The sequence below is a fragment of the Saccharopolyspora antiqui genome (assembly GCF_052246905.1).
Classification (GTDB): Bacteria; Actinomycetota; Actinomycetes; order Mycobacteriales; family Pseudonocardiaceae; genus Saccharopolyspora.
In genome coordinates this window covers 1-113241 of the sequence record NZ_JBQQBO010000013.1, presented here as the reverse complement: position 1 = coordinate 113241, position 113241 = coordinate 1, and the positions used below count along the sequence as shown (strand labels likewise).

General features: G+C 69.5%; 104 protein-coding genes and 2 tRNA genes (1 of these 106 only partly in view). 57 read left to right on the top strand and 49 right to left on the bottom strand.

All coding sequences use genetic code 11. The annotated features are described in order from the left end of the window. Together ACTWQN_RS21135 and ACTWQN_RS21130 are read left to right on the top strand one after the other, a co-directional pair. On the top strand, positions 1-545 hold the 3' portion of the coding sequence (locus ACTWQN_RS21135; RefSeq protein WP_443205251.1) for an ABC transporter ATP-binding protein. Its footprint begins 568 nt before the window's first position; the window shows 545 of its 1113 coding nt (coding positions 569-1113); its start codon lies off the left edge, out of view; the stop codon is at positions 543-545. Positions 546-681: 136 nt separating this feature from the next. Further along, positions 682-864 carry a hypothetical protein gene (locus ACTWQN_RS21130; RefSeq protein WP_443205250.1) on the top strand — a complete coding sequence of 61 codons (183 nt, stop codon included), beginning with the start codon at positions 682-684 and terminating at the stop codon, positions 862-864. Between the two features lie 33 nt (positions 865-897). On the opposite strand, the gene ACTWQN_RS21125 is transcribed toward ACTWQN_RS21130, so the two are convergent. Then, positions 898-1872: an EamA family transporter gene (locus ACTWQN_RS21125; protein WP_443205249.1), complete on the bottom strand. Its 975-nt coding sequence runs from the start codon at positions 1870-1872 to the stop codon at positions 898-900. Between the two features lie 72 nt (positions 1873-1944). On the opposite strand from ACTWQN_RS21125, the gene ACTWQN_RS21120 reads away from it, so the two are divergent. Next, entirely contained in the window at positions 1945-2841 is an 897-nt protein-coding gene (locus ACTWQN_RS21120; protein ID WP_443205248.1) for a LysR family transcriptional regulator, read from the top strand. Between the two features lie 30 nt (positions 2842-2871). On the opposite strand, the gene ACTWQN_RS21115 is transcribed toward ACTWQN_RS21120, so the two are convergent. The 3 genes from ACTWQN_RS21115 to ACTWQN_RS21105 all read right to left on the bottom strand — a co-directional run bounded on the left by ACTWQN_RS21115 (position 2872) and on the right by ACTWQN_RS21105 (position 6381). After that, a complete protein-coding gene (locus ACTWQN_RS21115; protein WP_443205247.1) occupies positions 2872-4512 on the bottom strand; it encodes an alpha-amylase family protein in 1641 nt (546 codons plus the stop codon). After that, a complete protein-coding gene (locus ACTWQN_RS21110) occupies positions 4503-4745 on the bottom strand; it encodes a hypothetical protein (protein WP_443205246.1) in 243 nt (80 codons plus the stop codon). The genes ACTWQN_RS21115 and ACTWQN_RS21110 overlap by 10 nt, the downstream gene beginning before the upstream one ends. Before the next feature lie 466 nt (positions 4746-5211). Next, entirely contained in the window at positions 5212-6381 is a 1170-nt protein-coding gene (locus ACTWQN_RS21105; RefSeq protein ID WP_443205245.1) for a mandelate racemase/muconate lactonizing enzyme family protein, read from the bottom strand. Positions 6382-6681: 300 nt separating this feature from the next. On the opposite strand from ACTWQN_RS21105, the gene ACTWQN_RS21100 reads away from it, so the two are divergent. Continuing rightward, on the top strand, positions 6682-7338 hold the full coding sequence (locus ACTWQN_RS21100; protein ID WP_443205244.1) for a DedA family protein: 657 nt from the start codon (positions 6682-6684) through the stop codon (positions 7336-7338). Positions 7339-7404: 66 nt separating this feature from the next. Here ACTWQN_RS21100 and leuA read toward each other — a convergent pair whose 3' ends face one another. Further along, on the bottom strand, positions 7405-9198 hold the full coding sequence (leuA, locus tag ACTWQN_RS21095; protein ID WP_443205243.1) for a 2-isopropylmalate synthase: 1794 nt from the start codon (positions 9196-9198) through the stop codon (positions 7405-7407). A 326-nt stretch (positions 9199-9524) separates the two neighbouring features. Between leuA and ACTWQN_RS21090 the strand changes: the two genes are divergently transcribed. From ACTWQN_RS21090 to ACTWQN_RS21080, 3 genes are all read left to right on the top strand, one after another. Further along, positions 9525-9806 carry a hypothetical protein gene (locus ACTWQN_RS21090; protein WP_443205242.1) on the top strand — a complete coding sequence of 94 codons (282 nt, stop codon included), beginning with the start codon at positions 9525-9527 and terminating at the stop codon, positions 9804-9806. Positions 9807-9834: 28 nt separating this feature from the next. After that, complete coding sequence (locus ACTWQN_RS21085) at positions 9835-10185, top strand: hypothetical protein (protein ID WP_443205241.1); 351 nt, start codon at positions 9835-9837, stop codon at positions 10183-10185. A gap of 284 nt (positions 10186-10469) precedes the next feature. Continuing rightward, a complete protein-coding gene (locus ACTWQN_RS21080) occupies positions 10470-12275 on the top strand; it encodes an FUSC family protein (protein ID WP_443205240.1) in 1806 nt (601 codons plus the stop codon). 84 nt (positions 12276-12359) lie between these two features. On the opposite strand, the gene ACTWQN_RS21075 is transcribed toward ACTWQN_RS21080, so the two are convergent. Together ACTWQN_RS21075 and ACTWQN_RS21070 are read right to left on the bottom strand one after the other, a co-directional pair. Further along, positions 12360-13520: an aminotransferase class V-fold PLP-dependent enzyme gene (locus ACTWQN_RS21075; RefSeq protein WP_443205239.1), complete on the bottom strand. Its 1161-nt coding sequence runs from the start codon at positions 13518-13520 to the stop codon at positions 12360-12362. 105 nt (positions 13521-13625) lie between these two features. After that, on the bottom strand, positions 13626-14600 hold the full coding sequence (locus ACTWQN_RS21070) for a LacI family DNA-binding transcriptional regulator (protein WP_443205238.1): 975 nt from the start codon (positions 14598-14600) through the stop codon (positions 13626-13628). Positions 14601-14848: 248 nt separating this feature from the next. On the opposite strand from ACTWQN_RS21070, the gene ACTWQN_RS21065 reads away from it, so the two are divergent. Further along, entirely contained in the window at positions 14849-16546 is a 1698-nt protein-coding gene (locus tag ACTWQN_RS21065; protein WP_443205237.1) for an adenine deaminase C-terminal domain-containing protein, read from the top strand. A gap of 193 nt (positions 16547-16739) precedes the next feature. On the opposite strand, the gene ACTWQN_RS21060 is transcribed toward ACTWQN_RS21065, so the two are convergent. Further along, positions 16740-17363, bottom strand: coding sequence for a nitroreductase family protein (locus tag ACTWQN_RS21060; RefSeq protein ID WP_443205236.1), 624 nt, complete (start codon positions 17361-17363; stop codon positions 16740-16742). Between the two features lie 146 nt (positions 17364-17509). Further along, positions 17510-18751 carry a putative hexosyltransferase gene (locus ACTWQN_RS21055; protein WP_443205235.1) on the bottom strand — a complete coding sequence of 414 codons (1242 nt, stop codon included), beginning with the start codon at positions 18749-18751 and terminating at the stop codon, positions 17510-17512. Between the two features lie 273 nt (positions 18752-19024). On the opposite strand from ACTWQN_RS21055, the gene ACTWQN_RS21050 reads away from it, so the two are divergent. The 6 genes from ACTWQN_RS21050 (at position 19025) to ACTWQN_RS21025 (ending at position 25871) form a co-directional block, all read left to right on the top strand. Beyond that, positions 19025-20290: an aspartate kinase gene (locus ACTWQN_RS21050; protein WP_443205234.1), complete on the top strand. Its 1266-nt coding sequence runs from the start codon at positions 19025-19027 to the stop codon at positions 20288-20290. Beyond that, a complete protein-coding gene (locus ACTWQN_RS21045) occupies positions 20290-21357 on the top strand; it encodes an aspartate-semialdehyde dehydrogenase (protein ID WP_443205233.1) in 1068 nt (355 codons plus the stop codon). The genes ACTWQN_RS21050 and ACTWQN_RS21045 overlap by 1 nt, the downstream gene beginning before the upstream one ends. A gap of 303 nt (positions 21358-21660) precedes the next feature. Beyond that, positions 21661-22089 (top strand): Uma2 family endonuclease, encoded by a 429-nt coding sequence (locus tag ACTWQN_RS21040; protein WP_443205232.1) that lies wholly within the window; start codon positions 21661-21663, stop codon positions 22087-22089. 47 nt (positions 22090-22136) lie between these two features. Then, positions 22137-23612, top strand: a complete 1476-nt coding sequence (locus ACTWQN_RS21035; protein WP_443205231.1) for a gluconokinase — start codon at positions 22137-22139, stop codon at positions 23610-23612. A 313-nt stretch (positions 23613-23925) separates the two neighbouring features. Next, a complete protein-coding gene (locus tag ACTWQN_RS21030; protein WP_443205230.1) occupies positions 23926-24426 on the top strand; it encodes a Fur family transcriptional regulator in 501 nt (166 codons plus the stop codon). Further along, positions 24423-25871 carry a catalase gene (locus ACTWQN_RS21025; protein WP_443205229.1) on the top strand — a complete coding sequence of 483 codons (1449 nt, stop codon included), beginning with the start codon at positions 24423-24425 and terminating at the stop codon, positions 25869-25871. The genes ACTWQN_RS21030 and ACTWQN_RS21025 overlap by 4 nt, the downstream gene beginning before the upstream one ends. 179 nt (positions 25872-26050) lie before the next feature. Here ACTWQN_RS21025 and ACTWQN_RS21020 read toward each other — a convergent pair whose 3' ends face one another. The 3 genes from ACTWQN_RS21020 to ACTWQN_RS21010 all read right to left on the bottom strand — a co-directional run bounded on the left by ACTWQN_RS21020 (position 26051) and on the right by ACTWQN_RS21010 (position 30854). Further along, complete coding sequence (locus ACTWQN_RS21020; RefSeq protein ID WP_443205228.1) at positions 26051-27598, bottom strand: dynamin family protein; 1548 nt, start codon at positions 27596-27598, stop codon at positions 26051-26053. Next, positions 27595-29406 (bottom strand): dynamin family protein, encoded by a 1812-nt coding sequence (locus ACTWQN_RS21015; RefSeq protein ID WP_443205227.1) that lies wholly within the window; start codon positions 29404-29406, stop codon positions 27595-27597. Before ACTWQN_RS21015 ends, ACTWQN_RS21020 begins: the two co-directional genes overlap by 4 nt. A gap of 164 nt (positions 29407-29570) precedes the next feature. Further along, entirely contained in the window at positions 29571-30854 is a 1284-nt protein-coding gene (locus tag ACTWQN_RS21010; RefSeq protein WP_443205226.1) for an IniB N-terminal domain-containing protein, read from the bottom strand. Positions 30855-31141: 287 nt separating this feature from the next. Here ACTWQN_RS21010 and ACTWQN_RS21005 point away from each other — a divergent pair, with 287 nt between their 5' ends. Both ACTWQN_RS21005 and ACTWQN_RS21000 read left to right on the top strand, forming a co-directional pair. Further along, positions 31142-32509, top strand: a complete 1368-nt coding sequence (locus ACTWQN_RS21005; protein WP_443205225.1) for an Hsp70 family protein — start codon at positions 31142-31144, stop codon at positions 32507-32509. Between the two features lie 42 nt (positions 32510-32551). Further along, positions 32552-35008 (top strand): helix-turn-helix transcriptional regulator, encoded by a 2457-nt coding sequence (locus ACTWQN_RS21000; protein WP_443205224.1) that lies wholly within the window; start codon positions 32552-32554, stop codon positions 35006-35008. Positions 35009-35083: 75 nt separating this feature from the next. On the opposite strand, the gene ACTWQN_RS20995 is transcribed toward ACTWQN_RS21000, so the two are convergent. Next, positions 35084-36151: an alpha/beta hydrolase gene (locus ACTWQN_RS20995; RefSeq protein WP_443205353.1), complete on the bottom strand. Its 1068-nt coding sequence runs from the start codon at positions 36149-36151 to the stop codon at positions 35084-35086. 170 nt (positions 36152-36321) lie between these two features. On the opposite strand from ACTWQN_RS20995, the gene ACTWQN_RS20990 reads away from it, so the two are divergent. Then, positions 36322-36876, top strand: a complete 555-nt coding sequence (locus tag ACTWQN_RS20990) for an NADPH-dependent FMN reductase (protein ID WP_443205223.1) — start codon at positions 36322-36324, stop codon at positions 36874-36876. Positions 36877-36979: 103 nt separating this feature from the next. After that, positions 36980-37477 (top strand): Dps family protein, encoded by a 498-nt coding sequence (locus ACTWQN_RS20985; RefSeq protein ID WP_443205222.1) that lies wholly within the window; start codon positions 36980-36982, stop codon positions 37475-37477. Between the two features lie 180 nt (positions 37478-37657). On the opposite strand, the gene ACTWQN_RS20980 is transcribed toward ACTWQN_RS20985, so the two are convergent. Together ACTWQN_RS20980 and ACTWQN_RS20975 are read right to left on the bottom strand one after the other, a co-directional pair. Beyond that, positions 37658-38722: an NADH:flavin oxidoreductase/NADH oxidase gene (locus ACTWQN_RS20980; RefSeq protein WP_443205221.1), complete on the bottom strand. Its 1065-nt coding sequence runs from the start codon at positions 38720-38722 to the stop codon at positions 37658-37660. Positions 38723-38773: 51 nt separating this feature from the next. Continuing rightward, entirely contained in the window at positions 38774-39310 is a 537-nt protein-coding gene (locus tag ACTWQN_RS20975; protein ID WP_443205220.1) for a TetR/AcrR family transcriptional regulator, read from the bottom strand. Positions 39311-39386: 76 nt separating this feature from the next. On the opposite strand from ACTWQN_RS20975, the gene ACTWQN_RS20970 reads away from it, so the two are divergent. The 4 genes from ACTWQN_RS20970 (at position 39387) to ACTWQN_RS20955 (ending at position 41125) form a co-directional block, all read left to right on the top strand. After that, positions 39387-39911 carry a GNAT family N-acetyltransferase gene (locus ACTWQN_RS20970; protein ID WP_443205219.1) on the top strand — a complete coding sequence of 175 codons (525 nt, stop codon included), beginning with the start codon at positions 39387-39389 and terminating at the stop codon, positions 39909-39911. A 5-nt stretch (positions 39912-39916) separates the two neighbouring features. Then, entirely contained in the window at positions 39917-40102 is a 186-nt protein-coding gene (locus tag ACTWQN_RS20965; protein WP_443205218.1) for a hypothetical protein, read from the top strand. A gap of 68 nt (positions 40103-40170) precedes the next feature. Then, positions 40171-40347, top strand: coding sequence for an ABC transporter transmembrane domain-containing protein (locus ACTWQN_RS20960; protein ID WP_443205217.1), 177 nt, complete (start codon positions 40171-40173; stop codon positions 40345-40347). Positions 40348-40423: 76 nt separating this feature from the next. Further along, entirely contained in the window at positions 40424-41125 is a 702-nt protein-coding gene (locus ACTWQN_RS20955; protein ID WP_443205216.1) for a class I SAM-dependent methyltransferase, read from the top strand. Positions 41126-41201: 76 nt separating this feature from the next. On the opposite strand, the gene ACTWQN_RS20950 is transcribed toward ACTWQN_RS20955, so the two are convergent. From ACTWQN_RS20950 to ACTWQN_RS20935, 4 genes are all read right to left on the bottom strand, one after another. Further along, a complete protein-coding gene (locus ACTWQN_RS20950; RefSeq protein ID WP_443205215.1) occupies positions 41202-43037 on the bottom strand; it encodes a S9 family peptidase in 1836 nt (611 codons plus the stop codon). Positions 43038-43178: 141 nt separating this feature from the next. Then, positions 43179-43667, bottom strand: a complete 489-nt coding sequence (locus ACTWQN_RS20945) for a DUF1203 domain-containing protein (protein ID WP_443205214.1) — start codon at positions 43665-43667, stop codon at positions 43179-43181. Between the two features lie 123 nt (positions 43668-43790). Beyond that, a tRNA-Pro gene (locus ACTWQN_RS20940) sits at positions 43791-43864 on the bottom strand. Positions 43865-43915: 51 nt separating this feature from the next. Then, positions 43916-44878: a metallophosphoesterase gene (locus tag ACTWQN_RS20935; protein WP_443205213.1), complete on the bottom strand. Its 963-nt coding sequence runs from the start codon at positions 44876-44878 to the stop codon at positions 43916-43918. Between the two features lie 69 nt (positions 44879-44947). On the opposite strand from ACTWQN_RS20935, the gene ACTWQN_RS20930 reads away from it, so the two are divergent. After that, positions 44948-45418 carry a GatB/YqeY domain-containing protein gene (locus ACTWQN_RS20930; RefSeq protein ID WP_443205212.1) on the top strand — a complete coding sequence of 157 codons (471 nt, stop codon included), beginning with the start codon at positions 44948-44950 and terminating at the stop codon, positions 45416-45418. A gap of 107 nt (positions 45419-45525) precedes the next feature. Here the strand turns inward: ACTWQN_RS20930 and ACTWQN_RS20925 are convergent, their stop codons facing one another. Beyond that, the gene (locus ACTWQN_RS20925) at positions 45526-46326 is read right to left on the bottom strand and encodes a siderophore-interacting protein (protein WP_443205352.1); all 801 of its coding nucleotides are present in this window, start codon (positions 46324-46326) and stop codon (positions 45526-45528) included. Between the two features lie 157 nt (positions 46327-46483). Next, positions 46484-48886 (bottom strand): penicillin-binding protein, encoded by a 2403-nt coding sequence (locus ACTWQN_RS20920; protein ID WP_443205211.1) that lies wholly within the window; start codon positions 48884-48886, stop codon positions 46484-46486. A gap of 248 nt (positions 48887-49134) precedes the next feature. Between ACTWQN_RS20920 and ACTWQN_RS20915 the strand changes: the two genes are divergently transcribed. Beyond that, complete coding sequence (locus ACTWQN_RS20915; protein ID WP_184725415.1) at positions 49135-49434, top strand: WhiB family transcriptional regulator; 300 nt, start codon at positions 49135-49137, stop codon at positions 49432-49434. Positions 49435-49491: 57 nt separating this feature from the next. On the opposite strand, the gene bagB is transcribed toward ACTWQN_RS20915, so the two are convergent. The 3 genes from bagB to ACTWQN_RS20900 form a co-directional block, all read right to left on the bottom strand. After that, entirely contained in the window at positions 49492-50631 is a 1140-nt protein-coding gene (gene bagB, locus ACTWQN_RS20910) for an ATPase BagB (protein ID WP_443205210.1), read from the bottom strand. Next, positions 50628-51629 (bottom strand): ATPase BagA, encoded by a 1002-nt coding sequence (gene bagA, locus ACTWQN_RS20905; RefSeq protein ID WP_443205209.1) that lies wholly within the window; start codon positions 51627-51629, stop codon positions 50628-50630. The genes bagB and bagA overlap by 4 nt, the downstream gene beginning before the upstream one ends. Before the next feature lie 85 nt (positions 51630-51714). Next, positions 51715-51846, bottom strand: a complete 132-nt coding sequence (locus tag ACTWQN_RS20900) for a hypothetical protein (protein ID WP_443205208.1) — start codon at positions 51844-51846, stop codon at positions 51715-51717. A gap of 105 nt (positions 51847-51951) precedes the next feature. Between ACTWQN_RS20900 and sp36 the strand changes: the two genes are divergently transcribed. From sp36 to ACTWQN_RS20880, 4 genes are all read left to right on the top strand, one after another. After that, positions 51952-52110, top strand: coding sequence for a Sp36 family protein (gene sp36 / locus ACTWQN_RS20895; RefSeq protein ID WP_443205207.1), 159 nt, complete (start codon positions 51952-51954; stop codon positions 52108-52110). Position 52111: 1 nt separating this feature from the next. Then, on the top strand, positions 52112-52570 hold the full coding sequence (locus ACTWQN_RS20890; RefSeq protein WP_443205206.1) for a RidA family protein: 459 nt from the start codon (positions 52112-52114) through the stop codon (positions 52568-52570). Positions 52571-52963: 393 nt separating this feature from the next. Further along, complete coding sequence (locus ACTWQN_RS20885) at positions 52964-53575, top strand: hypothetical protein (protein ID WP_443205205.1); 612 nt, start codon at positions 52964-52966, stop codon at positions 53573-53575. A 28-nt stretch (positions 53576-53603) separates the two neighbouring features. Further along, positions 53604-54704, top strand: a complete 1101-nt coding sequence (locus ACTWQN_RS20880) for a hypothetical protein (RefSeq protein WP_443205204.1) — start codon at positions 53604-53606, stop codon at positions 54702-54704. Between the two features lie 76 nt (positions 54705-54780). Here ACTWQN_RS20880 and ACTWQN_RS20875 read toward each other — a convergent pair whose 3' ends face one another. Further along, a complete protein-coding gene (locus ACTWQN_RS20875) occupies positions 54781-55665 on the bottom strand; it encodes a Gfo/Idh/MocA family protein (RefSeq protein WP_443205203.1) in 885 nt (294 codons plus the stop codon). Positions 55666-55921: 256 nt separating this feature from the next. On the opposite strand from ACTWQN_RS20875, the gene ACTWQN_RS20870 reads away from it, so the two are divergent. Both ACTWQN_RS20870 and ACTWQN_RS20865 read left to right on the top strand, forming a co-directional pair. Continuing rightward, entirely contained in the window at positions 55922-56752 is an 831-nt protein-coding gene (locus tag ACTWQN_RS20870; protein WP_443205202.1) for an NUDIX hydrolase, read from the top strand. Then, entirely contained in the window at positions 56752-57546 is a 795-nt protein-coding gene (locus ACTWQN_RS20865) for an MBL fold metallo-hydrolase (protein WP_443205351.1), read from the top strand. The genes ACTWQN_RS20870 and ACTWQN_RS20865 overlap by 1 nt, the downstream gene beginning before the upstream one ends. A 159-nt stretch (positions 57547-57705) precedes the next feature. Here the strand turns inward: ACTWQN_RS20865 and dnaN are convergent, their stop codons facing one another. The 5 genes from dnaN to ACTWQN_RS20840 all read right to left on the bottom strand — a co-directional run bounded on the left by dnaN (position 57706) and on the right by ACTWQN_RS20840 (position 61992). Further along, the gene (gene dnaN, locus ACTWQN_RS20860; protein ID WP_443205201.1) at positions 57706-58806 is read right to left on the bottom strand and encodes a DNA polymerase III subunit beta; all 1101 of its coding nucleotides are present in this window, start codon (positions 58804-58806) and stop codon (positions 57706-57708) included. A gap of 39 nt (positions 58807-58845) precedes the next feature. Then, positions 58846-60072: an MFS transporter gene (locus ACTWQN_RS20855; protein ID WP_443205350.1), complete on the bottom strand. Its 1227-nt coding sequence runs from the start codon at positions 60070-60072 to the stop codon at positions 58846-58848. Between the two features lie 411 nt (positions 60073-60483). After that, complete coding sequence (locus ACTWQN_RS20850) at positions 60484-60747, bottom strand: hypothetical protein (protein WP_443205200.1); 264 nt, start codon at positions 60745-60747, stop codon at positions 60484-60486. Between the two features lie 222 nt (positions 60748-60969). Further along, positions 60970-61644: a Crp/Fnr family transcriptional regulator gene (locus tag ACTWQN_RS20845; RefSeq protein WP_093156348.1), complete on the bottom strand. Its 675-nt coding sequence runs from the start codon at positions 61642-61644 to the stop codon at positions 60970-60972. 93 nt (positions 61645-61737) lie between these two features. After that, a complete protein-coding gene (locus tag ACTWQN_RS20840; protein WP_029535541.1) occupies positions 61738-61992 on the bottom strand; it encodes a hypothetical protein in 255 nt (84 codons plus the stop codon). 207 nt (positions 61993-62199) lie between these two features. Between ACTWQN_RS20840 and nth the strand changes: the two genes are divergently transcribed. The 4 genes from nth (at position 62200) to ACTWQN_RS20820 (ending at position 65553) form a co-directional block, all read left to right on the top strand. Further along, the gene (nth, locus tag ACTWQN_RS20835; protein ID WP_443205349.1) at positions 62200-62937 is read left to right on the top strand and encodes an endonuclease III; all 738 of its coding nucleotides are present in this window, start codon (positions 62200-62202) and stop codon (positions 62935-62937) included. Continuing rightward, complete coding sequence (locus tag ACTWQN_RS20830) at positions 62934-63572, top strand: TlpA family protein disulfide reductase (RefSeq protein ID WP_443205199.1); 639 nt, start codon at positions 62934-62936, stop codon at positions 63570-63572. Before nth ends, ACTWQN_RS20830 begins: the two co-directional genes overlap by 4 nt. After that, the gene (locus ACTWQN_RS20825) at positions 63569-64276 is read left to right on the top strand and encodes an NUDIX hydrolase (RefSeq protein ID WP_443205198.1); all 708 of its coding nucleotides are present in this window, start codon (positions 63569-63571) and stop codon (positions 64274-64276) included. The genes ACTWQN_RS20830 and ACTWQN_RS20825 overlap by 4 nt, the downstream gene beginning before the upstream one ends. 92 nt (positions 64277-64368) lie before the next feature. Beyond that, positions 64369-65553, top strand: a complete 1185-nt coding sequence (locus ACTWQN_RS20820) for a MarP family serine protease (RefSeq protein WP_443205197.1) — start codon at positions 64369-64371, stop codon at positions 65551-65553. An 18-nt stretch (positions 65554-65571) separates the two neighbouring features. Here ACTWQN_RS20820 and ACTWQN_RS20815 read toward each other — a convergent pair whose 3' ends face one another. The 3 genes from ACTWQN_RS20815 to acs all read right to left on the bottom strand — a co-directional run bounded on the left by ACTWQN_RS20815 (position 65572) and on the right by acs (position 69836). Beyond that, a complete protein-coding gene (locus ACTWQN_RS20815; RefSeq protein ID WP_443205196.1) occupies positions 65572-66072 on the bottom strand; it encodes a phage holin family protein in 501 nt (166 codons plus the stop codon). A 292-nt stretch (positions 66073-66364) separates the two neighbouring features. Beyond that, the gene (gene nhaA, locus ACTWQN_RS20810) at positions 66365-67609 is read right to left on the bottom strand and encodes a Na+/H+ antiporter NhaA (RefSeq protein ID WP_443205195.1); all 1245 of its coding nucleotides are present in this window, start codon (positions 67607-67609) and stop codon (positions 66365-66367) included. A 244-nt stretch (positions 67610-67853) separates the two neighbouring features. Next, positions 67854-69836 (bottom strand): acetate--CoA ligase, encoded by a 1983-nt coding sequence (acs, locus tag ACTWQN_RS20805; protein WP_443205194.1) that lies wholly within the window; start codon positions 69834-69836, stop codon positions 67854-67856. Between the two features lie 263 nt (positions 69837-70099). Between acs and ACTWQN_RS20800 the strand changes: the two genes are divergently transcribed. Together ACTWQN_RS20800 and ACTWQN_RS20795 are read left to right on the top strand one after the other, a co-directional pair. Further along, a complete protein-coding gene (locus ACTWQN_RS20800) occupies positions 70100-70840 on the top strand; it encodes a Fic family protein (protein ID WP_443205193.1) in 741 nt (246 codons plus the stop codon). Between the two features lie 93 nt (positions 70841-70933). Next, on the top strand, positions 70934-71866 hold the full coding sequence (locus ACTWQN_RS20795) for a nucleoside hydrolase (protein ID WP_443205192.1): 933 nt from the start codon (positions 70934-70936) through the stop codon (positions 71864-71866). Positions 71867-71907: 41 nt separating this feature from the next. Here the strand turns inward: ACTWQN_RS20795 and murQ are convergent, their stop codons facing one another. Continuing rightward, positions 71908-72822 carry an N-acetylmuramic acid 6-phosphate etherase gene (murQ, locus tag ACTWQN_RS20790; RefSeq protein ID WP_443205191.1) on the bottom strand — a complete coding sequence of 305 codons (915 nt, stop codon included), beginning with the start codon at positions 72820-72822 and terminating at the stop codon, positions 71908-71910. A gap of 58 nt (positions 72823-72880) precedes the next feature. After that, entirely contained in the window at positions 72881-73801 is a 921-nt protein-coding gene (locus tag ACTWQN_RS20785) for a MurR/RpiR family transcriptional regulator (protein WP_443205190.1), read from the bottom strand. Between the two features lie 249 nt (positions 73802-74050). Between ACTWQN_RS20785 and ACTWQN_RS20780 the strand changes: the two genes are divergently transcribed. After that, entirely contained in the window at positions 74051-75673 is a 1623-nt protein-coding gene (locus ACTWQN_RS20780) for a purine-cytosine permease family protein (RefSeq protein WP_443205189.1), read from the top strand. Positions 75674-76000: 327 nt separating this feature from the next. Here the strand turns inward: ACTWQN_RS20780 and ACTWQN_RS20775 are convergent, their stop codons facing one another. After that, positions 76001-76393, bottom strand: a complete 393-nt coding sequence (locus ACTWQN_RS20775; protein ID WP_443205188.1) for a PPOX class F420-dependent oxidoreductase — start codon at positions 76391-76393, stop codon at positions 76001-76003. A gap of 214 nt (positions 76394-76607) precedes the next feature. On the opposite strand from ACTWQN_RS20775, the gene ACTWQN_RS20770 reads away from it, so the two are divergent. After that, entirely contained in the window at positions 76608-77462 is an 855-nt protein-coding gene (locus ACTWQN_RS20770) for an MBL fold metallo-hydrolase (RefSeq protein ID WP_443205187.1), read from the top strand. 10 nt (positions 77463-77472) lie between these two features. Here ACTWQN_RS20770 and ACTWQN_RS20765 read toward each other — a convergent pair whose 3' ends face one another. The 4 genes from ACTWQN_RS20765 to ACTWQN_RS20750 form a co-directional block, all read right to left on the bottom strand. Next, entirely contained in the window at positions 77473-79209 is a 1737-nt protein-coding gene (locus ACTWQN_RS20765; protein WP_443205186.1) for a serine hydrolase domain-containing protein, read from the bottom strand. A gap of 10 nt (positions 79210-79219) precedes the next feature. Beyond that, positions 79220-80503: an exo-beta-N-acetylmuramidase NamZ family protein gene (locus ACTWQN_RS20760; protein WP_443205185.1), complete on the bottom strand. Its 1284-nt coding sequence runs from the start codon at positions 80501-80503 to the stop codon at positions 79220-79222. Next, on the bottom strand, positions 80500-82284 hold the full coding sequence (locus tag ACTWQN_RS20755; RefSeq protein ID WP_443205184.1) for a glycoside hydrolase family 3 protein: 1785 nt from the start codon (positions 82282-82284) through the stop codon (positions 80500-80502). The genes ACTWQN_RS20760 and ACTWQN_RS20755 overlap by 4 nt, the downstream gene beginning before the upstream one ends. Positions 82285-82945: 661 nt before the next feature. Further along, positions 82946-83773: an HAD-IB family hydrolase gene (locus ACTWQN_RS20750; protein ID WP_443205183.1), complete on the bottom strand. Its 828-nt coding sequence runs from the start codon at positions 83771-83773 to the stop codon at positions 82946-82948. Positions 83774-84314: 541 nt separating this feature from the next. Between ACTWQN_RS20750 and ssd the strand changes: the two genes are divergently transcribed. The 8 genes from ssd to ACTWQN_RS20710 all read left to right on the top strand — a co-directional run bounded on the left by ssd (position 84315) and on the right by ACTWQN_RS20710 (position 90481). Further along, the gene (gene ssd / locus ACTWQN_RS20745) at positions 84315-85421 is read left to right on the top strand and encodes a septum site-determining protein Ssd (RefSeq protein ID WP_443205182.1); all 1107 of its coding nucleotides are present in this window, start codon (positions 84315-84317) and stop codon (positions 85419-85421) included. Between the two features lie 351 nt (positions 85422-85772). After that, on the top strand, positions 85773-86942 hold the full coding sequence (locus tag ACTWQN_RS20740) for a TadA family conjugal transfer-associated ATPase (RefSeq protein WP_443205348.1): 1170 nt from the start codon (positions 85773-85775) through the stop codon (positions 86940-86942). After that, the gene (locus ACTWQN_RS20735; protein WP_443205181.1) at positions 86936-87736 is read left to right on the top strand and encodes a type II secretion system F family protein; all 801 of its coding nucleotides are present in this window, start codon (positions 86936-86938) and stop codon (positions 87734-87736) included. Before ACTWQN_RS20740 ends, ACTWQN_RS20735 begins: the two co-directional genes overlap by 7 nt. Further along, positions 87733-88440 carry a type II secretion system F family protein gene (locus ACTWQN_RS20730; RefSeq protein WP_443205180.1) on the top strand — a complete coding sequence of 236 codons (708 nt, stop codon included), beginning with the start codon at positions 87733-87735 and terminating at the stop codon, positions 88438-88440. Before ACTWQN_RS20735 ends, ACTWQN_RS20730 begins: the two co-directional genes overlap by 4 nt. Before the next feature lie 110 nt (positions 88441-88550). Beyond that, the gene (locus ACTWQN_RS20725; RefSeq protein ID WP_443205179.1) at positions 88551-88760 is read left to right on the top strand and encodes a DUF4244 domain-containing protein; all 210 of its coding nucleotides are present in this window, start codon (positions 88551-88553) and stop codon (positions 88758-88760) included. Beyond that, on the top strand, positions 88760-89152 hold the full coding sequence (locus ACTWQN_RS20720) for a TadE family type IV pilus minor pilin (protein WP_443205178.1): 393 nt from the start codon (positions 88760-88762) through the stop codon (positions 89150-89152). Before ACTWQN_RS20725 ends, ACTWQN_RS20720 begins: the two co-directional genes overlap by 1 nt. Beyond that, positions 89149-89496 carry an Rv3654c family TadE-like protein gene (locus ACTWQN_RS20715; RefSeq protein WP_443205177.1) on the top strand — a complete coding sequence of 116 codons (348 nt, stop codon included), beginning with the start codon at positions 89149-89151 and terminating at the stop codon, positions 89494-89496. Before ACTWQN_RS20720 ends, ACTWQN_RS20715 begins: the two co-directional genes overlap by 4 nt. A 316-nt stretch (positions 89497-89812) precedes the next feature. Then, positions 89813-90481, top strand: a complete 669-nt coding sequence (locus ACTWQN_RS20710) for a bifunctional DNA primase/polymerase (RefSeq protein WP_443205176.1) — start codon at positions 89813-89815, stop codon at positions 90479-90481. Positions 90482-90593: 112 nt separating this feature from the next. On the opposite strand, the gene sftH is transcribed toward ACTWQN_RS20710, so the two are convergent. Further along, on the bottom strand, positions 90594-92972 hold the full coding sequence (gene sftH, locus ACTWQN_RS20705; protein WP_443205175.1) for a DEAD/DEAH box helicase: 2379 nt from the start codon (positions 92970-92972) through the stop codon (positions 90594-90596). A 437-nt stretch (positions 92973-93409) separates the two neighbouring features. Here sftH and ACTWQN_RS20700 point away from each other — a divergent pair, with 437 nt between their 5' ends. From ACTWQN_RS20700 to ACTWQN_RS20670, 7 genes are all read left to right on the top strand, one after another. Then, positions 93410-95785 carry a sodium-translocating pyrophosphatase gene (locus ACTWQN_RS20700; protein ID WP_443205174.1) on the top strand — a complete coding sequence of 792 codons (2376 nt, stop codon included), beginning with the start codon at positions 93410-93412 and terminating at the stop codon, positions 95783-95785. Between the two features lie 174 nt (positions 95786-95959). After that, positions 95960-96529: a hypothetical protein gene (locus ACTWQN_RS20695; protein WP_443205173.1), complete on the top strand. Its 570-nt coding sequence runs from the start codon at positions 95960-95962 to the stop codon at positions 96527-96529. Positions 96530-96542: 13 nt separating this feature from the next. Beyond that, positions 96543-96665: a hypothetical protein gene (locus ACTWQN_RS20690; RefSeq protein ID WP_443205172.1), complete on the top strand. Its 123-nt coding sequence runs from the start codon at positions 96543-96545 to the stop codon at positions 96663-96665. A gap of 1 nt (position 96666) precedes the next feature. Continuing rightward, complete coding sequence (locus ACTWQN_RS20685) at positions 96667-97260, top strand: hypothetical protein (RefSeq protein ID WP_443205171.1); 594 nt, start codon at positions 96667-96669, stop codon at positions 97258-97260. Between the two features lie 213 nt (positions 97261-97473). Continuing rightward, entirely contained in the window at positions 97474-100239 is a 2766-nt protein-coding gene (gene topA, locus ACTWQN_RS20680; protein ID WP_443205170.1) for a type I DNA topoisomerase, read from the top strand. Between the two features lie 63 nt (positions 100240-100302). Continuing rightward, positions 100303-100638, top strand: a complete 336-nt coding sequence (locus tag ACTWQN_RS20675) for a hypothetical protein (RefSeq protein WP_443205169.1) — start codon at positions 100303-100305, stop codon at positions 100636-100638. Between the two features lie 64 nt (positions 100639-100702). Continuing rightward, positions 100703-101926: a DNA polymerase III subunit delta' gene (locus ACTWQN_RS20670; protein WP_443205168.1), complete on the top strand. Its 1224-nt coding sequence runs from the start codon at positions 100703-100705 to the stop codon at positions 101924-101926. A gap of 295 nt (positions 101927-102221) precedes the next feature. Here the strand turns inward: ACTWQN_RS20670 and ACTWQN_RS20665 are convergent, their stop codons facing one another. Continuing rightward, entirely contained in the window at positions 102222-102413 is a 192-nt protein-coding gene (locus ACTWQN_RS20665) for a globin family protein (protein ID WP_443205167.1), read from the bottom strand. Positions 102414-102620: 207 nt separating this feature from the next. After that, on the bottom strand, positions 102621-103802 hold the full coding sequence (locus ACTWQN_RS20660) for a hypothetical protein (protein ID WP_443205166.1): 1182 nt from the start codon (positions 103800-103802) through the stop codon (positions 102621-102623). Positions 103803-104118: 316 nt separating this feature from the next. Between ACTWQN_RS20660 and ACTWQN_RS20655 the strand changes: the two genes are divergently transcribed. Continuing rightward, positions 104119-104192: transfer RNA gene (locus ACTWQN_RS20655), tRNA-Thr, on the top strand. A 10-nt stretch (positions 104193-104202) separates the two neighbouring features. On the opposite strand, the gene ACTWQN_RS20650 is transcribed toward ACTWQN_RS20655, so the two are convergent. Together ACTWQN_RS20650 and ACTWQN_RS20645 are read right to left on the bottom strand one after the other, a co-directional pair. After that, complete coding sequence (locus tag ACTWQN_RS20650) at positions 104203-104637, bottom strand: tyrosine-type recombinase/integrase (protein WP_443205165.1); 435 nt, start codon at positions 104635-104637, stop codon at positions 104203-104205. 206 nt (positions 104638-104843) lie between these two features. Further along, positions 104844-105191 carry a hypothetical protein gene (locus tag ACTWQN_RS20645; RefSeq protein WP_443205164.1) on the bottom strand — a complete coding sequence of 116 codons (348 nt, stop codon included), beginning with the start codon at positions 105189-105191 and terminating at the stop codon, positions 104844-104846. Between the two features lie 666 nt (positions 105192-105857). Here ACTWQN_RS20645 and ACTWQN_RS20640 point away from each other — a divergent pair. Continuing rightward, positions 105858-106463, top strand: coding sequence for an ArsR/SmtB family transcription factor (locus ACTWQN_RS20640; RefSeq protein WP_443205163.1), 606 nt, complete (start codon positions 105858-105860; stop codon positions 106461-106463). Further along, positions 106453-107145: an SRPBCC family protein gene (locus tag ACTWQN_RS20635; RefSeq protein ID WP_443205162.1), complete on the top strand. Its 693-nt coding sequence runs from the start codon at positions 106453-106455 to the stop codon at positions 107143-107145. Before ACTWQN_RS20640 ends, ACTWQN_RS20635 begins: the two co-directional genes overlap by 11 nt. 254 nt (positions 107146-107399) lie before the next feature. Here ACTWQN_RS20635 and ACTWQN_RS20630 read toward each other — a convergent pair whose 3' ends face one another. Continuing rightward, a complete protein-coding gene (locus ACTWQN_RS20630; protein ID WP_443205161.1) occupies positions 107400-107900 on the bottom strand; it encodes a pyridoxamine 5'-phosphate oxidase family protein in 501 nt (166 codons plus the stop codon). Between the two features lie 17 nt (positions 107901-107917). After that, positions 107918-109324, bottom strand: coding sequence for an MFS transporter (locus ACTWQN_RS20625; protein ID WP_443205160.1), 1407 nt, complete (start codon positions 109322-109324; stop codon positions 107918-107920). A 120-nt stretch (positions 109325-109444) separates the two neighbouring features. Here ACTWQN_RS20625 and ACTWQN_RS20620 point away from each other — a divergent pair, with 120 nt between their 5' ends. Beyond that, entirely contained in the window at positions 109445-110353 is a 909-nt protein-coding gene (locus ACTWQN_RS20620; protein WP_443205159.1) for a LysR family transcriptional regulator, read from the top strand. Between the two features lie 136 nt (positions 110354-110489). On the opposite strand, the gene ACTWQN_RS20615 is transcribed toward ACTWQN_RS20620, so the two are convergent. Both ACTWQN_RS20615 and ACTWQN_RS20610 read right to left on the bottom strand, forming a co-directional pair. After that, complete coding sequence (locus ACTWQN_RS20615) at positions 110490-111740, bottom strand: DUF2637 domain-containing protein (RefSeq protein ID WP_443205158.1); 1251 nt, start codon at positions 111738-111740, stop codon at positions 110490-110492. 226 nt (positions 111741-111966) lie between these two features. Next, positions 111967-113145, bottom strand: coding sequence for an NAD(P)/FAD-dependent oxidoreductase (locus ACTWQN_RS20610; protein ID WP_443205157.1), 1179 nt, complete (start codon positions 113143-113145; stop codon positions 111967-111969). Positions 113146-113241 lie beyond the last annotated feature (96 nt).

The following is a 113241-nucleotide window of genomic DNA, read 5'->3' as shown; positions in this document are numbered from 1 at the left end:
TGGCCGACGAGCCGGTGTCGGCGCTGGACGTCTCGGTGCAGGCCCAGGTGTTGAACCTGCTGGAGGACCTGCAGTCCGAGTTCGGGTTGACGTACCTGGTGATCGCGCACGATCTGGCGGTGGTGCGGCACATCGCCGACCGGGTCGGGGTGATGTACCTCGGCGGCATCGTGGAGGAGTCCACATCGGACGATCTGTACGAAGAGCCGCTGCACCCCTATTCGAAGGCGTTGCTCTCGGCCGTCCCAGTGCCGGATCCGGTGGTGGAGGACGGGCGCGAGCAGATCCTGCTCTCCGGCGACCTGCCGTCCCCGGCCGCACCGCCGTCCGGCTGCCGGTTCCACACCCGCTGCCCGTGGCGGCAGCCCGCCCGGTGCGACACCGAGCGGCCCGTGCTGCGCGAGCTCAAGCCGGGGCACCGGGTGGCGTGCCACTACGCCGAGGACATCCGGGACGGCCGCCTGAAACCGCACGAGGTGACCGCCGAGGCGGTGAACCCGACGGACTTCGGCGACCTCGACATCACCTCCGCCCACTCGGTCTGACCGGCGCCGCGACGAGGCCGCGGATCCACCTGCGTGCCGGTTGATTCGTCGCGAAATTGCGCGTTGGGCACCGAGGCCGCGGCCGGGTCCAATATGGTCACGAGGTCCTGCGGTGACGGTGGAGCGGAGGCAGTGGGTGAGGTACAGCAGTGCGCCGCGATGCTCGGCGTGCGAGCACCGGGCGATCCTGGAGCGGGAGACCGCCGATCGCCTGGCCGTGGAGTCCGGCGAGATCCTGGTGCCCTACGACTGCCCGGAAGGCAACGGCGTCCACGTCTGCAACCCCGACTTCGAACGCGGCAGCTCAGCCGTCCAATGACCGGGCGGATTCCCGCTGCCAGGTCCCGTGCTCCTAGCTCCCGTCCTCGAATTTCGGCGTGCCGGTGTGCGCGGGCGGGGTGGCGATTTCGCGCGATATCGCCGCGTCCGGTGGTTGGCGGGTGGCGGTTTCGCGCGAAATCGCCGGGCGTTTCAGGCTCCCCAGCAGCACCCCGCCAACCACCACCGCGCCAGCGGCGAGCTCGATCGGGTGCGGCTGCTCGCCCAGCACGAGCCAGGCCGTGGTGAACCCGACGACCGGCACCAGCAGCGAGAAAGGCGCGACCGTGCTGGCCGGGTAGCGGCCGAGCAGCGTCGTCCACAGGCCCGAGCCGACCACGGTGGCCAGCAGCACCGTGTACGCCAGCCCACCGAGGGCGTACCAGCCGGTCGGCGAGTCGAACACCGTCGCCACCGCCTGCCAGCCCGCCGACGGGCCTTCGACCAGTGCGGAAAGCGCGAACATCGGCAGCGGCGGGACGATTGAGATCCACAGCGTCAGGTGCAGCGGGTTGGGCGGATTCGCCTTCCGGCTGCACAGGTTGCCCAGCGCCCACGAGAACGCACCGCACAGCGTGACCAGCATCGGCAGCAGCGCCGCGGCCTGCGCGCGGTGCCAACCGATCACGGCCATGCCGAGCACCGCGGTGAGGATGCCGATGATCTGCAGCGGCGTGATCCGCTCCCGCAGCAGCAGCGCACCGAGCAGCACGGTGAACGGCGCGGATGCCTGCTGCACCAACGAGGTCAGCCCGGTCGGCATGCCGATGCTCATCGCGACGAACACGAACGCGAACTGCAGCGTGCCGAAGAACAGCCCGTAGCCCAGCAGCCACTTCCACTCGACCTGCGGGCGCGGCACGAACAGCAGCGTCGGCAGCAGCACCGCGAAGCGGAACCCGGCGAAGAACAACGGCGGGAAGTGCCCCAGGCCGAAGTCGATCGCGATGAAGTTGGCACCCCACAGCACGGCGACGACCACCGCCAGCAAGCGGTCACGTGAACTCACTCCTGCCAGCCTGCTGGCAAGCTCTGTGAAGAACAAGCAATACTATTTACAGGTAATATGTAGCATTGCTTCATGGACGTTCGCAGGCTGCGGTTGCTGCGCGAACTCGCTGATCGCGGCACCGTCACCGCTGTGGCGAAGGCCCTGTCGTACACGCCGTCCGCGGTGTCGCAGCAGATCCGCGCGTTGCAGGCCGAGGTGGGCGTGCAGCTGACCGAGGCTGCCGGGCGCGGGCTGCGCCTCACCGACGCCGGCCGGGCGCTGGCGGCTCGCGCTGACGAGGTGCTCGCGGCGCTGGACCGCGCCGAGGCCGAGCTGGACAGCTACCGGTCGACGCCACGCGGCGTGGTGCGGGTGGCGATCTTCCCGTCCGGCGCGCTCCTGCTGCTGCCCGGGCTGCTCCGGAGGATCGCCGATCACCCGGACGTGCGGCTGGAGTGTCGCGATGTCGACATGACCCCGCCGGAGGTGCCGGGGCTGACCGCCGACTTCGACCTGGTGGTCACGCACCGGGACGACGCGGCGGCACCGCTGGACAGCGAGCGCATGACGATCATCCCGCTGCTGCGCGAGCCTTTGGACGTCGCGTTGCCGCCGGGACATCCGCTCGCGGCCAAGGAACGCATCGAACCGGCCGAACTGGTGGGCGAGCCGTGGCTGAGCGTGGACATCGGCTTCCCGGTCGACGACGTGCTGCGCTCGCTGGCGATCCGCACCGGGGTCCGGCCGAAGGTGGTGCAGCGCATCAACGACTTCCGGGTCACCGAAGCCCTGGTCGCCGCTGGTCACGGGATCGCGCTGCTGCCGCGCTACACAGCGGACAGTCCCCGGCTGGTGCTGCGCCCGCTGGCCGGAGTTCGCGCGGGCCGCAACGTGGAGGTCGTCTCGCGCCGCGGAGCCACCGAACGCCCCGCGGTCCGAGTCGTCGTTGACGCGCTGCGCGCGGAAGCGGCCAACGTCACCCGTTGAGCGCCGCGCGGCACCACGTTGATCACGCGGCTAGCGCGGCCCGTGCTTGGCGGCCCACCGGCAGATGGCGGCGACTTCGTCCGCCTGGGCCGGGAGGGTGGTGTCGGCGATGCCCACCGCCGGGATGTGGGCTTCGCGGTCGACGTCGTCCGGACGGGTCAGGAAGCCCTTCTCGTGCACGCCGGTGCTGCCCGGCCCCGGTGTTCCCTCGGCGAGGTGCCCGGTGGTGCGCGCGTAGCGGCTGAGCACGCGGGTCTTGCGGAGGTCGCGGTCCGCGCCGTACCAGTGCTGGCTCAGCGGGAAGATCGCCGAAAGCGCGTCCCACCAGCCCTCCACCGCGAGCGCCAATTCGGGGTGGCGGCGGCGCAGTTCCCCGGCCAGTCGCCGGTAGCCGTCGATCACGTCGTACCGCGGATCGTTGAACCAGTAGCCGAGGGTGTCCAGGAAGGCCGCGTCGACGCCGAATTCCCGCACCACCGCCGAGATCGACTCCACCAGGTGGGCGCGGAACTCCGGCTCGCCGGGATTGAGGAACACCTGATCGCCCTCGCCGACCCGGTCGCAGTCCCAGTCCGGCCGGTTCAGCAGCTCCGCGTAGCGGTCGGTGTCGTTGCGCAGCACCGCCTCCTGCCACCGCGGGTACTGGATCACGTTCGCGCCGTGCCCACCGAACATCGGCATCAGCCGCACGCCCAGCTGCCGCGCGGTGTGCGCGAACGCGGCGAAACCCGCGGCGCCACCGAGCTCCTCGGCGGGCCAGTACCGCGGATACGCGTAGTAGTAACGGCCTTCCCAACCGGGCAGGAAGACCAGCACGCGGTGCGGCTCGATGTGCTGGGCGACGAACCGCAGCGCCTCGGCCATCTGCGCGAAGGTGTTGAACACGTAGCCCGTCCAGTGCTGCCCGTGCAGGGTCACCACCAGTGCGATGTGCCGCAGCCAGTCCGGCACGTCCTCGCGGGAGGACCACGGCAGCAGGTTGTGCGCCCCTTCCACGAAGGACAGGTGCTCGTCGAAATCCGCGTCGGCGGTGTGCTCGGTGGTGTCCAGGCGCAGCCGGATCGGCGGCACCTGGTAGGTGGTCGAGCGCGCCGTGGCGGAGGGCACGTGCACCAACTCCACGATCGGACCCGGTGCGTAAACCGGTTGGTGGACGTGCAGGATCTGCCGCCGCACCAGTGGGTCGCGCACGCTGAGCACCAGGCAGTTGGGCTCCTCCCCGGCGGCCACCCAGGGGGTCGCCCAGTCCGAACCGGGGTATTCGAGCTGGAACCGCTGGCCGCCCGCGCCGTGCGTCCACCCGCGTCCGGTGTTCGGCGCCCACCAACCGGTCTGCAGGTGCTCCAGCGGCAGACCGCGCAGCAGCAGCTTCACCGACTTCACCGGCTCGTCGTGGCGCACCGTGATCGACCACACCAGCGCCCCGGCCGTGCGGGTCACCTCGATGTCGACCTCACCGGCCTCGACCACCTGCTGCTGGCCGAGCCGGGCGTACCGGTCGGCGTGCACGTGGACCCGGTCGCCGTCGCGCAGGTGCGCCCGCGACACGTCGATGCCGTAGCCGTTGGTGGTGGTGAACACCTGCAGGGCCCACTCCACCCCGGACGCGCCGGGCGTTGGGAAGTAGGGGTCGCGGGGATCGAAGCTCAGGTCGGTGTCGATCAGGGCCACGATGCCGTCTCCGGTTCGTCCGGGTCGCCGCGCGACAGGTAGCCCGCAGCCTGGTCCAGCAATGCGGCGAGGTCATCGGCTTCGTTCGCGGTGAATACCAGCGTGTCACCTGGTGGCAGCACCACGGCGACCCGATCGCCCACCACGAGTACCGTAACGGCGCCCGCGCCGTCCGGCGTGGCGCACGGGATTCGCCAGCGTAGCTTCTCGGTCGGGTCCTCGGTCGGCCACATGTCCACCTCAACACTGCTGCGTTTCGGTGCCTGACTGAACCGCGTGCACAGTCCCGCATCAAGTCGCGTAGACCGATCGGGTGGTGCCGGTGACTTGGGAGCACGAAGAGTTGGGATGTCTCCCGGGTGCGGGACGAGGACGCCGCGAGAACCGAGGGGGAGTGACCGGTTCCCCGACGTGTCCCCCGTCAACCGGTCGCTCCCCCCGATCCTGATTTCCCCAGGGGACGTCGCGCGGCATCCCGCGACGCAAGCACCATGGTGCCGATCCGGCGCAACGCGCAGTACCGTCTTTGGTCGAGTGTGTTCACCGATCCGGACGCCGATTCTCGGCGTACCCGACTACGACCGGCGGCGTACTCGCCTCACGTCCGGGCATACGTGATGTCGCGGATCCCGGAGTCGAGAAGGCTTCTGAGGTTCCGCCACCCGCACCGCAAGGCAAACCGAGTTGAAAAACAGGGTCTCACCGGTTCGGTATCCCCGGGGTGCCGCCGGACGTGTCGGTGAAGCCGTACTCGTGGCCCGCGACCTGGTACAGCTCCGCGTAGCGGGCCAGCCGGTCGCGATCCAGCCGCACTCCGATGCCGGGCCGGTCCGGCACCCGCAGCCGTCCGCCCCGGTACGGCAGCGAGCCGCCTTCGACCACGTCGTCGGACAGCAGCGGGCCGTAGGACTGGTTGGCGTGGTGGAAGCCGGGCGTGGCCGCGATCAGGTGCGCCGCCGCGTACGTCGCGACCCCGAGTTCGCCGAGGCTCTGCTTCACCGCCGGGACGCCCGCCGCCTCGCACATCCCGGCCGAGCGCTTCATGTTCAGCAGCGTGCCGTCCAGCGCGTTGTCCACCGAGATCGCGTCGGCCGCTCCCTGCCGGATCACGTCGAGCTGGTCGTAGCGCGTCCGCGACGCCTCGTCGGCCAGCAGCGGGACACCCGTGCGGGCTCGTAATCGGGCCATTTCGGGCAGATTGCGCCCGGACACGGGTTGCTCGGCGAATTCGATGTCGTATGGCTCCAGGGTGTGCAGCACCCGCAGCGCCGCGGCCGTCGACCACGACTCGTTGGCGTCCACCCGCAGCGATGGCCCGACACCGATGGCGTCCCGGACCGCGGCGACGCGCTGGACGTCGATGGCCGGATCCTCGGCGCCGACCTTCACGTAGAAGCTCTCGAACCCGGCCGCGGCGCCGTGGGCGGCCTGCTCCCGCATCCAGGCCGGGGTGCCCTGCGGGACGTAGTGCAGGTATTCGACGTCCTCGCGCAGCGGGCCGCCGAAGAGGTTGACCAGCGGCTGGCCGCAGGCCTTGCCGACGATGTCCCAGCAGGCCATGTCGACGGCCGCCACCGCCGGGCTGGTCGCGCCCACGTGGTGCCAGGTGCCGACGATGTCGATCAGCTTCGCGATCCGCTCGGTGCGGAACGGATCCTCGCCGATGGCGAACCGTTCGATCGAACGCAGCACGGTGAGCACGATGTCGGCCGACGGGTAGGCCGGTGCCTCGCCGAGGCCGGTGATGCCCTCGTCGGTGTCGATCTCGATCAGCACGCTGACCAGGCCGCGGCGGCTGCCGCACACCCACTTCTCCTCGGTGTGGAACGGCACGGCGACCGGAATGCTGCGGATGCCGATGATGCGCAAAACGCCCTCCCCCAGGGCATCGTGAACGGCGATGGCCGCAAGGGCCTGCCTTCGAACCAGTTGCGCGGCAGCGCGGCCCGTCAACCCCGGAAGTCCCCGCTGCGCCACTTCCGAGGACGGGCACCGAGAACGGCGCCATCCACTCGCGACTGTTGTGTGTGTAGCGTCACATCCCTTGCTGTCGCGCGCCAAAGATGGGGCGCTTTCCCTGATGCTCCACAACGTCTGCTGCGTACGCTGGCCGGTGGCCGGTCGTAGCCGACGGCGGCGCGACGCGTTCCAGGACCGAAACGGACGTTCATGATCGAGTGGCTGGACACGATCCCCCCCGGGGTGATCTACCTGGTGGTCGGACTGATCATCGGGTTGGAAAGCGTGGGGATCCCACTGCCCGGCGAGATCATGCTGGTCAGCGCCGGGGTTGCGGCGTCGCAGGGGATCGTCAACCCGGTGCTGCTCGGTGCGATCGCGGCCAGCGGCGCGATCGTCGGCGACTCGGTCGGTTACGCGATCGGCAAGCGCTACGGGCGCACCCTGCTGGCCTGGTTGGGCCGCAAGATGCCCAAGCACTTCGGGCCGCGTCCGGTGCGCCGGGCCGAGCGGGCGTTCGACCGCTGGGGCGCGTGGGCGGTGTTCGGCGGCCGGTTCGTCGCGCTGCTGCGCATCCTGGCCGGGCCGTTGGCCGGCATCCTCGGCATGCGCTACCGCAAGTTCCTGTTGGCGAACGCGGCTGGTGGCATCGCGTGGGCGGGCACCGTGACCACGCTGTCCTACGTGTTCGGTCTGGTGGCTGGGCAGTGGTTCCACCGGTTCTCGTGGGTGGCGCTGATCATCACCGTCGTCCTCGGCTGGCTGATCGTGCACGTGGTGCGCCGCCGCGCGGAGCGGGTCGACGAAGCAGAAGAGGCGGAAGAAGCCGAACGGGTCGAACCGGAAACCGACGCACCGGTCCGCTGACGCGTCACCCCGCGAAGCGGCCCGTTCGCGCGAGGGATCGGACGAACGGGCCGCGGGCGTCGGTGGTCAGCGGTTGGCGCGGTTCACCGCGGACACCACTGCGCGCAGCATGGCGGTGATCGTCGAGGTGTCGACACCCACCCCCCAGAAGACCTCGTCGTCCACCGCGCACTCCAGGTAGGCGGCCGCGCGCGCGTCGTCACCGGCGGTCAGCGCGTGCTGGTGGTAGTCCATGACCCGCACGTCGTAGCCGATGCTGCTCAGCGCGTCGACGAACGCCGAGACCGGGCCGTTGCCGTTGCCGGTGACCTCCCGCTCCTCGCCGTCCACGACCACGGTCGCGGTGATGGTCTCGTTGCCGTTCTCCCCGGCGACCCGCTGCCGCACCAGCTTCAGCGGCGCGGTGGCCGCCAAGTACTCCTCGGAGAACGCCGTCCACATCGCGGCCGGGCTGACCTCGCCGCCTTCGGAGTCGGTGTGCGCCTGCACCACCTTGGAGAACTCGATCTGCAGCTTGCGCGGCAGGTCCAACTGGTGCTCGGTCTTCATGATGTAGGCGACGCCGCCCTTGCCGGACTGCGAGTTGACCCGGATCACGGCCTCGTAGGTGCGGCCGACGTCCTTCGGGTCGATCGGCAGGTACGGCACCTCCCACGGGAACTCGTCCACCGGCGTCCCGGCCTGGTTCGCCGCATCCCGCAGCGCGTCCAGGCCCTTGTTGATGGCGTCCTGGTGGCTGCCCGAGAACGCGGTGTAGACCAGCTCGCCGCCCCACGGGTGCCGCTCGGGCACCGGCAGCTGGTTGCAGTGCTCGACGGTGCGCTTGACGTAGTCGAGGTCGGAGAAGTCGATCTGCGGGTCGATGCCCTGGCTGAACAGGTTCATGCCCAGCGCGACCAGGTCCACGTTGCCGGTGCGCTCGCCGTTGCCGAACAGGCAGCCCTCGATGCGGTCGGCGCCTGCCTGGTAGCCCAGTTCGGCGGCGGCGATGCCGGTACCGCGGTCGTTGTGCGGATGCAGCGACAGGATCACCGCGTCCCGGCGGGAGAGGTTGCGGTGCATCCACTCGATGGAGTCGGCGTAAACGTTCGGGGTGGCCATCTCGACGGTGGCGGGCAGGTTCAGGATCACCGGCCGCTGCGGGGTGGGCTGCCAGATCTCGGTGACCGCGTCGCACACCTCGGCGGCGTAGGACAGCTCGGTGCCGGTGTAGGACTCCGGCGAGTACTGGAAGCGGAAGTCGGTGTCGGAGTACTTCCCGGCCAGCTCCAAGGTCATCTCGGCGGCTGACGTGGCGATCTTCTTGATGCCCTCGCGCTCCTCCCGGAACACCACGCGGCGCTGCAGGATCGACGTCGAGTTGTAGATGTGCACGATCGCTTGCGGCGCGCCCTCCAACGCCTGGAAGGTGCGGTCGATGAGCTCCGGGCGGCACTGGGTGAGCACCTGGATGCGGACGTCACCGGGGATCGCGCCGTCTTCGATGATCTCCCGGACGAAGTCGAAGTCGGTCTGGCTGGCCGCCGGGAAGCCGACCTCGATCTCCTTGAAGCCCATCTGCACCAGCAGCTCGAACATGCGGCGCTTGCGGGCCGGGGACATCGGGTCGATCAGTGCCTGGTTGCCGTCGCGCAGGTCGACCGCGCACCACAGCGGGGCCGTGGTGATCCGCTTGTCCGGCCAGGTCCGATCGGGCAGCGATACGTCCTCGATCAGCTCGTGGAACGGGCGGTAGCGGTGGTACGGCATGGCGCTGCCCAGCTGCGGATTCCACGGCTGCTGATCATCGGGCGCGGGGTTGGACGGTTTGCGCACCCGACCGGCGAACGGTGCCTGGGAGTCGGGGGAATTGGTACTCATGCGAGGGGTTCTCCTGCTCGGTTACCGGGTCTGGACCGACGACCGGCGCGTTCGAACCCCGCGACGAGGGGCCGGTCTAGGAGACCCCGTCGCGGCGGCGAAGCAGGAGAACGCGAGCCACGTCAGCAAGGCTAACCGCAAAGGCGACCCGGAACGCAAGCACCCTTTCCAAATGGTGGGACAGGACACGTGGTGGCCAGCGCATTCCTCGCTCGTTCGGATGGGCGCGGCGGCTTGGCCCGCGTGTCGGACACGGCCTGCGGCTGCCGCCGCCGAGCCCATGCGCCTGGCAGAGTGGGCACCGGGCGACGGGAAGGATCAAGCGGATGGCGGGCAAGAAGGGGCAGTCCGGGATCGGGGCGCTGATCAACGGTGCGGGTTTCCTGCTCGCCGTGCTGCTGGTGCTGCACATCGTGTTCGTGCTGACCGGCTTCCCGGCGGAGAACGGGTTGGCGAGTTCCGTGGCGCAGGCGGCGGAGCCGCTGGCGCTGTTCTTCCCCGGCCTGGTGCCGGTGCGCGGCGAGTTCTTGCAGGTGCTCGTCGACTACGGCCTGGCGGCGGCCTTCTGGGTGCTGCTGTGCGGGGTGCTGGCGCGCGTCTTCGGCTGACCGGTCGCCCCGTGCCACACTGGAGATCGTGGCGGAGGACGTCAGCACGGGTGCCCACGAAGGCGGCTTGCGGCGCGTTGACCTGCGGCGAGCACGGGCTCGCGCGGTCGGTGCGCTCATCACCGCGGTCCGGTTGGTCGGCAGCGCGTGCGCCGCGCTGCTGGCGATCCACGTGGTGCTGACCCTCGGCAATGCCAATCCGGACAACGGCATCACCCGGTTCGTGGCGTACTGGGCGGACCCGCTGGCGCTGGGCTTCCAGGACTTGTTCGTGCCGGCTGATCCGAAACTCGCGGTGCTGCTCAACTACGGCATCGCGGCGTTGTTCTGGCTGGTGGCCATGTCGATGGCCACCAAGATCCTCCGCGCCCTCGGCTGAGCGCGGGTGGTCGCCTTGGGTGGAGATCGCCGCCGCCGCGGCAAGCGGGAGTCCACTTTGGATCGATTGCCCGCTGCTGGCCGCCACGATGGTCCGCATGGTCGCGGTGTGACGCATCCCAAGGTGTGATGCCGGTGGCGATCGGCGGTGCGTTCGCCGCCGCCTGGTGACAATCGAGATCTCAGCACTCGTCCTCGGCCGAAACTTGCGCAGTCGTTTCGAGGACGAGAACTCGATGCCGCTCGGCGTGGAGCGCGTGTCCCGGTCACCGAAGGGATGTGCGTGTGACGAGCGAAGCGCTGCCCCGGTTCGCGCCGCCGATCTGGCTGCTGCGGATGTTGCGCCCGATTCCCATCCCGACGGACTGGACGCGGGTGTGCGCGGCGAGCGTCGGCATGGGCGCACCGCAGGTCGTCGGCCTGCTCACCGGCCGGATGGACGAGGCGGTGCTGGCGTCGGTCGGCGCGCTGTGCGCGAGCTTCTCGGACCTGACCGGTTCGTACCGGTACCGGCTGCGCCGAGTGGGCCTGGCCGCGGTCCTCGGCGCGCTCGGTTTCGCGGCTGGCGCCGTGGCGCCGGGACCGTGGTGGGCTGCGGCGATCGTGCTCGCGGTGTCGGTCCCGTCGGTGCTGTCCAGCAGGATGGGCGAGCTGTGGTCGTCCGGCGGTGCGCACATGTTGACGTTCTGCGTCGTGGCGACCGGGCACAAGTCGGCGGCGCTGCCACTCGGCGTGCAGGTCTGGTGGTTCTTCGCGGGTGAACTCCTGCTGCTCGCGATGGTGGCGGCCACCTGGCCGTTTCGCGGCACGGCTCCGGCGCGCGGCGCGGTCGCGGCGGTGTTCGAGGCGACGTTGCGGATGTTCGACGCCGAATCGCCGATCACGGCGCGGCAGAACCTCACCAAGGCGCTCGACAACGCGCACGACGTGCTGGTGGCCGGCGGTTCGATGTCGCGCAGCCGGGTGCGCGACCGCCTCTACCTGGTCTACACGTACGCCACGCCCATCGTGGAAGCGTCGGTTTCCCTTGCGCACGCCGGAAAGCGACCGCCCGAGCGGGCCCGTGACGCATTGCGCGCGTTGGCGCGTTGCATGCGAACCGGTGAGCTCCCAGCGCCTTACCGGGGCGGAGCCGACGAGTCGCGGTTGGTGCGGGCCCTCGATCAGGGCATCGCGGACCTGATCATCGCGCTCCGCCGCGCGAAACGCCCACCGGTTCGCGGTGAACAGCGCGAACGGTTGCGGCTGAGCTTCGGTCGCTCCACCTGGACGCAGGTGTGCCGGATGGTGTTGTGCCTGGCGCTGGCGGAGGGGATCGCGTTGGCGGCCGGGCTCGACGAGCCCTACTGGATCGCGCTGACCGTCGCGCTGGTGCTCAAGCCGAACTCCGGCTCGGTCTTCGCCCGCACCCTGATGCGCGTGGTCGGCACGGTCGCCGGGGTGCTCATCGCCTCGGCGCTGCTGATGCTCGTGCCGACCGGCTGGTGGATGCTGCCGTTCATCGTCGCGCTGGCGGCCAAGCTGCCGGTCGCGCTGAACCGGCACTACGGCTTGTTCAGCGCGGTCGTGACGGCGCTGGTCCTGCTGCAGATGAGCCAGGCCGAGCGGTTCCTCCCGGTGGCCCGGCTCGTCGACACGCTCATCGGTTGCGCGATCGTCCTGGTCATGGGCTTCCTGCTGCGTCCGGTGAGCAGGGGGCCAGCTCTGTCGGAGAGATTCGCCGATGCGGTCGAGGTGGTGTCGGAGTACGTGTCCCAGTCGCTGGCCGGAGCGCGCCACGGCCGATCCGCGCTGCGCCGCCGCACCTACCGCCAACTCGCGGACCTGCGCGCTGCGCTCCAGCAACAGCTGATGGACCCCACTGCCGTCGCGGAAGCCGAGCGCTGGTGGCCGACGATCATCGTCCTGGAGCGAGTGGTCGACGCGGCCACCGAGAAAGCTGTTCTGGACAACCCGCAGGACCTCCAACGAGCCCAACGCCTGGTGTCCACGATGCGCACCGCAACCCGCCAACTCCGCGCGACACCGGTACCTCCGTCCGAACTGCGAGGCGAGCTGGAGCGCGTCTACGCCGATGTCGCCGGGTCGTGAGTGCTTCGTTGGGCCAGAGCCCAGCAGGGCAGAGTCCCCCCGGTGAGTTCTGCTCTGCACGCGCCGGTGGACTTTTCCCGTTGCTCAGCGCACTTCGTGGAGGGTGGTGTGGAGTTGTTCGGTGGCTTCCCAGATGTCGACGTAGCGCAGCCACGTCGGAGCGAAGCTGAGCCGGAGCAGATCCGGTTCCGCGTAGTCCACCAGCACGTCCCGGTCGAACAACGCGTCCGCGATCCGCTGCGCCTGCTCGTGCCGCAGGCTCAGCTGCGCGCCGCGGGACAACCCCGCAGGCGGTGCCACCACCTCGATCCTCGCGTCCGGGCAGAACGCGCCCAGCCGGTCCAGGAACAGGTCGGCCAGCCCGATGGCCTTCGCCGCCAAGGCCGTCCGCGACACACCGTCCAAGATGGACAGACCGGCGTGCAGTTCGGACACCGACAGCGCGGAACCCGTGCCGACGAACCCGCCCGCCAGCGGATGCAGCACACCCGAGGTGCACACGCCCGGCGGGATCTCGTCGCGGTACCGCTCGGCGACGAAGCTGTAGGCTGGCGCACCCGCACCGCCACCGAGGTACCGATGACCGCAGCCGATGGCGAAATCCGCGTCCCAGGTGTGCAAATCCACGTCGAGCGCCCCGGCCGAATGGCTGAGCTCCCACAGCACCAGCGCACCGTGCCGGTGGATTTCGGCCGTGATGGCCGCCGCGTCCCGCACTGCCCCGGAGCGCAGTTGGGTGTGCGAAAGCGCAACCACCGCAACCTGATCCGTCGGCAGCGCCGCCAGTTCGTCCGCGCAGTCCAGCAGGTGCAGCTGGCCGCCGATGAAGTCGGCGGCGGACTGGGCCAGGCAGCGGTCGGCGGCGAAGCAGTCCCGGCCCACCACGAGGATCGGCCGGTCCGGGCGCAGCCGAGCAGCCGCCAGCAGGCCCTTGAACAGGTTGATCGACGTCGTCTCGGAGACGGTGATCTCGTTCGGCGCCGCACCGATCAGCGGTGCGAGCGCGCCCGCCGCGAGCCGTGCCGCCCGCCGCCAGTCGGATTCCCCGCGCGAGCGCGCGGTGTGCGGCTCCCGGCGGTGCTCGACGAACCGGCGCAGCCGGGCAGTCGTGGTGCGGGGCAGCGGGCCACCGCTGTTGCCATCGAGGCGGATCAAGCCCGGCGGTAGGTCGTAGCGGGCGCGCAGACCGGCGAGCGTGTCGGCGTCATCGAGCGCCTCTGCTGTCGGTCTCGTGCTGGTCCACACGAGTGAAGTCTTACCGCATTACCGCACGGTACGTAACGGTGGACGCAACTCGGGGCCGAATAACCGGCGAATTCTTAGTGCTCTCAGTCCAATTCGTTGCGCCGTTCAGCCGGGCGCGGCGGTGGTCCCGCCGACCACGAGATCCACCGCTACCAGCCGATGTCGCGGTTCCGGCGGTCGTCCGTCGACCAGATCGAGCAGCGCGCGAACCGCCGACGCTCCGGCCTCCTCGGCCGGGACGTGCAGCGCGGTCGCTTCCGGTACCGCGAGCCCGAGTTCCGCCAGATCGTCGGCGCAGCACGCGCTCAACTGATCCGGCACCCGCACCCCGCGCGTGGCCAGCCGGTACATCAGTCCGAGGAACAAGGCGCTGTTGTAGGCGACGGCGGCCGTGCACCCGCTGTCCAACAACTCGTCGACGATCCGGCTACCCGCCTCGAAAGTCGGTGGCAGCGGCCCGAAAACGACGACCTCGTGCGCCAGCCCGCGCTGCAACGCCGCGAGGCGGCGCGGATCGGTCCACGAGCCGCGCGGTCCGCCCACGTAGGCGATGCGGCGATGCCCGAGCGAAGCCAGATGCGCACCCATCTCGCCCAACCCGCTCGGCGTGTCGACGACCACTGACGGCACCCCGCGCACCCGCCGGTTCACCAGCACCAGCGGCACATCCACGGCCGCGAACAGCGCAGCGGGTGCACGCGGGGCCAGCGCGAGGAATCCGTCGACGCGGTCGCGCAACCGGTCGATCAGCGCCTGCTCCCGCTCCGCCGATTCGCCGACCACGACGAGCAGATCGTTGCCAGCGGCCTCGGCCGTGCGCTGCGCGCCCGCGATGATCGGCGCGAAGAACGGGTTGGTCAGCTCCGGGACGATCAGCGCCAGCAAACGGCTGCGCCCGGTCGCCAACGCCTGGGCCGAGGGGTGGTACCGGAAGCCGAGCTCGACCGCCGCATCGCGCACCCGCTGCCGGGTCCGCTCCGCGACCATCTCCGGCCGAACCAGCGCGCGCGACGCGGTCGCCACCGACACCCCGGCCTTGCGGGCCACGTCGGCCAGCCGCGCCATCGAGTTCCCCTCCACGATCCTTTGACACCTTCATACCGCGCCGCTTATCGTCCCTGCAAGCGCTTGCAGTGCAAGCGCTTGCACCCTTCACCAGTGAAGTCCCCGTTCATGGCTGCTGCGGAACCGGCGGCCGGGGCAAGGCTCGACGACTGGTTCCGGCGCGCGGCGGCTCGGTGGTGGAATCGCAGCACCCGGCGGGGCGAGCGGCGCGGGTGCGGAAAGCGGCCGTGCCGCTCATCGGACGAGCCATGAGGAGCCTTGGCGTGACTGACCTGCGGATCACCGGTGGACGCGTGGTGTCCACGTTCACCGGCGAGATCTTCGAAGCCGACGTGCTGGTGACCGGCGAGGTGATCAGCGGTGTCGTGCCACCCGGCGCCGGGGCCGACGCCGACGAGGTGATCGACGCCACTGGCAAACTGGTCGTGCCGGGCTTCGTCGACGCCCACCTGCACATCGAGAGCTCCTTCACCACCCCGGCGGCCTTCGCCCGGCTGACCCTGCCGCGCGGCACCACGACGGTGCTGGCCGACCCGCACGAAGTCGTCAACGTGGCCGGGAAAGCGGCGATGCGCTGGATGATCGCGGACGGCAACCGCAGTCCGCAGACCCAGCTGTGGGGCGTTCCGTCGTGCGTGCCCGCGCTGGCCGGGATGGAGCACTCCGGTGCGCACCTGGATCCGGAGGACATCGACGAACTGCTGGGGTGGGAAGGGATTTCCGCGCTGGCCGAGGTGATGGACTACCGCGCCGTCGTGGCCGGTGACCAGCGGATGCACGAGATCGTGCGGGTTGCGCGGGAGCGCGGCACCATCCTCGACGGGCACTGCCCGAACCTCTCCGGCGAAGAGCTCAGCAGGTACCTCGCCACCGGCATCGACTCCGACCACACCAAGAACACCCCCGAGGTCGCGGTGGAGAAGGCGCGGCTCGGCATGACCGTGATGTTGCAGGAGAAATGCCTGCTCCCGGAGGTCGTGTCGGCGCTGCGGGCGTTGCCGCTGCTGCCGCCGCTGTGCCTGGTGACCGACGACCTCGCGGCCGACCACATCGCCGCGAAGGGCCACCTGGACCACATCGGACGGACGGCGGTCGCGGCCGGTCTGCCGCCGCTGGACGCGCTGCGCGCGCTCACCTGGAACCCCGCGCAGCGGCTGCGCAAGTACGACCGAGGTGTCGTCGCGCCGTCGAAGCGGGCCGACTTGCTGCTGCTGGACGGGGATTTGGCCGACTTCGCAGTGGACACCGTGCTCGCGGGCGGTGCGGTGGTCGCGCGTGGCGGCGCGGCCACCTACCCGGAGCCGGACGTGAGTGGGCATCCGTTCGCCGGTTCCGTGCGAGTTTCCGAGCTCGGGCCGGCGGAGTTCCGCTGGCGGCTCGACCTGCCCGACGGGCGGCACGGGTTCCGCGCGCTGCGGGTGAATCCGGTCGACACGTTCACCGAGGCGGCCGAGGTGTCGCTCGACGTGGTCGACGGCGAGGTGCGCTGGGAAGGGCACGTCGCGCTGCTGTGGGTGCGCAACCGCCACGGGCGGCCGAACACGTCCTGCGTGCCGGTGGTCGGAATGTCCCTCGATGACGGGGCTTTGAGCACCACATATGCCCACGACAGCCACAATTTCGTCACCATCGGGACTTCGCGGCCCGCGATGCGAGCCGCCGCGGAGGCGGTGCTCGCCGACGACGGAGGGGTGGCGGTCGCGCGCGCCGGTGGCGTTGCGGCCCGGTTGCCGCTGGAGGTCGGCGGGGTGATGTCGGCGAAGCCGACGGCGGAGGTCGTGGCGGGCTCCGGCCGAGTGCGCGAGGCGCTTGAGGCTTGGGGTTGGCGGCACGCCAACCCGTTCATGAGCGTCTCCACGTTGACCCTCGCGGTCTCGCCCGGCGTCAAGATCACCGACCTCGGCCTGGTCGACGTCCTCGCCCGCGACTGGACTCCCCAGGTCCTCGACTGCTGCCACTGACGGCCCGTCGGAGTTTTCGACTCGTGGCGGAAATGACGTCCCATCACCTGCCGATGTCCTGACTGGCCGCGAGTGAAAAGGGCGCCTTCGCTCACGATCCCGGGCTAGGGCGCCAACACCACCACCCGAGGCAGCACGCAGGACGAGCGCAAGGACAGGCCGCGCAAGCTCTCGCGAAACTGAGCGGATCTGCTCAGAACAGCGGTTCGCCCCAGGTGTCGGTGAAGGCCAGCTCGGACAACGGCTTGCGGATGCGCGGCCGGAGCTCCTTCTCCTGCAACCGCTCCGGCATCCCGTCGAGCGTGCCCAGGGCGCCGACGGCGATCGCGATGATCGGCTCGTACTCGACCGGGATGCCGAACTCGGCGCGCGCGGCGTCCCGGTCGAACCCGGCCATCTGGTGCGCGTACAGCCCTTCGGCCACCGCCTGCAGCACCAGGTTCTGGGTCGCCAGCGCCAATCCGTACTCGCCGTATTGCATCGGCTCGCCGTCCTCGCCGACCACCTGCGCGATCCCGATCGCCAACGCCGCGGCGTCGCTGGTCCACCCCTTGTTCCCGCGTGACAAGGTGCCGTGGATCCGGTCGAAGGTGGCCTCGCCGCGCCGTCCCGCGACGTAGCGGGCGGGCTGGGTGTTGCCCCACGAAGGCGCCCACCTGGCCGCCTCGAACAGCGCCGTGAACTGCTGATCGCTCACCGTCGTCGCCGGGTCCAGAGCACGCGGGCTCCACCGTTCGGCCAGCAGCGGGTGCAGCGGCACCGAAGTCTCCGCCGGTTTGCTCGCCGGTATCTCGACCGCGTATTCCTCAGCAGTCACGGGCACCTCCTGGTTTGCTGCTGGCGAGTCTGGCTACCGCGAGCTCCGATGTCCACAGCCCAACCACTCGCTCGTGCGCAACCGGCCCCGGCAACCCGCTCACGACCCGTTCAGGCCCGATCACCGCGGAGTGCCGTTCCAACGGCTCAGATCGCGTAGTCCCAGGCGGTGAGCGAATAGGCGCCGAACCAGGAGCCGAAGAACACCAGCAGCACCGCAGTGGTCACCGCCGTCGTCGTCCGCCGCCGTGACAACCCGATCGCCACCGGAATGAGCAGCGGGAACGCGGGCAGTATCAGGCGGACCTTCGAATACATCAGCCCGTCGGAGCCCAGATCCAGCACCAGCACGGCAGCGGCGAACACCACCAGCGGCCACGGCATCCGCTGCCGCAGGCAGAGCACCATCAGCACCAGCGCGGCCAGCACGATCCACACCGTGAACGTCTCCAGCACCGACTTGTCCGAGGTCAGCGACTCGATCATGAACTTCCCGGTGGCCACCCCGCCGTCGAACGCCGACGACCAACCCCGCTGCTGGAGGGCGAAGTACCCGGTGAGGCTGCTGGTCTGCCATCCGACCCAGCCGATGTAGAGCAGCATCCCGGCAGGCGCGAGCACCAGCGCCAGCCACGGGCGCCAGCTGTCGCGGCGGTGCACGATCGCGATCAGCGCGGCGAGCCCGACCACCCCGATCAGCGCGGCGGCCGTCGGCCGCACCAGCCCTGCCCCGGCGCAGCACAGCCCGGCCAGCAACCAGTTCCGCTCGATGATCCCGATCAACGCCCAGATCGACAGGGCGCAGAACAGCGCCTCCGAGTAGGCCATCGAAAGCACCACGGACATCGGAGCCGCCGCGAACAGCACGACCAGCAGCAGCCCGACTCCGTCGGAGCCACCGACGTGACGCCCCAACCGCGCCAGCCCGTAGGCGGCCACCACGCCGCAGGCCAGACTCGCGGTGATCGCCGCACCGGTCACTGCGCTGCCCGGAATCCAGGACAGCGCAGTGATCAACAGCGGGTAGCCGGGGAAGAAGGCCAGCGGCGTTTCCGGATAGCGGTTCCCGAAACCGTCCACCATGTTCGGGTTGACCCCGCCGTAGCCGTGTTCGGCGATCTCCAGGTACCACTGCCCGTCCCAGGCGCGGAGGTTGTCGATCAGCGCCTCGTCGTTGGCGGCCGACAGCCACGCCAGCACCAGCAACCCGACCAACCGGATTGCGAGGTACACCACAGCGGGCCCCGCTGCGATGATCAGCCGGTGCTGCCGCGGCGAGCCCGGACGAACCCGGTCCAGCAGCCCGGAGCTCGGTTGTTTCCGCTGCGTAGCGGCGGTGTTTCCGACGCTGCGAACGGGTGGCTCGATCGCTCCTGGAGTGGTGGACAACCGGGTCCTCCGCTCTTGTCGACAATCGCGTCCAACAGCGTAGTGGTGGCTTTTCTGATTGGGGTCGGGCGGTGTCGGTTCGGTAGGCTAGTCCGGCAGCGGAGCGACCTGGTAGAAGGCCGTTTCGGCCAGGTAGGCCGACGCTGCTCACTGCCCGGTCGCGGGGTTGTCGGCCCGCCGAGCGGTGTGCCGGCGCCCCTTCGTCCACTCGGTGTCAGTGCGGGGACAACCCGCACCCGGGACGGCCGCACGGGTCGAGGAGGTTTGTTTCACGTGGCGCTCGTCGTCCAGAAGTACGGCGGTTCCTCACTCGAAAGTGCTGAGCGCATCAAACGGGTCGCAGAACGCATCGTCGAGACTCGCAAGACGGGCAATGACGTGGTCGTCGTGTGCTCGGCGATGGGCGACACCACCGATGAGCTGCTCGACCTCGCCAAACAAGTCAACCCGGCGCCGCCGGAGCGCGAACTCGACATGCTGCTGACCGCAGGGGAGCGGATCTCCAACGCCCTGGTGGCGATGGCGATCGAGGCGCACGGCGCCGAGGCCCGCTCGTTCTCCGGCTCGCAGGCCGGCGTGATCACCACCTCGGCGCACCAGAACGCCCGGATCATCGACGTCACGCCCGGTCGGGTGCAGGAGGCGCTGGAGCAGGGCCAGGTCGTGCTGGTCGCGGGCTTCCAGGGCGTCTCCCAGGACACCAAGGACATCACCACGCTCGGCCGCGGCGGCTCGGACACCACCGCGGTGGCGGTGGCCGCCGCGATGAACGCCGACGTGTGCGAGATCTACACCGACGTCGACGGCGTCTACACGGCCGATCCGCGCATCGTGCCCAACGCCAGGCACCTCGAACGCATCTCCTACGAGGAGATGTTGGAGATGGCGGCCACCGGCGCCAAGGTGCTGCACCTGCGGGCCGTCGAGTACGCCCGCCGCTACGGCGTGCCGTTGCACGTCCGCTCTTCTTACTCGCCCAAGCCCGGAACGATCGTGTCCGGCTCAGTGGAGGACCTTGCCGTGGAACAGGCGATGATCACCGGCGTCTCGCACGACCGGTCGGAGGCGAAGGTCACCGTGCGCGGTGTGCCCGACAACCCCGGGGTCGCGGGGCGGATCTTCCGCGTGGTCGCCGACGCCGAGATCGACATCGACATGGTGCTGCAGAACGTCTCCAGCAGCGCTTCCGGGCTGACCGACATCACCTTCACGGTGGCGCGCAGCAACGGGGCGGTGGCGGTCGCCGAGCTGGAGAAGATCAAGGACGAGGTCAGCTTCGAGCAGGTCGTCTACGACGACAAGGTGGGCAAGGTTTCGCTGGTCGGCGCCGGAATGCGCTCGCATCCCGGGGTCACCGCGACGTTCTGCGAGGCGCTGTCCAATGCCGGGGTGAACATCGACATCATCAACACCTCGGAGATCCGGATTTCGGTGCTGATCCGCGACACCCAGCTCGACGACGCGGTGCGTGCCCTGCACGACACGTTCGAGCTCGGTGGCGACGAGGAGGCCGTGGTGTACGCGGGGAGTGGCCGCTGATGGCCCAGGAGAAGAAGGCACCGACGCTGGCAATCGTGGGTGCTACCGGCGCGGTCGGCACCGTCATGATCGACATCATCAACCACCGCGAGTCGGTGCCGTGGGGCGAGATCCGGTTGATCGCCTCCGCGCGGTCCGCGGGCAAGAAGATCACCGTGCGCGGCCAGGAGCGCACCGTCGTGGAGCTGTCGCCGACGGCGTTCGACGGGGTGGACATCGCGCTGTTCGACGTGCCGGACGAGATCTCCGCGCAGTGGGCGCCGGTGGCCGCCGAGCGCGGTGCCATCGCGGTGGACAACTCGGGCGCCTTCCGGATGGATCCCGACGTGCCGCTGGTGGTGCCGGAGGTCAACGCCGCGAAGGTGCACGAGCGGCCCAAGGGGATCATCGCGAACCCGAACTGCACGACGCTGTCGATGATGGCCGCGTTGGGTGCGCTGCACTGCGAGTTCGGCCTTCGCGAGCTGGTGGTTTCGTCCTACCAGGCGGCTTCGGGTGCCGGGCAGGAAGGCATCGACCGGCTGTACGCGGAGATCGCCGCGGTGGCGGGCAAGGGAGTCGGCGCGCGCGCCGGGGACGTCGCCGAGGCGCTGGCCGCGGCAGGACTGCCGGAGGAGACGCCGTTCAAGGCGCCGCTGGCGCTCAACGTGGTGCCGTGGGCGGGTTCGCGCAAGGACGACGGCTGGACTTCGGAGGAGCTGAAGGTCCGCAACGAGTCCCGCAAGATCCTGGGGATCCCGGACCTGAAGGTGTCCGCCACCTGCGTGCGGGTGCCGGTGGTGACCACGCATTCGCTGGCGGTGCACGCCACCTTCGAGCGCGAGGTGACCGTCGAGCGGGCGCACCGGGTGTTCGAGGCGCAGCCGACGATCGTGCTGCAGGACGACCACGACCGCGGTGTGTACCCGACCCCGGCCGGTGTCGTCGGCGGCGACCCGACCTTCGTGGGCCGGGTCCGGCAGGCGCTGGACTTCCCGAACACGCTGGACTTCTTCGTCTGCGGCGACAACCTCCGCAAGGGCGCGGCGCTGAACACCTACGAAATCGCCGAAACCCTCGCGCAGTGACCTGACTCGGGTCCGCCAAGGGCGCCTTCTTCCTGGCCACAGGAGGAAGGCGCCCTTGGCGTTCTGAGTGAAGCGCGGCCCTATTCCACTCGAACGTGTGTTTGTTCGCTGCGCGGCTCAAATGCCTGTTCGATTCGGCCGATAGTGGAGGCATGTCCGTGATGACCTGGCCCGACCATGTGTTGACCTTGGCGGAGTTCGACGAGCTTCCCGAGGACAACTCGCGGCGCTACGAGCTTCAGGAAGGTGTCCTCCACGTGACCCCGAAAGCTTCCAGCTTGTACCAGCGCGTCGTAGGCGCACTTGTTATCCGCGCTCAACCGACAGCTCGCCTCGGACTGGGAGGCGATTCCGGACGTCGAGGTCGTGGTGACCCTGGGGTGGCCCCCTACGTTGCGTGTACCCGATGTTGTGATCGCGTCGAGCAGCTTGATCGACCAGAACCCGAACCGGTTGCACGCCAAAGACGTAGCGGTGGCAATCGAGGTCGTGTCGCCGGGTTCAGGGCGAACCGATCGTGTCCTGAAAATGTTCGAGTACGCCAAAGCAGGCATTCCGTTCTACTGGGTCGTGGGGCTCGATGGTCCTGTCGCACTGACCGAATACCAACTCGTCGACGGGCTTTACGAAGTTGCTTGGGGTGGCACCGGTACGTTTTCGACGGACGTTCCGTTCGCGGTGAACATCGATCTCGATGCCCTTGCTCGGCGAGCAGGGCGACCATCGAGCTGAGCAGGACTCCGACGTTCGGGCGTGTGTCCGGCGGATAGGTTTGGGGCATGAGCCATGCCCCGGTCGTCCTCGGCATCGATCTCGGTACCACGGCGACGAAGGTCGTCGCGGCGGGTAGCGATGCTCGGGTGCTGCACCAGACCGAGCGCGGATACCCGCTGCGCACCGACGAGTCCGGCGAGGCCGTGCAGGACGCGGTCCAGGTCCGGGACGCGGCGATCGAGGCGTTGGCGGAATGCGTGGTTTGGGCGGATGAGCACGACCACCCGGTTGCCGGGCTCTCGTTCAGCACCGCGATGCACACGTTGGTCGGGCTCGACTCGGCCGGGGAACCGGCCACCCCGGCTTTCAACTGGGCGGATACCCGTGCGGCCGAGGTCGCCGAGCGGCTGCGGTCCGACTGGGACGCCGCGGCCGCCCTGCACCAGGCCACCGGGACTCCGGTGCACACGCAGTCGGTCATGGTGAAGTTGGCTTGGTTGACCGGGAGCCGCCCCGACCTGACGCGCGACGTGGTGCGCTGGTGCGCGCTGAAGGACTTCGTGGTCGCGGCCTTCGTCGGCCAGCTGGTCACCGAGTACTCGCTGAGTTCGGGTAGCGGCTTGCAGGAGATGGCGACGCTGCGATGGCACGGGCCCGCTCTGGAGGTCGCGGGCGTGCGTGCCGATCAGCTGCCGGAGATCCACGCGCCGACGGACACCTTGCCGCTGAAGTCGCAGGTGGCCAAGGCTGTTGGACTGTGGGAAGGGCTGCCGGTGGTGCTCGGCGGTGGCGACGGTCCGCTGGCCAACCTCGGGGTCGGTGCGGTCAGCCCCGGCGTGGCCGCGCTGTCGCTGGGCACCAGCGGGGCGCTGCGGGTGACCCGCGACCAGCCGGGTGTGGACGAACGGTGCCGGACGTTCAGCTACGCGATGTCCGACGGTCTGTGGGTGATCGGTGGGGCGGTGAGCAACGGAGGTGTGGTCGGGCAGTGGGCTTCGGAAGCCTTCGGGGTCGACGTCTCCGACCTGCTCGACGAGGCGTTGGAGGTGCCTGCGGGCGCGGACGGGCTGATGGCCCTGCCGTACCTGCTCGGTGAGCGGGCCCCGTGGTGGGAACCCGGTCTGACCGGCTCGTTCGTGGGGCTGCGGCGCTCGCACGGCCGTGCCGAGATGACCCGCGCGGTGGTCGAAGGCGTGGCGCAGCAGCTCGCGCTGGTGCGCGACGCGGTGGCCGATTCCGGGGCCGAGGTGCGAGCGGTCCGCGCGACCGGTGGCGGCTTCCGGAGCCGGGTGTGGGCCGATGCGATCGCGGCCGCGCTCGACATCGACCTGGAGTTGGCGGCGGGCAGCGGCGGGTCCGGGCTCGGCGCGGTGCTGTTGGGTTGGCGAGCGCTCGGTGAGTTCGACTCGCTCCAGCACGCCGCCGAGCTGGTGGCGCCGGAGGGCAAGATCTCCCCGGACCCGGCCGCCGCGCGGTTGATGGCCCGCCGCCGACCGCTGGTCGATCAGCTGCACCGCGCACTGCGCGACTTGCCGCTCTGAGCTCGTCTTGTTCGTTCGGGTGGCGGTGCGGGCGCGCCGTCCCAACTTCGGGATCCCGGACATCGAGCAGGCCACCTGCACCACGTCGGGCGGTCTTCGCGAGGCGACCGCGAGGCCCCTGCGGCGGTGGTCGCACGGGCGAATTGAGCGGCCGCGCCGCTTTCGAGGCAAGATCAACGACAGGCGCTGCGCTTGCCCCCGGCGTTCGTCGAGTGGCCGTTCGCGCAGGCTAGCGGTCGGATGAGGCGGGAAACACACTCCTGGGTGTTTTCTTGACTCGTTCCAATCTATGGGTGGCATACTTGGCGGCGCTATGACCCTCAGCACGACCAACGGCAAGCACACCGCCAACGCGGACGACCCGCGCGAGCGGCTGCGGGCTGCCGGTCTCCGGGTCACCAAACCGCGCCTGGCGGTGCTGCGATGGCTGGCTGGCCATCCACACGCAACCGCCGACCAGGTGGCGACCGCAGTGCGCGGGCAGCTCGGTTCGGTGTCCACACAGGCCGTTTACGACGTGCTGAACGCGTGCGGCAACGCTGGGCTGCTGCGCCGGATCGAGCCCGCCGGGCATCCGGCCCGGTTCGAGACTCGAACCGCCGACAACCACCACCACCTGGTGTGCCGCGGGTGCGGGCGGACCGAGGACGTCGACTGCGTCCGCGGGCCCGCCCCGTGCCTGACCCCATCGACCACCGCGGGCTACGAGGTGGACGAAGCGGAGGTCGTGTTCTGGGGGTTCTGCCCTGATTGTCGATCCTCGGCAACCTCGCCGGAGGACCGCCGCCACCACCACGAGGAGGGACGATCGTGAGTTCGGCACGCCCCACGACGACAAACGCCGGTATCCGGGTCGCCAGCGACGATCACTCGCTGACCGCTGGTTCAAACGGCCCGATCCTGCTCCAAGACCACTACCTGATCGAGAAGAACGCCCAGTTCAACCGCGAGCGGGTGCCGGAGCGCGTGGTGCACGCCAAGGGCGGCGGCGCGTTCGGCTTCTTCGAGGTCACCGAGGACGTCAGCCAGTACACCAAGGCCGCGGTGTTCCAGCCGGGCACCACGACCGACACGCTGATCCGGTTCTCCTCGGTCGCCGGTGAGCTGGGTTCGCCGGACACCTGGCGCGACCCGCGCGGCACCGCGATGAAGTTCTACACCACCGAGGGCAACTACGACCTCGTCGGCAACAACACCCCGGTGTTCTTCATCCGCGACGCGATCAAGTTCCCGGACTTCATCCGCTCCCAGAAGCGCCGCGCCGACAACCACCTGCGCGACAACGACATGCAGTGGGACTTCTGGACCAATTGCCCGGAGTCGGCGCACCAGGTGACCTGGCTGATGGGTGACCGGGGCATCCCGAAGACCTGGCGGAACATGAACCTCTACGGTTCGCACACCTACCTGTGGATCAACGGGGCGGGCGAGAAGTTCTGGGTCAAATACCACTTCAAGACCGACCAGGGCCACGCGTTCCTGGCCCAGGCCGAGGCGGACCGGCTGGCCGGTGAGGACGCCGACCACCACATCCGCGACCTGTGGACCACCATCTCCACCGGCGAGCACCCGAGTTGGACGCTGTACGTCCAGGTCATGCCGTTCGAGGAAGCCGCGGACTACCGGTTCAACCCGTTCGACCTGACCAAGGTGTGGCCGCACGGCGACTACCCGCTGATCAAGGTGGGCAAGTTCGTGCTGAACCGGAACCCGGAGAACTACTTCGCGCAGATCGAGCAGGCCGCGTTCGAGCCGTCGAACCTGGTGCCGGGCATCGGCGTGTCGCCGGACAAGATGCTGCAGGGTCGGCTGTTCTCCTACCCGGACGCGCACCGCTACCGGATCGGCACCAACTACATGGACCTGCCGGTCAACCGTCCCGTCGCGCCGGTCAACAGCTACGCCAAGGACGGCCAGATGCGCTTCAGCTTCGGTGTGGGTGATCCGGTCTACGCGCCGAACTCCTACGGCGGCCCGCACGCCGACGCCTCCTACGGCACCGATGACACGGCTACCGGCATCGAGCAGGAAGTCATCCGCTCGGCGTACCGGCTGCACGCCGAGGACGACGACTTCGGCCAGCCGGGTGCGATGGTCCGCAACGTCTTCAACGACGAGGAGCGGGCCCGGTTCGTCAACAACGTCTCCGGCCACCTCTCCCACGGCGTGAGCAAGCCGGTCCTGGAGCGGGCGCTGGAGTACTGGCGCAACGTCGACAAGGCCACCGGCGACAAGATCGCCGACAAGGTCCAGGGCTGACCCCCGCACCCCACCACAACTGACTGCGACAACCCACCACCCGCGGAGGCCCGGGAGCGCCAAAAACGCGCCCCGGGCCTCCGCACGTCGTCGATCACCCCATGCGGTGAAGAGTGAAGGGCACCTTGGACCGACTATGCCGGTCAAAGGTGCCCTTCACCTGGAAAATCCCGCGATGTTCAGTGGCGGGAGTGGGTGCCGGTGGAGTGCTGTCCGGTTTGGGGGTTGTGCGTGCGCTGTCGCTGCGCTTGCTGCGGGTGTTGGGCGTTGTGGACTTGGTGCATGATCAGGCGTTCGCAGCTGCGCAGCACGGTCCGAACCGCTTCGCGGTGCGTCCGGTCGTGCAGTGGGTTGACCGACTGCTCGCGCCAGCGCGACAGCGCGGCGGCCGCCTCGTCGGCCAGATCGACTTCCAAGGTGGTCTCGTCCCGACCCAGCCGCGCGTGCGGGGCGCTGCCGAAGGCGCCGAGCAGCCGCTTGGCCTCCGACTGGAGCGGCCGGGCGAAGCGCACCTGCCCGGAATCCAACGCCGACAGCAGCCGCAGCTCGTTCCACTCGTGCGCGTTGGCCAGCAGCCGTTCGAACTCCCCGAGCAACTGCTGCACCCCGGGCCGAGGATTGGCGCGCAGCACCATGTCGACGGCCAGCAGCGCAGATCGCGCCCGCAACGCGTTCTGCCGCTCCACGAACTGCTGGTGCACGGCCTCCTGCAACATGTTCATGCCGCTTTCGTCGAGCAACGCGGCCCGCAGGTCCTTCGGCGCGGTCACGCCGCTGCGCAGCAGCGTCAGCGCGCGCTCGACGCCGAAGTGCCCGAACCGCTCCAGCAGTCGCTGCCGAACGGGTCCCGGTGTCGACTGCAATCCGGTGCTGTTGACGAACCGGTCCGCGGACAGCAGCAGCGCGTCGAGGTCGTTCTGGGACAGCCGCGCCAGGTTGCCCAGCGCGGTGAACTCCTCGTCGGTCATCGTCGCGACAGCCTGCCCGAGCAGCCCGATCACCGGGATGAGGTGCTGCGCGAAGGACCGCAGCGTGGGGTCGTTGCGGTAGCGCTCGGCGATCCGTTCGGCGCCCTGCAACCCTTCCGGGCCGCCGCTGCCGGTCTCGTCGGCGCGGGAGAACGCCACGATCGTGTTGATCGGTACGCAGCGGGCCGTCTGCAGTTCGTTGACCGACTGCAGGAACTGGAGGTCGGTCTGCCGCGGATACCGCGTCAGGTAGAGCACGGCATCGGCTTCGGACAGGATCTGCGCGAGCGCCGACCGCCCGGTTTCCTGGACCGCCGCCGACGCGACACCGGGCGTTTCGATCAGGGTGATGGCCTGCAGTCCCGGCGTCGGCGACTCGATCACCAGCCGGGCCACTTCGTCGGGCCGCCAGTGCTGGAGGTCGCGGATGGTGCCAGCGTCCAATGTGGTCACCGGGACGTTCTGCACCGCGCCGTGCGGGGTGTGGATCAAGATCTTGGGTTCCGGCCCGTACTGGTAGAACGTGTTCACCTGGGTGCGCTCTTCGGCGTCGGTGGGCGCGAGCTCCTCGCCGACCAGGGCGTTGATCAGCGTGGACTTGCCCGCCTTCACCCGCCCGCTGACGGCGATGCGCAACGGTTGGCCGAGCCGTTCCAGGCGACCGCGCAGCCAGGTCGAGGTGCGCGGATCGTCCCGGTAGAAGGTCATGGTGCGGATCAGCAGCCCGCGGGCGCGTTCCAGCAGCGCGTCGGTGCTCATGCCGCGGTGATCCGGTTTTGGGTCAGCAGGCTGACCCGCCGCCGCAGCACCGTGAGGTCTTCCAGCTTCTGGCGGATCTCCCTGGCCCGCTGGTCGCGGTCCACCGCGCTGCGCTCGGCGGATCGCTTGATCTCCTGGATGGCCCGGCTGATCTCCATCTGGGCATCCTCGGTGATGCCCGTGTAGTGCGTGTGCAGGCCCCGGTGAATGCCTCGGATGGTGTCCTTGGCCTCCTTGTTCACCTGGAAGATGACCTGCTCGACGTAGCGCTGGACGGAGCTCTTGGCCTCGGCCTGGCGGCGACGCAGCCGCATGTCCTTGTCTTCCTTGAGGCTCTTGGTGCCCAGCAGCACGCCCGCCGAGATCGACACCACGTTGATCAGCGGCAGGTTCGCCATGGTGGTGATCAGGCCGAACATCAGCACGCCGCCGTAGGAGCCGCGCAGCCCGGTGAGGAACTGGTCGAGGCGCTTGTAGTCGGAGCCCGGCGGCAGCTTCGGTTCCGGGACCTCGTCCAGCGGGTCCGGCGGGCGAACGCGGTTGAGGTCCGGCAGCACCCCGGTGTACTGGGTCAGCATCTCGTCGGCGACCTGCTCGGCGAGCCGCTCTTGGCGCTGCTGCAGCCACTCGAAGGTTTCGGTGATCGCGTCGGTGAGCCGGGCGGCCAGCCAGTCCCGGAATTCCTCCCAGACCTCCAGCGGATCCGCGGTTTCGAACATCTCGCTGACCTGGTGCAGCACCGCCCAGCTGCGTTCCCGGAAGTCGAACTCGATGTCGGTGAACATCTCGGAGATGCCGTCGTTGAGCGTCTTCTGCCAGCGGCTGGAGACGCGCTTGAGGTCTTCGGCGCGGCGCTGCGCGGTTTCCAGCTCCACCAGGGTTTCGGCGGCGGTGCGCGGGTTCTGCGCCACGAGTTCGGCGCGCAGCGCATCGTTGATCTGGGTGAGCGCTTCGGAGACGTTGTGCGCGACCAGTCGGCGGGTGAGCTGCTCGTGCTTGCCGGCCATCTCGGTCTTGAGGAATTCCAGCAGCGGTGGGAAGCCGGATTCGACGTTGAGGTTGGTGTTCTTGGTCTGCATCGCGCGCATCCGGATGTTCGCCGACACCGGGAAGATCTTGGCGGAGATACCGGCGTTGTCCAGGTGCTTCCGGTTGACTTCGAGCACTCGGCGCCAGTGCGGCGTGCGGTCGATCTTGGGCAGCACCAGCGCGACGTTCGGGCACAGCGCGGTGGCCTGCTTGAGGAAGGTGAGCTCGTTGGTGGTCAGTTCCTGGGTGGCGTCGGAGACCATCAGCAGCGCGTCGGCCTCGGCGATCACGGCGAGCGTGGTAGCGGTCAGCGAGGAGGACACGCTGCCGACGCCGGGGGTGTCCATCAGCGCGAGACCGTTCTGCAGCACGGCGCGGGGGATGCCGATTTCGCCGCGGGTGACCGGGCGGCCCTGGGCGATGGCGTGTTCGAGGTGCTCGCGGACCCGCTCGATGGGCACCGGCATGCGGTCCAGGGCGGCCGGTCCGTGCTGGGGTTCGTGCTCGATGAGCAGCGCGGTCGGTTCGTCGGAGTGCCGGACGAGGGTGGGCACGAGGGTGGTGACGTCGTCGCCGGAGGCGCACACCGGTGCGTTCACGATGGCGTTGACCAGCGCGCTCTTGCCCTGCTTCGACTCGCCCACGACCAGCACGAGCTGCGTTGGGTCGAGCACGCGGGTGCGGATCTGCCGCAGCCGGCCGTGCAGATCAGCGCGTTGCTGCTCGGCACATTCGGCAGTCGCGCGATCGATCAGTTCTACCAACGCCGTCTCGATCACGGCGTCGATTGTGGCAGTGCCGCAGCCGATAGATAAACCCAACCGGCTGAACTCATGCCTGCAACATCACCCGGAGTGTCAAAAAGGTCCGGGATTGGTGCGAAATGCGAAGAATGCCGGGATCCGCAGTTGCGCGGATCCCGGCATTCAGTTGCTCACTGCGTTCAGAGCAGGCCGTCCAGCGGCAGCGCGGAGGTGACGGAGCCCGCCACGTCCTCCACGGTCTCGCCGACGATCGGGCCAGCAACCGGCAGGTCGCTCGGCGCGGGCAGGTGGGAGACCACGTCGCCGACCGGCAGGGCCGAGGTGACGTCGTCGACCGGCAGGACCGAGGTCACGTCGTCGAGGGGCAGGGCCGAGGTCACGTCGTCGACCGGGAGGACGTTGACGTCGCCACCGGTCACGCCGCCGACCACGTCACCGACGACCGGCACGTTGCCGGCCACGCCGCCCACGACACCGGTCACGTTGCCGATCAGGTCGCCACCGGCCACGTTGCCAACCAGGTCACCGGCGATCGGCACGTTGCCAACCACACCGGTCACGTCGCCGACCACGCCACCGATCACGTCGCCGCCGATCAGGTCGCCACCGGCCACGTTGCCGACCAGGTTGGTGACGTTGGCGGTGAGGTCGCCGACGATCGGAGCGTCGTTGACGACGTTCAGCACGTCGAGGTTCACCGAGTTGTCCACGACGTTGGTCACGTCACCGTGCACCACGGTGCCGGCGCCAGCGGCCAGGTCGACGCTGGTGTCGAAGACGTGCGTCGCGGTCTCGTTGACCTGGGTGACGGTGCCGTAGGTCAGGTCGCCCACCACGTTGGTGGCGCTGGACAGGTCGAGGCTGTCGCCGACCTGGCCGACGGTGTTGCCCACGACGCTGGCCACGATGTTGTCGTTGCCGATGTTGTTGCCGCTCACCACGTCGTGGATGCTGATCAGGTTGTTCGAGTCGGTGTTCTCGATGTCGATGTCGACGTTGTGCGACGTGGCCGGAGCCGGGGCCGGCAGCGTGGCGTCGACGTCGTTGGACTTGCCGAAGTCAGCGGGCTGGGCGGGGGTGCTCTGCAGCATGCTCTGTTCTTCCTGCTCGAATGGATGTGCGGGATGCAGTTGGTTGATCGCGACGTGCTGGGTGCTCGCAGCGAACTTCTCGACGCTGCTCTGGAATGAGCGGTCGTACGCGGTGACGACCTCGACCGGCGCGTAGTCGAGAACCAGCGACGTGGCTTGCAGGACGTCTGTCGCGGTCATGCCCCCGAGTCCGGCTTGATCCAGCGTGGCTTGCGGATCAGCGTCGAAGGCCGACCGGGCGGCCGGGTCGCTGACGAGGCGCGTGAGGAACTCGTACAGCGTCGGCTGGTCCGGCAGGCCCGCAGCGGAGTGGGTCCCGGGGTCGGAGATGGAGGACTCGGCCCGACCAGTCGCTTGCTGAGGGTTCACCATCCTTGGGCCTCCCGATGCTCAGCGGTACTCGGCTGGGTGTATTCCGAGTGAGGTCGTCCGGTCCCTCACTGCCGTGTTGATCACAGTAGAGACGGGGGACCCCCCTGCCATCGGGAACGACTCCTAGTTATCCGGGCACCTATTAGGGGACCGGGGAGGTGGCCCATTAGGGGGTCGGTTAGGGCATCCGGAACCTGTGAGTAACTGGATGCACGCTAAATTGTGTCCACCCTGCGCCACCGCGGGCATCGCCTGATGGTGGTCGGTTCGGTACACGAAGGGATTGCATGCCTTACGTCCTGGGCATTCATCTGGGCGCGACGGCGACGACGGCTGCCATTGCCCGCCGCGACGGCAGTCGGTGGGTGGCGGCCGCGCCGGTCCCGCTGGCCGCCGGTCCAGTGGTGCCGACCGTGCTGTGCAAGGTCCAGGACGGGTCGTTCGTAGCGGGCGAGGCAGCCGCGCGACAGGAGCTCACCCATCACGAGTGGGTGGTGCGCGGCTTCACCGGACGGCTCGGCGACGATCTGCCGCTGCTGGTCGGCAGCGAGTTCATCCCGGCGCAGCGGCTGGTGGCGACCATGATCGAGTGGGTCGCCGATGCCGTCGCGCACCGGCAGGGGCATCCGGCCGAGCACATCGCCGTCGCGCACAGCGCCAGCTGGGGTCCGCACCGCACCCACCTGGTCCACCAGGCATTGGCCCAGCTCGGGCTGTCCGACGTCACGATGGTGCCCGAACCGGTGGCCGTCGCGTTGGACTACGCGGCCAAGCAGCGGGTCGAAGAGCACGAGCCGATCGTGGTGGGCAACGTCGGGGGCAGCGGTTTCGACGCGACGGTGCTGCGGCGTCGCAGGCAGGGCTTCGAGCTGGTCGGCCCACCGCTGGACGCCGACCATCCCAGCGGCCAGGACCTCGACGACGAGATCTTCGCCGCGGTGCGCGCCGAGTTCGGTGATCGGCTGGATGCGATGGACCTCTCCGATTTCAACCAGCGGGCCGCCCTCGCGCACCTGCGCGCGGAGTGCGTCCGGGCGAAGGAAGCGCTGTCGCACCAACCGGGTGTGCAGCTGCGGGTGGAGCTGCCCGGCATTCGCACCGAGTTCGCACTGTCCCGCTCGCGGTACGAGCAGCTCGCCCGCCCGCACCTGGAGCGGGTACCGGAGCTGATCGTGCAGGCGGTGCAGTCGGCGACGTTGTCGCCGGACGATCTCGACGTGGTCGTGCTGGCCGGTGGCACCGCGCGCACCCCGCTGCTGAAACAGCTGGTGGGCGAGCGGTTGCAGAAACCTCCGCTGGTCGACGTCGCGCCCGAGTTGGCGGCGGCCAGCGGTGCGTCGCTGGCCGCGGTGCAGGTCTTGTCGACCGACACCGACCAGGGCTCGGTGGCCGAGACGAGCGTGTTGATGCGCATCGAAGGCTCCGACGATTCGTTCGAGGACTTCGACGAGGAGTTGGCGGCGGCACCGCGACCGCCGATCGACGTGGAGCCGATGCCGCTGGACCCGCCGGATGAGGACCGCGCGCGCCGGATGAAGATCATTAAGTTGTCGGTGGCCGCCGTGTTGATCATCGGCGGCCTGCTGCTCACCTACTTCTGGCCCAATGCCTCGGTCGGCGGCGTGCTGAGCGCGATCCAGCACATGCGCAGTTGATCTGGATGCCGCCGATCGATCGGGATGACAAGGACTGCAGGCGTGAATCATTCGACGACCTCCCGCCCCGCCGTGTTGCCGGACGGGCACGCGGCCGGGCTGCGGTCGGCGATCACCGCCGATCCGACCGCACCGATCGTGGCCGGGATCCAGGGCGCCGGCGGTTACGGCAAGACCGCGCTGCTGGAACAACTCGCCGGGACCTACCGGGACGCCGGGGTGCCGGTGTTCGGGGCGAACGCCCTTGAGCGGGCGGGCGAAGGCGCCGTGCTGGTCGATGATGCCCACCGGCTGGACGAGTCGGTGCTCGGCGGGCTCCGGGAGATCGCCCGGCAGCCCGGCGCGCGGCTGCTGGTGGCTTATCGACCGGGGCCGCGACCGAATGCCCTGGGTGAGCTGATCGGCGAGCTGGGTGCGCCGGTCCTGCTGTCCGTGCTCGGGCGCGAGGAGATCGCGGCGCAGGTCGAGGCGGCGCCGGAGTGGATCGGCTGGTTGCAGGCGCAGACCGGCGGCGTTCCCCGCTACGTGAGTCGGGTGCTGAACACGGCCGAGCCCGGCGTGCCGGAGTTGCCGACGCGCGCGCTCGACGAGTTCCAGCACGATCTGGACCAGCTCGGCGAGGCCGGTTGGGGATGCGTGACGGCGATGGCGGTCGGTGCGACGCCGCATCCGGACCTGCTCGCGTCGTTGCTCGACCTCGACCCCGCGCTGGTCAGCTCCGCACTGCTCGCGGTGCGGGCCGGTGGGTTGGTCGGTGCCGACGACGTGCTGCTGCCGATCGTCCGGGCCGCCGCGCTGCGGCTGACGCCGTGGGAACGACGGCTGCGGGTGACCCGGCGGCTGGTCGAAATCCAGTTGGCCCGAGGCGGTTCGGTGTTGCCGCTGGTCAGTCCGCTGCTCGGCGCCGAGATCGCGCTGCTTCCGGAAGCGACTCTGGCGGCGGCGTTCGAGAAGGCCGGGGAGGAAGCCCTGCGGGACGCGCCGCAACTGGCGGGACGGCTGTTCGCCGCCGCGGTGTCGGCCGGTACTCCCGCCGCGTCGGTCGCGGCGCGCCAGGCACGAGCCGCCGCCGTCGCCGGTGAGCTGGACGAGGCGCTGCGGCTGGCCGATCAGGTGATCGTCGACGAAGCGGTACCGGACAAGGAAGTCGGCGTGCAGGTCGCGGCGAGCGTGTTGGCGCACCGGGGGCTGCTGGAGCGTTCCGCCGAACTGTGCCGGTGGTCGGTGGGGCGGCTGCGTTGGCCCGGCGACCGGGCGTATGCCGCGGTGGGCCTGATCGGTGCCGGTCGGCTCGGTGATGCCGACGAGGTGCTGCGCACCTCCGACGACGCCGGGCCCCCGACCTCGTTGACCGGCGCTGCCGCGCAACTCGCCGCCGGGGTCCGCGAATCCGTCGTCGGATCGGCGACCACCGCCTTGTCCACCCTGGTCCGGGCCGCGGCGCTTTCGGAACCGGTGGGGCGGAGCATCCTGGCGCCGGACACCCCGGCGTCGATCGCCGCCCTGGTCGCGCTGCACTGCGGTGAGCTCGACGTCGCGCAGTCCACATTGGACCGGGCGATCGAGTCGGGTACCGGTGGGCCGCTGCTGCACAACCGGCACCGGTTGTTGGCGGCGTGGCTGCCGCTGGTGCGCGGCGACACGGTGACCGCCCGCGCGAAGCTGCCCGCGACGACCCAGCCTGCGGCGCGCGACCGGCTGTTGGCCACCGCGATCGAGGCGGGTATCGCCAGTCGGGACAACGACATGGCCGCGCTCGCCGCGGCGCGCGGTCAGGCCAGGCAGGCCGTCGCGGAGCACTCGGTCGACCTGTTCGCGCTGCTCCCGCTGGGCGAACTCGTCGTCGCCGCGGCGCGGCTGCGGGACCAGGACTGGATCACGCCGTACCTGACCGAGGCCCGCGAACTCCTGGACCGGCTGGGCAACCCTCCACTGTGGACGTCGATGCTGACCTGGAAGCGCCTGCAGGCGGCGGTGGTGCTGGAGGAGATGTACGACGCGCAGCAGCGCGCCGCGGAGCTGGGCGGCATGGCGCACCACAACCCGCTGGCCGCCGCGCTGGCCGAGGCCGCCCCGGTGTGGTTGCGGATCCTCGACGGCCAGGTGGACCAGGACGAGGTGGAGCGGGTCGCGCGGGCGCTGCACGCGGCCGGGCTCGCGTGGGACGGGGCGCGGCTGGCCGGGCAGGCGGCGATCCGCACGACGGATCGACGCGCGATGCTGGCGTTGCTGGAATGCGCTCGCGCGTTGCAGGGCAAGCCGCCGCGCCCGCGCGCGGTGCGCGGCGCGACGTCGACCGAGAACGATCTGCTCAGCGAGCGGGAGAAGGAGGTCGCCGAGCTGGTGCTCGTCGGCCTGACCTACAAGCAGGTCGGCAAACGCCTGTTCATCTCGGCCAAAACGGTGGAACACCACATCAGCCGCATCAAGCAACGCCTCGGCTGCGCCAACCGCGAAGACCTCCTGAACCGCCTCCGCGAACTCCTCGGCCAACACTGATCCGAGTGAAGGGTGAAGGGCACCTTTCGCCGAATTACTTGGTAGAAGGTGCCCTTCACCTCGTCTTTCGGCGGTTCAGGTGCGTTGGAGTTCCAGGCCGGCGCGGAGGGTGCCGACGATCTCGAACAGGGCTTCCTCGAACCGGTCGCCGACCGTGCGGAGGTTGGCGAAGCCGTGGATCAGGTCCGGGAACCGGCGGCTGATCACCGCCACTCCGGAGTCCGCGAGCCGCTGCGCGTAGGCCTCGCCCTCGTCCCGCAACGGGTCGAACCCGGCCGTCACGACGTACGCCGCGGGCAGGCCGCTGAGGTCATCGGCGCGCAGCACCGACAGCCGCGGGTCCGGGCGGGCATCCATCTCGGGCACGTAGTGGTCCATGAACCAGTCCATGTCGCGGTCGGTGAGCAGGAATCCGGTGCCGAACAACTCCCGCGACCGGCGGCGCGTGGTGGCATCCGCGGCGGGGTAGATCAGCAACTGGAACACCGGCTTGGTCAGTCCCGATCGAGTGGCGTGCAGGGCGACCGAGGCCGCCAGGTTGCCGCCCGCGCTGTCCCCGCCGACCGCGATCGAAGCGCGGTCGGTGCCCAGCTCGTCGGCGTTGTCGAGGGCGTAGCGGTATGCCGCGATGCAGTCGTCCAGAGCGGCCGGGAACGGGAATTCCGGCGCGAGGCGGTAATCCACCGACAGCACCCGGATCCCGGCGTGCTTGGCGAGGAATCGGCACAGGTCGTCGTGGGTGTCCAGATCACCGATGACCCAGCCGCCGCCGTGGTAGAAGACCAGCAGCGGTCCCGGCCCGGTGACCTCTCGCGACCGGTACAGCCGAGCCCGCAGCTCGCCCGCCGCGGCCGGGATCCGCCGGTCGGCTACCACCACGCCAGGCACCGGATCGGCCGAGGTGATCTTGGCCGCGCGGCGCATGCCTTCGCGGGCGATCTCCGGTGTCGCCGCCGCCAACCCGTCACGACCGCCGAGCTGCTGCAGCTTGAGCAGCAGCTGGGCGTCCAGCGCGAGTTCCTGGTCGTCCAGCCGGATCGGCCGCCCCGCGATGAGGCGCCGCGCGGGTTGCGGCAGCGCGAAGACGCCGCGGACCATCGCGGCCTCCAGCATCGGCTGCAACTGTTCGAGGACCTTCGGCATCGGCATGGCCTTCCTGGAAAAGCGGCAGGGCCTGTGGAGGTTACCCGCAGGTATTCGTGGCGCAGGACACCGCTGGGCGGCTTTGACCTCCAGTGAGCTCGAAGTCGTAGCGTGGCGAATGCGTCTCGTGGGAGGCGACAGGTGCGGGGTTCGGGTGAAAGGATCAGTGCATGACGGTGACCGTGGTGGGAATCGGCGGATCGGTCCGGCCGGACTCGCAGTCGGAGCGGGCGCTGCACGCCGCGCTCGCCGGCGCGCGGGAAGCGGGCGCCAAGGTCCAAGCGATCACCGGCAGCAGCCTGGCCCTACCGTTCTACGACCCGCAGGTCACCGAGCGCACCGACAGCGCGCTGGAGCTGGTGGACGCGTTGCGCACCGCTGACGGCGTCATCCTCGCCTCGCCCGGCTACCACGGCACGATCTCCGGGCTGATCAAGAACGCCCTGGACTACGTCGAGGACCTGCGCGCCGATGAGCGCCCTTACCTGGACGGTCGAGCGGTCGGCTGCATCGGCATCGCCTACGGCTGGCAGGCCACCGTCACCACGCTGCAGGCACTGCGCTCCGTCGTGCACTCCCTGCGCGGTTGGCCGACGCCGCTGGGCGGCGCGGTGAATTCGGCCGAAACGCAGTTCGAGGCCGGTGGGGAATGCCTCGACGAGAAGGTCGCAGGCGTGCTGCGCACCATCGGGCACCAGGTCGTCGACTTCGCCAACCGGGGCTGATCCTCTTCCAAGCCCGGCTGCCGCATCCTCTTCGAGGTGCGCGGGTATGCCCCAGGACGCACCCTCGAAGGGACTGCTCGCGTTTGAGGAGGTAACAGAGCTCATGGCGCAGAAAACGGCTTCGAAGAAGGCTCCGATCGCCAGCCCGTTGAACGACCAGGACCAGGACATCACCGGCAAGATCCTGCAGTCGACGCTGCTGGACCTGATCGACCTGCACCTGGTCGCGAAGCAGGCGCACTGGAACGTCGTCGGCAGCCACTTCCGCAACGTGCACCTCCACCTCGACGAGCTGGTCGACGCCGCTCGCGGCTTCGCCGACGACACCGCCGAGCGCGCCGCCGCCATCGGCGTCTCACCGGACGGACGTGCCGCGACCGTCGCGGAGGGCTCCGGGGTGCCGAAGTTCGACCCGAACTGGCGCAGCGATCACGACGTGATCCAGGCGATCACGAACGCCCTGGCGGAACTGATCCGCCGACTCCGGGGCCGCATCGACGAAACGGACAAGACCGACCTCGTCACCCAGGACATGCTGATCAGCATCGCCGCCGAGCTGGAGAAGCAGCACTGGATGTGGCAGGCCCAACTGGCCGGTTGACCGCCAGTCGGCCAGCCGCGGGCGACACCGTGTCCACAGTGGATGTTGGTGTGAGCCGTCCCCGGTCTGGCCCTCGCCGCGGCAGGTAGGCGATTCGCGCGCGAAAGCGCCACCCGCTCCCACCGGGAGGCGGCGCTTTCGCGCGAAATTGCCGACGCCGCAACCAGCGGTGCTTCGCGGTCAGGCGCGGCGGGCCCGCACGTACTGCTTGGGCCAGATGTTGTCCGCGTGCAGGCGGTCGGCGGCGTGCAGCGGCCAGTGCGGGTCGCGCAGCAGCTCGCGGGCGAGCAGCACCGCGTCGGCCGAACCGGACGAGACGATCTCCTCGGCCTGCTCCGGCGAGGTGATCATGCCGACCGCTCCGGTGGGCACGTCCGCCTCGGCGCGGATCTGCCGGGCGAACCGCACCTGGTAACCGGCCCCGATCGGGATGTCCGCCGAGGGCACCGCGCCACCGGTGGAGGCGTCGATGAGATCCACCCCGCGTTCGGCGAGCAGCCGTGCCAACCGCACCGAGTCGTCACCGGTCCATCCGCCGTCGACCCAGTCGGTCGCCGACAGCCGGGCGATCAGCGGCCGGTCCGCGGGCCACGCCGCGCGCACCGCGTCGGTGATCTCCAGCAGCACCCGCACCCGGTTGTCGAAGTCGCCGCCGTAGCTGTCCGTCCGGTCGTTGACCAGCGGGGAGTAGAACTGGTGCGCCAGGTAGCCGTGTGCGAAGTGCAGTTCGACGACGTCGAAACCCGCGGCGTCGGCCCGCCGGGTCGCCGCGGCGAACTGCTCGGGCAGTTCGGCGATTTCGGCTTCGGTCAGGGCGCGAGGCGCCGCCAACTCGCCGAAGGCGTCGCCGGTCGAGCTGACCGTGTCCCAGCCACCCTCCGACTTCGGCACGGTCCGGCTGCCCTGCCACGGCGGGCTGGTGGAGGCCTTCCGCCCCGCGTGCGCGAGTTGCACGCCGGCGGTCGCGCCCTGCTCGTGCAGGAAGTCGGTGATCCGGCGCCACGCCGCGACCTGTTCGTCGTTCCACAGCCCGGTGTCGTGCGGGCTGATCCGGCCCTCGGGGACCACCGCGGTCGCCTCGCTGATGATCAGCCCGGCGCCGCCGGTGGCGAACTGGCCCAGGTGCACCAGGTGCCAGTCGCCGGGCACGCCGTCGACGGCCGAGTACTGGCACATCGGCGCGACCCACGCCCGGTTCCGGATGACGACGTCGCGCAGCTTGATCGGTTCGAAGAGATGGCTCACGGACAACACCGACGCCGCGGCGGAACAAGTTATTCCGCTGCGTCGACCACGTCACAGTCTGAGCAGCAGGGTCTCGAACGCGTTCTCGACCCGTTCGGTGTCGCCGGTGGCCAGCAGGTCGAGCAGCAGGCCGCGCAGCGCGGCCAAGGCCAGCGTCGCCTCGGTGTCGGATCCGCCGAAGGCCTGCCTGAGCTGCGGCAACCACTCGCGGACGCTGGCCTCTCCGAAGCCGTCCCAGGCGCCGCCGTGCGCGTGCAACGACCGCGCGTAGCTCTCGAAGAAGAACCGGACGACGTTGTGGTGCATCGGATCGCTGAGCCACTGCCACAGCGAGCGCAGCGCGTCGGTCCGGTTCGAGCAGTCCTTGAGGGTGTCGGCGAGCAGGCGCAGCTGCACGTCGCGGGCGTGCCGGTGGACCTCCCGGACCAGCTCTTCCTTGGAGCCGAAGAAGTACAGCAGCATCCGAGGGCTGGAGCCGACCGCGGCGGCCAGTGGTCGCAGCGATGTCTCGGACAGGCCGTGCGTCGCGGAGTAGTCCAGGAGTTTCGCGAGCAGTTCGTTGCGGCGGCCGTCATCTCGGTGAGTCATCGTCGCCCTCTGTTCCGCTCCCGGTACCGGCTGCTAGCCTACGAGTGAAACAACTGTTTCACCACTGGAGTTCCGGATGACTTCGACCAGCACTTCCGAGATCACCATTCGCGTCGGCCCCCGCCCCGGTGACCTCGGTGCCGTCCTCGCCATGCACGGTGAGCTCTACGCGCGCGAATACGGCTTCGACGAGCGCTTCGAAGCGCACGTCGCGCACGGTCTCGCCGCGTTCGCCGAAGCACTCGGTGCGGCCCGCGACGAACCAGGGGCCGAACCCGGCTGGCTTTGGGTCGCGGAACGCGATGCGGAAATCGTCGGCACGGTCGCGCTGACCGACGAAGGCGACGGCGTCGGGCAGCTGCGCTGGTTCCTCGTCGATCCGGCGATCCGGGGCGGCGGTGTCGGTCGGAAGTTGTTGCGGGCCCTGCTCGATCACGCGCGGGACCGCGGGTTCAAGCAGGTGAAGCTGTGGACGGTCGACCCGCTGGAGACCGCGGCTCGGCTCTACGTGGATGCCGGATTCCGTTGCACGGAGCGGAATCCGGCCAGGCAGTGGGGGCAACAGCTCGACGAGCTGAGATACGACCTTGAACTGAGGTGACGACCATGCCAACGGCCAGCTGGTCGCGCGTGCTGCACGCGGTGGTCGAATACGTGCGGGTGATGAACGACCTGCACGACCGGTACCTGCTGGCCTGGCCGCCGCAACCCGAGCCGCTGCACTGGGTCCGCTGCGGCGACACCTGGATCCTGCGCGGCGCAGTGCTACCCGAACCACGGGGTAGCGACTGACGCTGACCGGCGAAGCACTGGCCACCGGAGAACTGGCCGCGTTCTGGGGGCCAGGAGCGGCCTGGCTGGTGATCGCGATTGCCGGTGCGGTCGCATCGTTTTTCGGCGGATTCCTGTCGGCGAGAATCGCGGAGCAGTTCTTGGTTCGACTTCGCGCCCGGATATTCGGACATCTGCAGCCGTTGCCGCCGGATTTCTTCGCGCGGCACCAGGCGGGCGATCTCGGCGGACCGCCACCTCGGTGACCGCGCGTTTCTCGCCGAAACCTCGGGGGCCGGAAGCCTCTGGAGGTGGTGTCGGGGTGGTGTGCATCCTTCGGCCATGACGTCGGACGATGTCCACGCCATCCGCTCAGCCACCACCGTGACGTGCCACTACAAGCGCGCCGGTGTGCCACCGCCGGTGGAGATGCTGGAGCGGTTCCGGATGCTGGCCGGGCGGCGGGCCGCCGGACGGGTGCTGGACATCGGTGCGTTCCGCGTCGAGGACCTGCTGCAATACCGGCACGTCTGCTACCTCGCCCTGCTCGGTGCGACGGCGGACCTGCGCAGCGAGCGGGCCGATCTGGCGGTGGAGTTCGTCGAAGCGGACCTCGCGCCGCTGCCCTTCCCGGATGGGGCATTCGACGTGGTGGTCTGCCGATTCGCCTTGTGCAGCACGGAGCAACCGCAGCTCGCCCTCAGCGAGATCAGCCGGGTGCTGCGGCCCGTCGGGCAACTGCTGTTCCTCGAACACACCCGAGCACCCGGCGTGGTCGGGCAGGCGCAGGACCAGGCACAGGAGATGCTGCGCGGCAGTAGGCGCTGCCGCCTGAACGTCGAGGTCCTGGTGCAGCTGCGGCGGGCCGGCCTGGTGGTGCGCCGCGCCGACTGGTTCTGGCCCTCCGCACACGTAAGAGCCCCACTCGTCCAAGGCATCGCCACCCACCCAGACGCCCAGTACGAACGCGAACTGACCTGGCTACGCCAACCCATCCAAAGGCCCGGCCAACCCCAATGGCCAACTCCCCGCTCACACGATTAGGTAGAGGTGAAGGGCACCTTTGACCGAGTAAGCCGGTCAAAGGTGCCCTTCACTCATCGCCCGATCGGGAAGCCGGTCAGGTCAGGCCGACGGCTCGGCGGGCGAAGTGGATCTCGGCTGCGACTTGGCGCAGCGTCTCGGCCACCACCAGTGAGCCGTGGCCCGCGTCGTAGCGGTAGAACTCGAACGGGATCTCCCGCTGCCCCAACCGATCCAGGTAGTTCAGGATCTGCTGGATCGGGCAGCGCGGATCGTTGTCCCCGGCCAGCACCAGCACCGGCGCCCGCACCGCGTCCACGTAGGTGATGGGGGAGGCCGTCCGGTAAACCTCCGGGACCTCCTCCGGTGAACCGCCGAACAGCGCCCGGTCGTAGGCCCGCAGCGGTTCCATCTCGTCGGCGTACGCCGAGACGTAGTCGGCCACCGGCACCCCGGCCACCCCGCCAGCCCACCGCTCCGGCTGCGTCCCCATCGCCAGCAGCGTCAGGTACCCGCCCCAGGAGGCGCCCGCGACCACGCTCAGCGCCGGAGTGGTCAACCCGGCGGCGATCGCCCAGTCGTGCACCCGCGCGACATCGGCCAGCTCGGTCAGGCCCGGACGGCCCTCGATGGCGTCCCGCCAAGCCGAGCCGTACCCGGTCGAACCCCGGTAGTTGATCTCCACCACGGCGAATCCGGCGTCCAGCCACGCCGCTCGGTAGGCGGAGAACCGATCCTCGTCAGCCGCATGCGGCCCGCCGTGCAGGCTGAACACCGTCGGCAGCGGACCGTCCGGGGCGTCCGCCGGGCGCGCCACCAGCGCGTGCACCGAGTCGTTCGGCCCGTGCGGGACCTCCACGAACACGTCGTTGACGGCCTCCGAACCGGGCGCGCGCTCGCCGGGTGGTGTCAGCAGCACCCGGTCCTCGCCCTCCACCGAAACCGTGCGCACCAGCGACGGGGTCGCCGCCGAGGACCACACGTACTCCACCGCGTTGTCGGGGCGAACCGACGCACCCGCCACCGTGCCGGGCGGCGTGGCCAGCTCGGTGAGGGTGTCCTCGGCGAGCTCGTAGCGGTGCATGGTGGTCCGCGCCTGGTGGGTGTGCGCGATCAGCAGCGCCTTGCCGTCCGGATACCAGTCGGCCGAGACCTCACCGGGCAGGTCGAGCTTGATCTCCGCCTCGGTGTCCGCGACGACGTCCCAAACCAGCAGCTCCTCCTTGCCGCGCCGCTCGTGCAGCACCAGCAACCGGGGATCGCCGGTGACCGGCGCGAAGGACAGCGCGTCCAGACCCTTGCCCGGCCCGTCCCACTTCTCGGCGACCTCGGAGCCGTCGATGCGCAGCACCCGCAGCGCCGGATGTCGGCTGTCGCCGTGCTCGGAGTGCGAGATCACCACCATCGACTCGTCCCAGGACATGGCGGCCAGACCGCCGTCCTGTTCGTGCTGGTAGAGCACCTCCGGGCGGCCGCCGTGGGGTGCCACCCACACCGTCACCCCGTCGTCGGTGGACATGCCCAGACCTATCACCGACGCGCCGAGCTCCAGCCCCGCCGGGTAGCCGGGGTGGGTGCCGGGCATGCCGGGCTGCGATCCGCCCGAGCCGAACGGCTCCACCACCCAGCTGCCGAACTCGTCGCCGTCGGTGTCGTCGAACCACCAGATCTGCTCGCCGTTCGCGGACAGCGTGCCGTGGAAAGTCCCTTGTGGACGGTCGGTTACCTGGCGGTGCCCGCCCGACTCCCGATCCCAGGCGTAGATCTCCCAGGTGCCGCTGGAATTCGACACGTACAGGCTGCGCTGCGGCGCGTCCCGCGCCCAGTCGGGCAGCGACACGCGCGGCGCGCTGAACCGCGCCCGCCAGCGGGCCTCCCGCGCCGGATCGTCGAACAGCTTCTCGGGGATCTTCGCCTCGGGGTAGGTGCTCACGCCTCGATACTGCCCGATAACGCCACCACCCGCGGAACTGGACGGCCCTTCGGCGCCGGTCTCGAACGCGGCGTGCGCTCGGGAGCGAAAATCCCGGTTAATCGCTCACGAAACCCAGCACCACACCAGGCGGTTCTGGTCTCAGCCGCGGCGCCGCACTTCGAACAGGAAGCAGCCGAACTCCACTGCCCGGACGTGCACCAGCGCGACCTCCGGATCCAGCAGCAGGTCACCGGCCGTCTGCTCGGACAGGTTGGTCTTGCCGTCGAGCAGGCAGCCACCGAGGATCCGGCCGTCGGATGCGTAGCTGCGCAGCACGCGCCGGGTTCCGCGCAGTTCCTCGGGCCACGCCTGGGAATCGGGTCCGGCGCAGGTTTCGGCGTGGATGAACACCGGCCCGACCTCCTCGTACGCGCCCGGGTCGACCCCGGTGTCGCGTGCCCAGCGCCGCAGCGGCGCGTAGGCGACCAGCGCGATCCGCTCGCCCGGCCGACTGCGGCGCAGGCAGCACCGCAGCGGCTCGCCGTACTCGTCGTCTTCGATGCGGATGGACGGTTCGCGCCCGGCGTCGTCGAGCTTGCGGAGTTCGTCGAGCACGCTGGATTCGATGGGCGAAACGCGGAAGGTCATGCCGCAATGCTCGCCGCCGGACCTAGGTCGACGCTGGCGGAAAACGGCCGTCCAACCGAAATCAAGATAGGCCGGAATCAAAAGAGGCCTTGGCCGGAAACCCGGCCAAGGCCTCTCTCGCTGTCGGGGTGGCGGGATTTGAACCCACGACCTCTTCGACCCGAACGAAGCGCGCTCCCAAGCTGCGCCACACCCCGATCTTCCAGCGGTGAACATATCGGGTGCTCGTCCAACCGCCGGATCACAGTCTAGCGGACGCCTTCCCCTGCTCCATACGGGGTCCTCTTCGAGAAGTTCTCGCTGGTAGCAGCGGGCTTTTCGGTGCGGGGCAAGAGCGTCAGCAGGCTGGCCTCGGGTGGGCAGGCGAACCGCACCGGCGCGTACGGGGAGGTGCCCAGCCCGGCCGAGACGTGCAGGTGCAGGCGCTCGCCCCAGGTGGATGCGCCACGGGCCCGCGACCGGTCCAGCTCGCAGTTGGTCACCAGCGCGCCGTAACCGGGCAACCGCAGCTGCCCACCGTGGGTGTGCCCGGCCAGCACCAAGTCGTAGCCGTCCTCGGCGAACGCGTCCAGCACCCGGGGCTCGGGGGAATGGGTGACGCCCAGCCGCAGCTGGACGTCGGCCGGTGCGGGCCCGGCGATCAGGTCGTAGCGGTCCAGGTGCAGGTGCGGATCATCGAGTCCGGCCAGGTGGATCCGCATCCCGGCGACCTCGATCTCGTGCCGCCGATGCGTGGCGTCCAGCCAGCCGCGTTCGGTCATCGCCGCGCGCAGGTCGCGCCACGGCAGCGGTTGCCCGTGGATCCGCTTGGCCTTCTTCGACGGCAGCAGGTAGCGGGCCGGGTTCTTCGCGGTCGGCCCGTAGTAGTCGTTGCTGCCGAAGACGAACACACCGGGCCGGTCCAGCAGCGGGCCCATCGCGCGCAGCGCGGCGGGCACGGCCTGGGGGTGCGCGAGGTTGTCGCCGGTGTTGACCACCAGGTCGGGCTCCAGTTCGGCGAGCCGGGCCACCCACCGCTGCTTGGACCGCTGGTTCGGGGTCATGTGCAGGTCGGAGATGTGCAGGACCCGCAGCGGGGCGGCGTCCTCGGCGAGCACCGGCAACGTCACCTGGCGCAGCGTCCAGTGGCGCCGTTCGACAGCGGCCGAGTAGGTGACCGTCGCGGCGCCGAGAGCGCCCGCGCTGAGCAGAATCCGCCCGAACTTGTTCACCCCACCAACCCTACGACGACTCGCGGCCCAGCGACTCGGCGCCCGCGTCGGCAGCGCGATAATCACCGCATGGCCGAGCTCAAGGACAAGCTGCGGGCGGACCTGTCCGCTGCGATGAAGCAACGCGACACCGTCGTTACCGGAGTGCTGCGGATGGCGCTGGCCGCCGTCAGCAAGGAGGAGGTCGCCGGGAAGAAGGCGCGCGAGCTCTCCGAGGAGGAGGTGCAGCGGGTACTGAACAAGGAGGCCAAGAAGCGCGACGAGGCGGCCGAGGCGTTCCGCGCCGCCGGGCGTGCCGAGCAGGCGGCGGCCGAACTCGGCGAGGCCGAGATCCTGCGGCGCTACCTGCCGAAGCCGCTCGGCGACGACGAGTTGGCGCAGCTGGTCTCCGACGCCGTCGCCGAGGTCGAGGGCGAACTCGGCGAGCGGCCGGGGCTGAAGCAGATGGGGCAGGTCATGAAGGCCGCGAACGCCAAGGTGGCGGGCCGCGCCGAAGGCGGCAAGGTCGCCGCCCTGGTCAAGGCCCAACTCGCCAACTGACGCTCCCAAGAGCCTGCCGCTGAACTAGATCCGCGCTGCGTTCCGGCCCGCGTTCGGGTGAGAGGTGAAGGGCACCTTTCGCCAAGTTACTTGGTAGAAGGTGCCCTTCACCTCGCCGACTCGGCGTCGTGTTGGTCGCCGGTGGCGTTGCGGCGCCAGTAGGTGAGGGCGTAGAGGTGGCGCCGGTCCAGGCCGAGGTTCTGTTGGCAGTGTTCGCGCAGTTGGTGGACTACGTCGGCCTCCGCGCCGATCCACACGTGCGGGTTCGCGCCGAGGTCGGCTGATCGCAGCGCGTCCACGAGCAGCGTGCTCTCGCCAGCCGGGACGCCGTCGCGGTGCAGCCAGTGCCAGACCACTTCGGCCGCCGAGGTGATCGGCTGTTCCTCTGCGGCGTCGGCGACCTCGGCGAACACCCGCACGCGGGCGTGGGCGGGCAGCTCAGCCAGGATTGCCGCGATGGCGGGCAGCGCGGTCTCGTCACCGATCAGCGTGAGCGGGTCGGCGTCCGGCTGCGGGCGGTACGCCGGGCTGGGGCCGACCGTGACGATCTGCCCGCCGGGCGCGGCCTGCGCCGCCCAGGTGCTGCCTGGCCCGTCGTGGTCGTGCACGACGAAGTCGATCGCCAGCTCCTGCCGCCGCGGGTCGAACGAGCGCACGGTGTAGGTGCGCTGCCGCGGCTGCTGCTCGCGGGGCAGCGCGAAAACCTCGGCGCGGGTGCGGCCCACCGGCATCGGCTGGCCGGGTTGCGGCAGGCACAGCTTGATCCGCTGGTCGCTGCCGTTGCTGACGAAGTCCGAGAGCTCCGATCCGCCGAGCGTGACGCGCACCATCCGCGGTGTGATCCACTCGGTGGCCCGCACGTCCAGCAGCCGATATCGGGACCGCGCGCGCCTGGTGCTCGCCTGCATGCTCGTCACACACCGAGTCTAAAGAGCCGACCTCGTCCCCCATGGTGAGTGGCGATTTCGCGCGGAATCGCCCGGACAGCGGAATCGCCCGGACAGCGGAATCGCCCGGACAGCAGTGCGGGCGCCTTCGGTGCTCGAAGACGCCCGCACTGGTCGATCAGGGTGGGAATATGCCCGGTGGCAAGGCCGGTGGTCGGGGCCGATCCGGTGGTTGGCCGGGTGGCGGTTGCTGCGGTGGGCTGGGCGGTGGCCGCTCCGCCGACGGCGGTGGCACGTAGCCGGTGCTAACCGAGATCGTCACGACCTCGCCGGGCAGCGCGAAGCCGCGCGGCGTCTGGCTGGTCACGATGCCCTGCCTGCGCTCGCTGTTCACCGAGCGCTCCTGGACCTTGTAGCCCGCCTTCTGCAGCGTCTCGGTGGCCCGCTTGGCCTCCATGCCGACGACGTTGGGCACCTGGAACTCGTCGCCGCCGTTCTCGTAGCGGTCCGTGGTCGCCGGCAGCGGCGCCACCGGCAGGCCTTCGTGGATGACGTTCATCGCGTCGAAGAAGGTCCGCGCGGGCACCTTGCCGCCGTAGATGTTGCCGCCGTTGACCCCGCACAGCCGTGGCGGATCGGTGTCGCAGATGCCCTGCGGTGAGGTGCCGTCGCTGAAGGTCAGCACCGCACCCGCGAACTGCGGGGTGGCGCCGATGAAGCCAGCGGACTGGTGCGCTTCGGTGGTGCCGGTCTTGGCGGCCAGCGGACGGTTCCAGCCAGCCGCGCTGGCCGCCGCCGCAGCGGTGCCGCCGGGCAGGTCGTCGCGGCTCATCCCGACCGCCATGGCGTTCGCCAGGCCGGTGTCCACGGCCTGTTCGCACGGTTCCTCGGTGATCGAGACCGGGTTGCCGTTGCGGTCCAGGATCTGCTCGATCGGCGTCGGCGGGCACCACACGCCGCCGCTCATGATCGTGGCGGCGACGTTGCTGAGCTCCAGCGGACTGGTCGGCGAGTAGCCGAGCGTGAAGGCGCCGATGTTGCGCTGCTTGACCTGGTCGGCCTGGGACAGGCCGTTGGAGCCGTTCGGCGCGAGCGGGTCGCCGGACGCGGTGTTGTTGAGCAGCGTCTGGCGCATGCCCAGCCGCGCGGCCATGTCCACCGTCGGGGCCAGCCCGACGCGTTCCTGCAGTGCGACGAACGCGGTGTTCGGCGAGGTGGCCAGCGCCATCTGCAGGGTGCGCGGCCCCGGCGCCACACCTTCGGCGTTGCCGACGGTGTAGGGCGCCGTGCCGTTCTTGTACACCGCGGACGTGTAGGAGCCGGGGGCTTGGATGGTGTTGTAGATGCCCATCCCCTTCTCCAGCGCGGCGGCCGAGGTGAACACCTTGTAGACCGATCCGGCACCGAACTTGACCACCCCGCTGGGCAGCGCGTACGCGGTCTGCCCCTTGGCGGCGTCGATGCCGAAGTCGCGGTTGGCGACCAGCGCGCGGACCCGGTGCTTGTCCCGGCCGGGCTCCACCACGCTCATCACGTTGGCGACGCCCCTGGTCATCTTCGGGACGCCGCGTTCGGCGGCGGTCTTCGCCGCGTCGGTGGCGCGCTTGTCCATGGTGGTGCGGATCGTGTAGCCGCCGCGCTTGAGCTGCTCCTCGGTGAACCCGGCGCGTTCCAGGTAGTCGATGACGTACTTGCAGAAGAACCCGTCCGAGGGCCCGGCGCCGACGCAGCCGTTGGGGATGCCGCGCAGCGGCTGCACCAGACCCAGCGGTGCGTTGCGGGCTTCTTCGGCGGCCTGCGGGGTGATGCGGCGCTGGTCCTCCATCGCCTTGATCACCAGGTTGCGGCGGTTGAGCGCCTCGCCGGGGTTGCTCTCCGGGTTCAGCGAGCTCGGGCTGTTGACCATGCCGGCCAGCAGGGCGGCCTGCGCGATGGTCAGCTGGTCGGGTGTGGTGTCGAAGTAGGTGCGGGCGGCTGCCGCGATCCCGTAGGCCTGGTTGCCGTAGGGCACCACGTTGAGGTAGCGGGCGAGGATCTCTTCCTTGCCGATCTGCTTCTCCACCTGAAGCGCGATCCGGATCTCGCGCAGCTTGCGCGCCGGGGTCTGCTCGATGGCCTTGGCCTGCTTGACCGGGTCGTCGGCGGAGACCACGTGCACCAGGTAGTTCTTCACGTACTGCTGGGTCAGCGTGGAGCCGCCCTGCGCGATCTCGCCGGACATCTGGTTGGTCACGGCGGCCCGGACGGTGCCCGCCCAGTCCACGCCGTGGTGGTCGAAGAACCGGCGGTCCTCGATCGCCACGATCGCCGCTTTCATGGTGTCGGCGATCTGGTCCGGCGCCGCCGGAGTTCGGTTCTGGTCGAACAGATACGCGATAGGCCGCCCATCTTTATCTGTGACCGTCGTCACAAGAGGCGGTTCCTTGGTCATCAGATCGGTCGAGATGCTGTTCACCGCATCGCTGGCGCGGTTGGAGACCACTCCCAGTGATCCCGCGGCCGGGAACAACAATCCGGCCACCAGCACGCCAGCCAGCACACACAGACCGAATAGCTTCAGCAAGCCGTCTCGGACACGCACTTCGCCAGAGTAAATCCGGACTCGTTCGTGACGGAGTGTCACGGCCAAGATCCGCCCGATGTGATGAGCCCGAAAGATAACGGAGCGACAACCGTTGGTTGGTTGTGGAACCGGTGGGCTCTAAAGTCCGTCTACGTCCAGCGACAGCACTGTTGTGGTCGAAGCAGTTCTGAGCACAACATCCGGTGCCGGGGGGCTCCGGACGAAATACAGTCGCCGACGATCCAGTGAGGAGCTGGGGGAACTCTATGTTCGAGCAGGGGGACTGGCGGGTTAACGCCGCATGTCGTGACCAGAATCCGGATCAATTGTTCGTTCGCGGAGCTGAGCAGCGCAAGGTGCGAATGGTTTGCTTCGGCTGCCCGGTCCGCACCGAGTGCCTCAGCGAGGCGCTCGACAACAAGATCGAATTCGGTGTGTGGGGCGGAATGACGGAGCGGGAACGGCGGGCGCTGCTGCGCCGTCGGCCCGACGTCCGCAACTGGCGAGAATTGCTGGAAGCCGCCCGGCAGGATTATGCCGATTTCACCGAGTACCAAGTCAGCTAGTCCATTCGGAGTCGGGCCGGGCAATTCGTCACCGCGGATTGCCCGGCCCGACACCTGTTATTCACCGGCCAGGCGGCGGCCGATCTCCCGCAGCCCGTCCAGGTCGTGCACATCCGACGGCAGCGCCGGAACTCCGACCAGCGGCACCTCCGGGTGCGCGCGGGTGAACCGGGCCAGCAACCGCTTCTCGCGCTCGGCCACCGCGACGCGGTCGGCGTGCACCCGCAGCACCGCCGCGGCCAGCGGCGCCGAACCGGTCATCTCGATCTCCTCGGCGGCCGATACCGCCCGCGGCCCGGCGAGCCCGGCGAAGACCGGGTGGGTGCGGTTGGCCACCAGCCCGACCAGCGGCATCTGCTCCCCGGCGAGCCGCTCCACGAAGTAGGTGGCCTCCCGCAGCGCGTCCGGTTCCGGCGCGGCGACCACCAGGAACGCCGTGCCCGGGGAGCGCAGCAACCGGTAGGTGTGGTCGGCCCGTTCCCGGAACCCGCCGAAGGTCGAGTCGAAGGCCTGCACGAAAGCGGCGGCATCGGTGAGCAGTTGGCCGCCGATGATGGTGGAGACCGCCTTGGCGAACATCCCGAATCCGGCCCCGACGAGCTTGCGCAGCCCCTTGCCGCCGACCCGCGCCGGACTGGACAGCATCTTGATCAGCCGACCGTCCAGCACGGTGGACAACCGCTGCGGCGCGTCCAGGAAGTCCAGCGCCGACCGGCTCGGCGGGGTGTCCACCACGATCAGGTCCCACGAGCCGGAGGCGGAGAGCTGGCCGAGCTTCTCCATCGCCATGTACTCCTGCGTGCCGGAGAACGACGTGGAAATCGTCTGGTAGAAGTGGTTGTTCAGGATCTGCTCGGCGCGGTCCTGCCCGGCGTGCGCGAGCACCATGTCGTCGAAGGTGCGGCGCATGTCCAGCATCATCGCGTTGAGATCACCGGCCGGTTCGAACCCGTCGATCACCACCTGCTTCGGTTGGTTGCCGAGTTCGCGCAGTCCCAGGGCCTGCGCGAGCCGTTTGGCCGGGTCGATGGTGAGCACCACGGTCTTGCGACCGCGTTCCGCCGCGCGCACCGCGAGGGCCGCCGCGGTGGTCGTCTTGCCGACGCCGCCGGAGCCGCAGCAGACGACGATGTGCGTGTTCGGGTCGTCCAGCAACGCGTCGATGTCGACCTGCGCGGGTCGCAACGGTTCGCTCATCGGGGGCTCCGGATGCCGTGTTCGGTGAGTACCTCGGCGAGTTCGTAGAGCTCGGCGACGTCGATACCGGCGGTGAGGTCGGGCAACGAGACGCTGGGCAGATCGGTGGCGGCCAGCTGTCGGCGGGCGTCGTCCTCGGCGCGGGCCCGGATGGCGTGCTCGATCGTCTCGTGCACCAGCCCGCCCAGGGTTTCGCCGTCCACGTGCAGCCCGGCCGCGGCCAGGCCGGTGCGCACCCGTGTCGCGTCCACCCGGCCGTCCGCGGCGGCGACGACCGAGCGGGGCGGCAGCCGGTTGGGCCGGACCCGGTTGAACACCACCCCGCCCGGCCGCAGGTCGGCGGCGTCGAGTTCGGCGACGGTGTCCAGGGTCTCCCGCACCGGCAGTTCCTCCAGCAGCGTCACCAGGTGCACGACGGTGTCGCTGGAGTGCAGCAGGCGCACCACCCCGTCGCTGTGTTCCCGGATCGGCCCGACCTTGGCCAGGTCGGCCATCGCGCGGGTGACGTCCAGGAACTTCACCACCCGGCCGGTCGGCGGCGCGTCGACCACCACCGCGTCGTAGACGTAGCGGCCGTGCTCATCGGTGCGGCCGACGCATTCCTTGATCTTTCCGGTGAACAGCACGTCGCGCAGACCTGGCGCGAGCGTGGTGGCGAACTCGATCGCGCCCATCTTGCGCAGCGTGCGACCGGCGAAGCCGAGGTTGTAGAACATCGACAGGTACTCCAGCAGCGCCGCCTCGGCGTCGATGGCCAGCGCGCGGAGCTCGCCGCCGCCGGGGGCCGCGGCGATCCACTCCTCGGCGTAGGGCAGCGGTGCGGTGTCGAAGAGCTGGGCGATGCCCTGCCGCCCCTCGACCTCGATCAACAGCACCTTGTGACCGCCGGTGGCCAGGGCGAGGGCCAGTGCGGCGGCGACGGTGGTCTTGCCGGTGCCGCCTTTGCCGCTGACCACGTGCAGTCGGGCCTTGTTCAGTTCCCCGTCCCAGTCGGTCACACGGTCAGCGTATGTGGCGAGTTCTGGAAATGTCTGCCGGTCGTGAACTCGGCCGTCTGCGGAGCTCGACGGTGCGCCAGCCGGATCAGCGCAGGACGCGTTCGACCAGGTCGCGAACGCCCGCCCGCAGTCGTGCCCAGCTGCAGTCGGCCGCGCGGCGGGCGAAGTTGAGATCGGCGTCGACCACCGCCAGCAGGGCGTGCGCCAGGGGAACCACCGGACCGCAGTCCGGTCGCGCCTGGTAATGCTGGTGAGAACAGGGATTTTCACTCCCGAGCACGCACTGCCGAGCCGCCATCCGCACGCCTTCTAAGCTGCACGCATGCAGAAGTGGGAGTACGCGACGGTTCCGCTGTTGATCCACGCGACCAAGCAGATCCTCGACCAGTGGGGCGAGGACGGTTGGGAGCTGGTCACCGTTCTGCCCGGTCCGACCGGTGAGCAGATGGTGGCCTACCTGAAGCGGTCGAGGGAGGCCTGACATGGGTCGGTGGACTGATCGACTCGCGGAGCTCGGGATTCCGCTGCCGGAGGTCGTGAAACCAGTCGCGGCGTACGTGCCCGCGGTGCGCACCGGTTCGCTCGTCTACACCGCCGGTCAGGTGCCGATGGTCGCCGGTGAGGTCGCGGCGACCGGCAAGGTCGGGGCGGAGATCAGCCCGGCGGAGGCCAAGCAGCACGCCGGGATCTGCGCGCTCAACGCGCTCGCCGCGGTGGACGCGCTGGTCGGCCTGGACTCGGTGGTCCGGATCGTCAAGGTGGTCGGGTTCGTGGCCTCGGCGGAGGGCTTCACCGGCCAGCCCGCGGTGGTCAACGGGGCATCCGAGTTGCTCGGCGAGATCTTCGGGGAGGCCGGTCAGCACGCCCGCTCCGCGGTGGGCGTGGCGGAATTGCCGCTCGGCGTGCCCGTCGAGGTGGAACTGATCGTCGAGGTCGAATGAGCGGCAGTCCCTGAAATGTCGAAAGTGCGCGGTTTGACTTGGTCGCGACGCCAGGTCGCCGCCAGGCACCGCGGCGTCGCCCGGTTTCGGGTGACGCCGCGTTTTGTTCGCGTCACGGTCGGTCGTTGGTGGATACCGCGATCGCGTTTTCGATGGCTGGGCCGCGAAGCGCTGCGCGCGCCCAGTACGCTGCGATCATCCTTTGCTTGAGTTCGTCGGATCCGGCTAACCCAAATAGGGGAATATCGATTCCAGAGTGTTGCGAAAAGACCGTTCGAGGGCTTGATTGATCAGGTCTACGCGGCCAAAGTTCACCTGGACGGGTGCAGCTGAAAGCCGGGGGGCACGAGCGACACCCGCATCGACGTAGTACTGAGGCTGGGAGGGGCCGACGTGGCGGCGCGCGAAACCGATCTGCTGTGTCACGAACTACTGCTTCGACTCGCTGGTCGGTTGCCCGACCGGCACCTGTGGCGCTACCGCGACTGGCTGGCTGGCGACGCCGCCGACGTGGTCGCCAGGCTGCTGCCGGGCAGCCTCGTCCGAGAGCGCATCGCGCTCGACGACGCCGAACACCGACTGCTCTCCCACGCGCTGCTGCCGCGGGGCGCCGACCCCGCGATGGTCAACGCCGTGCTGCCCGCGGACCCCGACACCGCGCCGCGGTACGCGTTCAGCACCGAAGGACCCGCGGACGCCGGCAGCGACTCCGGGGCACTGGTGCTCGGCGCCACGCTGCGCGGTCGGTCGGGGGTCCGCGAAGTGCGCAGCAGCTGGCGCAGCGGCGAGGACAGCGCACCGAAGCGGGTCGTGCTGGTGACCGCCTCCGCCGACGTCGTCAGCCTCACCGGGGAGATCCAGCGCGTCCTGCGGGCGCTCGGCGAACTCGATCCCTGCGTCGAGGTTCTCCCGCCGGACCTGGAACCGACCGAGTACCACCACACCGCGCTCGACGAGTCGGTGCTGGTGTGCACGGGAGCTGAAGAACTTGCCGCCCGCCGATGAGCGGCGGACATCCGTGAAGGAGGCGTGCGTGGTGGACGTGGCTGAGGGCGCCGGACCAGTGGACCGGCTGCACAACCTCTTGCTGGCCATGACCGGACGGGTGGACGACGACGGGATCGACTCCGCCCGGGAACTGCTCGGCATCGGCCAACCGGACGCCGCAGCCGAGTTCCTCGCCGGCTGCCTGCTGGCTGGCCGGATCCCGGTGACCTCGAACGAGCAGTACCACCTGCGCCGTGTGCTCGATGAGACCCGGTCGGTGCACAACCTGGCGGACCGGCTGGAAGTGGTGGACTCGGTGCCGCCCGAGGAGCACCGGTTCGGCGAGCCGCACGAGGCCGACGACGATCTGGTGGCGGCGCTGGGCTCGATCACCGGGCGGCTGCAGGGTGTGCGCGGCCTGTGGTGCGCTTCGCGGACCACGCCGGCGGGGGCCAGCTATGCGGCCGTGCCGCAGCGCATCCTGCTCGCCGAGGTCGGTTCGGACGGCTCCACCTCGGCGGTGGCCTACCAGCTGATCGAGGCGCTGCGGCGGGCGGGCGTCAACTGCTCGGTCGAGGTCTTCGACAGCGGCGCTGAGCTGCCCGAATACCACCGGGACGCGCTCGCGGCGGCACACCGGGTGCGCCTGAAGTTATCCGACCAGCAGAGCGCGCCAGCGATCGCCGACCGCCGGTACAGCGCACCCGCCGAGGAGGCGCAGCGCCCGGCGCCGCGGGAGGAGCCGAAGCGACCCGCGGCGCAGGCGGAACCGAAGCGGCCTGCCGAGGAGCAGCGCGCGGCGGAGCCGCAGCGCCGGGAGCGTCCGGTGGCGGAGAACCCGGCGGAGCCGGAGCGTTCGCCCCGGCAGCCCGCGCAGCCGACGGCGGCGCAAGCCGCTGCGCCGGAGGCGAGCAGCATGCGGGTGCCGCCAGCGGTCGATGCGAAGCTGACCGACCGCGAACGCAACCTGCTGCGCAAACTGCACGAGGAACTAGCGCAGCGCGAGCAAGACCGGTCCGGACCCCGGCGGTCGGGCGGCGAGGACGGCTGGACGTCGACCATGCCGGGCGGCACCGGCGGATTCCCGCCGATCGGTGCGGCCCCGGCCAACAACCAGGCCTACACCCCGCAGCAGCAGCGTTCCTGACGCCGACCGGCCCGTACCGCGCGAAGCCGCGTCCTGCTGCTTTCGCTGCGAGCACGGGATCGCGCATCACGGGGTGTCATGCTGCCTGCCGGACGTCGGCGAGGAGCTGTTGCAGGTGCAGGCCGCGGCGCACGTCGCAGGGATGCTCCAGGTGCCCGTCGCGGATCATCGCGAGCAGGTCGTCGAGCATGCGCGCGTAGCACTCCCGCGCCGCCGTTCGGCGACCGACGAGCGGTGCGTGCCCGTGCTGGCCGTACGCGGCGAAGTCGACCACCGACGGCTGCACCGGCATCCGCAGCGACAGCGTCAGGGTGCTCGTCGCGCCCCCGGCGTGGCCGAACACGATCTGCCAGAGGTCGTCGTCGCCGCGGTGCGCGTAGTGCACCACCTCGATCTGGCCGAGGGCGGCGTCGAGCAAGTCGATCGCATGCGGGCCTGCGTCGATCAACGCGCCTTCCTGCTGCCGCCACTCGGACGCGGCGTAATCGCCTGCCAGCAGGCCGCCCGCCAGCCACCGCCCGGTGCCGCCCTGCCAGCCGCCGACCTCTCGCAAACCCGCCAACCAGTCCTGGACCTCGGGCGCGTACCGGCGGGTGAGCATCAACAGGGCCGCCACCCCGGCGTCGTCCACCGCCTGGACGATCTCGCGCGCGCCAGCCGGATCGGCGGCCAGCGGCTTCTCCAGGACCAAGTGCTTGCCCGCCCGTGCCGCCTGCGGCGCGAACTCGGCCTGCACCGCAGGCGGCACCGCGAACGCCACCGCGTCAACGGATTCCAGCAGTTCGTCGAAGCCGTCGGCGACGGTGGCCCGGTACGGCTCGGCGAAGGTCTTGGCCGCATCCGGCCGCCGCGCCCACACCGCCGCCAACCGCGTCGCTGGATGTGCGTACAACCCCGGGCCGTGCACCCGGTGGGCCCAGGGACCGGCTCCGACCACGCCGACCCGAAGTACTTCCTCCATGCCGCCATCGTGCGTTGCCGCACTGCGGTTCCTGCGGTTGGGGGGTCCGACAGCGCCGATCGGGCCGGTGCGACGGTGCGCCCTCCGCGGGATCCGGCATACATGATGTCGGGGATCCCGGAGTCGAGATCGCCCGGGGTGCGGGGTGTCCCCGCACAGGCACTGCCCGAGGTTCCGCTACCCGCACCGCAAAGCAAAAGAGTTAAGACAGGCTTTGAACCACTTTCTTGCGGCTTTCCGGCATAGGGTGGCTCGCATGGTTTTGCTGCCCGAAGACCGGTCCTTGCCAACGGGATTCGTGCCCGAGACGCCTCCTCAGCAAGTGGTCGAGCCGAAGGACGCGGCCACCGTGATGCTGCTCCGCGACGGTGCGGCGGGGCTGGAGGTGTTCCTGCAACGTCGGGTGAAGGGCATGCCGTTCGCGGGTGGCATGACCGTCTTCCCCGGTGGCGGCGTCGATCAGCGCGACGCGGACACCTCGGTGTCCTGGAGCGGACCGGACGCGGCCTGGTGGGCCGACCGGTTCGACTGCTCGCCGGAGTTGGCGCGTGCGCTGGTCTGCGCGGCAGTGCGCGAGACGTTCGAGGAATCCGGCGTGCTGCTGGCCGGGCCGGACTCCTCGACCGTGGTCGGCGACACCTGCCGGTACGCCGAGGCGCGCGCCGGGCTGGTCTCCCGCGAGCTGTCGCTGGCCGAGTTCCTCGCCGACGAAGGTCTGGTACTGCGCGCCGACCTGCTGCGCCCGTGGGCGGACTGGGTGACCCCGGAGCGCGAGCCGCGTCGCTACGACACCCGGTTCTTCCTGGCCGCGATGCCGGTCGGGCAGCGGGCCGACGCGGTCACCTCGGAGGCGGCCGAGGCGTACTGGGCCACCCCGGAACAGGCGCTGGAGGACTTCCGGCAGGGCCGCTGCCACTTGCTGCCGCCGACCCAGGTCACGTTGGGCGAGCTCGCCGAATGCGCCAGCCTGTCGGCCGCACTGGCAGCCGAGCGGGTTCTGGACAAGATCACGCCGAGGCTGGTGCGGCGGAACAACCGGTGGCACGCGCTACTACCGGGCGACCCAGGATTCGAGGAGGCGAAGTGATGGAGCACCCCGCCTACGGTGCGCTTCGCCCGGTCACCCGGTACGCGTCGGTGCTGCTGGCGCAAAACCCGTCGCCGATGACGTTGGAAGGCACCAACACCTGGGTGGTGCGCGAGCCGGATTCGGGCGACTGCGTGGTGATCGATCCTGGTCCGGCCGATGCCGAACACCTGCGCCTGGTGGCTGACCACGGTCCGGTGTCGCTGGTGCTGCTCACCCACCACCACAGCGACCACACCGGAGGCGTCGCGCGGTTCGCGGAGCTGACCGGGGCACCGGTGCGGGCATTGGATCCCGCGCTGTGCCGGGGCGCGGAAGCGCTCCGCGACGGCGAGATCGTCAAGGCCGGTGGCGTGCAGCTGCGCGTGATCGCCACCGCGGGCCACACCGCCGACTCGGTGTGCTTCGTCGCGGAGCACGACGAACCGGCGGTGTTCACCGGCGACAGCGTGCTCGGCCGGGGGACGACGGTCGTCGCGCACCCCGACGGTCACCTGGGCTCCTACCTCAAGTCCCTGCGGCTGCTGGCCGAGCTGCCGACCGGTCTGCGGGTGCTGCCCGGCCACGGCCCGGAACTTCCCGACGTCCGGGCGATCGCGGCGGCCTACCTGGAGCACCGCGGGCAGCGGCTCGACCAGGTCCGCGCGGCCATCCGCGAGCAGGGGCCGAACACCACACCGCGCCAGGTGGTGGAGGTCGTGTACGTCGATGTGGACCGCTCGGTGTGGCCCGCCGCCGAACTCACCGTGCAAGCCCAACTCGCCTACCTGCGCGAACAGGGCGAGCTCAGCTGAGCGAAGCGGAACTCCCATCCGGCGGTTCCAGCCGAGAGCCCCGGAATACATGAGTCGCGGATCGGCGTCCGAGTCCCGTCTTTGAAGTGGCCGTGTCGGGCCGACCGCCGCGGGTGGGGGGGATTTCGTGCGAAATCGCCGTTTCCCGAAGGAAAGCTCTCAGGAGCCCTTGGGCATGAGCACGTAGTGCAGGTCGGCGCCCGTTGGGTCGGGTTCGGCGCCGGTGAGCACCGTCGAGCGGCGCGTGCCGGAGCGCAGCCCGATGCGGACGGTTCGCGCGCCGAAGGCCTGCAACGCATCGGCGAGGTATCGGGGCTGGTAGGCGGTGGTGAAGCGGTCACCGCGCACGGTCGCCTTCACCGCCTCCTCGGCCTCGCCGAACTGCGGGTCCATCGCGCGCACCCGGACCTCGCCGTCGCCGACGTCCAACAGCACCGTGCCCTGCGCCCCGGCGAACGGCGTGACGCGCCGCACCGCGCCGCCGAGGTCGGCCGCGGCGATGTCCACTGCGCCGTCGAAGGCGTCCGCGAGGTGCCGCTGCTCGTTGGGGAACGGCGCGTCCAGCACCGTGCTGCTGACCTCGGCCGACGGCCAGCTCATGCCCACCCGGTCGGCGTCGGCGTGCAGCACGACCTCGGGGCCGTCGGCCTGCTTGGCGAGCTCCATGAGCAGGTTCGCGGGTACCAGCACGTCGAGCTCGTCGACTTCGGGATGCCACGGCAGGCTCACCACGGCCATCCGGAACCGGTCGGTGCCGACGAGGACGAGTCGATCACCGCGCTGCCTGACGTGCACCCCGGTGAACACCGGCAGGGCATCGTCGCGGGACGCGGTGGCCGCCGCGACCGCGGCCAGCGGCAGCAACGCGCTGTCCAGCGCTCCGACGCGCGGCGGAGCGTCGCGCACCCCGGGGTGCGCGAGCAGGTCGAGCAGCGGGAGCGCGAAGCGCGCGTTCGGCGTGCGCAGCGCGAGCTTGCGGCCTTCGACAACCAGCCGGACCTCCGGGCTGTCGAGGTTGCGCAGCGTCTCGGCGAAGGGGCGGGCTGGCACGAGCACCTGCCCGTCGGTGTGCGCGCGAGCCGCGCGGCGCAGCCGGATGCCGCGTTCCCGATCGGTGCCCGCGAGCACCACACCGTCCGCGGTGGCCTCGACGAGGATGCCGCTGAGCACTGGGTCGAGCACCCGTCCCGGCAGCAGTCGAACAAGATCGGCCGCTGCGTGCGCCAACGTGCGGGTCGGTGCGGTGACATCAAGATCCATGCTCGGCACGCTAGCCACGCACCCCGACACGACAGGTGCTCAGACGCCAGCGAGGGAGACGTCGTGGCGGGATGACGCGGGGATGAGCGTGCGGCGGCGCAGCCACAGCGCCACCGCGACCGCCACGCCGAACGCGCTCGCGACCAGGAACGCCGCAGGAGGTCCGCTGAGCTCCACCAGCTGGCCGCTGATCGATTGGCCCACCGCTGAGCCCAGCGTCACCGCGGTGATCACCCAGCCGAACGCCTCGGTGGCGGTGCCCTTCGGTGCGGCGATCTCGATGGCCACCGAGTGCGCGGTGGACTGCGGCGTGATCAGACTGCCCGCCACCAGCAACGCCAGGCACAGCCCCCACAGCGTGCTCGGCACGGCCAGCAGCGTGATCAGGGCGGCGAAGCCGAACAGCAGGGCGGGCAGCCGCAGGTGCATCGGCCGCGGCCACGGGCGCAGCCCGTAGACGATTCCGACGGCCACCGAACTGACCGACAGGACGCTCAGCAGCAGGCCACCGGCGGTGGCGTGTCCCGCTTGCACGGCTGCGGCGGGCACCCCGACCTCGATGAAACCGATCAGGATGCCGAAGCCCAGCGCGGCGAGCGCTACGGTCCGCATCCCCGGACTGGCGATCGCGCCGAGCAGGCTGCCGTCGGCGCGCTCGGTGGGCTGCGGGCGGTGACCGCGGGCGGCGGGCGTGGTGGCGAAGCCGACGCTGCCGATGATCATGCACGTGGCGCCGACCACCACGCCGGTCCCCGGCCACGGCATGGCGACCAGCAGTCCGGCCAGGCCCGGACCGAGGATGAAGAAGACCTCCATGCTGATCGCCTCGTACGAGTAGGCGGCCTCCCTCGCCGAGCCCGGCGGTAGCAGCCGACCCCACAGCGCCCGCGAGGCGGACCCCACCATCGGCTCGCTGACCCCCACCAGGAACGCCAGCGCGGTCAGCAGCAGGACCGGGGCGTGCGCTTCGATGGCCACCACCTCGACGGCCACCAGGCCCGCGAACGTCCCGGACATCACGAGCAACGGCACGGTCGGCCCGACCCGGTCCATCACGCGTCCCTGCACGACCGAGCCGCACGCGACGCCGATCAGCGCACCCGCGGAGACCAGCCCTGCGGCCGCGAACGAACCGGTCTCGCGCTGCACGTACAGCATCAGGGCGAGACCGATCATCGCGATCGGCAGTCGGCCCAGCAGCGAAGTGATGACGGGCCCGCGGGCGCCGGAGGTGGTCAGGGCGGTGCGGTAGTCGGTCAGCGACATGGATTGGGACACGTGAACCAGTATCCGGATTGTGGTACGGCAGTACCAACAGGTTTAAGGTAATTCAGCTCACGAAACGAAAAAGAGGACCTTCTACCCGGTCCGCTCTCCAGAGATTCGAGGCACACTCGGAGCAGACGGTTACCCAATCCGGGTGAAGTCTGCAACCGGCGTGTGGGTAGCTTCGTCCTGGAAGGTGAGAGGGCTTGCTAGCAGTGCCAACTGTTCAGCATGGTTGAGGAGAACGCTTTCCTCTGGTGCTTAGGATTCGGGGCCGACGCATCGGAGGATCGGGGGAGCGTGGTTGGTCGTCGGGGGACGAACCACGCACATGTGAAGGGGCTGGAGCGCCGCGTCGGGGGCGGCGCCCAGCCTCTTCACATGCCATCTGTATCTCTGGGCCAGCGGGCCTCAGCAGGAGCTGCCGCCACCGCCGTCCCCGCCGCCGCTGAAGCCACCCCCACCGCTGTCGCCGCAGCTGAAGCCACCCCCACCGCTGTCGCCGCAGCTGAACCCGCCACCTGAGTCGGTGTAACCACCCGACGAATCCCCGCTGTAGCTGCTGCCGTACCAGGACGCGCTGGAGCCGTGCCGGGCGCGCCCGGGCTTGTGCAAGGTTGCTGCGACCCCGAGCACGACCACCACGAAGATCACGAAGATGATGAACGCCGTCATCGGTTCAGCCCCTCCAGTTGTCGGGTACTCGATCACGAGTTTGACACCCGGAGGCTGCCGCGGGTTCCCGTTCGGACCCGAAACGTGGCAGAAGCTCAGTCACTGCCGCTGGTCGAGGGGTTGCTCCGCGCACGAAAACGCGCGTCGACTGAAGAGCCCGGGATGTTGCCCCGGACCCGTCGGCCGACGCGCGTCAACCAACTCGCGGCGTCGCTGCTCGCGTCAGCGAGCGCGGCGGGCCAACCGCTCCGGATCGAGGATGAGCACGCTCTTGCCCTCAAGCCGCAGCCAGCCGCGGTGCGCGAAGTCTGCCAGGGCCTTGTTCACGGTCTCCCGCGACGCGCCGACGTACTGCGCGATCTCTTCCTGCGTCAGGTCGTGGGTGACCCGCAGCAGTCCGGCCTCCTGGCTGCCGAAGCGCTGTGCGAGCTGCAGCAGCGCCTTGGCAACGCGGCCCGGCACATCGGTGAAGATCAGGTCGGCCAGCATGCCGTTGGTCCGGCGCAGCCTGCGCGCGACCACCCGCAGCAGCTGCTCGGCGATCTCCGGGCGAGTGCCGATCCACTGCCGCAGCGCCGAGCGGTCCATGCTCAGGGCGCGCACCTCGGTGACCGTCGTCGCCGTCGACGTGCGCGGCCCGGGGTCGAAGATGGACAGCTCGCCGAACATGTCCGACGGCCCCATGATCGCCAACAGGTTTTCCCGGCCGTCCGGGGATTTGCGTCCGAGCTTCACCTTGCCGGACTGAATGATGTAGAGCCGGTCGCCCGGCTCGCCCTCGGCGAAGATCACGTGTCCACGCGGGAACTCCACCGGTTCCAGCGATTGGGCCAGTGCCTCAGCCGCGGCCGGTTCAACGCCCTGGAAGATGCCGGCCCGGGCCAGTGTCTCGTCCACCTCGTCCCTCCATGTTGAGACGCGGCGGCTGCCTGTGGTGCCGGACCCGCGACTGCGAATCTAGCGGTGTGCCGCCGATCACTACCAGTAATTCTAAGACTGGTCGCGGGAACGGCGAGTACGTAGCCTACCGGCGCGTCCCACCCTGCGTAGCTGGAACAACTCCAGCGCGCGTCCAATGCCTTGCCGGAACAGCGCCCGCACCTCGTCGGGGCGAGCGTTCTCCAACAACTCCTCCACCTCGTTCTCCTGCACCGCCACGTGCCGCAGGCGGGCTTCCACGCGCTCCATGAAGAGCGTGAAGAACATGATCACGAGCGGTACGACGATGACGAACCAGGCAGCCATCATGAATTGAATCCTCGCTCATACCTTCGGGGTGGGTGCAACCGGGGGTGGGTTCCCCGGCGAGCGTGACAGTGCGGCCACCTTCCGTGTCGATCGGGTCCGTAGTCTGGTGGGGTGTCGCAGGTGGCTGGAAACAAGCGGAAGAACACTGCCGGGCCGGGCGCGGGCGGGGAGTCCCGGCTAGGCCTCGTCCGGCGGGCGCGCCGGATGCTTCGGGCCTTGGGCGAAGCTTATCCGGATGCGCACTGCGAGCTGGATTTCGACACTCCACTGCAACTCGCGGTCGCCACGATCCTGTCCGCCCAGTGCACCGACAAGCGGGTCAACGAGGTCACTCCGGCCCTGTTCAAGCGGTATCCGACGGCCGCCGACTACGCCGCGGCCGACCGCACCGAGCTGGAGGAGATGATCCGCTCGACCGGGTTCTTCCGGAACAAGGCGGCATCGCTGATGGGGCTGGGCGCGGCCCTGGTCGACAAGCACGGTGGCGAGCTGCCGGAGCGGCTGGACGCGCTGGTCAAGCTGCCCGGCATCGGGCGCAAGACGGCCAACGTGATCCTCGGCAACGCCTTCGACGTACCGGGCATCACGGTGGACACCCACTTCGGACGGTTGGTCCGGCGCTGGGGCTGGACGGCGGAGGAGGACCCGGTCAAGGTCGAGCACGCGATCGGTGAGCTCATCCCCCGCAAGGAGTGGACGATGCTGTCGCACCGCGTGATCTTCCACGGTCGGCGTGTCTGCCACGCCCGCAAGCCCGCCTGCGGGGCCTGCCTGCTGGCCAAGGACTGCCCGTCCTACGGGCTGGGGCCGACCGAACCGGTCGAGGCGGCCAAGCTGGTGCGCGGTCCGGAGACGCCGCGACTGCTGGCGCTGGCCGGTGTGGTCGACGAGGTCCCGGAGGAGACCATCGAGCAGGCTGCCGCCAAGGAGCCGGTGGCGTGAACCTGCGCGCCTACCGGAACGAGATCCGCTGGACCATCGTGGTAGTGGTGCTCGCCGTGGTGGGCGTGGTGGCGCTGTGGCCGCGCGGGTCCGACCAGCAGGCCGACAGCGCGGCTTCGGGCCCGCCCCCGGTGGCGAGCCGGGTCGTCGACCCCGCGCAGCGCGCCGCGGCGGCGCTGCAACCCTGCCCGGCGGCCGACGGCGCCCCGGCGCAGTTGGCCGGAGCGACCGGCAGCTGCCTGGCCGACGGTCGACCTGTCGATGTCGGCGCGGCCGTCGCCGGTGCGCCGACGCTGATCAACGTCTGGGCGACCTGGTGCGGGCCGTGCCGCACCGAGCTGCCCGCGTTGCAGGCCTACAGCACGCAGCCGGGTGCGGTCCGGGTGCTGGGGGTGCAAGTCCAAAGCGATCCGGCGGATGGTCTTGACCTGCTGCGCGGCCTGGGCGTTCACTTCCCCAACGTGCATGACGGGGAAAGTCGCGTCGGGGCCGCGCTCAAAGTGCCCAACTTCCTTCCGGTCAGCTACCTGGTGACCGCCTCCGGCGAGGTGCGCCGCATCGATCCACCGGTCGCGTTCGAATCTCCGGACGAGGTTCGGGCCGCGGTCCAGCGCACTTCGGGAGACGGCCGGTGAACCCGGCAACCGGGCCGCTGGTCGATCCGGCGGAACTACCCGACTGGCTGCAAGCGCTGGTCAAGCGGTCCGCCGACCTTGATCCAGGACACTTCGGCTGGCCCCGCGCGCGACCGCCGGCGGATGCCCGCCCGGCCGCCGTGCTGGTGCTCTTCGGCGAGGGGCCCGACGGCCCGGACGTGCTGCTGCTGCGTCGCGCCGACGGGCTGAACTCGCATCCGGGCCAGGTCGCCTTCCCCGGTGGCTCGCTCGACGATGCCGATCGCGGACCGGTCGATGCCGCGCTGCGGGAAGCCGTCGAAGAGGTGGGGTTGCGGCCGGAAGGTGTTCGGCCGGTCGCGACCCTGCCGGAACTGCACGTGGCGCACAGCGGCTTCCGGGTGACCCCGGTGCTCGCGCACTGGGTCGAGCCGTCTCCGGTCGCGCCGGTCGATCCCGGCGAGACGGCGGCGGTGGCCCGGGTGCCGATCTCCTGGCTGACCGATCCGGCGAACCGGCTGCGGGTGGAGCTGGGCGGTCGGCAGCCGAGCCCGGCGTTCCTGGTGCCCGGCATGCTGGTGTGGGGCTTCACCGGCGGCCTGCTCGCCGGCCTGCTCGACCTGGCCGGCTGGTCGCGCAGTTGGAACCGCGCCGACGTGCGAGAACTCGACGAAGCCTGGCGGGCCGCCGAGGAGGCCGACGACATCGGCTTCGGACGTGCCTGAGCGGTCTGAGAGCCTGCGGGGGGTCAAGCAGCTGCGAAGGCGGAATGGGACCGTGGGGTGCGGGCTGATCGTCGGCGGGAAGAGGTGAGCGGGTGAACTGGGTCGACCTGCTGGTGGTGCTGCTGGCACTGCTCGCCGCGGTTTCGGGGGCGCGGAGTGGCCTGGTCACCGCCCTGTTCTCGTTCCTGGGCGTGTTCGTCGGCGCGGTCGTGGGTCTGAAGGTGGCGCCGCTGCTGCTGGACCGCCTGGACAGCCCGGTCGCCCGCCTCGCCTTCGGTGTCGGGATCGTGGTGCTGCTGGTCGCCTTCGGCGAGACGTTCGGCATGTGGGCGGGGCGGGAGCTGCGGGACCGGATCACCTCCCCGAAGCTGACCGGAGCCGACAACGCGCTGGGCGCGGTCCTGCAGTTCCTCGCGGTGCTCGTGGTGGCGTGGCTGATCGCGCTGCCGTTCACCTCCGCGTCCGCGCTGCCCGGCCTGGCCGCCGCGATAAGCCGGTCCAAGGTGCTGAGCACGGTGAACTCGGTGATGCCAGCCTCGGCCCAGGCGTTGCCGAACGACCTGCGGGAAATGCTGGGCGTATCCGGTTTTCCGGAGGCGCTGGAGCCGTTCTCGGAGACCCCGGTCGCCGAGATCGCGCCCCCGAACATGTCGCTGGCCACCAGCGAAGCGGTCCGCGACGCGCGGACCAGCGTGGTCAAGGTCCGTGGTCGTGCGACGTCCTGCGCGCGGGCGCTGGAGGGCACCGGGTTCGTGATCTCGCCGCATCGAGTGATGACCAACGCGCACGTGGTCGCGGGCACCGACCGGGTCGCGATCGAGATCGGCCGCGGCGAGTTCGACGCGGAGGTCGTGCTGTACCAGCCGGACGTGGACATCGCGGTGCTGGCGGTGCCGGATCTGGACGCGGACGCGATGTCCTTCGCGCCGGGTACCGCGAGTCCCGGCAGCGATGTGGTCGCGCTGGGCTATCCGCTGGACGGGCCATACACCGCCTCGGCGGGCCGCGTCCGGGAGCGGATCAGGCTGCGCGGACCGGACATCTACGACGCGAGCACCGTGGTCCGGGACGTCTACACGGTGCGCGGCAAGGTCCAGAGCGGAAACTCCGGTGGGCCGCTGATCGACCCGAGCGGCAAGGTGGTCGGCGTGGTCTTCGGCGCGGCGGTCGACGATCCGGAAACGGGCTTCGCGCTCACCGCCGAAGAAGTGTCCAGCGAGGTGGCGGCAGCGCCCGGCCTCGACAGCCCGGTTTCCACCGGTTCCTGCACCGACTGACGGCGAACCGGCGGGACGTCAGGCCGAAGCCGGGGTCTGCTCGTCGGCGGCGTGGTGGCGCTTGGCGATCTGCTTGGTGTCCTTGAGGGTTTCGATCGTTCGCTTCGGGGCGCGGATCTTGCGCACCCGCAGGAAGCCGAGCAACGCCAGCAGGCCCGCCGCCAGCAGCATCACCAGGAACACGATGCCGAAGGCCGCCCACCGCCACAGGCCGAGTTGCGCCAGCCCTTCGGCGAGCGTGAAGAACAGGAAGAACAGGCTGAAGCCGAGCACGGTCAGCGCGAGGACGAAGAAGACGCTGCCCTTGAGGGCCTTCTTCACCTCACCGGCGAGCTCGGTCTTGGCCAGCTCCATCTCGGACCTGACCAATGTGGACAGATGCGTCGTGGCATCGCGGACCAGCGCGCCGATGGACTGCCCGTCGGGAGCAGTGCCCTCCTCGGACAGCGGGATGGACGTGACCGCAGTCCACCCCGCACCGTCACGGCTGCCGTTGGTGCTCTTCTGGGCGCTGTTCACATGCCCATCGTGCCACGCGCGATCAGCGCGCGGCCCGGCGACTCGCGGTGCGTTACCCGCGAGTGACCCGCCGGAGACCGAAGAACTCGCCGCCGCACCAATGCCGGATGCCAGCCCGGGCGGCGCAGGAGACGACGTCGAGGTGAAGGGCACCTTTTACCAAGTAAGTTGGCGAAAGGTGCCCTTCACTCCTCACTCGGACGGCGAACGGGAGGGGTTCGCGCCGCGACGGGAACGAAAGCGGCGGCAGGCGCTGAACGTGTTGTCGCTGGGGCTGCGGTCAATCGGCGGGTTATGAATCGGTCGTTGCGGCCTCGTCGCCGTTTCTGAGCTTCCGGCCGCGGCGCAGCAGCACCGCGGCGGCGAGCAGCGACGCGATGGCGGAGGCGATCAGCACCGCGGCCTTGGCGCGCTCGGCGGCGGCGCCCGCCAGCGACAGGTCGGCGATCAGCAGGCTGACCGTGAAGCCGACGCCGCCGAGCATCGCCAGCGCCGCCATGTCGCGCCACCTGACCGATTCCGGTTTCGCCCCGATGCCCAACTTCACCGCGATGAACGAACTGCCGAAGATGCCGGTCAGCTTGCCGACGACCAGGCCGACGATGATCGCGATCGCGACCCGGTCCGCGCCGAGCGCGCCGAGCGCTTCGCCGTTCACCGGCACCCCGGCGGCGAAGAACGCGAACATCGGCACGATGAGCCCGGCCGACCAGGGCTGCAGCCGGTACTCCAGCCGCATCGCCGGTGAGGCGGGCTCGTGCGGGTCGCGCTTGACCCGGGTGAGCAGCCCGAGCGCCACCCCGGCGATGGTGGCGTGGATGCCGCTGGTGTGCACCGCCACCCAGGCGGCCACCGCGAGCGGCACGTACAGCCACGGGCTGGTGATCCGCTTGTGTTGCAGGTACCAGTACACCGCGCAGAGCACGATCGCCGCGAGCAGGGCGAGCACGCTGAGCCCGTCGGTGAACAGCACCGCGATCACGATGATCGCGCCCAGGTCGTCGACCACCGCCAGGCTGAGCAGGAAGACCCGGGCCGCGGTCGGCATCCAGGAGCCGGTCAGCGACAGCACGCCCAGCGCGAAGGCGATGTCGGTGGCCACCGGGATCGCCCACGCGGCGTGCGCGCCAGGAGCGCCGTGGCCGATCGCGAAGGCGAGCAGCGCGGGCACGATCATGCCGCCGATCGCGGCGATCACCGGGAGCAGCGCGTTCTTGCGGTTGGACAGTTCGCCGACCACGAGTTCGCGCTTGAGCTCCAGTCCCGCGACGAAGAAGAAGATCGCCAGCAGGCCGTCCTTGGCCCAGTTGCCGATGGTCAGGTCGAGGTGCAGGAAGCGCGGTCCGAGTTGGAAATCGCGCACCGCGTCGTAGAACTGCGACAGCGGGGAGTTCGCCAGGATCAACGCGACGGCGGTGGCGGCCAGCAGCACCAGGCCGCCGACGGTCTCGGTCCGCAGGTAGGCGCCGAAGTCGAACGTTCGAGCCGAACGGGTGGGCTTCGCGGTTCGGGGCTGGTTGCGGGAGGCTTTGGACACGGCGGCTCCGATCGAGGGCAGAACGGACTACTACGCCGACCAGACTTCCCGGCACACCTTTGACACGACTCTAACATCCGATCCGCAGTTGATTGCGAAAGCAAATTGACCGGTGCCTGTGTTTCCCCAGGTCACAACGGTTATTCCGGAAAGACCAGATGAAAGAATCACAGCCGCCTGCTGCCGTGCGCAACGAAAGGCGGCGCCCTCCCGGTCGGGAAGGCGCCGCCGCGTGGTACCTCGATCAGTCGTCGCTGGAGGAGCTCAACCCCCTGGAGATGAGGTCCATGACCGAGGAGTCGGCGAGCGTGGTGACGTCGCCGACCTCGCGGTTCTCCGCGACATCGCGCAGCAGGCGGCGCATGATCTTGCCGGAACGGGTCTTGGGGAGTTCCGGCACGACCATGATCTGCCTGGGTTTGGCGATCGGGCCGATCTCGTGGGAGACGTGGTCGCGCAGTGCCTTGAGCGCGGCCTCGCCGCTGGCGGCGTCGCCGACCCCACCGCGCAGGATGACGAAGGCGACGATGCCCTGGCCGGTGGTCGGGTCGCTGGCGCCGACGACCGCGGCTTCGGCGACGTTGGGGTGCGAGACCAGGGCGGATTCGACCTCGGTGGTGGAGATGCGGTGCCCGGAGACGTTCATGACGTCGTCCACCCGGCCCAGCAGCCAGATGTCGCCGTCGTCGTCGTACTTGGCGCCGTCCCCGGCGAAGTAGAAGCCCTTGTCGGCGAACTTCGACCAGTAGGTGTCGCGGTAGCGCTCGTCGTCGCCCCAGATGCCGCGCAACATCGACGGCCAGGGCTTGTCCAGCACCAGCAGCCCGCCACCGCCGTTGCCGACCTCGGTGCCGGTCTCGTCGACGACCTTCGCCGAGATGCCCGGCAGCGGGGCCTGCGCGGAGCCGGGTTTGGCGGTTGTGACGCCGGGCAGCGGCGAGATCATGATCGCGCCGGTCTCGGTCTGCCACCAGGTGTCCACGATCGGGGTCCGGTTGCCGCCGATGCTCTCGCGGTACCAGATCCAGGCCTCGGGGTTGATCGGCTCACCAACGCTGCCCAGCACCCGCAGCGACGACAGGTCGTACTTCGCCGGGATGTCCGCGCCCCACTTCATGAAGGTGCGGATCGTGGTGGGCGCGGTGTAGTAGATCGTCACCCCGTACTTCTGCACGACCTCCCAGTGGCGGCCTTCGTGCGGAGCGTTGGGGGTGCCCTCGTAGATCACCTGGGTGGCGCCGTTGGCCAGCGGCCCGTAGACGATGTAGCTGTGCCCGGTGACCCAGCCGATGTCCGCGGTGCACCAGTACACGTCCGACTCGGGATTGAGGTCGAAGACGTTGTAGTGCGTGTAGGCGGCCTGGGTCAGGTAGCCGCCGGAGGTGTGCAGGATGCCCTTGGGCTTCCCGGTGGTGCCCGAGGTGTAGAGGATGAACAGCGGGTGCTCGGCGTCGAATGCCTCCGGGGTGTGCACGTCCGGCTGGCCCTCGACGACGTCGTCCCACCACTTGTCGCGCTCGGCGTTCCAGTCGACCTCGGTGGCGGTGCGCTTGACCACCACCACGTGCTCGACGCTGGGGGTGTCGGCGACGGCTTCGTCCACATTGGACTTCAGTGGCATCGCCTTGCCGCGCCGGTACTGCCCGTCGCAGGTGATGACGACCTTCGCCGCGGCGTCGTTGATCCGGGTCCGCAGCGCTTCCGCGGAGAAGCCGCCGAAGACGACGCTGTGCATCGCGCCCAGGCGGGCGCACGCCAGCATCGAGAACACCGCCTCGGGCAGCATCGGCAGGTAGATCGCCACCCGGTCGCCGGCGCCGACGCCGAGCGAGGCCAGCGCGTTGGCGGTGCGGGACACCTCCCGCTGCAGTTCCGCGTAGGTGATCGTGCGGGTGTCGCCGGGCTCGCCCTCCCAGTGGATGGCGACCCGGTCACCGTTACCGGCTTCGACGTGCCGGTCCACGCAGTTGTAAGCGACGTTGAGCTTGCCGCCGACGAACCATTTCGCGAACGGGGCGTTGGACCAGTCCAGAACCTGGTTCCACTTGGTTTCCCAGTGCAGGCGTTCCGCCTGCTTCGCCCAGAACGCCTCCCGATCAGCGTCCGCTTCCGAATACAGCGCCGACGTGGCGTTCGCCTGCGCCGCGAATTCCTCGGACGGCGGGAATGTCCTGCTTTCGGTGAGCAGGTTGTCGAGCGTGTTGCTGTGCCCGTCGGGCTGGCTCATTACCGAGAACCTCCCTGGTGATTGGGTCGCCAGTGCTGGTGCCCGCGATGATGACCGGCGCCTGGCGCCGGTGATAAGGGCTTCATTGCGAACCGTAGTGCGATTGGGCTCACGGCAACAGAGGGTTCGATCAAATGGTTTAGACCAATCCGGCATACGGTTCGAAATTGCCGCGCTGGGCAGGGCCGCAGCGCGGTCACTGTGTCACATGTCGCAGCCCAGGCAGGCGGCGGGGGGAAGACCGGCCGGTAGCGTCGTCGGGCGTGGACGACAAGCCCTCGCTGGCGCCGCTGCTGGAGTTGGAAGGCGTCGCCGACGCCGTGACCGCGGCCCGCGCGGCCATCGACGAGGTGCACCGGCACCCGGCGAACCGGCGCGGCTGGGCCGCCACGGCGGCGGAAGCATCGGTGCGCGCCGCCCGCGCGTCGGCGGCCGTCGCCGGTGGTGCGGCCGAGATCCCGGAATCAGGTGACGTCACCGACCCGTTGCTGGCCGGATCGCTGCGGATCGCCGAGGCGATGGGCGCACTGCTGCCCACCTGGCAGCGCGCGCCGCGACAGGCGCTGGCCCGGATGCACGTGCTCGCGGCGGCCGACCTGGTCGACGATCCGCAGCAGCTCGGGCGCCCGCAGGCCGACCCGGTGATCGCCGAGCGGCTCGACCTGCTCGCCGAGCTCATCACCGATCGCGAGGACCCGGCGCCCGGCCCGGTGCTGGCCGCGGTCGTGCACGGTGAACTCCTCGCGTTGCAGCCCTTCGGCACCGCCGACGGGGTGATCGCGCGGGCCGCGGCGCGGCTGAGCGTGATTGGCAGCGGATTGGACCCCAAGGGGCTGGTGGTGCCGGAGGTCGCCTACTTCCGACGGCAGGAGGAGTACGCCGAGCTGGCCCTCGGCTTCGCCACCGGAGATCCCGACCAGGTCGCGGCCTGGATCGTGTACTGCTGCAAAAGCCTGGAAATCGGAGCGCGGGAGGCGGGGTCCATCGCCGACGCGGTCCAGTAGAGCTGACGCGTGCTCTGCTGGGCGCAGCTCGATTTGTTAACTGTCCGAGAATGATCCCGGAGAATGGTCTCAGTGAAAAAGGGGTTGGGTGCGGTGAAGAAAGTTCTGATCGACTGTGATCCCGGAATTGATGACGCGCTCGCTTTGGCGTTGGCGCACGGGAATCCGGAGCTGGAGGTCGTCGGCGTGACGACCGTCGGGGGCAACGTCGAGCTGGAGCACACCACCGACAACGCCCTGCGGCTGCACGACTTCTACGGCATGGACGTCCCGATCGCGCGCGGCGCGGGTCGGCCGCTGGTGCGCGAGCCGTTGACGGCTGGGGACGTGCATGGCAACACCGGCCTCGGCGACGTGCTGCTGCCCGAGCCGAAATCGAAGCTCAGCGACCAGCACGCGGTCGACTTCATCATCGACACCCTGGCCGCCGCACCCGGCGAGATCAGCCTGATCGCGATCGGACCGCTGACCAACATCGCGCTCGCGTTGCGCAAGGAACCGCGGATCACCGAGTGGGCGGCGGAATTCGTCATCATGGGCGGTTCCTACACCCGGGGCAACAGGAATCCGGCCGCCGAGTTCAACATCATCGCCGACCCGGAGGCGGCGGCGGTGGCGTTCGGCGCGCCATGGCGGACGGTCATGGTCGGGCTGGACCTGACCCACCAGGCACGGGCGAACGCGACGGTGCGGGAGCGGTTCGCCGACCTCGGCCGACTGGAGACCGAACTGGTCACGCCGTGCCTGGACTTCTACGGCCAGCACATCAGCTACCGCGACGAGGGCCCGGCGATCCACGACGCCTGCGCGATCGCCTACGTGATCGACCCGAGCCTGATCCAGACGGTGTCAGCCCGCGTCGACGTCGAAACGCAGGGCCGGTTCACCTCCGGCATGACGGTCACCGACTTCCGAGCCCCGGCCGACCAGCACAACGCCGACGTGGCCACCACTCTCGACGTGGATCGCTTCTGGACCCTGATGACAGGCGCCCTCCGCAACGTGGCCGACCGCCTCCCGGACTGATCGGGCTCAGCGCCTCGCGGGTGCCCCGCCCCCGCGAGGCGCTATCGCTTCGCGAGGGTGTGCAGGGCATCGCGGACGTGGCCGTCGGAGACCGCCAGAGCCGCCGCCGCCTGCTCCACGTCGACACCGGTCAGCAGGTGCACCAACGCGGTCTTGAGATCACCGTCGGCCGCGGTCAGCGCCGCCGCGCAGGTGTCCGCCGGGGCGCTGGTCGCCTCCTGCAGGATGCCGATGGTGCGACCGCGCAGCTTCGCGTTGGTGGCGAGCATGCTGACCATCAGGTTCGAGTAGGTCCGCCCCATCCGGATCATCACCGCGGTGGAGAACGAGGTGAGCACCAGCTTCTGCGCGGTGCCCGCCTTCATCCGGGTCGAACCGCTGATCGGTTCCGGTCCGGTGTCGACCGCGATCACCACATCGGCCGGGGTGTCCACGACATCGGGGTTGGACGTCACCAGGCCGGTGCTCGCCCCGAGCTGCCGCGCGGCGTCCAACGCGGCCAGCACGTACGGGGTGCGCCCGGAGGCGGCCAGCCCGAGCACGAAGTCCAGACCGGTGGCGGCCGCGCGGATCGTGGCGGCACCGGATTCGACGTCGTCCTCGGCGTTCTCCACGGCGTGCTGGAACGCGTCGGTCCCACCCGCCTGGTGCGCGATGATCCAGTCCGGCGGCACGTTGAAGGTCGGGATCAGCTCGGCGGCGTCCAACACCGCGAGCCGCCCGGAGGTACCCGCACCGACGTAGTGCACCCGCCCACCGGCGCGCAGCGATGCGACGGCCATGTCCACGGCTTGGGCCAGTTCCGGCAGCACCCGGCCGACCGCCACCGGCACGGTCCGGTCCTCGCTGTTGAGGACGTGCAGGATGTCCAGGGTCGGCAGCAGGTCGATGTCCCTGGTCCTGGGGTTGTTGCGTTCGGTTGGAGCGTCCACGCGCACCGCGCGATCCCGGCTCATCACGCCTCCTGCTGCTGTTGCGGGGAAATCTGGTCGGCGTGCCGGTAGCGGTCGCGCATCACGTCTCCTTCTGCCGCCGGCGGTCCGGTCGGCTGCCGAGCCGGTGGCCGCCCACCGCTTCGTAGGTGGCCTCCAACGCCGACTTGGCCTGTTCCAGGTGGCGTTGCGCGACACCGATGAACAGGCAGTCGATCACGGTGAGCTGGCCGATGCGGCTGGCCATGGCGCCGGAGCGGTAGGTGGTCTCGCGCACCGCGGTGGTCAGCACGTGATTGGCGACCTCGGTGATCGGAGAACGCGCGAAGTTCGTCAGCGCGGCCGTGGTGGCACCGCGTCGACGCGCCTCGCGCAGCGCCTCGACGGTCTCAGCGGTGGCGCCGGTGTGCGAGATGCCGATGGCCACGTCGCCCTCGCGCAGCACCGCGGCTGAGGTCAGCGCGTTGTGCGTGTCGGACCAGGCGAAGCAGGTCAGGCCGATGCGGTGCAGCTTCTGCTGCAGGTCGAGTGCGACGAACGCGCTGGCGCCGACGCCGTAGACGTCGATGCGGCGGGCTTGGGCCACGTCGTCGACGAGCCGCTGCAGGACCACCGGGTCCAGCTGGTCCGCGGTTTCCTCGACGGCCTTGGCGTCGGCGTAGCCGATCTTCTCGATGATCTGCCCGATGTCGTCGTCGGGGGCGATGTCGCTGCCCAGTTCGCGATCGCGGGTGGAGGTGCGGGCGGTGTCGGCGGCCAGGGCGATGCGCAGGTCCGGATAACCGCCGACGCCGATCGCCTTGCAGAACCGGGTGACGGTCGTCTCGCTGGTGCCGGCGGCCTCAGCCACCTCGGTGATGCTGCGCCGGGCGATCGAGGCGGGTTCGGCGAGCACGATGTTGGCCACGCGTTGCTCCGCTCGGGCGAGGCCGGGCAGCAGGGAACGAATCTTGACGAGCGGGCTCGCCTCGCCCGATTCGTGGAACGTGTCGTCAGTGGCCATGTGGGAAACTTACTAACCATTGCTTGCGCAGGTCAATGGGCCTCTTCCGGGTTTCCTTCGGTTAGACGGGGCAACTTCATACCCAGGTTGCATCCCAACCCAACTACTCCGAAAGGGGTAATTGGCCATCAGGTAGTGCGTCGATGCATTTCATACCCGGTGTCATGCGCCGGAAACGTCCGCTGTTTCTGCCGGAAACATCCGTGACCAACACTGCCGTCCGCACGCGTGTTCGGGAGGAGGCAGCGGATGGCAGTCGGGACAACGCAAACGGATCCGCCGAAGGACCAGGCGGTGCGGGAGACGCTGGAGGACTACACCCTCCGCTTCGCGCCGCGCAGCTATCGGCGCTGGAAGCCAAGTGTGGTGGCGACGACGGCGTTGGGCGGCATCGCCTACCTCGCCGACTTCTCCATCGGCGCAGGCATCGGTTTGAGCTACGGCACGATGAACGCCCTGGTGGCGATCCTGGTCGCGGCAGTGATCATCTTCGTCACCGGGGTGCCGCTGGCCTACTACGGTGCGCGCTACAACATCGACCTCGACCTGATCACCCGAGGCTCCGGGTTCGGCTACTACGGCTCGGTGCTGACCAGCGTGATCTTCGGCAGCTTCACCTTCATCTTCTTCGCCACCGAAGGCGCGATCATGGCGCAGGGCCTGAAGGTCGGGCTCGGGGTGCCGCTGTGGCTGGGCTACCTGATCACGACGCTGATCGTGGTGCCGCTGGTCATCTACGGCATGAAGGCGCTGAGCAAGCTCCAGGTGTGGACCACGCCGCTGTGGCTGCTGCTGATGGTCGGCCCGATCGGGTACCTGGTGATCGTCGATCCCGGCTCGGTGAGCTCGTGGCTGGCGTTCGCCGGATCGGATGGCGGTGGGCTCAACGCCGCGTCGGTGATGCTCGGCGCCGGGGTTGCGCTGTCGCTGATGGCGCAGATCGGTGAGCAGATCGATTACCTGCGGTTCATGCCGCCGCGCACGGCGGCGAACAAGCGGTCCTGGTGGGCTTCGATGCTGGTGGCCGGTCCGGGCTGGGTGGTCTTCGGCGCGGTCAAGCAGGCCACCGGCGCGTTCCTGGCGTTCTTCATCATGGGCGTGGCTGGTGCGGCGGCCACCGAACCGGTCCAGCAGTTCATGGGCATCTACGACCTGTTCATGCCGGCCTGGCTGGCGATCCCGCTGGCCGTGGTGCTGGTGGTGCTCAGCCAGGTGAAGATCAACGTCACCAACGCCTACTCCGGCTCGTTGACCTGGACCAACTCCTTCAGCCGGATCACCAAGCGCTATCCGGGCCGGATCGTGTTCGTGCTGCTCAACCTGCTGGTGGCGCTGATCCTGATGGAGGCGAACATGTTCGCCTTCCTGAACTCGGTGCTCAGCTTCTACGCCAACTGCGCGATCGCGTGGGTGGTCACGGTGGCCACCGACATCATGATCAACAAGTACGTGCTGAAGCTGTCGCCGAAGGAGCCGGAGTTCCGCCGCGGCATGCTGTACGCGGTGAACCCGGTCGGCGTGGTGGCGTTCCTGGCCTCGGCGATCATCTCGATCGCGATGTACTTCGGCGCCTTCGGCGCGGCGATCCAGCCGTACTCGCCGATCGCGGCGGTGGTCATCGCCCTGGTGCTGACGCCGCTGATGGCGGTGGTCACCCGGGGCCGCTACTACCTGCGGCGCACCGACGACGGCATCGCCGAACCGCGCTTCGACGCCGAAGGCACCCCGGTCGACACCACCTACCCCTGCGACGTCTGCCACCAGAACTTCGAACGCCCGGACGTCCTGGCCTCCGCGGTCCCGGACACGCTCATCTGCTCCCTCTGCCTCACCACAGACCGCACCGGCACCCACGTCCTCCCAGCGACGTAACCAAGCGAAGGGCACCTTTGACCGGCTTGGAGAGTGTGCGGGTTGGTTTGCGTTGCGGTGCGGGTAGCGGAACCTCAGAGGCCTTCTCGTCTCCGGGATCCCCGACTCATGTATGTCCGATACACAGCGTCGGGGCTGTCCTCGCGGGATAGCTCGGGGTGTGGGGTGTCCCCGCATGGCACCGCCCGAGAACCCGCGGCGGTGCGAGTTGCGAGGGTGGTGGGAAGCGGCTGACGCCGCTCGCCTGACGACCACCCCCGCTACGCCCAATCCGCGCGAGCTCTTACTCGGTCGAAGGTGCCCTTCACCGCTCACCTGATCGTGAGTTCACTGCGTTGTGGCGTGTTCGGGCTCGATGTAGATGATCACGCGTTGCTCGTCGGGCCGCGCCCACGGGTACTCGTCCTCGTCGAGGTACTTCTTCGCCATCTTGTTGATGAACGCGTTGTTCGCATCGTCCTCGATCTTCGCGACCCTGCCGCGCACCTCCACGTAGCGATAGGGCTGGTCGGGGTCGTGCGCGGAGATCGAGATGCGCGGCTCGCGCCGCAGGTTCCGGTACTTCTGCCGGGTCCTGGTCTGGCTGAACTTCAGGTAGTGCCCGTCCCAGTCGATCCACACCGGACTGGACTGGGGCTCGCCGTGCGGCCCGATGGTGGCCACGTGGGCGAAGACGCGCTTGCTGAGGATGTCCTCGCGGTCCTGCGGAATCGCCGACACTTCGACTCCCTCCAACGGTTTCAGCTCCATCCGGCCCGACACTGCCCGCCGCCGCGTCGTCCCGCGAGTCGAGCGGCTCCCCGGTTGGGGGCCTGTCAAGGGTTCGTCGATGGCGTGCCCCGATCGGACACCTCGCGGGCTCCTGCCCGCGCGAACAAGTCCGACGACCTAGAACTATTGCACCTTTAATAATTCAATCTGTAAGTTACTCATCATGAGTGATGACCAGCGCTGGAACACGGCGGCCGGAATCCGTTCGCTCGACCTCGGCGACCTGCGGATCAGCTACGTCCCGGACGGGGCGGTGGGGCTCAAACCGCGTGGTTGGTACCCGAAGACGACCGACGACGATTGGCGTGCGCACGCGCGGCACCTCGGCGAGGCCGGGTACCTCGTCGCCAGCATCGGCGGGTTGCTCGTCGAGCAGGGCTCGCGGGCGATGTTGATCGATGCGGGCTTCGGGCCGTCGGCTGCTCCGGACGATCCGCAGAACCCGCTCATCGGTGCCATCAACGGGGGCGAACTGCCGGACAACCTGGCGAAGCTGGGGCGCGAGCCCGACGAGATCGAGGCCGTCGCGATCACCCACCTGCACACCGACCACATCGGCTGGGCGCGGCAAGGTGCCTTCCCGGCGGCCCGGTTGCTGGTCTCCGAGCAGGAGTGGGCGCGCCGCGCCGAGCACGCTCCCGACGTCACGGACGAGATGCTGGCGCGGTTGAGCGCACAGGTCGAAACCGTCCACGATGGACAGGAAGTCTTCCCCGGCGTGCGGGTGCGGTACTCCTTCGGCCACACGCCCGGACACGCCTCGTACACGATCACCTCGGGCGACCGGCGGTTGATCGTCATCGGCGACGCGCTGCACAGCGCGGTGCAGGTCGGCAACCCGACCTGGCCGGTGTGCATCGACACCGACCGCGAGCAGGCGATCCGCTCCAGGCTGGACCTGGTGCGCGAACTCCGGGAACCGAACACGATCGGCTTCGGCGTCCACCTCGCCGATGTCCAGTTCGGCCGCGTCGTCGCCGACTCCGGCGACACCGCCAGCTGGGCACCGCTGCCGTAACACCGACCGGTCAGCGGCTGGTGGCGACCCAGCCTTCGGGGTGCAGGCGGTCGGCTTCGAGTTCGCCGTCCAGCAGCGTCGCGTTGCGGTCGGCGACGAGGATGCCGTCCACGTTCACCCCGCGCCCGGCGTACTGGTCGTCCAGCGCGTAGCGCCACCGCAGCCGCACCTGCTGCCCGGCGGCCGCATCCACCGTGCCGCGCACCTTCCACCAACTGCGGTGACCTGCCCCGGCCAGTGCACCCTGCGGTCCGTCGGGCGCACCGGGGCCGGACGCCTGCAACGTGACCGGCCGCCAGTCGACGCCGTCCACACTGGACTCCACGGACAGCGAGTCGGCGCCGTCGGGATCGCGTTGGGTGTCCACGAAAGCGTTGAACGACACCTGCATCTCACCGCTGACCGGCCCGAGCGGATCGGTGGTCAACGTTGCCGGCCCCTCGGCGAACCAGGATTGCGAACCCCGAGCGGGCTGCACGGCCATGGCCTCCGCCAACCCCTGCGCCAGCGCCTGCCGGGCGAGGTTGTTCGACCCCCAGTCCCGCGACGGGTGCACGCGGTTGGTGAGCAGGATGACCACCGACCGCGATGCCGGATCGATCACCAGCGACGTCCCGGTGAAACCGGTGTGGCCCGCGGTGTGCGGCCCGCTGAGCCCGGCCATGTACCAGCGCTGGTCGAGTTCGAAGCCCAAGCCGTGCGCGTGGCCGGGAAAAGCGGTGTTGAAATTGGTCAGCATCTCCTCGACGCTGTGCTCGGACAGGATGCGGTGGCCGCCGTAGGTGCCGCCGTTGAGCAGCGTCTGCCCCAGCACCGCCAGGTCGTCGGCGGTGGTGAAGATCCCGGCCTGCCCGGCGACTCCGCCCAGCGCCCACGCGTTCTCGTCGTGCACCTGCCCGCGCAGCATGCCGCGCGGCGGATCGACCTCGTCCTCCGTCGCCGCGATGCGGTGCAGCTCCTCGGCGGGCGGGTTGTAGCCGGTGTCGGACATCCCGAGCGGCTCGGTGATCTGTCTCGCCACCACCTGGTCCAGCGGTGCGCCGGTGACCCGCTGGACCAGCAGACCGAGCGTGATCATGTTCGGGTCGGCGTAGGTGTAGTGGGTGCCCGGCGGGAATTCGGGCGTCAACTGCATGACCGCCGGAATCCGCTGCTCCGGCGGCAGCTTCCACAGCTTCACCTCGGCCTGCAGACCCGAGGTGTGGGTGAGCAGCTGCTGCACGGTGATCGACTGCTTGCCGTTGACGCCGAACTCCGGCAAGTACTCGGCCACCGGCGCGTCCAACCGCACCTGGCCGTCGTCGATCGCCTGCAGCACCGCGATCGAGGTGAACAGCTTGCTGAGCGAGGCGGCATCGAAGATCGTGTCGGGCCGCATCGGTTCCTGCTGGTCAGGGGGCAGTTCGGTGCCCTGGCGGTCGGCGTAGCGCAGTTCTTGGCCCACCGCCTCGCGGCGCACCACGACGCCATCGTGCACCAGCAGGCTCACCGCGCCCGCGTACATCGGATGTGCCAGGTCGGGCGTCTTGCTGGTCCAGGCCGCGACTTGCCGCAACGCCGCGTCGATCGGAGCTGGATCGAGACCGGCTTCTTCCGGTGTGCCGTCGTGCAACCGGGTGCTGGCGGGCGCGAATTCCTGCTGCGGGCGGTCGAAGTGGCCGTGCACGTGGCCGGGTGCCGCCGTAGCCGAGCCCGCCAGCGTGGTGACCGACAGCAGCGCAGCCGTCAACAGAATCGTCTTGCCCATCGCGTCCTCCTCACCGGTACAGCAGATACGGTTCGCGTTGTCGCCGGAAGTCGGCGGCCTCGTCCTGCCATGCGTCGACGATCTCCGGCACATCGGCCCCCGCATCGACCATCGTGCGCAACCGGTCCGAACCCGACAACTTGTCGATCATGTTGTCCGGCCGCCAGCCGAAGACCTGCGGATACAGCCGCCGCGCCGTGACGATCATGGTGACGGCGGCGCGGATCGCGTCGATCTCGCCGGACCGGTAGATCTGCACTCCACCACATGTCGCGTTGGCGTGCTTGGAAAACGTCGGCACGAAGTACGTTTCGCGGAACCGGAGGCCGTCGAGCCCGGCGGTGTTGAGGTGCTCCGCCCACCGCCAGTCGATGCCGGGCGCGCCGATGATCTCGAACGGTCTGGTGGTGCCTCGGCCCTCGGAGAGCACGGTGCCCTCGAACAGCCCGGTTCCGGGGTAGAGCACGGCGGTGTCCGGTGTCGGCATGTTCGGGCTGGGCGGGACCCACGGCAGCCCGGTGTCCGTGCCGCGCCCCTGCCAGCCTTCGATGCGAACCACGTCTAGCTGCGACAACGGGCTCGGCAGGTACTCGCGGTCGAACATCCGCGCCAGCTCGCCGACGGTCATGCCGTGCTGCTGCGCGATCGGCAGCAGCCCGACCCCGGAGGCGAACCGCGGATCCAGCCGCGGACCGGCCACCTGGGCGCCGATCGGGTTGGGCCGGTCCAGCACCAGGAACGCCGCCCCGGTCTGGTGCGCGGCCTGCATCGCGGTGTACATCGCCCAGATGTAGGTGTAGAAGCGGGCGCCCACGTCGGCGATGTCGAACACGACCTGCTCGACGCCTGCCTTGCGGAACATCTCGGCCAGCTTCGCCGCATCGGCGCCGTAGGCGTCGTACACCGGCAGGCCGGTGCGCGGATCGCGGTAGTCGCCCTCCGAACCACCTGCCTGGGACGTGCCGCGAAACCCGTGCTCCGGCCCGAAAACCGCGACGATGTTGACCGCGCCGCTGGCGTGCATGGCGTCCACGACGTGCTCCAGCGACGCCAGCACGCCGGTCGGGTTGGTCAGCACCGCGACCCGACGGCCGGTGACGTCCTCCCAGTTCCGCGCGGCGAGCGCGTCGGCCCCGGTCCGGACACCGGAGCCGGTGGTGGTGGACGGCGCGGCGGCGCAGGCGGCACTGGCCGCGAGGCCCGCAGCGGGCACCGACAGCGCCGCAGCGGTCAGCAAGCCGCGCCGCGTGAGTCGTGCGTGCTTCGCCGGGTTGGCGCCCGCTTCGTCGCTCACGATCCCGACCAGCCCAAGCCGTGGCCGAACGGGTACTTGTCGACGCCGGGCTGGTTCGGATCGGGCACCGGGACCGGCAGCTTGCCGACCGGGGTGATCTCGCCGAAGAGCACCTTCGCCAGCGACTCCATCGCCACCGCCTTGTCCGAGTAGGTGGCGACCCAGGCGGGCAAGTCGACGTAGGCCGCGTCGTACGGGTCGCGGACCGCGACCGCGACCACCGGTTTCCCGGTCTGCTGCAAGGCGCGGACCAGGTCGAGCTGCGTCGCGTTGGTCGCACTCCACGCGGCGTTGGTCAGCACCACCGTGACGTCGTGGCGCTTGGCCTCCTCGGCGGCCTGGTTGATCTGCTCCGGCGTCGGCTGCAGGCCGGTCACCAACGCCGACGCCTGCGGCCCGCGCACTCTGATCCGCTCCGCCAACGCGGCGGTCGCCTTGTCACCGGCCCCGGTCACGAACATCGTCCCCGGCGGTTCGAGCGGCAGCATTCCGTCGTTGCGCAGCAGGGTCGTGGTGCGATCGGTGATCTCCTGCGCCGCTGCCAGGTGCTCCGGCGACCCGACGACCTGGTCCACTTTGGACACGTCGACGAACGGGTTGTCCAGCACTCCGCGAGCGGACTTCAACGCCAGGATGCGCGCCACGCTCTCGTCGATGCGCTGCTCGGACAGCTGGCCGGTGCGCACCGCGCCCAGCACCCCGTCGATGGCGACCTGCACGTTGAACGGCATCAACAGCATGTCGGCCCCCGCCTTCAGCGCCAGAACCGGGATTTCGGCGTCGGGGTGCTTCTCCCGCACCCCGTCCATCTGCAGCGAGTCGGTGATGATCACACCCCGGTAGCCGAGTTCGCCGCGCAGCATCCCGGTGAGCACGCCTGGCGACAGCGTCGACGGTTCACCGGAGTCGTCGAGCTTCGGCACCACGATGTGCGCGCTCATCACCATGTCGGCCCCGGCGGCGATGGCCTCCCGGAACGGCGGTGCGTCCAGCTGCTCCCACTGCTGCCGGTCGTGCTCGATCACCGGCAGGGAGCTGTGGCTGTCCTGGTTGGTGTCGCCGTGGCCGGGGAAGTGCTTGACCGCCGCCGACACCGTTTCCCCCGGCGGCGCCGAGTCCTCGTAGCCGCGCACCTGCGCGGCGGTGAGCTGCGCGGCCAGCGCCGGGTCGGAGGAGAAAGACCGGACCCCGATCACCGGGTTCGCCGGGTTGACGTTGACGTCCCCGCTCGGTGCGAAGTTCTGGTTCAACCCCATCGCCCGCAGTTCCTGCCCGGTGATCGCGGCCGCGCGGCCCGCGTCGTCGACGCTGCGACCGGCGCCGAGCGCCATGTTGCCGGGGAACTGGGTGGCGGGCTCCGGGATGCGGGTGACCTGGCCCTGCTCCTGGTCGGTGGAGATCAGCAGCGGCACCTTCGCGCCGGAGGACACCGCGGCGTTCTGCAGACCGTTGGACAGCTCGGCGATCTGCTTCGGGTCGTAGAGGCTGTCGGTCCAGGCGAAGTGGATGATGCCGCCCAGGTGGTACTTCTGCACCACCTGCGCCGGGGTGTCGACGCCGAACTCCGCCATGTTCTCGGGGTGCGCGGTGTCGGCCGTGCGTCCGTAGGCGTAGGTCACGAACAGCTGGCCCACCTTCTCCTCCAGCGTCATCTGCTGGAGGAGTTCCTCGGGCGACAGGCGTTGTTGCGGAGCAGCGGCACCGCCGGTGACGGTAAGGGTCGCGGCGCCGATGGCGATTGCGCTCAGCGCGACAACGCCGCGACGCGCTCGGGTCTTCACGTTGGCCTCCCTGCGGAGCGGACTTCGCCGGTGGAAAGTGTTCACCACGAAATCGGTCGATTTCGGAAGTTACTCACGCCACCGCCCGCAGGTCAACGCTGTGCATCGGCGTGGGCGCAGACAGTTCTGACAAATGCCCCTTCGAACGGGATGCGGGCGAATGCGATGCGGGCGCGGGATGCTTCGCGGGCCCGCTGCGGAATGCCCAACATCGGGTTTCCTCCGACCGCTTGCGGATCCGCTGCGGTGCAAGCCGAGTGCCGCCTTCGGCCCGGCAGATCGCGGTCTTCGAACCCGGACATGCGGCGGCGGGCCGCGATCGACGGGCGCCGCCCCTCTGCGCGAGTGCTCGGGTTACCAGGCGTGCACTTCTTGTCGTAACTTCGGGCTAGGCGTCCGGCGTCCCGGTACGCAACCCCGTGGAACGACGAGCCTTGTGTGCGGCAACGCGTGGGTGCTCTGAGTCCCGCGCGCGGAGTCTGATCGGGGTGGACGCCACTTCTCCTCTGTAACGTCCCTGGCCAACCAGGGTCCGCACCTCCATTTGTAGTCGGTGACGCGCGTCACTGCAAGGGTTCGGCCGGGTGCTGTAGGTAGGGGTGCTCGGGTGCGCGGCAGGCGTCGACCGCACGCCGAATGCGGCGCGGAAACGCACGCGCTGTCAGCGGCGGCGGCGCCAGGCGCGCAAGCCCCACCACGCCGCCCCGGCCGCGGCCACCGCACCCATTCCGACGCCCGCCGCGGTCACCGCGGCTCGGGACGGGGTGGGGATGCGGGCCCGCAGCGACACCGGGTGCTCGAAGGCCAGCGATGGCCAGCCGCGCTGCACGGCTTCCTTGCGCAGCCCGCGATCCGGGTTGACCACGGTCGGATGTCCGACGCTCTCCAGCAGCGGCAGATCGGTGATGGAGTCCGAGTAGGCGTGGCTTTCGACGAGGTCGTAGCCGTACTTGTCGGCGAGTTCGCGGGCGGCGGTCGCCTTGTTCTCCGCGGAGCAGTAGAAATCGACCTCGCCGGTGTAGCGGCCGTCGACCACGACCATCCGGGTGCCGGACCAGTGCGTGGCACCGAGCAGCTTCGCGATCGGGGCGACCACTTCTTCCCCGGATGCGGACAGCACGATGATGTCGTGGCCCTGTTCCTGGTGTTCCGAGATGAGCTGGGTGGCTTCCTTGTACACCAGCGGATCGACGATGTCGTGCAGGGTTTCCTCGACGATCGCGTTCACCTGCTCGACGTCCCAGCCGGTGCACAGCGAGGTGATGTGCGCCCGCATCCGGTCCATCTGGTCGGCGTCGGCACCGGCGAGCATGAACACGAACTGGGCGTAGGCGCTCTTCAGCACGGCCCGCCGGTTGATCAGTCCTTCCTGGAAGAACGGTCGACTGAAGGCGAGCGTGCTCGACTTGGCGATGACGGTCTTGTCCAGGTCGAAGAACGCGGCCACCCGGTGTTCGGTGGGGGCCGTTGGGTTCGCGGGCTCAGTCACGCGCACAGCATACGAGCTGGCCGCAGTGGATCGCGGAGGCGCATTGCCGCGGGTTTTCGATTCGGACTTTTCACACTGCGTGTGGTCTAGTCCGGCGATTGGAACTGGCGGGATGTTTTTCTTGACTCGAATGTCGGCTACTGGCCAGTTGGATGCGCACTCAGAGCAAGAACATTCCCTCAAATGGACGGGGGGCGTTGGAGGGGATCTGCGGGATACAGTTGAAGAACGTCCGGTGCTGCCGGGCAAGTTCAGCTCGACCCCCCGGAGCTGAACTAATCGACGACCCCCGCTCCTCCCCCCTGGCGGGGGTCGTCCCATTTCTGCGGTCCGGCTCGGGTCGAATGTGAATTCTTTCCGTTTCCTGCGGTGCGGAAGTAGCACTTCCGGGGGAGTGCGAGTTATCCACAGGACAGAGGTTTGTCCACAGATTTGGAAAACCGCGTTGGCAACGGCCGATCATCCGGTCACGGTGTTAACGAGCGGCCATTCCCCGGCCTTTCGCTCAGGCGCATCAACCGGCCGAACCGGAGAAAATATCATGATCGGCGCACGTCCACTGCTCGTCGCGCGGGATTCCGCGCTGGCAGAAGAGATTTCGCGGCTCGCCGCGGCGGCTGGCGGCGAACTGGAACACGCCCCGAGTCCAGCGGCCTCGGCGTGGCGCACCGCGCCGCTGGTGCTGCTGGACGACGCAGCCGCAGCGGCCGGTGCAGCCGACTGCCTGCCGCGAAGACCCGGTGTCGTCGTGTTGTGCCGAGCGCCGAACTCGGATCTTTGGCGCGCTGCCTTCGAGATCGGCGCCGAGCACGTGCTGGAGCTGCCCGCTGACGAGGCCACCCTCATCGAGCTGCTGGCCGATGCGGCCGACGCCCCGGCGCAGGACGGTCGGGTGCTCGCGGTGCTGGGCGGTTGCGGCGGGGCAGGGGCATCGGTGTTGGCCACCGCGACGGCCGTGGCCGCCGCGCGCGGCGGTGAGCGGTCGCTGCTGGTCGACTGCGACCCGCTGGGCGGCGGGGTGGACCTCGCGGTGGGTGCGGAGGCGGCCGACGGATTGCGCTGGTCGGGATTGGCGGTCAACGCGGGCCGACTCGCGGCGAGCGCGTTGCACGAGGCGCTGCCGAAGCGCCGAATCGGCTCCGGCGCGACCACCGTGCTGTCCTGCGACCGCGACGGCCCGTCGACCGGGCTGACCCCGGAGGCCGTGCGAGCCGTGCTCGGCGCGGGCCGTCGAGCCGGTGACACGGTGGTGTGCGACCTGCCGCGCACGCTGCCCGAAGCCGCGGCTGCCGGGCTGCGCCAGGCGGACCTGGCGGTGGTCGTCGTGCCAGCCGAGGTGCGCGCTTGCGCGGCGGCGGCTCGGGTGGTGGCGAGCATCCGGGAACAGGTGGCCGGGCCGGTTCGGCTGGTGGTGCGAGGCCCCGCGCCGGGCGGCCTGCGCGCGGCCGACGTGGCGCGGGCGGTGGGCGCGGAGGTCCTGACGGTCATGCGGGCGCAACCACGCCTGTCGGCGGCCCTGGACCGGGGCGGCTTCGCGACGGCTGGCCCGACTCGTCGAGGTCCGGTGGTCAGGGCCGCACAGGAAGTCCTGACCGAGCTCGCCCGGGCCGAACCGTCCACAGTGTCGAGTGCCTTAGCCGGTTGTTGACCGACACACCGGGCGCGATTCTCCGCGGTACCAGCTCGTGACGCGTTGACTTCCCGTGGGGATCTCGACGACGGGATCCAGCTGCGCGGTCCGGTCGTCAGTTGGTCGAAGGTGTCCGGAAGATCGTGTTGCTGTCCTTGATTTTGAAGTGGCGTTGACGCGAGGAATTTCACCTCCACTGCGGTTTCAACCAACAACGCCGAGCTCGGATCGGCTGGTGTTCGCGCCAGCATTTGAAATCGCTTTTCGACGCTTCCACGGAATGAAGGTGAGTGAGTCATGTCCACGAGTCATGTCTTGGAAATCGATCGGATCGCCAATGCGGCATCGGAGTCCACTGCGGTGGATGGCGTGGACGGCGAGTTGCTCGAACGGGTGCGCAACCGCTTGGTCGGCAGCGGTGCCGCGTTGACCTCGGCCGCCGTCGCCTCCGCGGTGCGAGAGGAGTCGGGCGGACTGCTCGCCGACGCCGATGTGTTGGCCGCGCTTCGCCTCGTGCAGCAGGAATTCCGCGGCGCCGGAGTGCTGGAGCCGCTGCTGCGCGATCCGTCGGTCTGCGACGTGCTGGTCACCACGCCGAACAAGGTGTGGGTCGACCGGGGCGACGGGCTCCAGCGGGCGGCGGCGCGCTTCCCGGACGAGGACGCGGTGCGCCGGCTCGCGCAACGGCTGGCGATGGCCAGCGGCCGACGGCTGGACGACGCCCAGCCGTGGGTCGACGCCTGGCTGCCGCAGGAGAGCGCATCCGGACCGGTGCGGCTGCACGCCGTGCTGCCACCGGTCGCGGGCGAGGGCACCTGCATCTCGCTGCGGGTGCTCCGCCCAGCCGCACACGGCCTCGACGCGTTGCAGCAGTCGGGTGCCTTCGACGGGCCGACCGCGGCCGTGCTGCGCGAGATCGTGACCGCCAGGCTGGCGTTCCTGGTGGTAGGGGGCACTGCCAGCGGAAAGACGACGTTGTTGGCGGCGATGTTGGGTGAAGTCGCGGAGTCCGAGCGCATCGTGTGCGTCGAGGAGGCCGCCGAGCTCTACCCGCGGCACCCGCACGTCGTCCGGCTGCTCACCCGGCCACCGAACGTCGAGGGAGCCGGGGAGATCCAGGTCCACGACCTGGTCCGGCAGGCCCTGCGGATGCGCCCCGACCGACTCATCGTCGGCGAGGTTCGTGGCGGCGAGGTCCGGCAACTGCTCGCTGCGATGAACACCGGCCACGACGGGGGCGGCGGCACGCTGCACGCCAACTCGCCGCAAGAGGTGCCTGCCCGGATGGAGGCGCTGGCCGCGCTCGCGGGTCTGCCGAGAGCCGCCCTGCACAGCCAGTTGGCGGCGGCCGTCCAGGTGGTGCTGCACGTGCGCAGGAGTGCTCGGAAGGGTCGCCATCTCGCCGGTATCGGCGTGCTGTGCCGCGACGGCGACCGGGTTCGGGTGCGCCCGGCTTGGCAGTCCGACGGCGGCTGGGGGCCTGGGCGCGACGAGCTGGCAGCACAGCTGGCAGCCCGAGGAGGTGCCTTGCCGTGCTGAACTCCTCGCTGGTGGTGCTTGCCGCGGCGGTGCTGTGCTGGCCGGAGATCCGGGTACGAGATCGGCTCTTCGCCACGCCCGCGCACGTTCCGCGACGCGCGCTCCGCCGCACCGCGCGACTGCTGGTGATTCCGGCGATCGCCCTCGCGGGTTTCCTCTTCGCTGGCCCTGCGGGTCTGTGCGCGGCAGCAGCGCTTTCGCTGCTCGCCGTGAAGTACTGGCGCGCCCAGCAGGATTGGCGGCATCAGCTGAACCGGGCCGACGAACTGACCGCTGGTCTGCGGCTGCTGGTGGGGCAGTTGCGCGCCGGTGCCCATCCGGCCGCCGCGGCCGAGGGGGCCGCTGCTGAGTCCGGTGCCACGGTCGGCGGCGTTTTCCGGGACATGGCCGCCACGGTTCGGTTCGGCGGCGATGTCGCAACGGTTCTCGGAGCGCACGACAAGATCGCCGAACTCCGCGGACCGCTGGGCCGGATGGCCAGAGCCTGGGCGCTGGCCGAGCGGCACGGCGTCGCACTGGCCGACCTGCTCGACGCGGTGCGCCGCGACGTCGAGCGGCGTACCGCGTTCCGGCGGGACGTCGAAGCGAAGATGGCGGGTCCGAGGTCGACGGCCGCGGTGCTCACCGGGCTGCCGCTTTTCGGGTTGCTCTTCGGCGAAGCCGTCGGATCAGCCCCGGTCGCGGTGCTGACCTCCGGACTGCTCGGTCAGCTGCTTCTGCTGGTCGGGGTGGGCCTGCTGTGCGCCGGGGTCGGCTGGACGTTGCGCCTGACCAGGGCGGTGGTGCTGCCGTGATCGAAGCTGCCCTGGTACTCGTCGCAGCGGGGCTGCTGCTCGTCCCGGCGGGTTCGGCACGGGCGAGGTTGCGGGCGCTGGGCCCGAGCCCACCGGTTCGGAGGTCACGGCCACCGTCCATTGTGGTCTGGCTGCTGCCACTGGCGGCGGGTGCGGTTGCGGCGCAGGTGTTCGGGCTGGTCGGCGGAATCTCGATCGGCGTGGCCGCCGCGTTCGCGACGCGCCGATGGGCCGCACGAGCCAGGCGAAGACGTGACCGAGCGGATCCGCTGGTGTTGGCGGCTGGCTGGGACCTGCTGGCCGCCGGAATGCGGGCCGGACTGCCGGTCCCGGTCGTCGTGCGGGCGGTGGCCGACGAGCTCACCGGTGCGGCGCACCGAGCACTGCGCGAGGTAGCCGACCACCTCGCGTTGGGCGCGGACGCCATGACGAGCTGGGAACCGGCGCTGCGCAACCCGGACACCGCGGAACTCGCACGGGCGGCTCGTCGAACCGCTCGCACCGGCAGTGGCTTGGCGGACGTGGCTGGCGAAATCGCCAGCCACGCGCGGGCCACGGTCGCCGAACAGGCCCAGGCGCGCGCCCAGCGCGCGACGGTGTGGATTTCGGCGCCGTTGGGGCTGTGCTTCCTGCCCGCGTTCCTGTGTCTCGGGGTGCTCCCCGTGGTGGTCGGCATGGTGCACCGCCTCGCGGTGCCCTGGTGATTCGAAGATCCATTGTGGACTCGATGTTGAGCCGTCCGCCTTTTGAACTCGCGCTGCTCCGCTTCGGAGGACGAGATCGAAAGACGGGCACTGGAGGAGGTTGATCAAAGGTGAATGCACGACTGAACCGGTGGACGGCGGCCCGGCGGCTTCGCGCGCTGCTGCACGGCGACGGCGGGATGAGCACGGCCGAGTACGCGATGGGCACGGTGGCCGCGGTGGCGTTTGCATCGCTGCTCTACAGCGTGGTCACGGGCAATTCGGTCAAGGACGCCCTCACCGCGCTCATCGAACGCGGCCTGCAGGGTGGTGGTGTCTGATGGTCGTGCGGGTGGTTCCGGCGTCGCATGGCGCCGGAACCACCGGTGACACCGGCGGGGTCACGGTCGAAGCGGCACTGGGCATCTGCGCGGTGATCGCGGTGTTCGCGTTGATCTTGACCGGCATCGGCGCGCTGATCGGACATCTCCGCTGCACGGACGCGGCCGTCGAGGCCGCCCGGCTGGTCGCACGCGGTGATCGGTCCCGCGCGGAGGACGTGGTCGTACGGCTCGCCCCGGCCGGGGCGTCGCTTTCGGTGCAGGTCGAAGGGGATCAGGTCAGCACCGAGGTACGCGCCCCGCTGCCCGGTGGCGTCCTGCCCGGCCGCCTGCTGCACGCGCGTGCCGTGGCCGTGCTGGAGCCCGGAGCGCAGCGGCAGGTGCAGCGATGACCGGCGATCGGGGCGCGGCTACCGTACTTGCCGCGGTGCTCTCGATGACCCTGCTCGTCCTGCTGTGGATCGTCGTGCAGTTGGGCGCGGCCACGATCGCCCGCCATCGGGCCGAAGGAGCGGCGGACCTCGCCGCGTTGGCCGCCGCCGCGCATGCCCCGCAAGGGCGGCAACTGGCCTGCGAGCAGGCGAACCGGGTCGCCAGCGGGATGCGCGCGGTGGTTGCGGAATGCTGGTTGGCCGGTTGGGACGCGCGCGTGGTGGTCCGAGTTGATCTGCCGGAGTTCGTCCTCGGCGGGCAGAAGGCCAGCGCACGGGCCCGCGCCGGGCCGGCTGGCGACTGATCGGCCCGTCGCGACGAACGGTCGACGAGCGGTTGCGCGGCTCGGTGTTGACCGCTCGACCGGCCATCCAGGCGCCGCGCGGCAGGGTGATCTTTCGGCGCCTGTGGTCCGGTCGAGAGCGTTCGTCGCGGCTGAGCTACCGGTCGTCGAATGGGGGTGTACTCGGGCGTGTCGGATGACGTTGATTAGTGGTGTGAGCGCAAGACTCAGGGTTCACGACAACGAGGTCGAGAACCAGACGGCTGCCGAAGGCGAATGCCGGAGGTCCCCCCGAGCCGCGGTCCGGCGCCCACTGTGGAACAAGGAGGCGGAGCAAATGCAATGGTCGGTGGACAGGTCGCGGAGCGCCTTCCCCGGCATCCCGGCTCACCCGGCCGGGCTGACCAGCAGCCGGATCGAACTACGCGTGCAGGCAATCGGATTCGCTTCGCGTGGTTGGCCGGTGCTGCCCGGAACCTACCCCGAAGCAGGCCACTGGATCGGTCGGCGCGGGCGGCAGGAGAACGGCCCGATGCCGGTGCGCCGCGACTGGCAGAACCGGCTCGGCACCAACCCGGACGAAGTCACGTCCTGGTGGAATGAGCGGCCGTACAGCCTGCTGATCGCTACCGGAACCACGATCGACGCCATCGAGGTCGACGCCGACCTCGGTCGCCGGGCCGCATCGGTGTTGCGGGCGCTCGGATTCCCGGTGCCCATCGTGGCAACCCCGAACGGACGCTGGTACTTCCTGATGTCCAGCGGCGGCAAGCTCTTCGCCGAACTGGCCGAAGAAACCGGAATCCGGCTGCACGGCGAAGGAAGTTGGGTTCCCATGCCACCGACGGCCTATCCGCGCGGTGCGGTGCACTGGCGGGTCAAGCCCGAAGTGTGCGCCTGGCAACTGCCCACCCCGGACTTCGTGCAGGACGCACTGTGCACGGGTCGCAACATCGTTGACAACAGCCCAGAAAACGTGGCGGAACTCCTCGCAGCAGGCAGATGACCACCTGCTGGATGTGTTGACCGTGTTGGCGCTGAACGGATCGGCATCCGCGCCCCGGGCTCCCCGACACGACCGGACACGCTTCCGTAGAGCACGCACCAGCTCTTCGTGCTCAGCTCCCTTGTGGACGGTCGTGCAGCCCAGCCGATTCGCCGGCTCCTACCCCGAGCACGGTCGACACCGCGTCGAGAACAGCCACCGCCCCCGCCTTGTCCAGCGGCTCGTTGCCGTTCCCGCACTTCGGCGACTGGACGCAGGACGGGCACCCCGCCGGGCAGTCGCAGGAAGCGATCGCTTCCCGCGTCGCGGCCAGCCATGGGACCAATGCGGCAAAACCGCGATCGGCGAATCCGGCCCCTCCCGGATGACCGTCGTGCACGAACACCGTTGCCTCCCCGGTGTCGGCATGCAGCGCGGTGGACACCCCGCCGATGTCCCATCGATCACAGGTCGCGAACAGCGGTAGCAAGCCGATCGCCGCGTGCTCGGCGGCATGCAGCGCGCCGGGGATGCGCGCCGGATCCAGCCCGGCGCCCCCCGGCGCGCTGCTCAGCAACAGTTCGTCGCCGACGGTGTACCAGACCGCGCGGGTCAGCAGGGTTTGCGCCGGGAGGTCCAGCGCAACCTGGTCCAACACCTCGCCGGACGGCCGTTTCCGCAGGTACCCGACGACCTGCGAGGTGACCTCCACCTCGCCGAGGCACACTGCGACGCCGCGGCCGGTGTCGTGGCGCTCGATGGTTCGCAGCACCGAGATGTCCACCACGTTGCGAGGTGAGGTCGTCCAATCCGGATTCTCCAGGTGCACCAGCGCGATCCCGGTGTCCAGGTCGAGTTCGTCCACCACGAACGACTCGCCGCGATGCAGGTAGACCGCACCCGGATGCACCGTCGAACAGGCGGAATCCGGGTCCACGGTGCCGAGCATCCGCCCGGACTCGCCTTCCACCACGGCGATCGGATGCCCGCCGGCGCCGCGCAACTCGACGTTGCGATGCGGGCGTTCCCGAGCGGTCCAGAACCAGCCGTGCGGGCGCCTGCGCAGCACTCCGTCCGCGGTGAGCGCCTGCACCGCCCGCCTGGCGGGTTCGCCGCCGAAGCTGTCGAAGGAGTCCTCGTCGAGCGGCAGTTCGGCGGCGGCGCAGGCCAGGTGCGGTTCGAGCACGTACGGGTTGGTCGGGTCGAGCACGGTCGCCTCGACCGGTCGGTCCAGCACGGCGGACGGGTTGTGCACCAGGTAGGTGTCCAGTGGATCGTCGCGCGCGACGAAGACCACCAGAGCTCCTTCACCATCCCGGCCAGCACGCCCGGCCTGCTGCCAGAACGACGCGAGGGTGCCCGGATAACCGGCGACCACAACGGCGTCGAGCCCGGAGATGTCGATGCCCAGTTCCAGCGCGTTGGTGGTGGCCACCGCGCGAAGGTCACCCGCCAGCAGGGCGCGTTCCAGCGCCCGGCGGTCCTCCGGCAGGTATCCGCCGCGGTAGGCGGCCACCTTCGCGGCCAACGATTCGTCCACATCGGACAGCGCGCGCTGGGCGGACAACGCGGCCAGCTCCACCCCGCGCCGGGACCTGATGAACGCCAGCGTCCGAGCGTCCTCGATGACCAGCTCGGTCATGATCCGCGCCGCTTCGGTACCGGCCGCCCGGCGCACCGGGGCGCCGTTCTCACCGATGATCTCCTCCAGCAGCGGCGGTTCCCAGAACGCGATCGTCCGCGCCCCGCGCGGCGAGCCGTCGTCGGTGACGGCGCGGCACGAGACGCCGGTCAGGCGCGCGGCCAGCGCCGCCGGGTCGGACACGGTTGCCGAGGCGAGCACGAAGACCGGATCCGCACCGTAGTGCTGGGCGATCCGGCGCAGGCGGCGCAGCAGCAGCGCGACGTGCGAGCCGAACACCCCGCGATAGGTGTGGCACTCGTCGACCACGATGTAGCTGAGCCGCCGGAAGAACCGCGCCCACCTGCCGTGGCCGGGCAGCACGCCGAAATGCAGCATGTCCGGGTTGGTGAAGATCCACCGGGCGTGCGCGCGCACCCAGTCCCGCTCGACCTGCGGGGTGTCGCCGTCGTAGCTCGCCGCGCGCACCTCCTTCATGCCGAGCTCGTCGATGGTGCGGAGCTGATCGGCGCCGAGCGCCTTGGTGGGGGCGAGGTACAGCGCGGTCGCGCGGTGGTCGTCGAGCAGTCGGGACAGCACCGGCAACTGGTAGACCAGCGACTTGCCGGAGGCGGTGCCGGTCGCGACCACCACGTGCTCACCAGCCCAGACCGCTTCGGCGCCATCGGCCTGGTGCACCCAGGGCTCGCCCGCGCCTCGCTCGCGCAACGCCGACACCAGTTGCGGTGGCACCCACTTCGGCCAATCAGCGGTCCGGGCCGGGCGGGTCGGCAGGTGCTCGATGTGGCGCACCGGTGTCTCGGCGACCGGAATGCCCGCCACGGCGCGGTCCAGCAACCGCTGCCCCTTGTCCTGGTCCGCTGCGCGCACGCGACCGAGCCTTGCACAAGGCGGAATGCGTCCCGCGCACGACTTCCCGGTTACCGCAGTCGTGTCGGTATCCCCCGATCGGATGGCGTCGCGGCGATTCCCGGCGGTGCCGTCGTGAGCAGTGGAAACCCACCGGATTTTCCGGGACGATCGCACTACATCATGTCACCCATTTGGGCCAAATCGAGTTGTGTCCAGTTGGGCGATCAAGAGCGTTTCTGAATCGATTATTCGATAACAGATCTGCACGTCAGCACGAGTTGCGTATCACACCGTGAAGTAAGCCACTTGGGGCCTGAATAGACTTCCGATCCACGACGTCGCCACGGACGGCCATCGGTAGCTCACCGGCCGTACCGGGCGAGGCCGTCTACCGCGCATCGGAGCCCGGTTGAGCGGGGCTCCGGTACTGAACCGAGCACAACCCAGGAGGACGGATGTCCCTGCTCACCCCGGTCCAGCACAGCTGGGCCCAGGGCGCTGCACCACCGAGCTCGCAAACCCGGATGGACCTCGCCCAACAAGTCACCGGTATCGAACTCGGCGGCGCCGACTACGCCGTGGTCGGCGTAGTCATGGTGATCGCGCTGGCCGCCCTCGCCTTCGGCTACGTACTCATCAAGGAGGTGCTGTCCGCCGGCCAAGGCACGGCCAAGATGCAGGACATCGCCAAGGGCGTGCAGGAAGGCGCATCGGCCTACCTGAACCGGCAGTTCCGCACCCTGGCGATCTTCGCGGTGGTCGTGTTCCTGCTGCTGTTCGCGCTGCCCGCGGAAACCACCGGTGAACAGATCGGCCGATCGATCTTCTTCCTGTTCGGCGCCGCGTTCTCGGCCACCATCGGCTACCTCGGAATGTGGCTGTCCACCCGCGCCAACGTCCGCGTCGCGGCGGCCGCCCGCGAGGCCGGTGAGGGGCGCGAGAAGGCAATGCGCGTCGCGTTCCGCACCGGTGGCGTGGTCGGCATGACCACCGTCGGTCTCGGCCTGTTCGGTGCCGCGCTGGTCGTCCTGGTCTACGCCGGGGGCGCACCACGCGTGCTGGAGGGCTTCGGTTTCGGTGCCGCGCTGCTGGCGATGTTCATGCGAGTCGGCGGCGGCATCTTCACCAAGGCCGCCGACGTGGGCGCCGACCTGGTCGGCAAGGTCGAGCAGAACATCCCGGAGGACGACCCGCGCAACGCCGCCACGATCGCCGACAACGTCGGTGACAACGTCGGCGACTGCGCCGGGATGGCGGCCGACCTGTTCGAGTCGTACGCGGTGACCCTGGTCGCCTCGCTGATCCTGGGCACCGCCGCGTTCGGCCTGCACGGGCTGCTGTTCCCGCTGATCGTGCCCGCGATCGGCGTGCTGACCGCGGTCGTCGGCGTCTACATCACCAAGGCCCGCACCGGGGAGAACGCGCTGACCGCGATCAACCGGTCGTTCTACATCTCGGCTGGCATCTCGGCGGTGCTCTGCGCGATCGCCGCGATGCTGTACCTGCCCAGCACCTTCGGTGAGCTCACCGGCGTCTCCGAGGACATCCGCGCCACCGGCGGCAGCCCGGCGCTGATCGCGCTGGTCGCGGTGATCATCGGCATCCTGCTCGCGGTGGTCATCCTCAAGCTCACCGGCTACTTCACCGCCACCGAGCACCGCCCGGTGCGCGACGTCGGCAAGTCGTCGTTGACCGGCGCGGCCACCGTGATCCTCTCCGGTCTGTCGGTGGGCTTCGAGTCCGCCGTCTACACCGCGCTGATCATCGGTGCTGCGGTGTTCGGCGCGTTCCTGCTGTCCGGCTCGCTGCCGGTGGCGCTGTTCGCCATCGCGCTGGCCGGCTGCGGTCTGCTGACCACCGTCGGCGTGATCGTCGCGATGGACACCTTCGGGCCGGTCAGTGACAACGCCCAGGGCATCGCGGAGATGTCCGGCGATGTCGAGGGCGAAGGCGCCAAGATCCTCACCGAGTTGGACGCCGTCGGCAACACCACCAAGGCGATCACCAAGGGCATCGCGATCGCCACGGCGGTGCTCGCCGCGACCGCGCTGTTCGGGTCCTACACGGACGCGATCACCAAGGCGCTGGCCGATGTGGCCGGCCAGCTCAGCACCTCCGAGTTCTTCGTCTACGCGCCGAACGTGCTGGTGGGCGTGATCATCGGTATTGCCGTGGTGTTCCTGTTCTCGGGGCTGGCGATCAACGCGGTGTCCCGCGCGGCCGGGGCAGTGGTCTACGAGGTGCGGCGGCAGTTCCGGGAGAAGCCGGGGATCATGGACGGCTCCGAGCGTCCGGAGTACGGCCGGGTCGTCGACATCTGCACCCGCGACTCGCTGCGCGAGCTGGCCACGCCGGGTCTGCTCGCGGTGCTGGCGCCCATCGCGGTCGGTTTCGGTCTGGGCGTCGGCCCGTTGGCCGGTTACCTCGCCGGTGCCATCGCCTCCGGCACCCTGATGGCCATCTTCCTGGCCAACTCCGGCGGTGCCTGGGACAACGCGAAGAAGTTGGTGGAGGACGGCTACCACGGCGGCAAGGGCTCCGAGGCGCACGCCGCCACGATCATCGGTGACACCGTCGGCGACCCGTTCAAGGACACCGCTGGCCCGGCGATCAACCCGCTGCTGAAGGTGATGAACCTGGTGTCGCTGCTGATCGCACCGGCAGTGGTCACCTTCACCGTCGGCGATGCCGCGTCCCCGGCCGTGCGAATCTCCATCGCGGTCGTCGCGGTCGCGGTGATCATCGGTGCGGTCGTGATCTCCAAGCGGCGCTCCACGGCGATCGCGGAGTCATCCCCTTCTGATGACAAGGCGGTCAACGGCGCGACCTGACGTCGCACCCGTCGCACCGGCCAGCAGGGCGCCTCCCCGGCTTCGGGGTGGCGCCCTGCTGCTGCGCTGGGGTTTCCCCGGATGGTCGACCCCGGCTTCCGGTGACCGGCGGGCGATGCGGCACAGTCTCCGGCGGCACGGCGAAAGCAACTCCGATCAATGCGAGGAGTGCGCATGAAGATCCGTTCGACGTCCATCGCGGCGTTAGCCGCCATCCCCTTGGCGCTCACCGGATGCGCTGCGGCACCGCCGCCGCAGGCCGCCGCCCCGAGCCCGGACGGGGTCGCGTGGGTGGGCCGGTTGTGCGGCCTGGTCAGTGGTTTCTCCGCCACCCAGCAGCAGCTGCCCGGCGTGGACCGGACGAACACGAGCACGATGAAGAAAACGGTGATCGAACGAATCGGCGCCGCGGAACGCGCTGCCGACGACACGGTCCGCGGGCTGCAGGGCTTGGGGCCGTCGCCGATCGACGGCGCGGATGTGGTCAACACCGGTTTCCAACAAGGCTTCACCCAGGTCCGCGACATCCTGCACACCGCGGGTGGCCAGGCCCAACAGGTCGACCCGACGGACCAGCAGCGGTTCCAGGCGGGCATGACGGCGGTGCAGCAGGAGCTGCAGAAGAGCGGTCAGCTCAACCTCCAGGACAAGCTGGAGCAGAACGAGGAGCTCAACGCCGCCGCCCACCAGGCACCCGAGTGCAAATCCTTCTTCGCCCCACCCCAGCAACAACAACCCCGCTGACCTGATTTCCGCAATGCGGAATCGGCGCGTGCTTCGCCGGGTGTCGGGTCGGCAGCTCTGGGCGGCGCTGCCGACCCACAACACCTGCTCGCGCAATTGGGTGGATGTGCTGGCCAAGGTCGAACTGCTGTTCTAGCATGCGGGCCGTGGACCAGCTGTCCTTCTACTCGGCCGAGGCGCGACAGCCCAACGTCGCCGACCTCGCGGGGATGCTGTGCGGACCCGGGCAGGCGGTCGGCTTCGGTCGCGGCACCGCGGCCCGGTTGTCCGTGGTGGTCGACGCCGAATGGCGGGCCCGCTCCCTGGTCAAGGCGTGCGCCGAACGCGGTGTGGAAGCCGAACTCAGCCGCTCCGACGAAGGCCGCCCGCTGATCCGCACCGCCTTCCGCGCCGACCTCACCGGCCTCGCCGCGCAATGGCTGCGCGGCGCCGTGAAATCGGTTCCCCCGGACTTCGTCCCGGACGGCGCCGCCCTGCGGATCTGGGCGCTGACCGCTGGCAGCGCCGAGCCCACCGGCTACCGCCTCGGGCTCGACCCGCACGCCCCGGACACGCACCAGCCGCTCACCGCGGCGCTGCTGAGCTGCGGCCTTCCGGCCAAGCCGGTCGGACCGCGAGCCGGTGGTCCGGCCCTGCGCGTCACCGGTCGCCGTCGACTCGCCCGACTCGCCGAGCTGGTCGGCCCGATTCCCGATGGTGCTATCGAGCGAACGTGGCCTTTGGTGTCCTGACCTGCTTGACGCACATCACGCCAGGTCACGCGCTGGAACACGAAGGTAACCCGATACGTTCGTACAAGAAGACGTTGACGAGTATCGGCGTGTTATATGCAACCCTGTGCGTTCCCGGCCCGGCACAACCGACCGTGTTGGGGGCACACTGGGGAACTTGTCGAGTAGCAACCGGGCGCAACGGATGCCTCCGGGAGAAGAGAGCAGGTAAGCGTGGCTGGGTCGACACGGACGAAGAAGGCCGGCGGTACCGGCCGGGCTTCGGGGTCCCCCAACGGGGATGGCTCCGCGGGTCGGCGCTTGGTGATCGTCGAGTCGCCTGCGAAGGCCAAGAAGATCGCCTCCTACCTGGGCTCGAACTTCATCGTCGAGTCTTCTCGCGGGCACATCCGGGACCTGCCGAAGAACGCCAAGGACGTGCCGGAGAAGTACAAGGGGCAGGCGTGGGCCCGGTTGGGCGTCGACGTCGACAACGACTTCGAGCCGCTGTACCTGGTGACCTCGGACAAGAAGTCGACCGTCACGGAGTTGAAGGACGCGCTGAAGCAGGTTGACGAGCTCTACCTCGCCACGGACGGTGACCGCGAGGGCGAGGCGATCGCCTGGCACCTGATGGAGACGCTGAAGCCGAAGGTGCCGGTGCGCCGGATGGTGTTCCACGAGATCACCGAGTCGGCGATCCAGGCGGCCGCCGCCAACCCGCGCGACCTGGACCACGACCTGGTGGACGCCCAGGAGACCCGCCGCATCCTGGACCGGTTGTACGGCTACGAGGTCAGCCCGGTGCTGTGGAAGAAGGTCATGCCGAAGCTGTCGGCGGGCCGCGTGCAGTCGGTGGCGACCCGGATCGTGGTCGAACGGGAACGCGAGCGGATCAGGTTCGTCCCGGCCGAGTACTGGGACATCTCCGCGACGATGGACGCCGGTGCGGATGCCTCGCCGCGCCGCTTCGGGGCGCGCCTGGTGACGGTGGACGGCGCGAAGCTGGCCTCCGGACGCGACTTCGGTCCGGACGGGCAGCTCAAGAGCGCCGACACGCGGGTGCTCACCGAGCCCGAGGCCCGTGCCCTCGCCACCGCGCTCACCGACGCGCGGCTGCACGTCTCCAGCGTCGAGGAGAAGCCGTACACGCGGAAGCCGTACGCGCCGTTCATGACCTCCACGCTCCAGCAGGAAGCCAGCCGCAAGCTGCGGTTCTCCGCCGACCGGACGATGCGCACGGCGCAGCGGTTGTACGAGAACGGCTACATCACCTACATGCGTACCGACTCGACGACGCTGTCGGAGACGGCGATCACCGCGGCGCGCAACCAGGCCAGGGACCTCTACGGCGAGCAGTACGTGCCGCCGCAGCCGCGCCAGTACAACCGCAAGGTCAAGAACGCCCAGGAGGCGCACGAGGCGATCCGCCCGGCGGGCGAGAGCTTCCGCACCCCCGGCGAGGTCGCGGCCGAGCTGCGCAACGACGTCGACGGCTTCAAGCTCTACGAGCTGATCTGGCAGCGGACCATCGCCTCGCAGATGGCCGACGCGAAGGGCACCACGCTCTCGGTGCGCATCACCGGCACCGCCACCAGCGGCGAGGAGTGCACCTTCGCCGCCTCCGGCCGCACGATCACCTTCGCCGGTTTCCTCAAGGCCTACGTCGAGGCGGTGGACTCGGAGGCCGGTGGGGTCGCCGACGACGCCGAGTCGCGGCTGCCGCAGCTGGTGCAGGACCAGCCGATCACCGCGCCGGAGCTGTCGCCGGACGGGCACACCACCAACCCGCCGCCGCGCTTCACCGAGGCCAGCCTGGTCAAGACGCTGGAAGAGCTGGGCATCGGCCGCCCGTCGACCTACGCGTCGATCATCAGCACCGTGCAGGAGCGCGGCTACGTGTGGAAGAAGGGCTCCGCACTGGTCCCGTCGTGGATCGCCTTCGCCGTGGTCGGTCTGATGGAGAAGCACTTCGGGCGACTGGTGGACTACGACTTCACCGCCGCGCTGGAGGACGAGCTGGACCGCATCGCCGAGGGGCGCCAGCAGCGCACCAGGTGGCTGTCCGGGTTCTACTTCGGCGGCGACATCGGCCCGGAGGACTCGATCGGCCGCGCCGGTGGGCTGAAGAAGCTGGTCGGTTCCGGTGTCGAGGAGATCGACCCGCGGGAGATCAACTCGATCCCGATGTTCACCGACGACGCGGACCGCACCGTCTACGTGCGGGTCGGCCGCTACGGCCCGTACCTGGAGCGGACGCTGGAGGACAACTCGTCGCAGCGCGCGAACCTGCCGGACGACCTGCCACCGGACGAGCTCACGGTGGAGATCGCGGAGAAGCTGTTCGCCACTCCGATGGAGGGCCGCAGCCTGGGCACGGATCCGGAATCTGGCAACGAGATCGTCGCCAAGGAAGGCCGGTTCGGTCCGTACGTCACGGAGATCCTGCCCGAGGGCAGCAAGGGCAAGCCACGCACCGGCAGCCTGTTCAAGCACATGTCGCTGGACACCGTGGCCCTCGACGACGCGCTCAAGCTGCTCTCGTTGCCGCGCGTGGTGGGCACCGATCCGGAGTCGGGCACCGAGATCACCGCGCAGAACGGCCGCTACGGCCCGTACCTGAAGAAGGGCACCGACTCGCGGTCGCTGGAGGCCGAGGACCAGATCTTCTCGATCACCTTGGACGAGGCGCTCAAGATCTACGCGCAGCCCAAGCAGCGCGGGCGGCGGGCCGCCGCGGCGCCGCTGCGCGAGCTCGGCGAGGAGCCGGACACCGGCAAGCCGCTGGTGATCAAGGACGGTCGGTTCGGGCCGTACGTCACCGACGGCGAGACCAACGCGTCGCTGCGCAAGGGCGATGACGTGGAGTCGCTGACCATGGATCGGGCGGTGGAGCTGCTCGCGGAACGGCGGGCCAAGGCCCCGGCGAAGAAGAAGCCGGCCGCCAGGAAGCCCACGACGGCGAAGAAGAAGGCCAGTTCGTCTTCGAAGTCCGCTTGATCCTGGTGTTCCGCCGATCCGAGGCGGAGACTTTCCGAATATCGGAAGCCTCAGGAGGCGGACATGCGAGATGCCTTGCACGGCTTGGACGGCACGCAGCCGTTACCGCCCATGCCGCTCCATCGGGACGTCCTGTCCGGTTCGTTCGCGGTCCCGCAGCAGCGGACCGTGCCGCCGCGCTGGGTGCCGCGGCGCAGGGCGGCGGACGTCCGCAGGCCGGTGCGGGCCCGCCGGGTTTCGGCAGCGGAGCGGAGCCTGCAGACGCCTCGCCTGGTACCGCCGCACGAGAGGCCGCGGCGGACGGCCGGGTCGATCGTCGGTTTGCTGATCGTGCTGGTCGTCGGCGCGGCCGTGGCGTTCGCGGTGCTGCGCAGGGTGCTTGAGCTGTACTTCGGTTGATCGCAGGCCGGTCGGTGTCGCCCCGTACAGTCTTGGTGTCCCGCGAAGTACTGGAGGCGACGTGATGCAGACCGACGCTCCGGAGCAGCCGAAGACCGGGGTGTGGGCGGAGGTCGTCGGGCAGCCTGACGCGGTGCGGACGCTGTTCACGGCGGTGCGCGCCGCCCGCCTCCAGGTGCTCGGCGAGCCGGTCCCGCCGGGTGCGATGACGCACGCCTGGCTGTTCACCGGGCCGCCGGGTTCGGGCCGGTCGATCGCGGCCAGGGCCTTCGCCGCGGCTCTGGAGTGCACGGACGCCGAATCGCCGGGCTGCGGGCACTGCGCGGCGTGCCGGACGGTGCTGCACGGCACCCACGCCGACGTGCGTCTGGTGGTGCCGGAGGGCCTGTCGATCTCGGTCGCGGAGATGCGGGCGCTGGTGCAGGCCGCAGCCCGCCGGCCGACCACCGGTCAGTGGCGAGTGGTGCTTATCGAGGACTCCGACCGGCTCACCGAAGGCGCGGCGAACGCGCTGCTCAAGGCGGTGGAGGAGCCGCCGCCGCGCACCGTGTTCCTGTTGTGCGCGCCGTCGGACCACCCGGAGGACGTGTCCGTCACGATCCGTTCCCGGTGCCGCGTGGTGCAGTTGCGCACGCCGTTGTCGGGGGCGATCGCCGAGGTGTTGCAGGAGCGCGACGGCGTTGGCGCCGAGCTCGCGCAGTGGGCGGCATCGGTGTGCGGCGGCCACATCGGCCGGGCGCGGCGGCTGGCGACCGACGAGGAGTCTCGGGAGCGGCGCGAGTCGGTGTTGCGCATTCCGTTGGGGCTGCGCCGGTTCTCGGATGTGTTCACGGCGGCCACCGCGCTGGTGAAGCTGGCGGAGACCGAAGCGGTCACCGCGAACGAGGACCGCAACGAGGCCGAACGAGAAGAGCTGAAGACGGCGATGGGTGCGGGCGGTACCGGCAAGGGCACGGCCGCGGCCACCCGAGGTGCGAACGCGGCGCTGAAAGAGCTGGAGAAGCGCCAGAAATCCCGCGCCACCCGTTCCCAGCGCGACGCGCTCGACCTGGCCCTGGTCGATCTCGCGGGCTTCTACCGGGACGTGCTGGTGACGCGTGCGAGTTCGGACGCCCCGCTGAACCACCCGGACTGCGCGAGCGCGGTGTCCAAAGCGGCGGCGGAGTGGACGTCGGAATCGGCCTTGCGCCGCCTGGACGCGGTCCTGGAATGCCGCCAGGCCCTGACCCAGAACGTCAAACCGATCATCGCGGTAGAAGCCATGCTCGCCACCCTCTACACCGGCTGACCCCGCAGCAACATTCGCCCGAAAGTGGCACCGGAAGTGGCGGGGTGAAGGGCACCTTTGACCGGCATAGTCGGTCAAAGGTGCCCTTCACCTCGGAAGAACCACCCTGTGGTGCTGATCATCGGGGAGGTGCTCGGCTGCCCGATCCGATGGCGGGAAGTACTGCGGGGCGCAGCCGAGCAGCAGGTGCTCAGACGATTCCTGAGCTCGTTCGTCGACGTCCTCCTCGACACAGCGCCGGTCACCGGTGACGCCGCCACCGGCACCCCAGCACGTTCCGCCAGTGGGTCGCCGATCACTCCGCGGGCTGCCAGGGCCGGACTTCGCCCCAGCCCCAGCGGGGCATCGGCTCGTCGAGGTTCGGGCGGACGTCCGGTCGCGAAAAGATCAGCGCCATCCGGCTGCCCCATTCCAGGTAGGCCGCGAACGCCGAGCGGAACTCCGGGTCGTCCGGGAGACCCACCTCGTCGGCGGTGTCGAGGAGCAACGCGACCCACCTGCGGCGCTGGGCCTCGGTGATCGCCCGGCCCAGGTGTTTTCCGAGATCGCGGCGGGTGTGCTGCCGATCTCGCGCGCGAACTGGTCCTCGGGTCGGCTGTGCGGGACTCGGCCGGTTTCGTGCGAAATCGCCACTCTCACCAGGCAAAGACGGGCACCACGCAAGACGGGCACCAGAACTGCGGCCCGCGCGGCGTCATCGGGTGCGGCGAGCGAGCACCGCGATGAGCATCGCGCCCAGGAGCAGCAACGCCGTGCCGCTGTAAAACCAGGGGATCGTGTTGCTGGTCGATGCCAGGGGCTCGATTCGCGCCTGGTGCTCGGCTGGGCCGGTCGCCACCGGAGTCGCCGTCGGGTCGCCGCAGTTCACGCCGCCTTCGGGTGCGCTGGCGCGAACGATCTGCTCGCCGAAGGTGATCTGCACCAGCGAAGTCGGCGTGCCCAGCGGGTGGCCGCGATGCACCTGGAGGTCGAAAAGCCGTGCCGCCGCGCGAACTTCGGCTCCGACGACCTGCTGCCGAAGTTCACCGGCACTGATCCGCAACACACCACCGTCGAAGGCCCGCTGGTCGAGCCACGGCAGCGGCAGGTCCAGGCTCGGGTGCGCGGCGTCGAGCACCCCGAGCTCGTCGCCGCCCCGCGACACCCGCAGCACCGGAGCCTGGTAGTCCACAGTAGACGTTGACGGCTCGCCGGTGGCGGTGCCGACGAGCCGAGGCGCACCAACCACGTCGACCCGTATCTCCCGCGCGGTACCGGCGAACAACCGAACGCTGGACACCTGAATCGTCGAGCTCGACTGGACGGCCCTGCCGACCTGCCCGGCGACGGGAACCAATTGCACGTTGGAATGCGCATCGACGACGTCCGGCACGTGCAACAGCGAGCCCGAGCCACCGGCGGCGAGCACACCGCCCGGCAGTGCGTTCACCACCGACGCACTGCCCATCGAGTACCGCGCATCGGCGATCGGCGACACGCACGGCCCGGCCTGCTCGTCCCAGCGTGTGTGCACGCTGCCGTCCAGCCCGCTGAGTTCGACCAGCTGATCGGCCGGAGAAGCTGGCGGCTGCATGCTCCCGCTGGTCGGCTCGGCGCGATCCGGCAACGCGGTTTGCGCCAACCCCACCGGCATCTGCGGCACTTTGCCGAACATCGCCACCCCGACCGGGGAGGCTTCGGCGACCGCGCGTTCATGCGCGAAGAACGCCGTGGAGTTCGCCTGCGCGACGGCCCGCCCCATCTCGGCCACCGACTGCTTCGGCAACTGCGCCTCGAATTCGGGATCGTCGAGGATCGTGTCGGTCGGCACGGTGTTCGGCAGCACGCGCACGATCCCGATCATGGTGCCCGCATCGGCCACGACCGGACCAGGCACCGAGGACGGCTCCGAAGCAGGCGGCTGACCAGGCCGTTCCGGGCCGGGAACGGGGAGTCGTCGGCGGTGCGCTCTGGGCGTACGCCGCGGGCAGCGACACCCCCGACGACGGCCAACGACACGACGGCGCACGCGCTGAAGCGGCGAACTACTCGCATCCGACACCCTCCCGGCCACGAAACACCAAGTGACAAGGGTCACGGCAGATCCAACGAACCAGCAGCCCAGCGGTGACGACCAAGCCCGCCGCACGCAACAGACCAGCAGGGGTGCGGACGAAACCCAAGAACCAGCCAGCTACACTTGACCACGCACTGCCGCCTTAGCTCAGTCGGACAGAGCGACGCACTCGTAATGCGTAGGTCGAGGGTTCGATTCCCTCAGGCGGCTCCGGTAGGTTCTACCCTGCTGACCTGCGGCGGGAGCTGAGATCGATGATCTTGGCTCCCGCTTCTTTTTGGCCCGCATGGAGCAGATATGGAGCAAATTTTTCACCAGACTGCTCGTTCGGTGATTCGGTAGAGGTTTCGGCCTGTGGTTGCACGGCCGTCTTCGGCTTGCCGTCGAGCGCCGCGCGCACCGCGTCCCACTGGGTGTCGGCGAGGTGCGAGTACCGCTCGGTGGTCGTGACGGAGGCGTGGCCGAGGAGCTTCGACAGCGCCTCGATTGGCACCCCGTCCTGCAAGATCCACGACGCGTAGGTGTGCCGCAAGTCGTCGCGGGCGATTCTGGCGGAGACCGCGAGAAGGATGGGCTTCGCGCTGCTGCCCAGGGCACAGCAGTCTGTGCCGATTACGGGAGCCGCGCTACTCCTACACCCCAGCACCGCGTCCACAACGGACACTTCCCTGCGACGCCGACCAGATCGAAGGTGGTTCTAGTGCCGTAAGACTCTGGTTCTTCGTTGAGTATGCCCGCTGTGAGAGATTCCGGGCTTTGTGGGCCTCTCGCGACAGGCATACCAGCGCATTGGCCCAATGTGCCGTGTGACCATCCTGACGCGCACGGCACCGCTAATTCTTCACGATCGCGGGGACAGCCTTACCCTCCGACTCGATCCTCATAGTATCCGCCCCATGTGTTGAACCAGCCGTGGTTGGTCGTCGTCACCTCTTCCGAGTACACCACCTCATTATCTTTAGTTAGCCTCGCTGTCACGGCGATCTCCGCTTCTGCCTCGCAGTATCCGAAATACTCGTCGACGAAGCAGTTATTGGCGATGCCCTCGTAGGTGACCTTGTTATGTTCCTCTTTCTTGTGGTGCCACTCGACCTCGATTGCGAAGTGATTCGATCCGACTTTCTCGGCCTTCGGTTCGGTCGCCAAGGGGTTTCCTTCGCGATCAAACTTCCCCTGCCAGGTGATGTGAGAAATGCTCTCGTCGGGCAAGGGCCACCGCACGGTGAGCCACCGGCCGTACTCGTCACCGTAGATGTTTCGGCACGCTTCTACGGGTGCAGCCGCTGACGCCTGGCTAGTTAGTGGAATTCCCCCCATGAGTACAAGAAGAGACAAAACAACGACACGAGTTCTGCGCATGACTACCCCGCAATCCAACTATCGGGAACAAGAGGTGAGGGCGTGACGTCGACTAGTGAAGATCGAGGTCGTTCAGTGGCATTGAAGGTGGCAATATGCCCCCAGTTCATTGGATGAAGCCCTTCCTGATCGTGTTTCTCTGAACGGAACCTGATCATCCTGCTGTAGATCACTTCTTCGCGCTTTCCCCCGCGCGTGCAGCGTTGTCCGTTCAAGCCCAGGCCAGGACGAGGACCTCGGCGAAGGACAGCGCCGAGGCCCGCGTCAACGCGATGGTGGGCGGGCGGTTCGATCTTGGGGACCCGTTGCTCGGATCTCCTCGGCCCGCCGGAACTTGAAGCAGGCGCGCGGCACTAGCTTCGGCCGTAGCTGCGCCGCGTAGCGGTGCCCGCGGCCGCGCAGCTCACCGCGGCCGGGGACGTGCTCGGCACGCTGCTCGCCGGACGGGGGCAGGTGGCCTGTTCGACAATCAATGTTGTCTTGACAAAATTTTTTGTCAAGACCATGCTCGTCCGCATGTTAGATGTTGCGGTTATCCACGAGCCGTCCGCGGCTGCGGTGACGCTGGAACCGGTGCGGGCGCGGCTGTTGCACGAGCTCGCCGAACCTGGCTCGGCGTCGTCGCTGGCCGCCGAGCTCGGTCTGAGCAGGCAGAAGGTCAACTACTATCTGCGAGGCCTGGAGAAGCACGGTCTCATCGAGCTGGTCGAGGAGCGGCGCAAGGGCAACATGACCGAGCGCGTGATGCGCGCGACCGCCGGGGCTTACGTGATCTCGCCGTCGGCCTGCGGTCCGGTGGCGCCGGATCCGTCCCGCTCGCCGGACCGGCTCTCCGCCCAATGGCTGCTGGCGGTGGCCGCCCGCCTGGTGCAGGACGTCGGCGCGTTGATCGGCGCCGGAGCCAAGGCGGGCAAACGGGTGGCCACCTTCGCCATCGACGGGGAGATCCGTTTCGCTGGCGCGGCGGAACGGGCCGCGTTCGCCCAGGAGCTCTCCGACGCGGTCGCGGGCCTGGTGGCGAAGTACCACGATGAGGGCGCCGCCAGGGGCCGCAGGCACCGGATCGTGGTGGGGTTGCACCCTTCGATGAGTCCAGTGGAGGAGGGCCGAGATGGCGCGTGAGTTCGAGCTGCCCAAGGAAATCGAGCTGCCCGCATCGCCGGAGGAGGTCTGGCAGGCCATCGCCACCGGTCCCGGCCTGGCGGCGTGGTTCATGCCGATGGAGATCGACCCGGAGGGCTCCGAGGTCGCCGAGTGGGACCCGCCGCGCAAGCTGGCCATCCGCACCCCGGCGGCCGAGGACGGGTCCACGAACGCCTTCGAGTACCTGATCGAAGGCAGGGACGGTGGGACGAGCGTGCTCCGGTTCGTCCACAGTGGCGTCCTCGGCGACGACTGGAGCGACGAGTACGAGGGCACGACCAGCAGCGGATGGGACATGTACCTGTTCACGCTCGCCCAGTACCTGCGGCACTTCCGCGGTCGTCCAGCCTCCTATGCGGAGGCAGAGGCGCCTGCGGTCGGCGGCTGGGACCGGCTGCGGCAGCTGCTCGCACCGGTCCGGCTCGGCGGGCCGGTGACGATCGACCTTCCTGGCGGACCGCGGATCCTCGGCGAGGTGGACTACCTCACCGAGAAGTTCATCGGGCTGCGCACCTCGGATGAGCTCATCCGATTCCACGAACGTTCCGCGATCGGTCTGCCGATCGCGGTGAGCGACCACCACTACGGCGCACTCGCCGATCCGCAGCGGCGCGCCGAGTCCTGGCGGCACTGGCTTGCTGCCATCGACCAGGGAGAGTAGGCACGACCGAGGGCACACCGCAGGGGCTGACCACGTTGCTGACGTTCGAGGGCAGTTCGTGGACGTGGTAGCGCTGGGTATGGAGTCGCCATAGCGTGCGGTACCCGGCGGTGTGCCCAGGTGTGCTCGGGCAAGCGCGTTTCGCGAGGTCGACCTCGGAAGGCGGGCGGCCCAGCTCCAGCGGGGTGACCGCGCTCGGAACAACCCGAGTGCGGTCACCCCGATTGAACTGCGAAGGATCCGAACAGCCTGGTTCAGCTGGTCGTGGCGGATGCTGTGTCGAGCCGCCAGATCGTGCTGTGCAGATCAGATCCCCGGACGAGTTGGACTCGCCAAGGGGAGATGCGGATCACGCCGTACTCGGGGTCTCCGGGCCCGCCGCGCCAGTAGCGGATCGGGTCGTAACCTACGCCCGGCGGACCGCCTTTGACGTACACGTCCCAGGCGTGGAGCTTGGACTCTTCGTCCTCGGCCCAGGTTGAGGTGCTGTCGACGAAGACGGCGTTTTGGCGAGGGCTCCAGTACGAGTACGTGGTGTGCGGATTGTTGGAAAGGTGAGCCGTTTTGACGGGGGTCTTGTAGGCGGCGAGCCAGCCGACCGGTCGTCCGTTGACGGTTTCCCAGACGGGGAGCAGCACCCTGGCCCGAGGGCGGTACTGCCGGTCGACGGTGATCATCGTGGCGTACTTGATGTCGCGGATGTAGCTGAAGAAGGTGTCCTCAAGAGCCGAGAAGGTGCTGACTCTGGTGGCCATGACGGGCTCCTTTGCGGTCAGTGCGTGGCGGGGATCTTGGTGTCGTCGGATGTGATTGCCGGGCTCTTGCGGGGTCGCAGCCCGAATGCACTGACGAGGGTGGCGATCAGGGCCGCAGTGAGCGGAACGACGAGGGCGGCGTGGTAGCCGTCGAGCATCGCGGCCGGAGTTCCCGAGTCGGTGGCAGCGATGTTGACAGCTGTGACGGTGGAAAGGCCGAGTGCGGCACCGAACTGGAACGACGTGTAGAGGAGACCACCGGCCAAGCCTTGGTCGGCCTCGGCGATCCCGTCGGTGGCGACGATGGTGAGCGGGCCGTACACCAGCGCAAAAGCGAGACCGAGCATGATCAGGCTGGGGAACATCATCGGGTATGTCCAGTCCGCGCCGACCGGCAGGAACAGCGCGTATGCCAGCGCGGCGAGCAGCAGTCCGCCGAAGATCACCCGAGCGTTGCCGAATCGGTTGACCAGCTTGGGGGTGAGGGTGGGCGAGAGAACGGCATCGATGCCGATGACGATCATCGCGAAGCTGGTCTGCAACGTCGACCAGCCGCGTAGTTCCTGCAGGTACAGCACCACAAGGAACTGGAAACCGAAGAACCCGGCGGCGAAGAGCACCCCGGTGACGTTGGCGCGGACCACTGACCCGGTGCGGAAGATGCCCAGCCGAACGAGCGGCATCGTGGATCGCCGTTCGATGGCGATAAAGGCGGCAAGGAAGGCCAACCCCGCGGCGAACGTGCCCAGTGTCCAGCCGATGTTGGCGTGCGTGGCGCGCTCGACACCGAGGATGAGCAGCACGATAGCGGCGGTGATGGTGACGCCACCGGCCAGGTCGATGCGCTGGCCGGTCCGTTCGGGCCGCGGCGATTTGGGCACCAGTGCGAGCGTGGCGACCAGAATGAGGAAGGACAGCACAACCGGTGCGAAGAAGACCCATCGCCAGTCGACGGAGGTGAGCAAGCCGCCGACGACCAGGCCGATCGAGAAGCCACCCGCTGCCGTGCCGGAGTAGATGAGCAGCGCCTTGTTGCGCTGCGGACCCTCATCGAAGGTCGTGGTGATGATGGACAGCCCGGCAGGGGTCATGAAGGCGGCGGCAACGCCGGTGATGAACCGGGCGACGATCAGCGTCCAGCCTTCGGTCGCGAACCCACCCAGGCCGGAGAAGAGCAGGAAGACGGTGAGCCAGAAGATGAACACCTGACGCCGTCCGAAGAGGTCGGCGGCCCGGCCGCCCACCAGCATGAAACCGCCGTAGCCGAGGACGTAGGCGCTCATGACCCACTGCAGTTCGCCGGTGGACATGCCCAGATCGGCCCGGATGGCGGGAAGGGCCACGTTGAGCATGGCCACGTCGATACCTTCCAGGAAGATCGCCCCGCACAGGGCAAACAGCACTCCCCAGTCACGCGCACGCATCTGAATTCCTTGCTGTTGTTGGAAAACTTGGTATCACCACGATCGATCAAGGCGGGCGGGGGAACAACGGCGAAGATCTCGACGTTCGTTCAACCAGGCTTACCGATCGGGAGGATGCGGATGGAACGCGACGAGTTGGAGTGCTTCCTGACCCTCGCCGAGGAACTGCACTTCGGCCGCACAGCAGAACGGATGCGGTTGTCGAGGGCCAGGGTGAGTCAGCTCATCCAGCGTCTGGAACGCCGCGTCGGAGCCCAACTCTTTGTCCGCACGAGCCGCCGCGTCGCCCTAACCAGCCTCGGTCGGCAGCTTCGCGGCGACCTTGAGCCGCATTACCGCGCGATCGAAGCCGCCCTTTTGCGGGCCGCTGCGAGTGCACGAGGCATTGACGGGGTGCTGCACGTCGGGTTCTCCAACCCGCTGGCCGGGGAGATCGTGCTGAAGGCGGCCGAGGCGCTGCGCGCTGCTCACCGGGGGCTGGCCGTGGAGATCTGCGAAGTACCGCTGTCGAACCCGTACGGGCAACTCCGAAAGGGGGAATTCGACGTTCAATTGACGGAATTGCCAGTGCGCGAGGAAGACCTCGGCGAGGGGCCCACCCTGCTGACGGAAACACGCACCCTGGCGATTGCCTCCGGTCATCCGTTGTCGAAACGCGATGCGGTGTCGGTCGAGGACCTGGCCAGCGTACGGTTGCTGACCATCGATGGGGAGTTGCCGAACTACTGGTTGGAACACCACGTCCCGACGCACACGCCCGGGGGCAGACCGATCGGCCGCGGGCCCGCGGTCACCAACATGCAGGAAGCGCTCATGCTCGTCGCGGGCGGCAAGGGAGCCTTGCTGACGGCGGCGCACACTGCGACGTACTACGCACGGCCAGGAGTGGCTTACGTCCCGCTCGCGGACTCAGACCCGGTGGGCTACGGCCTGGTGTGGCGGGTCGGCGACAACACCAGCGCGATCAAGGCATTTGCCCGGACCGCCACTGACATGGTGCGGAAGATGGCTCTGGGTGTCCGCGATTGAGCTTTGATGTTCAACCCGCACGCGCTTCCGATGCGTGCCCGGACGCCGCGTGACTCTGCGGCATCCGGGCACGCGAGGCGGACGCAAGCGCTACCTGACGCAACTGGCGATCGCCCGCAGCGTCCGGTGTTGATCGTCAGTCGACCGAGACCAGCTCGCGGTTCGGGGCTTCGTCGTGTTCCATCTCGACTCGGACTGCCGCGATCTGACGGCGGCCCCAGCGTTCCGAGAAGCCGTAGCGTTCGCCCAGTTGGGCGCCGGTGATGGGTTCACCGATCTCCAGGGACAGGCGGTAGTCGCGGCGGGCGAAGGTGCGCTTGTTCTCGTCCGTCAGGGGTTCAGCCGGTACCGGCGGCAGGGTTTGGGTTTGCTCCGACGGATCGACTTCGTTGGGGTCCGGCTTCGCGGTGTCGCTGCTGGCAACCACGGGCGCGGCTGCGGTCTCCGGCTCGGTGTCGTCGTCGCGGTCCTGGTCTGCGGTGTCGTCGTTCTCGGGTTCGGCCAGGGTTTGCGAGTGGCCGTTGGTCTCGGGTCGAACTGGGGGCACAACAGGGGCTTCCGGTTCGTCTTCGGCCACGGCGCGCGGATGGGCTTCGGTCGGAGCTTCAGGTTTCGATTCGGACCGCTGGGGCTGGGCGCGCGAGGGCTCGGCCGGGACTGGCGGTTCGGGGGAGCGCTGTGGTGCGGCGCCGACCGGCGCGGGCACTGCCTGCGGTGCCGGAGGGACTTGGTGCGGCTGCTGGACGATGGGGATGCGCTGGTGTCCGGACGGCGGTGGTTCCGGCGCCCTCGATGCCAGGGCTGGTCTGTCCGATCCGACTTGGTCGTGGGCGTTCGGGCCGAGACCAGCGATCTCGGACACCGGGATGTCGGTGACCTGGCGGCGGAACGCTCCGGCGGTGCCGCCGCGGTCCACCAGCCACCGCAGCAGCAGGAGTCCTGGCCGGAGCCGGAGGCGGCGCTTGCCGTGCCGCTCTTCGTAGTCGGCGCGCAGTTCGGCCAGCACGACGTCGAACACCGCGACTGCGGCGACCGGCAGTCCGGCGGCCACGACCCGGGCTTCCGGGGTCAGCTGGTGGATCCAGTTGATCCACGACGAGATCGCGGTGAAGGTCCACATCAGCAGACGGCCGCGGAGCGCGCTGCGGCCGTGGATCGAGGCACGGTAGGTGATCAGCGTGGCGCCGAAGGCCGCGCCGTCGAATGTCGCTGGGATCAGCCATGCCGTCCAGTAGCTGAAGCCGACCATCTGGTCCTGGCCGTAGGCGTGCAGGCCGACGAAACTGGCGCCCCAGCCCATCACCGCCGCGAGGGCGACGAAGCCTAGTGCGGCACGGGACAACCAGAGACCGTGGCCGGGTTTCGTGTTCTTCGGTTGATCACTCAACGTCGGTCCTAAGCAGCCGGGTCTTCGTGGGACCCGCCGATCTTAGACGTGTGTCACTCGAAAGGGTCACGCGTATCGGGAGTTCGTTCGGATTCGGTGACGATGCAGGCCGGACTCGTCCGAACGTGGGTATCGCGGTGCGCGGCGACCGGCCGAAGGTGGAGTCCGACCGGCCGATCACCGACACGAATCCGGTGCGGGGAAAGGCTCCGCGACGCGGGCCGCATCACAGGCTGGCGTAGATGTCTCGGTACAGGCGCAGGGCGCTGGTTTCGAGCTCTGTCGGGTCCTGGTCGGCGAAGCGGTCGGGGCGCAGCCGGTCGAGATCGGGGAAGGTCGACCGCTGGTCGCAAATCAGCTCGACCAGGCCTCGTGCCGCGCCTCCGGCGTGCGTCACCCAGATCGCCGCCGCCGACCACAGCCCGGTGATGTCCGGGAAAGCGCCGAGCAGCGGCAGGTTGTCGGGCGTCATGGCGAACACACCGTTGAGCCGCTCGGCGATCGGGAAGCGGTGCGACGCGGGCAGCAGTTCCATCGCTCGCCGCACCGCGTCGTCGAACAGTTCGCCGGGCCACGGCCGCTCCGCGTTCCAGCCGAGCTGGTCGGGCGCGATCGGCTGCGGGGCGTGGTCGTAGCTGCCGAGGCCGAGGCGATCACCGTGGTCGCGCGCGTAGACGTGGTGTTCGGGCCAGCGCACGAACGGGGTCGGTGCACTGGATTTCCCGTGTTTCGGCCCGTACGCGTAGGGATGGGCGACGGGCGTCAGCGGGAGCCGCTGATCGACCAGCGAAGCCAGCGCTGGGCCCCAGATTCCGGTCGCCAGCACGACATCGTCCGCCGGGAACGATTCCGCAGCGGTTCGCACCGACGACACGCGGTTGCCTCGCAGTTCGATGCCGACCACCGCCGCGTTGTCGACGAACCGGGCGTTGCCGCGCTCCCGCAGCGCTGCGGTGATGATCCCGGCGCGGGCCGTGCCGTCGTCGGTGAAGTGCAGGCCGCGGCGGCACTGGGCCGGGTCGATCAGCTCCGGTGCGAGCGCGACCGTCTCGGCTGCGTCGAGCAACCGGTGCGGAAGTCCGGCGGATGCCGCTAGCTCCGCACGTTCTTCCAACTTGGCCAAGCCTTCCGGAGTGCTGGCGACTTCCACACCACCGGCCCGGTCGAAGCCCCGCACGCCGCCGAATTCGAGACCGTCGTACAGCGCTGCGCTGGCGCGGGCCAGTTCGGTCATCACCGGCGTTTCGTTGAGCAGGCCCACGAAGCCGGGTGCGGGCCCGGTCGATCCGCGCAGTTGGCCGGTCGGCGCCTGGTCCAGCACCGTCACCGAGACGTCCTCGGGAAGCTGCGCCGCAATCGATGATCCGACGATTCCAGCACCGATCACCACAATCTTCCTAGTCATACCGACCAACGTAGAACACTGGTGGCGGAACTCCAGCCTGTGGTGGAGCGGGCGATTTCGCGCGAAACCGGCACCCGCTCCCCATGGGAAGCGGCG

Excerpts from the sequence above, each read along its gene's own strand:
- ACTWQN_RS21120 (WP_443205248.1), top strand. The coding sequence starts at position 1,945 with ATGGACGTTCGCAGGCTGCGGTTGCTGCGCGAACTCGCTGATCGCGGC.
- ACTWQN_RS21110 (WP_443205246.1), bottom strand. The coding sequence starts at position 4,745 with ATGTGGCCGACCGAGGACCCGACCGAGAAGCTACGCTGGCGAATCCCG.
- ACTWQN_RS21100 (WP_443205244.1), top strand. The coding sequence starts at position 6,682 with ATGATCGAGTGGCTGGACACGATCCCCCCCGGGGTGATCTACCTGGTG.
- leuA (WP_443205243.1), bottom strand. The coding sequence starts at position 9,198 with ATGAGTACCAATTCCCCCGACTCCCAGGCACCGTTCGCCGGTCGGGTG.
- ACTWQN_RS21090 (WP_443205242.1), top strand. The coding sequence starts at position 9,525 with ATGGCGGGCAAGAAGGGGCAGTCCGGGATCGGGGCGCTGATCAACGGT.
- ACTWQN_RS21045 (WP_443205233.1), top strand. The coding sequence starts at position 20,290 with ATGGCCCAGGAGAAGAAGGCACCGACGCTGGCAATCGTGGGTGCTACC.
- ACTWQN_RS21035 (WP_443205231.1), top strand. The coding sequence starts at position 22,137 with ATGAGCCATGCCCCGGTCGTCCTCGGCATCGATCTCGGTACCACGGCG.
- ACTWQN_RS21030 (WP_443205230.1), top strand. The coding sequence starts at position 23,926 with ATGACCCTCAGCACGACCAACGGCAAGCACACCGCCAACGCGGACGAC.
- ACTWQN_RS21020 (WP_443205228.1), bottom strand. The coding sequence starts at position 27,598 with ATGAGCACCGACGCGCTGCTGGAACGCGCCCGCGGGCTGCTGATCCGC.
- ACTWQN_RS21010 (WP_443205226.1), bottom strand. The coding sequence starts at position 30,854 with ATGGTGAACCCTCAGCAAGCGACTGGTCGGGCCGAGTCCTCCATCTCC.
- ACTWQN_RS21005 (WP_443205225.1), top strand. The coding sequence starts at position 31,142 with ATGCCTTACGTCCTGGGCATTCATCTGGGCGCGACGGCGACGACGGCT.
- ACTWQN_RS20995 (WP_443205353.1), bottom strand. The coding sequence starts at position 36,151 with ATGCCGAAGGTCCTCGAACAGTTGCAGCCGATGCTGGAGGCCGCGATG.
- ACTWQN_RS20990 (WP_443205223.1), top strand. The coding sequence starts at position 36,322 with ATGACGGTGACCGTGGTGGGAATCGGCGGATCGGTCCGGCCGGACTCG.
- ACTWQN_RS20985 (WP_443205222.1), top strand. The coding sequence starts at position 36,980 with ATGGCGCAGAAAACGGCTTCGAAGAAGGCTCCGATCGCCAGCCCGTTG.
- ACTWQN_RS20975 (WP_443205220.1), bottom strand. The coding sequence starts at position 39,310 with ATGACTCACCGAGATGACGGCCGCCGCAACGAACTGCTCGCGAAACTC.
- ACTWQN_RS20970 (WP_443205219.1), top strand. The coding sequence starts at position 39,387 with ATGACTTCGACCAGCACTTCCGAGATCACCATTCGCGTCGGCCCCCGC.
- ACTWQN_RS20965 (WP_443205218.1), top strand. The coding sequence starts at position 39,917 with ATGCCAACGGCCAGCTGGTCGCGCGTGCTGCACGCGGTGGTCGAATAC.
- ACTWQN_RS20955 (WP_443205216.1), top strand. The coding sequence starts at position 40,424 with ATGACGTCGGACGATGTCCACGCCATCCGCTCAGCCACCACCGTGACG.
- ACTWQN_RS20945 (WP_443205214.1), bottom strand. The coding sequence starts at position 43,667 with ATGACCTTCCGCGTTTCGCCCATCGAATCCAGCGTGCTCGACGAACTC.
- ACTWQN_RS20930 (WP_443205212.1), top strand. The coding sequence starts at position 44,948 with ATGGCCGAGCTCAAGGACAAGCTGCGGGCGGACCTGTCCGCTGCGATG.
- ACTWQN_RS20925 (WP_443205352.1), bottom strand. The coding sequence starts at position 46,326 with ATGCAGGCGAGCACCAGGCGCGCGCGGTCCCGATATCGGCTGCTGGAC.
- ACTWQN_RS20915 (WP_184725415.1), top strand. The coding sequence starts at position 49,135 with ATGTTCGAGCAGGGGGACTGGCGGGTTAACGCCGCATGTCGTGACCAG.
- bagB (WP_443205210.1), bottom strand. The coding sequence starts at position 50,631 with ATGAGCGAACCGTTGCGACCCGCGCAGGTCGACATCGACGCGTTGCTG.
- sp36 (WP_443205207.1), top strand. The coding sequence starts at position 51,952 with ATGCAGAAGTGGGAGTACGCGACGGTTCCGCTGTTGATCCACGCGACC.
- ACTWQN_RS20890 (WP_443205206.1), top strand. The coding sequence starts at position 52,112 with ATGGGTCGGTGGACTGATCGACTCGCGGAGCTCGGGATTCCGCTGCCG.
- ACTWQN_RS20875 (WP_443205203.1), bottom strand. The coding sequence starts at position 55,665 with ATGGAGGAAGTACTTCGGGTCGGCGTGGTCGGAGCCGGTCCCTGGGCC.
- ACTWQN_RS20870 (WP_443205202.1), top strand. The coding sequence starts at position 55,922 with ATGGTTTTGCTGCCCGAAGACCGGTCCTTGCCAACGGGATTCGTGCCC.
- ACTWQN_RS20865 (WP_443205351.1), top strand. The coding sequence starts at position 56,752 with ATGGAGCACCCCGCCTACGGTGCGCTTCGCCCGGTCACCCGGTACGCG.
- dnaN (WP_443205201.1), bottom strand. The coding sequence starts at position 58,806 with ATGGATCTTGATGTCACCGCACCGACCCGCACGTTGGCGCACGCAGCG.
- ACTWQN_RS20855 (WP_443205350.1), bottom strand. The coding sequence starts at position 60,072 with ATGTCGCTGACCGACTACCGCACCGCCCTGACCACCTCCGGCGCCCGC.
- ACTWQN_RS20850 (WP_443205200.1), bottom strand. The coding sequence starts at position 60,747 with ATGACGGCGTTCATCATCTTCGTGATCTTCGTGGTGGTCGTGCTCGGG.
- ACTWQN_RS20840 (WP_029535541.1), bottom strand. The coding sequence starts at position 61,992 with ATGGCTGCCTGGTTCGTCATCGTCGTACCGCTCGTGATCATGTTCTTC.
- nth (WP_443205349.1), top strand. The coding sequence starts at position 62,200 with ATGCTTCGGGCCTTGGGCGAAGCTTATCCGGATGCGCACTGCGAGCTG.
- acs (WP_443205194.1), bottom strand. The coding sequence starts at position 69,836 with ATGAGCCAGCCCGACGGGCACAGCAACACGCTCGACAACCTGCTCACC.
- murQ (WP_443205191.1), bottom strand. The coding sequence starts at position 72,822 with ATGAGCCGGGATCGCGCGGTGCGCGTGGACGCTCCAACCGAACGCAAC.
- ACTWQN_RS20785 (WP_443205190.1), bottom strand. The coding sequence starts at position 73,801 with ATGGCCACTGACGACACGTTCCACGAATCGGGCGAGGCGAGCCCGCTC.
- ACTWQN_RS20780 (WP_443205189.1), top strand. The coding sequence starts at position 74,051 with ATGGCAGTCGGGACAACGCAAACGGATCCGCCGAAGGACCAGGCGGTG.
- ACTWQN_RS20770 (WP_443205187.1), top strand. The coding sequence starts at position 76,608 with ATGAGTGATGACCAGCGCTGGAACACGGCGGCCGGAATCCGTTCGCTC.
- ACTWQN_RS20765 (WP_443205186.1), bottom strand. The coding sequence starts at position 79,209 with ATGGGCAAGACGATTCTGTTGACGGCTGCGCTGCTGTCGGTCACCACG.
- ssd (WP_443205182.1), top strand. The coding sequence starts at position 84,315 with ATGATCGGCGCACGTCCACTGCTCGTCGCGCGGGATTCCGCGCTGGCA.
- ACTWQN_RS20720 (WP_443205178.1), top strand. The coding sequence starts at position 88,760 with ATGGTCGTGCGGGTGGTTCCGGCGTCGCATGGCGCCGGAACCACCGGT.
- ACTWQN_RS20715 (WP_443205177.1), top strand. The coding sequence starts at position 89,149 with ATGACCGGCGATCGGGGCGCGGCTACCGTACTTGCCGCGGTGCTCTCG.
- ACTWQN_RS20710 (WP_443205176.1), top strand. The coding sequence starts at position 89,813 with ATGCAATGGTCGGTGGACAGGTCGCGGAGCGCCTTCCCCGGCATCCCG.
- ACTWQN_RS20700 (WP_443205174.1), top strand. The coding sequence starts at position 93,410 with ATGTCCCTGCTCACCCCGGTCCAGCACAGCTGGGCCCAGGGCGCTGCA.
- ACTWQN_RS20695 (WP_443205173.1), top strand. The coding sequence starts at position 95,960 with ATGAAGATCCGTTCGACGTCCATCGCGGCGTTAGCCGCCATCCCCTTG.
- ACTWQN_RS20690 (WP_443205172.1), top strand. The coding sequence starts at position 96,543 with ATGCGGAATCGGCGCGTGCTTCGCCGGGTGTCGGGTCGGCAGCTCTGG.
- ACTWQN_RS20685 (WP_443205171.1), top strand. The coding sequence starts at position 96,667 with ATGCGGGCCGTGGACCAGCTGTCCTTCTACTCGGCCGAGGCGCGACAG.
- ACTWQN_RS20675 (WP_443205169.1), top strand. The coding sequence starts at position 100,303 with ATGCGAGATGCCTTGCACGGCTTGGACGGCACGCAGCCGTTACCGCCC.
- ACTWQN_RS20670 (WP_443205168.1), top strand. The coding sequence starts at position 100,703 with ATGCAGACCGACGCTCCGGAGCAGCCGAAGACCGGGGTGTGGGCGGAG.
- ACTWQN_RS20640 (WP_443205163.1), top strand. The coding sequence starts at position 105,858 with ATGTTAGATGTTGCGGTTATCCACGAGCCGTCCGCGGCTGCGGTGACG.
- ACTWQN_RS20635 (WP_443205162.1), top strand. The coding sequence starts at position 106,453 with ATGGCGCGTGAGTTCGAGCTGCCCAAGGAAATCGAGCTGCCCGCATCG.
- ACTWQN_RS20630 (WP_443205161.1), bottom strand. The coding sequence starts at position 107,900 with ATGGCCACCAGAGTCAGCACCTTCTCGGCTCTTGAGGACACCTTCTTC.
- ACTWQN_RS20625 (WP_443205160.1), bottom strand. The coding sequence starts at position 109,324 with ATGCGTGCGCGTGACTGGGGAGTGCTGTTTGCCCTGTGCGGGGCGATC.
- ACTWQN_RS20620 (WP_443205159.1), top strand. The coding sequence starts at position 109,445 with ATGGAACGCGACGAGTTGGAGTGCTTCCTGACCCTCGCCGAGGAACTG.
- ACTWQN_RS20610 (WP_443205157.1), bottom strand. The coding sequence starts at position 113,145 with ATGACTAGGAAGATTGTGGTGATCGGTGCTGGAATCGTCGGATCATCG.